Origin of the sequence: Nitrosomonas mobilis (assembly GCF_900103035.1) — a bacterium.
GTDB classification, from domain to species: Bacteria; Pseudomonadota; Gammaproteobacteria; order Burkholderiales; family Nitrosomonadaceae; genus Nitrosomonas; species Nitrosomonas mobilis.
Genome location: NZ_FMWO01000048.1, coordinates 57,672 through 173,014, shown reverse-complemented (window position 1 = coordinate 173,014; position 115,343 = coordinate 57,672). Strand labels below are relative to the sequence as shown.

Below are 115,343 nucleotides of genomic sequence, written 5' to 3'. Positions count from 1 at the left end.
ATGCAGATCAACATCAGTGTCGCCGAAGCAGATATCGGACAAATTCATATCGGCCAACACATTGCCTTCAGTGTAGATACCTTTCCGGAGCGTGAGTTTTCCGCCGTTGTCAGGCAGGTCCGCTTGAATCCCACTATTCAGGAAAATGTGGTGACTTATAACGTGGTCGCAACCTTGGTCAATGAAGATGGCAGTCTATTGCCTGGGATGACTGCTAATGTACGTTTCGTTGTCGCTGAGAAACTGGACGTGCTTCGCATTCCTAACGCGGCACTGCGCTACAAACCTGCTCAGGACAAAGCAAATGCGAGCATAACCGTTCAACCCGGTCACCGCCTGGTTTACCGGTTGAACAACAACCTTCCAACACCGGTTCAGATCCTCACGGGCATTACCGATGGCCGACTGACAGAAATTATCTCGGAAGAATTGGCAGAAAACGATCTGCTGGTTATTGAAGAAATCTCTGATAAGCAAAAGAATGGCAAGCCAGCAAGTAATCTCCGATTCCGGTTATTCTGATGAATACACCAGCAGTCCTATCCGACCAGATTGACGCTGCTAACCCGACAGCCATCATCCGGGTAGAGAATCTTTGCAAAAGCTATTATCTGGATGGCGCCAATGGAAAATCTGTCGAGCTCAGGGTGCTGATTGACATCAATTTCAGCATCACATCGGGTGAATTTGTCGCCATCATGGGGCATTCCGGTTCCGGGAAATCCACCTTGATGAATGTACTCGGCTGCCTTGATTCGCCATCGAGCGGACACTACTGGCTGGGCCAGCAGGATGTTGCCACCCTGTCCAACGATGCACTGGCAAGCGTGCGCAATCGTCAGATTGGATTCGTTTTTCAAGGATTCAATCTGCTCAGGCGCATGACTGCACTCGATAATGTGGCAGCACCGCTGCTATATGCCGGTATCAGCCGCAAAGCGGCCCGTCAGCGTGCTATGTCGCTTCTGGAGCAGACGGGGCTTGACAGTTTTGCCATGCATCATCCCAACCAGCTATCTGGTGGTCAGCAACAACGGGTTGCGATTAGCCGTGCGCTGGTTAATCAGCCACAACTCATTCTGGCGGACGAACCTACCGGCAACCTGGATACCCAAACCAGTCATGAAATCATGCTGCTATTTGATCGGCTCAACCGCGAAAGCGGTATCACCATTATGATCGTAACGCATGAAGATGATATTGCCGCCTGCGCCAGTCGCCTGATTCGTCTCAAAGATGGACGCATCATCGAAGATGCTGCAACTCGCCATCGGCAGAATCATGCGATGGCCGCCAGACAATGAATCTGCTGACCATTACCAGTGAAGCTGTTCGTGCGCTGCAAGCCAATCGCTTGCGCACTTTGCTGACCATGCTTGGCATGATCATTGGTGTTGCCGCCGTGGTACTGATGCTGTCGATTGGCCAGGGCGCACAAACCAAAATCAACGATGCGATCGCTTCGATGGGTAGTAATTTGCTGATTGTCACACCAGGAGCTACATCCGCAGGTGGACTGCGTTTTGGCAGCGGCAGCATCAAAACGCTCACTATGCAGGACGCACAGGCAATCGCAGAGCTATCGACGGTTACCGCCAGTGCGCCGGTCGTCTCCGGAACCGCTCAGCTTAATTATGGCGCCAATAACTGGAGCACCTTTCTCAGTGGTGTTACGCCAGATTATTTCTCAATCAGTAACTGGCAAATACAGGCTGGTGAAATCTTCACTGAAAGTGATTTGCGCGCCGGCGCTCGCGTGACCGTTCTGGGAGCCGTTTCGGCAAAAAACCTTTTTGGGGATGAAGACCCAGTGGGCGAAACCATTCGCATCGCAGATCGACCGTTTACGGTAGTGGGTTTGCTTGCCGCCAAAGGCCAGGCGCTTGATGGCCGTGATCAGGATGACCGGGTATTGGTCCCCCTGACGACTGCACAACGACAGATTCTCGGCAATCAGTTTCCGGGTGTGGTCAACTTTATGCTGGTGCAAGCTGCCTCGGCTGACAGCATGGAAGCCGCGCAGCAGGATATCACCGATTTGTTACGCCAACGCCACCGGCTTTTTGACGGCGTGGAGAACGATTTTACCGTCAGCAACCTGACGGCGCTTGCTTCCGTTGCCAGCAGTGCAGCAAAAATCATGTCGTGGATGTTGGGAGCGATTGCGTCTATTTCATTACTGGTCGGCGGCATCGGTATCATGAACATCATGCTGGTATCGGTGACGGAGCGCACCCGGGAAATTGGCATACGCATGGCAATCGGCGCCAACCGCCGTATGATCCTGACACAGTTTCTGCTGGAAGCCATGATGATCTGCATTCTTGGAGCATTGATCGGTATTTTACTGGGCATGGGTGGCGCCTGGCTGGTAAGCGAGATTGCCGGCATTCAGATTGTGATCACCCTGGGCATGATCATTCTCGCAGTTTCTTTTGCATCCATCATCGGCATTTTCTTTGGCATTTATCCGGCCAGAAAAGCCTCCTCACTCAAGCCGGTTGAAGCCCTGCACCATGAATGACGGTTGATTCATCGACGTAAAGCAATTACAGCAAGCAGATCTTCCGGTTGCCGAATTTCCGGCAGGCACCACCTGTCTTCACATACACAGGCGCCAGCCTTCTCACCGACTGGCAATGGTTTGTTGAGGTTATTCGGCAAGTCGGCCAGTCCCGCTGGCAGGGCAACTGTTACTGCGCGCAAGGTGTGGGGCAGCAACGCTGTCTGCCAGACTGGCAATACCGTCTGCTCCCCTCGTAGCATCACAATTTGCGGTGGGGTCAGAAACGCTTCAAGTGCGATCAGCAGGCTGCAATGAGTACCTGGTTGCTGCGAAATTTCACCTAAAATAGCTGCAGAGTGCACTCGGCAGCTTGCAGATAACGCGGTTCACTAAGCAAGTGACCAAGCCGCTACAGCAGGCAGAGGCTTGGTCACTTGCCTGGTGAGATGGCTGGGTACGCAGAGTTTTATCGAGCCATCAATCGGTTACTGCGCCGCAGCTCGCGGTCGAGACCAGTTTGGCATATTTGGCGAGTACGCCACGGGTATAGCGCGGAGCAGGCGGCTGCCAGGCAGTACGGCGTCGCGCCAGTTCGGACTCATCAATATTGAGCTGCAACAGGCGGTGATGCGCATCAATCGTGATCGAATCTCCCTCCTCCACCAGCGCAATCACCCCACCCACAAATGCCTCAGGGGCAACGTGCCCGACAACCATGCCATACGTACCGCCGGAAAAACGGCCATCGGTTATTAGCCCGACCGAATCACCCAGCCCTTCACCGATCAGCGCTGAAGTTGGTGAAAGCATTTCGCGCATGCCGGGGCCGCCTTTCGGCCCTTCGTAGCGAATGACGACAATATCACCCGGCTGGATCTGGCGCGCCAGAATCGCTTCCATGCAGGCTTCCTCAGAATCAAATACCCGTGCCGGACCGGTGATGACGGGATTCTTGACACCGGAAATCTTGGCCACCGCTCCTTCTGGTGACAGATTACCTTTGAGAATTGCCAGATGCCCCTGTGCATAAACTGGATTTCCCCACTGGCGAATCACATCCTGGTCCGGACGCGGTTGTGCGGGAATATCCCGCAATACTTCAGCAACAGTCTGCCCGCTGATAGTCAGGCAGTCGCCATGCAGCAAACCATGTTCGAGCAGCATTTTCATCACCTGTGGAATACCGCCCGCACTATGCAGATCGGTCGTCACGTAACGCCCGGAAGGCTTGAGATCGCAAATCACCGGTACGCGCGCACGAATCTGTTCAAAATCATCGATATGAAAATCGACCTCGGCAGCATGTGCAATGGCCAGCAAATGTAGGACGGCGTTGGTTGATCCGCCAACCGCCATGACGACCGATACTGCATTTTCAAGCGATTTACGCGTGATGAGATCGCGCGGCAGAATCTGTTTTTTGATGGCTTCGACCAGCACCTCGGCGGAGCGAATTGCACTCAGCCGCTTTTCTTCATCTTCCGCCGCCATGGTGGAAGAATACGGCAGGCTCATGCCCATTGACTCGATGGCGGATGACATGGTGTTGGCAGTAAACATGCCGCCACAGGAACCTGCGCCGGGGCAGGCATGGCGTTCCACCGCCAGCAGCTCGGCCTCGTCTATCTTGTGCGCAGTAAACTGCCCCACCGCCTCAAATGCACTGACAATCGTCAAATCCTGGCCATGGTAATGTCCGGGTTTGATGGTCCCGCCATAGACAAAAATAGCGGGGACATTCATTCTGGCGAGTGCAATCATCGCACCGGGCATGTTTTTGTCACAACCACCAATGGCGAGAATGCCATCCATACTTTCTGCCTGCACACAGGTTTCAATCGAATCGGCGATCACTTCACGTGAGACCAGCGAGTATTTCATGCCTTCGGTGCCCATCGAAATGCCATCGGATACAGTGATGGTACCAAACATCTGCGGCATGCCACCCGCCGTCTTGACTGCGTGTTCCGCGCACTGGGCCAGCTCGTTCAACCCTAGATTGCAGGGTGTGATGGTTGAGTAGCCATTGGCGATACCCACGATCGGTTTGTCAAAATCCCCATCACCGAAACCAACTGCGCGCAACATGGCACGATTGGGTGCACGTTTGGCGCCATGGGTTATGTTCTGGCTGCGTCGATTATCTGGCATATCTTTATCCCTGAAATGTAACGGTTACTCACCTTATGCCTGGCTGGCATTGCCGTATAATGGCCATTTTACCATAAATCGGACTATCAATCACATGCTCGTTCACCCACAATTCGATCCAGTCGCGCTGGCCATCGGGCCTCTCAAGATACACTGGTATGGACTGATGTATCTGCTAGGATTCCTGCTATTCATCATTCTGGGGCGCTACCGCATCAGACAGAAACCGGAAGCAGGTTTTACACGGGAAATGCTCGATGATGCGCTTTTCTTTGGCGTGCTGGGCGTCGTGCTCGGTGGACGACTCGGCCATGTATTGTTTTATGCACCCGGCTACTATTTCCAGCATCCATTGGAAATTATGGCTATCTGGCAGGGCGGCATGTCGTTCCATGGCGGCTTTCTCGGTGTGATTCTTGCCATGGCCTGGCTAGCACGCAAATACAATTTATCCTGGTTTGCTGTTACGGATTTTATTGCGCCATTGGTTCCACTCGGGTTAGGTGCTGGTCGTATCGGCAATTTTATCAATAGTGAGTTATGGGGACGTCCGACCGACATGCCGTGGGGAATGATTTTTCCGTATGTTGACGCTCTCCCGCGACATCCTTCCCAGCTGTATGAGTTTGCACTGGAAGGACTGATGTTTTTTGTCGTACTGTGGTTTTATTCTGCCAGACCCAGACCAGTAGGTGCCGTCTCGGGCATGTTCATGATCGGTTACGGTCTGTTTCGTTCGTTTGCCGAATTCTTCCGTGAACCGGACGAGGGATTTCTCGGCCTGATGACATTGGGACTCAGTATGGGACAATGGCTGTCATTGCCGATGGTGGTCATCGGTGTGTTGCTGTTGCTCTGGTCACATAGGAAGCCTGTTGAAAAACAGCAACAACAATAGATTGCTCATGTCTCAAAATAAGTTTCATATTGCACTTTCTCCGGACCGTACCAGCCTGAAACTGACCGGAGATTTTACGCTGGCTGCACTTGACCGCCCACTGGTAAAAGCAAACGCCGAGCTGGTTCAATATGCCAAACAAACCGATTTAAGCTGGGATCTGCGGGAAATTCGGCAGCTCGATTATGCAGGTGCAGTCATGCTGTGGCAGGCGTGGGGTGAAAAGCGCCCCGACATGCTCTATCTGCGTGACGAACAGGCCAGGATGTTCGATCGTTTACAAAATATTCCGCCGATACCGGATAAACGCCGCTCCAACCTTTTTCTGCCGGTTTCTACATTAGGCAAAAAATTTTTTACGGTGCTGGATCATGTGCGTGGGATCATCGGCCTCTCCGGTCAAGTGACGCTGGACTGTCTGTACCTGCTGACGCATCCCGCCAGAATTCCTTTCCGGGAAATTTCCGCAACTCTTTATCGCGCCGGAGCACAAGCACTTGGTATTACCGCAGTAGTCGGCTTTCTGATCGGGATCGTGCTGAGCTATCTTTCTTCCGAACAGCTGCATATGTTTGGCGCGGACATCTATATCGTCAATATCCTGGGGATGAGCATCATTCGCGAACTGGGACCAATGCTCGCGGCGATACTGGTCGCCGGCCGTTCCGGTTCCGCCATGACGGCGCAATTGGGGGTAATGCGCGTGACTGAAGAACTGGATGCGCTGACCGTGATGGGTATCCCGTACAGCCTGCGGCTGATTCTGCCCAAAATTATCGGCCTGGGGATCGCGATGCCGCTGATCGTGCTATGGACCAGCGCCATTGCGCTACTTGGTGGCATCATGGCGGCAGATTTACAGATCGGATTGAGCTACCACTACGCCATTACCAGCCTGCCAGGAGCGGTACCAGTTGCGAATTTATGGCTGGCGCTTGCCAAAGGCATAGTCTGCGGCATGACCATTGCCCTGATTGCCTGCCATTTCGGATTACGCATCAAACCAAACACTGAAAGTCTGGGTGAAGGAACCACTCTGTCAGTGGTCATATCCATCACTTCCGTCATCATCATCGATGCGATATTTGCGGTTATTTTTTCGGATGTGGGGATCCAGATCGCTGGCTAACCAGTACTTCTAAAAACCCGGATCTCCAGTGGCAATACAGAACCAATTTGCCATATCCAATGACCGTATTGACCAATAAAATTTATAGCGTAGTATATCCAACGAAGCATTTCTCTCAGCCAACTGTTATTTTATATGGGGGCTTGGCCCTTCTTCTTTTATGTTCATCAGCACGCTTGATTTATTCAAAATCGGTATTGGCCCATCCAGCTCTCACACCATGGGGCCTATGGCTGCGGCAAATGTTTTTCGTGATGAAATCAAACAATATGCCTCACAAAACCATCATGACAGCCACTACCACGTTCATTGCACATTAAAAGGCTCTCTGGCCTTTACCGGCAAAGGGCACGCGACTGATCGCGCCGTCACGCTCGGGCTGCATGGATACAACCCTGCATCGCTGGCAAAACAGGATGTTCATGCGTTGACAACTTCACTCTGGACAAAGGATGCGCTTTCACTCGATATTGATAAACGAGTTGTCTTTCGGCCAGCCGACGACATAGTTTTCGACAAACACGATCCCCTGCCCCAGCACCCTAACGGCATGATTTTTACTCTGTCCGATGCGCACGAAAAACCTATTCTCTCCAGAATTTATTTTTCCATCGGGGGCGGCTTTATCTGTACGCTTGCCGAGATTGATCATTTGGACGCGCCCCTCAAGATCGAGCCGGACCGGACCTGTCCCTGGCCATTTGACTCGGCGCGCAGTATGCTTGAGATGTCGCGGCAAAGTGGCCTGTCAATTGCCGAAATGAAACGTGCCAACGAACTAACCACCATGACTTCGACAGCACTGGACGAGGGGCTGGACAATATTTGGCAGGCAATGCGCGATTGCATTGAACGCGGGTTAGCCACTCAAGGCCGGTTACCGGGTGGACTCAGCATCCGGCGGCGTGCGCACGACCTATTTGCACAATTGCAAACTTACCCCGAAAAAGCAACACTTAACGACTGGCTGTGTGCCTATGCCATGGCGGTCAACGAAGAAAATGCCGCTGGCCATATGGTTGTGACCGCGCCTACCAATGGCGCCGCGGGTGTCATTCCTGCGGTTCTGTACTATCTGCTGCTGCACGAACAGGGAACACACCAGCAAATTCGGGACTTTTTACTCACGGCAGCCGCAATTGGTGGCTTGATCAAACATCGCAGCTCCATCTCGGGAGCGGAGGTTGGCTGCCAGGGCGAAGTTGGCTCTGCTGCAGCCATGGCAGCCGCCGGGTTATGTGCCGTACAAGGTGGCACCACCGAACAGATTGAGAATGCCGCGGAAATTGCGCTGGAGCATCATCTGGGTATGACCTGTGACCCGGTCGGAGGGCTAGTGCAAGTACCTTGTATCGAACGTAACGGATTCGGTGCTATCAAGGCGCATACTGCTGCCTCTCTAGCCCGGCGCGGATCCGGACAGCATTTCATGCCGCTCGATGGCTGTATCGCCGCCATGAAGCAGACCGGCCTGGAAATGTCGCATAAGTACAAAGAAACCTCGCTTGGGGGACTGGCCGTCAGCATCACTGAATGCTGATCCAACGGCTATTGTAATAGTCGCTCTTTCCTCTATTCTTCATACTCACATCTTATTCACATTAACATCTATTCATGTCAGCAAAAGAATCCAACGAACCACTTGAAACCATCGAGCTGAATAATCATCGGAAAATCACCATTCTCGGGACAGCACATGTCTCCCAGGCCAGTGCGGATAAAGTGAAAGAGCTGATCGCCACACAGGCATTTGACGCGGTAGCGGTCGAATTATGTCCGAGTCGTTACAAGGCTATCATCGAGCCGGATCAACTGGCCAAAATGGATCTATTTCAGGTCATTCGGCAAGGACAAGCCTACATGGTAGCAGCTAGCCTGGCGCTCGGCGCTTTTCAGCAACGCATGGCAGAAAGCATGGGTATCGAGCCTGGCGCTGAAATGCGTACTGCAATCCGGGATGCGCAGGCTGCCAGCTTGCCGGTGATACTGATTGATCGCGAAATTGGCGTCACACTGAAACGGATTTATCATAATTTTCCATGGTGGCAAAGATTTGGTCTTTTCGGAGGATTGCTGGCAAGTATTATCAGTCGTGAAACTCCCAGCACTGAGGAAATAGAACGACTCAAGGAAGGAGATGTACTGGAGAGCACTTTCTCTCAACTTGCAGAAAATCAGCAGGACCTATACCAGCCACTGATTGCCGAACGCGACCAGTACATGTCTGCACGATTGTTACAGGAGATAGCGCAAGGTCAACATCAGCACACACTGGCAATCGTCGGTGCCGGTCACATGCAGGGGATCGGCAACCTGTTGCGCTCGCCTGATCCGCGATCGCCCAATGAAGTCATTAACGAACTTGATGTTGTTCCACAGCGCAGTCGTTGGATCCAGTATGCGCCATGGGTAATCGTTGCGCTGATCCTGACGGGTTTTTTCCTTGGATTTCAGCGCGGCCCCGAAATCGGGCTGGCAATGGTAATCGACTGGGTGCTGATTAACGGGGGATTGTCTGCAATGGGCGCGCTCATCGCCTTGGCACATCCGCTGACGATTGTTACAGCCTTTCTGGCGGCCCCCCTGACTTCATTGAACCCTATGGTAGGAGCTGGCATGGTTGCCGCAGCAGCAGAGATCTATCTGCGAAAACCAAAAGTCAGTGACTTTATGCGTTTGCGACATGACACCGTCCGTTTGAGCGGCTGGTGGCAAAACCGGGTGACGCGCACTCTACTGGTTTTTCTTCTGGCATCTTTCGGCTCAGCCATCGGCACCTATGTAGCAGGATTTCGTATTTTTGACCGACTCAGTGGCAACTGAATATCTGCAGCATTTCATTCGCAGCATCGGATAGCAAAATCAGCCATTTTATGCTTCGCTATTTCGAAAATCTGATCAATCCTTTCCCACCTGAGCAGCCGACTGAACCCCCGGGTACGCTATTTCAGTTTTGCCGTCACTACACTCAGGGAATCGAGCGATTTCTGCTGCTGCTAGCTTTTTTTACCTTCTGTCTTGCGGTTGGCGAAGCAATGTTGTTTGGCGTATTAGGTACCATTGTTGACTGGTTAGCTGTCAAGGAACCCCAATTTTTCCTGCAGGAAGAAGGACTCTCCTTACTCGGGCTGTCGTTGTTCATTCTGGTATTAATGCCCATACTGGTATTTTTCCATTCGTTACTTCTGCATCAGACATTGATGGGAAATTTTCCCATGATCGTGCGCTGGCAGGCGCATCGCTATCTACTTGACCAGAGTTATCATTTCTTTCAGAACGAGTTCAGCGGTCGCGTTGCCACCAAGGTCATGCAAACCTCGCTGGCAGTCCGTGAAGCCGTCATCAAAACCCTTGATGTCATGCTGTTTGTGTCGGTTTATCTGGCCACTGCTCTGCTATTAATCGCTAATGCTGATTTACGCCTGTGCCTGCCTTTGATCATCTGGCTGATCGTCTACAGCTATATCCTTTATTATTTCATCCCCAAGCTGCGTGGTATCTCCAAGCTTCAGGCAGACACACGTTCCAGCATGACCGGACGCATCGTGGATAGTTACGCCAACATTCTGACCCTCAAGCTTTTTTCGCATACGCGACGTGAGTCTGACCACGCACGCAATACTATGCAGCAATTTCTTGATACGGTGCACCCACAGATGCGACTGGTAACCTGGCTGACCACCTGTGTCTGGCTCAATAATATGCTGTCCATATTTTCGATTGGCACACTGGGTATATATTTATGGATGGATGAAAGCATCAGTACCGGTGCCATTGCCATTGCGCTGAGTCTTGCCATCCGTCTGACCGGCATGTCGCACTGGATCATGTGGGAAATCGGGGATTTATTTGAAAATATCGGCATCGTGCAGGACGGCATGAACATGCTAGCCAAGCCACATGCGGTTGTCGATCAACCCAATGCTTCATCACTAAATGTCACCAATGGCGCAATCGACTTCAACCAGGTAGGTTTCACCTACCACCAGTCCATTACCGGTGAGGAACACCAGATTTTTAATGGCTTGTCGCTTCATATCAAGGCAGGTGAAAAGGTCGGTATTGTCGGCCCTTCAGGTGCCGGGAAATCGACCCTGATCAATCTGCTGCTGCGTTTTTACGATATTCAACAAGGCAGAATCTGCGTCGATCAACAGGACATTCGCGCGGTCACGCAAGACAGTCTGCGTGCCAATATTGCGATAGTGACGCAGGATACGTCACTGCTGCACCGCTCAATTCGTGAAAATATTCTGTTTGGCAGGCCAGACGCCAATGAAGCGGAAATGGTCGCTGCCGCACAACATGCGCATGCACATGAGTTCATTCAGTCATTGGTCGATAGTGCGGGACGCCGCGGCTACGATGCCATGGTCGGAGAACGGGGCGTCAATCTGTCTGGTGGTCAACGCCAGCGAATCGCGATCGCTCGCGTGCTGCTCAAGAATGCTCCTATTCTGATTCTGGATGAGGCCACTTCCGCGCTGGATTCCGACATAGAAGCCAGCATTCAGCAAAGCCTCCATGAGCTCATGCAGAACAAAACTGTCATTGCCATCGCACACCGTCTCTCCACCATTGCAGCCATGGACAGGCTGATCATCATGGACAATGGCAGAATTATCGAACAAGGCAGCCATGCGGAACTGCTCTCGCATGACGGACTATATGCCCGCTTGTGGAATCGCCAATCCGGTGGATTCCTGGGTCATATCAATGTCACGGAACTGAACACGAAAAATATATGACCGAAATACTTTTCCCGCTGCTGGGTGGAATTGGTCTGTTCCTGATGGGAGTAGTGTTGCTTACCGATGGGTTCAAATCCATGGCAGGAGAAACATTAAGCCGCGCCCTGACACGCTTTACCGGCACGCCTTATAAAGCGTTCGCGTCCGGTACACTGGTTACGTTGCTGGTTCAGTCTTCCACCGCAACCACTGTCACGCTGGTCGGCTTTGTCAGTGCGGGGCTGCTCACTTTTCCGCAGGCGGTCGGTGTTGTCATCGGTGCAAGCCTCGGTGCAACCGGTACTGGCTGGGTCGTTTCGGTGCTTGGTTTAAAAATCAGTCTGGGTTTTTATGCTTTGCCACTGATCGGTATTGGTGCGTTGTTGCGACTGCTGACCAAAGGCATGGGACGTTCACTGGGGTTATCTCTGGCAGGTTTCGGCCTGATTTTTGCCGGGATCGACACACTGCATAACAGTATGCAAGTTCTAGCCGAGACGTTTGATTTATCTGCATTACCTGCCAGTGGCATAACGGGTTATCTGCTAATCGTAACCATCGGCACATTGATGACTGTCATCATGCAATCCTCCGGCGCGGCGGTTGCCACCACCCTTACCGCCCTGCATGCTCATGCCATCAATTTCGACCAGGCGGCTCTTCTGGTTATTGGCGCGGCAATCGGTACCACGGTCACTACTGCGCTCGCCGCCATCGGCAGCAACGTCTCAGCCAGACGTACTGCGCTGGCGCATATTATTTTCAATCTAGCCAGCGGTATCATCGCTCTGTTGTGCCTGCCCCTGCTGCTCGCCATCATCACCTATCTGCAGCAAACAATTGCACTCGCACCGGGTGCGATCAGCCTGGCGACTTTCCATACCTTGTTCATTCTGCTCGGCGTTATTCTCGTTCTGCCTTTCAATCGTACGTTCGCGCGCTGGATTGAACGCCTCCTGCCCGAGCTGGAACCAAGTCTGACCCGCCACCTTGGCGACGCCTTACTACAGGTTCCGGCAATAGCACTGGAATCCACACGTCGCACGCTGATCGAAACCACATTGGCAATCAACAGGATAGTGCTGGATTTGCTTGGTAGTGGTGTTGCCAGCGTTAATGAACGCGAACGTAACGAGATTCGGCATGCATTGAATGTCATCCAGCATTTTTTCAGCAGGATTCCACCGATGAATGAGGACGAATCCCTGTCACCCACCCGCGTGCATCAGCTGCATGCGATCGATCATCTCGTACGCCTGTTCAAGCGTCTCAATTTATCGTCCGGTGAGCGCAGCATGCTCTTTCAGCCCCTGCTGCGTCCAGGATTAATCCAATGCCAACAAGCACTCGAGTTAGTGCGTCAAGGTTTGCTCGGTCACGCACCGGCTGGTTGGCTGGATAAAATCAACGCACAAGCACAAACACTGGCGGATCTGCGTCGCGACAATCGCCTGAACATTCTCCATGAAACGGCTATCGGGCGACGTGGTCCATCGGATGCACTTGATGCACTAGACGCCGTACGCTGGCTGGAACGGGTAACCTATCACAGCTGGCGCCTTTGCTATTATTTGGCAGAAGAGAACAGGTATCAGACAACAGCGCAAATTGCGGAAATTGCACCACAAACCTCGCTGGATGAGTAACATGAGATTATCAAGAACCAGCTTTTCAAACAATACTTGATCGGTGAGTGATTTATTCATATGGTTGGCCATTGCGTTTTGTCTGACACAATCCGCCATTTTTTCCGGGCTTAACCTGGCCATTTTCAGCCTGAGCCGCTTGCATCTGGAAATTGCTGCTGAAAATGGCGATAAGGGTGCCAGGCGCGTACTAGGGTTGCGGCAAAACGCCAATTTCACCTTGACGACCATCCTCTGGGGCAATGTTGCCATGAATGTATTATTGGCCTTGCTGGCGGACTCAGTACTGGTTGGTGTCAGCGCATTCCTGTTCTCTACTGTTGTCATTACATTTGCTGGTGAAATCTTTCCTCAGGCTTATTTTTCACGTCATGCACTAGCGATGGCAGGCAGGCTTACGCCGATATTACGTTTGTATCAGCTTTTGCTATGGCCGGTTGCATGGCCATCCAGCAAGCTACTGGATGCCTGGATTGGCCTGGAAGGCATTCCCTGGCTGCGCGAATGGGAACTGCGGCAAATATTAGAACAACATGGCCGTGACAAAGAAACCGAGATCAGTTATGTAGAAGCCACTGGCGCTATCAATTTTCTGGCGCTGGATGATCTGTCTGTTGGCCAGGAAGGAGAATGGCTTGATCCCTGCAGCGTCTTTTGCCTGCCGTTTCAAGCCGGTTGGCCAGTTTTTCCCCAGATCAACAGAAGCATTAATGATCCTTTTCTCAAGCAGATTGCCGCCTGTGGCAAAAAATGGATCGTGCTCATCGATACAGAAAACGAGCCTCGCCTGGTAGCCAACGCTCCTGCCCTGCTGCGCGAGGCACTTTTTGGAAAGAATAAGTTTGATCCGATGCATTTTTGCCATCACCCACTGATTGTGCGTGACCCACAACTACCACTCGGACAGACGCTCACACACTTGACAGTACAACCAGAACATCCGGGAGATGACGTCATCGATAAAGACCTGATATTAGTCTGGCATCCGAATGAGCGCCGCATCATTACCGGCTCGGATCTGCTGGGTCGCCTGCTACGTCGCATTGCTCGCCAGAAGACATGAAAGGAAAATCATTCGCATGACAGAAGATGCCAGCCTGCTCACCCTCTTTATCAGCAGCTTTCTTGCAGCAACCTTATTGCCGGGTGGTTCAGAGGCGGTACTGGTTGGCGTTCTGCTTGCCTACCCGGAACTACTCTGGCCAGCACTGAATATTGCGACACTGGGTAATACTCTGGGTGGGTTGAGCTCTTACCTGATTGGCCGCCTGCTACCTGATGAGGAAGCTTTATCCAGGAAAATAGGCCGCCACGTGTACGGCCTGGAATGGACTCGCCGTCATGGCGCCCCAATTTTATTGCTTTCGTGGGCACCACTGATCGGCGATATATTATGTGTAGCTGCCGGATGGCTGCGTATCTACTGGCCTCCGGCCTTATTATTTATTGCTGTTGGTAAATTTGCACGTTATTGGCTGATCGCCATGGCCATCAATTAGTCAGCAGTTTTTGCAATTCTCCATTCTGAAACATTTCAGACATAATATCCGACCCACCTACAAACTCACCCTTGACATACAGCTGTGGAATAGTAGGCCAACTGGAGAATTCCTTGATTCCCTGGCGAACTCCGGAATCAGCAAGCACATCTACTGCATAAATATCCTCTACCCCGCAGGCTTTCAGTATCTGCACCGCATTGGCAGAAAAACCGCATTGCGGCTGATCCGGGGTTCCTTTCATAAACAGTACTACAGGATGAGCGCTTATTTGTTGCTCAATCGAATCAATCACATCCATATCAATTACTCCTCAAGTTTCATTCAATATTAGTATTTCTCTGTATTTGAATACTGCACCCAGCTAAGCTATCTTACACATAATATTTTCACCTGCAATAGTTCTATACAAACAGGATGTATTCAAGATACGTCACCTGAATATCGATTGGCAGTATCCACCGCTCACCCGATCGATTTGTGCAAAATCCGATTGACGGATCAATTCTGTAAACCCGGCAGCTGTCAGTAATTGACGACAGGCTGCTGCCTGATCATACCCATGTTCGAACAACAACCATCCACCTTGATGTAGAAATTGCGGTGCCTGTGAAATAATTTTACGCAGGCAACTTAATCCATCATGCTCGGCTACCAGAGCCAGCATGGGTTCAAAGCGCAAATCACCCTGTTGAAGGTGTGGGTCAGCACTGGCAATATAAGGTGGATTAGCAACGATCCCGTCAAATCTTATTGCTCCGAGAGCCGCATACCAATTACTTGCTACAAAATCAATATTACTGACCGAAAGCCGCCCGGCATTTCTGCGAGCAAGTAAAAGCGCGTTGATTGAAATATCGAGCGCAAAAACATGAACATGAGGACGATGCCTGGCAATAGTGATGGCAATCGCTCCGCTACCCGTTCCCAGATCAAGAATATTACAGGGATGATTGACCGGAATCATCGCCAGCACTGTTTCTATCAACAGCTCGGTTTCAGGACGCGGAATCAATACATCTGACGTAACTTCAAAGATAAGATCATAAAATCCCTGTTTGCCAGTCAGATAGGCAACCGGAACACCCGCTGCCCGCTTGGTCATCAATTCATGAAAAGCCTGCGTTTGCTCCGCAGTCAGTAAATAATCGGGATGTGCGACCAAAAATGCTGCGTTGACATCAAGAACATGTTGCAACAACCAGCTGATATCCAGCCGCTCAAGCTTATCGGTCCATCGCCGCAGTTCTCCTGCGATTGTCGCCATATCAGGCTGTATAACCCTTATCGCTGGATTAGCCGGCTAATTGTCTGTAATCGCAGCTAGTTGTGCCGCTTGATGTTCGGCAACCAATGCAGCACATAGTTCCTCCAAATCGCCGTCCATAATTTGATCCATCTTGTACAGTGTCAGATTGATACGGTGATCGGTCACCCGCCCCTGTGGAAAATTATAAGTGCGAATCCGCTCGGAACGCTCTCCAGTACCAACCAGAGATTTGCGGGTAGCCGCCTGCTCGGCTTGTTGCGCCTGCATCTGCTTGTCCTGAATACGAGCAGCCAGAATACTCAGTGCCTGCGCCTTATTTTTATGTTGGGAGCGCCCTTCCTGACATTCAACCACAATACCAGTAGGCAAATGAGTAATGCGCACTGCCGAGTCAGTTTTGTTGATATGCTGACCGCCAGCACCAGATGCCCGGAATGTATCAATCCTCAACTCAGCCGGATTCAACGTAACCTGCGCTAATTCATCAGCTTCAGGAATGACAGCGACCGTACAAGTGGAAGTATGAACACGACCCTGTGTTTCGGTAACAGGAACGCGCTGAACTCGATGTGCACCCGACTCGAATTTCAGTCTGGAATAGGCACCTCTGCCAAGGATCCGCGCGATGATCTCCTTGTACCCTCCCATTTCCGAGGGATTCTGTGAAACAATCTCAACCTGCCAACCCTGGCGTTCCGCAAAACGAGTGTACATCCGGAACAAATCTCCAGCAAAAAGCGCAGATTCATCCCCGCCCGTGCCCGCACGAATTTCGAGAAAAATATTACGCTCATCATTCGGGTCCTTGGGCAACAATTGTTTCAATAATGCCGTTTCAAGATCAATAAGTTTCTGCTTACCCTCTTCTATTTCAGTCTCGGCATAATCCCGCATTTGAGGATCCAAGCTTATTTCTTTGGCAGCAGCGATATCACCTTCGGTCTGATGATAGCAACGATAAAGATCAACAACTGGTGTAATTTCCGCTCGTTCACGGGAAAGATTGCGCAAGTTGTCCAGATTGCTAGCGATCTTTTCGCTACTCAGCAGCCGATCCAGCTCTTCCAAGCGTGTACTCAACCGAGTAAGCTGCTCAATAATACCTTTATTCATTCCGAATGATGCAGTTGATATAACCGATTGACCAACTCGACGAGCTGCTCGCGCTCGCTATCCGAAGCATTATTTAGCGCAGTTGAAGGAAGGTGTAAAAACTTATTGGTCAGCCCACTACTCAGAGATTCGAGCACCTTGATGGGGTTTTCTCCCTTTGCCAGCAACTTGTGCGCCCGATCCAACTCATGGCGGCGATGCCGCTCCGCATGATCTCGTAACGCCCGAATAGTCGGTACGGTCTGGCGCGCGGATACCCAGCGCATGAAATCGCTTACATTGGATTCTATTATGTTCTCAGCCTCGGTAACGGCACTCTGGCGATTATCCAGTCCTTCTTTGACAATATCGGCAAGATCATCCACATAATACAAAAATACATCATCTAATTCTGCAACTTCCTGCTCCACATCCCGTGGCACAGCCAGATCAATGATAAAAATCGGACGATGCTTGCGTAATTTAATGGCTCGCTCCAGCATACCTTTGCCGAGTATGGGCAACGGACTGGCGGTACAGGTCACTACGATGTCATGCAATGCGAGTTGTTCCGGCAATTCACCCAGCGAGATCGGTTGCGCATTAAAGCGGTGAGATAACAGCTCGGCGCGTTCGATCGTGCGGTTAGCTACCGTCACACTAGCCGGACGCTTGGCAACGAAATGTGCTGCACATAATTCAATCATTTCACCAGCGCCGATAAACAGTACGCGTTGCTCGCTGATGTCGCCAAAAATCCTCTCTGCCAGACGCGCTGCTGCCGCTGCCATTGATACCGAACAGGCTCCTATCTCCGTAGAAGTACGAACTTCCTTAGCCACAAAGAATGTTCGCTGGAAAGTTTTATGCAGCAACAAACCCAGCGTGCCCGCTGCTTCGGCTGATTTAACCGCATTTTTCATTTGCCCCAGTATTTGCGGTTCACCCAACACCATCGAATCAAGCCCACTAGCCACGCGAAATGCATGTTTCACGGCCTGATCGCGAGTTAACTTATAAAGATAAGGCTCAAGGTCTCCTGGTTGAAGGCGATGGAAATTTGCCAGCCAGTTGACGGCCTGTTCCGGTGCATCGGTATTGCAGTAAATCTCGGTACGATTGCAAGTAGAGACAATTGCCGCTTCTTTGACCGGACGATGTCCAACCAGATCATGAAGTGCATGCTGCATAGACTCCTGCGGGAAAGCAACATGCTCACGAATGTCCAAAGGTGCCGTATGATGATTGATACCAAAAGCAAAAAGTTGCATGGAGTTTTTCCCGATAAGGCAATGCTTAAAGCCGCTAATTATAACGGAACTTTTGACAGCATGACTCAATGGAAGTTACAACACGTAAGCGGTTTCCAGTTATTTTTCAGTTATAACTGATTCTGACTTGACACCAATGACATGACGTTTCTACCATAGCGATTTCTTCAGGGAGCAATTGTGTCAATCGAGTCAATCAGAAGCTTTATTGCCGAGGACATGGGTGATGTTGATACCGTGATTCGGCAGAAGCTCCATTCGCATGTTGCACTTATACGGCAAGTTAGTGAATATATTATTAACAGCGGTGGAAAACGCTTGCGTCCAGCGCTGGTAGTTTTATCAGCAGGGGTATTCGGTTATTCAGGATCTTCCCATCATGTACTGGCGGCTGTCGTTGAATTTATCCATACCGCCACGCTGCTCCACGATGATGTAGTCGATGATTCCAGTATGCGACGCAATCACGCCACCGCCAATGCGTTATTTGGTAATGCTGCCAGCGTACTGGTTGGTGATTTTTTGTATTCACGCGCATTTCAGATGATGGTGGAAATTCAGAACATGCGGGTTATGGAGGTACTGGCAGATGCGACCAACACTATTGCTGAAGGCGAGGTATTGCAACTACTTAACTGTCGCGACCCTGATGTAGAAGAAGAAAATTATCTTCGGGTCATTCGTTTCAAAACGGCCAAGCTGTTTGAGGCAGCTGCACGCCTGGGTGCCATTCTGGGAGGTGCTTCAATAGCAGAAGAAAGCGCTCTGGCTGCATATGGCATGCACTTAGGTACAGCGTTCCAGCTGGTGGACGATCTGCTCGATTATTCAGGCGACAATCATGATACTGGCAAGAATCTTGGCGACGATCTGGCAGAGGGCAAACCCACTCTGCCACTCATTTTCGCAGTGCGCACCGGAAACGCTCATCAGACTGATACGATCCGGCGTGCAATTGAGACGGGTGGAGCGGATGGATTTGAACCGGTATTACAGATCATTCAGGAAACGGGAGCATTGGATTATGCGAGGCAATGCGCGCAGAAAGAATCCGGGATGGCTCTTGCGGCAATAGAGACAATCTCTGATTCTGCCTATAAACAATGTTTAACTCAACTAGCCGACTTCGCCGTCAACCGCAATCATTGATTTGCAGAATTGAAGTCAGCATAATGAAAATGTTTATAAAACCACCTGTCGCCTGAATGTCAGGCGCGATATTGTATACGGGAAAATATCGCGCCGGGCCAGGTAGTGCTGCATTCGGACAACGGCAACCCGACTAAGGGCGCAGCGTTGTTGACTTCCCTGCAAGCATTGGGGGTGACACCATCATTCAGCCGCCAGGTGGTGGGTCGGTATGTTTGTACAATGGTACAACCTGAACATCGTCACACTTCGTAACACCGGCAGAACGCCGCGCCAACCTGGATACCGAGTTGCTGCAGAAGCGTGCCAATGCATATGAAGAAGCGAAGAAGAAGTATCCAGAACGCCGGAGCGACGGTACTCGGAACTGGCAGCCGGTTCGCGTCGTTCATTTAAACCCGGATCAACGCGTTCCCGAAAAAATCGACCAAAAGGAGGCTAGTTTAGAACTCACAAAGACAGCATAAATCTATACGTTCAGGCGACGGCCAACTTGACAACGACCGGTCAATTCTATTGAACTACATCACCCAGCTGGTTATCCGGCTGCATGCCTTCCGCATATAACACACCGCTGCAGTTCATGAGCAGATGCAGCTTGCCTATTCGATCTTTCAAGGCATGGGAAATTTGTGCGATTGTGAGATTCGCCCGTCACAAACTCAACTGCTTGGCATGTTGACACATTAACGCGTGCACATCCGGGATTTTGTGCGTACGGTAGGCCGCGCTCACCCGGTATCCTGTCACGAGTAACCGACGGGTGACAGCAAAACCGACACCACCACTTGCACCAATTATTGCCACATTTTTTGAAATAGAATCTGAAAAGAAACCATCATATTGATTCATCAGATTTACGGATTAAAGCAGGCGGGTTTGAATCAAATTCGCATTGCCCGGAAATTTTTTATCAGATGAACAGATGGAAGTAGAGCGGTTGATTCAGGAAGACTTCAGCCCGGAATAGGCCACCAATCAGCTCAGTACAAGGTTCTTCCGCTAGATGCGATAACCCAAAATCAGAAAAATCCAAACTTTTTAGTGCCCATGCCCATGTTTTTCGAAATAGCACTGATGGTAAGCCTCCGCTGGATAAAACCGAGAAGCAGGCAGAATTTCAGTAACTATCTGATTACGCCATCGGCCGCTTTGCTGCAGCTGATCGCGGCTGATTTTTGCCTCTGTCTGCTGCTCTGGGGTATGGCAAAAAATGGCCGAACGGTACTGGGTACCGATATCAGGACCTTGGCGATTGAGTGTAGTAGGATCATGACATTCCCAGAATACCTTCAGTAAATCCCGGAACGCTAGAACAGCAGAATCGTACTCGACCAACACTACCTCGGCATGTCCGGTACCGCCGCCACAGACATCTCCATAACTTGGATTTTCAGTCTTTCCGCCCGCATAACCGCAGGTAGTTGCCGTCACTCCAGGAATCTCACGAAAAACAGCTTCTACCCCCCAGAAACAGCCAGCGCCAAAAATGATTTTGTCTGTTGTCATTATTTCTGAAATTTCATTACTATAAGAAAACACAGTTGAATTAAAAAAGCCGATACTTGGTACGGTATCGGCTTTCCATGTACCCTGAAGATCAGTTTACTTGAGTGACAGAATCCATTCAGCCAGCGCTTTAGCATCGTCATCGCTGACGTTGACATTCGGCGGCATTGGGATGTTTCCCCAAACACCACTGCTGCCATTTTTGATTTTGGCAGCCAGTTGATCAGCAGCGCCGTCTACACCGGCGTACTTCGCAGCAACATCCTTGAGAGCTGGGCCAACTACTTTCATTTCAACCTGATGACAGGCAGTACAATTATTTTTTTGAGCCAGCTCAGCGCTTGCCTGAGCAACACCTGCCGTCAATAGAACAGCAGCGAATGTACCTAACCAAACTGTTTTCATAGATATTTTCCTTTTTTTAAAGATTAAGGGATTATCATTTTACTCTGAAGCTTGCGACTTTGCAGTAGTTCCTTCCGGGTTAGCGCTTCACCAGCATAAAGCTACTTTTGCGCACGCCGTTTCTCGCGTTCCCGTTCTGCTCAGCGCACAGTGACGTTAGGCAGGATAATCCGACAAAAGTTCTCGTTACCCTTGTGATTTTCATGCACGCTATCAACGATGGTTATTTCATCCGTTTTTCTGTCCAGCTGCTGCAATAAATACAATAAATGGAGATACCAGGTGTCGATCATTTTCCCAGAACAGCGGATACTTGTGCTAAGAAGCATTCATTACCCAGCGCAAAACTTCTATTTGTCACCCGCCGTTTTATCCACGAGCCCCGGTTCCAATTTATAACGGAGCTGCTCGTGATGAGCCACAGTATGGTCATGCACTCTTCCGACTATCCGCACGTAATCTGAGCATTCTTATTAACCAATAAACGCCCATTGCTGCCAGCAGGTGTTTGAGCGTATGACCGCTTACGATTCCACTTATATGGTAAATGGGTTCATCAAATATTTCGGCAACTTTGGCAAGGCCGTACCAGCCCAATACACCATACAGGTCGTGTGCGCGACTGTAGCGGGACGGATAAAATCCCACCAGCAGGGCAATCAGCAGCAATGCACCAAATTGCACGGCGATATAGTAATTGAGGTTACCCGCACCCTGCTGTTCGCTCCAATACCAGTACACCACACTGGCCGCGCCGAATGATACGAATGCGATCAGCAGCAGATTGGGCCGTTTGAGGGGAATACGTTCGAGCGACACGGCTGCGAGCAGCGCCATCATGCCGATAGCAATCGGCAGTCTGTCCCACAATAAGCTGATGTTATCCGGTGACCAGTGATAATAGACAGAACCAGGAAAGACCAACAGTGTGCTGAGAAACACCAACTGATAGGCAGAATAAACGCTGGTTGAGTCGGTTTTTCGGTCACGCTGCTTGTCATGCCGGAGAAAAATAATGCCTGCTGCACCAATCAACAGGAAAGGAAGATTGGAAGCGACATCCCAAAAATTGGGAATTCCCAGAAAACTGCGCTGGTTAGCAAATGCGTGATAAAGCTGTGACTGCGCAACGGGTGGCATGATCATTGCCACCATCAACAAGATCAGGCCATATCCCCAGAAAAATACGTTGCCGTGACGCAAAACCGTTTTTGTCATTTACCCTATCATGTGTCCGGAAATTGCTGAAAATGATTGCTATAGATATTCCGACGCAGCAATTCCCAGCGCGTCGGCAATACCTTTTCCGTAGGCAAGGTCTGCCTGGTGGCAGTGCCGGATATGGCGAATCTGAATTTCCCGGGGTGCACTACCGATACTTCTGGCGGTATTCTCAAACAGAAGTTGGCGTTTTTCACCGCTCATCAGCCTGAACAGGTTCCCCGGCTGAGTGAAATAATCGTTGTCCTCACGGTGATCCCAGTGATCAGCCGCGCCTTGCAGTGCCAGTGGTAACTCCCGGAATTCAGGCTGCTCCTGCCATTCCTGCTGATCATTGGGCTCATAGCCAAGTGTGCCGCCGTAATTGCCATCAACACGCATCTGACCATCGCGATGATAGCTGTGCACCGGGCAGCGCGGGGCGTTGACCGGGATAAGGTGATGATTCACCCCAAGACGATAACGCTGTGCATCGCCATACGCAAACAGCCGTCCCTGCAACATTCTGTCAGGTGAAAACCCAATACCAGGCACCACGTTGGCCGGATTGAAGGCCGATTGTTCTACCTCGGCAAAAAAGTTTTCCGGATTACGGTTCAATTCCAGTACTCCCACTTCGATCAACGGGTAATCACTATGCGGCCAGATTTTGGTGAGATCGAACGGATTATAGGGTACCTTGGCGGCATCCGCCTCCGGCATGATCTGCACCGCAAATGTCCATTTTGGAAAATTACCCTTCTCCAGATTTTCGTACAGATCGCGCTGATGGCTTTCCCTGTCCTTTCCAATGAGCACCTCAGCCTCGGCGTCCGTCAGATTCCTGATTTCCTGCTGAGTTTTGAAATGGAATTTCACCCAGTACCGTTCATTGCGGGCATTAATAAAACTGAACGTATGGCTACCAAAGCCATGCATGTGCCGGTAAGATGCGGGTATGCCACGATCGCTCATGACAATGGTGATCTGATGCAAGGCTTCCGGCAGGGATGTCCAGAAATCCCAGTTGCTTTTGGCGCTGCGCAGATTGGTGCGCGGATCGCGCTTGACCGCATGATTCAGGTCCGGAAATTTCAGCGGATCGCGCAGGAAAAATACCGGCGTATTGTTACCCACCATATCCCAGTTACCTTCCTCGGTATAAAATTTCAGCGCAAAACCGCGAATATCCCGCTCCGCATCCGCCGCCCCGCGCTCACCCGCCACCGTGGTAAAGCGGGCAAACACTTCGGTTTTTTTGCCAATCTGTGAAAAGAGCCTGGCGCGGGTGTAACGGGTAATATCATGGGTCACCGTGAACACGCCATAAGCGCCGGAACCTTTGGCGTGCATGCGGCGCTCCGGAATGACTTCGCGGTCGAAATGCGCAAGCTTTTCCAGGAACCAGACATCCTGCAGTAATTGCGGTCCTCTTGGGCCGGCCGTCATGACATTCTGATTATCCGCTACCGGACAACCTGCGGTAGTCGTCAGTTTTTTATCGCTGCTCATTGCTGGAGCCCTTCGTCAGATTAATTATGTAATTAAAGTCTATCATGACTTTAATTCTGCGTTCATCTTGATCCTTTGAGCTGTCACTGCGATTTTGTTAGTGCTTCGAAGCCCGATACAACATCGAATAACTCTCCGTCGATGTCACTTTGGCGTAAGCGGTGAAATAACCGATTCAGTTCCTCCTGCAATTCGTCGATATTTTTTTCAGCACGCTGCATTGCTGCCAAACGACTCGCGTTTTCACTTGCCAACGATTCAGCGCAAGCCCTGAAAAGTGAAACAAAAAGATACTCACGAATGAGCGCCTGCAATACTTGCTTCCCATTATTTATAACTTCGGGTAAATTTTGGGTCGGCCAGCGAATGGTAGCCAGGCTATGTCGCCACGCTTCGTCCAACGGCAGCAATTGTTGACTCACGGGTGCATAAATCGCGCCAGACCGGGGGCGATTATGAAAAATATAAACTTGAGTGATCTTGCCTTTTTCACGTTGCGATTCCATTTCAATCAGAATCTGCCCTACCAGCGGCGTAATTGCGTTAATTGAATTTGGCAGAATAAAATTCTCCACTGGTGACAGGTCAGTTTCGGCAAGGCGCGACTGAATACGCTCACCGACCGCCCATACCATTCTTACGTCAGGTAAATTTCTCAGTGTATTCATGACAAACTCTACTATCACGTCATTAAATTGACCAACCAGTCCCTGGTCAGAACCAAATACAATTACGCCAGTCGCCCCTGCTTCCCTCTGCGCTACTGGATGCACGGTAAAAGACAATTTATCCTGTCGGAAATACGTGATCAAGCCCAGTTGCACGGTTCGATAGTAATCATCCAGCGCACGCACCGCATTCTCATACTGTCCAATATTTGAAGCAGCCATGGTCTTCATTGTGCGCACGACAGAACCAAGCTTTCCAGCACTGACGATCTTGTGGCGCAAGCTCGCAACGCTATCACTCATGACTTTCTAGTTGAAAGTGTGCGAGTGAATTGCTCACAATCCGGGTAATCGTTGCCCGATCTTCATCACTTAATTTTTTAGCAGTATCAAATCGCGAACGCACTTCGACTGGAATATCCGCTGCAGCTGCATAGACCGCTTGCTCGGCATCGACCATCTGATCAAGCGGCACGTTGTCAAAATGATCTGCGGTCAATGCCATCAGCACGGCAATTTGTGCGGCCACGGAAACCGGTGTGAACTCAGGTTGCTTGAGGCAGGCTCGGATTCGCAGACCATGCGTAATGATTTTGCGCGTGTCTTCATCCAGGCGAGCGCCGAAGCGGGCAAAAGTCTCAAGCTCCTCAAACTGCGCGTAAGCGAGTTTAAGATCACCCGCAACCGCACGGTACGCAGCCAGTTGAGCTTTGCCTCCAACGCGCGAAACAGATTTGCCTACGTCAACTGCAGGTAGCACACCCAATGCAAATAGCGATGGTGAAAGGTATATCTGTCCGTCCGTAATGGAAATCAGGTTAGTTGGAATATAGGCAGAAATGTCCTGTGCTTCCGTTTCGATAATTGGCAGTGCTGTTAGCGATCCGCCACCAAATTCGGGGCGCAAATGCGTTGCGCGTTCCAGCAATCGCGAGTGGATGTAAAAAATATCACCTGGAAAAGCTTCCCTGCCGGGTGGGCGGCGCAGCAGAAGAGACAGTTCGCGATAGGCACGTGCATGATGCGTAAGGTCATCGTAAACGATCAGCACATCACGACCTTGTTCCATGAAATATTCTGCGATACTTGTTGCAGCATACGGTGCAATGTAAGCAAGGCCAGGCGGATCGTTGCCTTCGGTGACGACTACAACCGTATAATCCATCGCACCTTTTTCCCGCAGCGTAGCGATTACTTTCGCCACGCCTGATGCGCGTTGGCCTATGGCGCAATAAACACACAGCACATTCTGGTCTCGTTGATTGAGTATCGTATCGAGTGCAATTGCGGTTTTACCGGTCTGCCGGTCACCGAGGATCAGCTCACGTTGGCCGCGACCTACTGGAATGAGTGCATCGATGACCTTGATCCCGGTTTGCAAGGGTGCACTAACGGGCGCACGATCCATGATGGCTGCAGAAGGTCGTTCGACCGGCAAACGTCCACTGAAATCGAGCCTGCCTTTGCCGTCCAGAGGACGACCCATTGGGTTGATAATCCGCCCGACCAATCCATCTCCCACCGGTACGTCAATCACATGCCCCCGACGTTCGACTTCATCGCCTGCTTGCAATTCCCAGTAATGTCCAAGTAGCACGACGCCAATTTCATCTTCATCAACGTTGAATGCGATGCCGTATACACCATTTGGAAACTTCAGGATCTCCTCAAAACCAACACCTGGCAAACCGGCGACCTTGGCGATACCAGTGCCGATACTGGTGATCGTGCCTATTTCCCGGTGCTTCAGGTCTGGTACAAAGGATTCACGTGCTTGACCTATTCCAGTAAAGACTCGGTCAAAAACATTTTTGAGGTTATCGGACTCCATCACTATTCGCTCTTTGCCTGGGAATCAGACTCTGTTTTAGCCTTAGGCTTGACTTCCAACTGAATCCCGTCTCTATCTTTCAAAAGTTCATCGATACTCTCTTCCAGCGAAGCGAGATAACTCGCAATACTCCATGCCACTTTTCGTCCATTTGCGACAAGCTCAATACCGCTAATCAGGTCTGGCGCGGTCTCGAACTTGACCGCCTTCTCCTCGCCCAGCACTCCATTGATTGTGGTTTCAATAGCAGCGCACTGCTCTGTTGATAAGGTGAAAGCAGTGCGTATAAGCAACGGGTCGACTGATGCTTTAAAAACCAATTTCAAATCAGCCATCTCTCCATCATCAAGCTCACGTAGACGGTCAAGGAAAACGGCTGTCACACGGTCTTCAAGGGTTGTGTCAGCGAGATCAATAAGTGTCTTACGGGCAATGGCAAACACTTCCTCTCGGGCGCGATGACTGAGTGCTTCATTCAGGTTGTGCCGCTCATTCTTTAGCGTCACCTGCAACTGCGCGCGCAAATCGCTTGACTCTTGTCGTGCTGCATCAAGTAGCTGTGCTCGTTCTGCGCTTACCGCTTCCGCGACCTGATTCATTCGCTCAATGCGTTGCTTATCAAAATCCTCATTTTTTTGCTGGAATGCATCACGCTCCTTCTGAGCCTCCATCTTTTTCGCATCAGCATCTGCGAGTTTTGCGGCGATTCGTTGCTCACGTGCATCAATTGCGGTGAGAATAGGCTTGTACAGAAAGCGCTTCAACAACCACACCAGAATAAGAAAATTAATGATTTGCGCAACAACAGTAAACCAATCAATCAGCATGACTTATTGGCCTGCGGTCTGGGCAATGAAGTGATTCCAGAATGGATTGGCAAAAATTAGAATCATTGACACCACAAAACAGTAGATGGCAGTAGATTCGATCATCGCCAAGCCCACGAATAGTGTGCGAGTGATGGTAGCCGAAGCATCCGGCTGCTGGGCTAACGAGGTCAACGCCGTTGCCACTGCCTTGCCTTCCCCAAGTGCTGGCCCAAGGGCTCCGATGGCAATGGTCAAGCCAGCAGTGATAATTGATGCTACCGCGATGATAGTCATACTGTCCATAATATCTCCTTTGGTTATCGTAATGAACGTTTTAAAGACATTTCTAAGCACTCATATTTGCGAATATATCCTTTGGAGATTGTCTGCTTGATTCGTCTCCTCACAATACTTTGTTGCTCATAGAAAATGCTTCCTTATATATCAAGTATAGGTGACGTCAGTTTTTATGCACGCCCGGTCTTGTTTACAAGCTCGAGCCTTTATTTAGGACAGCGCTAATGCTTTGTTTCTGAAGAGGGTCTGGATTGACGAGCTTGTGAGGCAGCAGCAATATAGACCGTCGCCAGAATACTGAAAATGTAGGCTTGCACCATACCAGTTAATAATCCCAGTGCATTCATGACGATTGGGAAGATGAAAGGTGTAACCGTCAATAAAATGGCAAGAATTAATGTGCCACTCATCATGTTGCCAAACAGACGGATTGCGAGCGCGAGCGTGCGTGAAATTTCACTGATGATATTGAATGGCAGCATGATAACCATTGGCTTTAGGTAAGCTTGAAAGTATTTGCTCAATCCGTTTTCCTCAATACCGAACAGCGGTACTGCGACGAACACACAGATCGCCAACGCTGCTGTGGTGGAAAGAGAGCCGGTTGGCGGTTCATAGCCAGGCACAATCGTAAACAAACTCGCCATGGCAACAAACAGAAACAAGGTGCCCAGAAAGCTGAGATGCTTTTGCGGGTCGTTAAGACCCACTTCTCTAATTTGCTGATTGATGCCAGTAACAATGATTTCCAGCAAATTCTGCCAGCGGGAGCGTTGTAACTTGGTGGAGAGTCTGCGTGTAATCAGTCTTGAGCTGATCACCAGTACGAGCATCAATCCCCAAGTGTAGACGATGGTGGCGTTAAGTTTGAAGAAGCCAAATTGCCAGAAAATGATTTGGTCGGGGCTAAGATGCATGGCCTGCTTTCTCTGACGGCGCGTTTGATTGGCCCACTATGCGTATATACCGCAATATGATACTGCGTGCGATGATAAAACCGAGCATGCCCATGAGTAAGTGCTGCCAACTATCGCCCAGGAAAAAATAAAACCCTAATAAAACAATACTAGTTCGCAGCAGTAAGCTACCCAGAAACCAGAGCGCTACTCGTTTAATTGAGCCGAGTTTACGTACTGTCCACCAAAGTCCGGTAAAAAAAAATACACCGAGCAAGCAACCTGCTGCCAAAGCCGGTGCTAAATCTAGTATGAATGTCCCCAATATAATTGCCAGTTCAGAAAAATCATTCATTCTCATCCTCATGAATTTCTTTATCTTCCTTGATAACCCAGCGCCAGGCATTAAAGCAACCCAGACCCAGGCCGACGGCCAGCAACGCCAGCGTCCAGGAATGATCACCCGGATAGTGCTTGTCCAGCCAGAATCCAAGTGCTGCCCCGAGCAAAGTCGGTATGGTTACCGACCAGCCGATTAATCCCATCATACCAAGGCCCGACCAGACAGTTCTCGTAACATGCCGCTGCGCCCTGAGTTTTCGTGCCGCCATATCCCCAATCTGCCGACTGAATTGCTGCTTGGCCGGTTTGGCTTTCTCTTCTAATGGGTCAGTCATGATGAAAGTTTACCAGACGACGAATAAACCCACTCTCCATTTTCGCCAGCACTGAACGCACTCTTTGTTCTTGTTCGTTCAGCTGTAAAAATTCCTTCTCCACTGCTTCGCGCAATTTATCCAGGCTCATGCCACCAATTGCGTTACGTACTGAAATCAGTACACTACTGCCGGTTTTAGCTAGAACACCTTCATCAACTGCGACATATACCTCGCCGTCCGATTTGGTTTCGAAAACCAGTATCCCCGCTGACAGCGATGCAATGCAGTCAAGCCGACGCGGCAGGATCCCAAACGAGCCTCCGTGCGTCATAACAACGATGCGTAAGACATCATTTTTTTCCGCGAAAACCCTGAAAGGCAAGAGAATCTTAAGCCTCATGTGTGCTATCTGCATGGTTTTCTGCCACCTGATATTTAGCTTCAGCTTTATATTTTTCTTTTGCTTCTTCAATCGTGCCGATCATGTAAAACATACTTTCCGGATAATCAGTAAACTCATCGCGCAAGATACGCTCACAGCCATCCAGTGAATCGCTGAGGCTGACCAACTTACCCTGCAGGCCGGTAAACTGCTCAGTGGTAAAGAAAGGCTGCGTAAGAAAACGTTCTAGTCGCCGGGCACGATTGACCACTTTATGATCTTCCGTCGATAGCTGCTCCATACCCAGCATTGCGATAATATCCCTGAGTTCAGCGTATTGCGCCAATGTGCGCCGGATTTCCTGAGCAAGGGCATAATGCCGTTTACCAACGACGCCGGGTGTGGCCATCTTGGAGCCGGACTGCAGCGGGTCGATGGCGGGATAAAGCCCCTCACTGGCGCGTTTACGCGACAATACGATTGATGCAGATAGATGCGAAAAGGTATGTACCGCTGCCGGGTCGGTAAAATCGTCCGCTGGCACGTATACCGCCTGAATAGAAGTAATAGCGCCACTATCAGTATTGGCGATGCGCTCCTCCAGCTGCGACAACTCAGTACCCATAGTTGGCTGATAACCCAAGCGCGCCGGCATCTGTCCCATTAAACCCGACACCTCCATACCTGCCTGAATAAAACGAAAAATATTATCGACAAGCAACAATACATCGCGGTGTTCGTCATCACGAAAATACTCAGCCATGGTCAGAGCGGTATGGCCGACCCGAAAACGAGCACCTGGCGGTTCGTTCATCTGACCGAATACCATGACCATATTCTCCAGTACGCCCGCTGTCTTCATCTCACGATAGAGCTCCTCCCCTTCGCGGCAGCGTTCTCCGATCCCGCAAAAAATACTCACACCGGCGTGCTGACTGACCATGTTATGGATCATCTCAGTGAGTAAAACTGTTTTGCCTACGCCCGCGCCGCCAAACAAGCCAGCTTTACCGCCGCGCTCCAGCGGCAAGAGCACATCGATGACTTTAATGCCCGTCTCAAACATCTCGGACTTAGTGGAACGCCGTGCTAACGCCGGTGGCGCATGATGAATGGTGCGCCACTGAATATCTACTGGCGCTTCCTGGCGATCAATAGCATTGCCGAAAACATCGAACATGCGCGAAAGAATACCCTTGCCGACTGGAGCCTGTAACGACCCACCAGTATCTTCCACCAGCATACCCCGCGCAAGGCCTTGCGTAGGTGTCAGAGCAATACCGCGTAAGCGATGTGCATCGAGTTGTGCCAGCACCTCGATTGCAATTTTCCCCTGCAACGCGTGTAGCAAAGAATGGATAGGCGGCAAGCGTTCCTCAAATACGATATCAACAACACTGCCACGCACCGAGATGACCACTCCGACGTTTGCTACACAGGTTTTATCCACAGCAGGCTGATTCAAATTCACTAAATTGTTTACTCCCTTTTCAATGTGTAAAGCGAACGCATATTGGAATGCTGTGCCACTTGCATCAGGCGCCGTTTAATCCTTGCGGGTTAATCGTAAAACTCGCAAGAGTATCGGTAGCGCCGAGCAAATACACGATAATGGCGACATTACCTGCGGCGTTGCCTCAAACCTGATCAAACGCCTCAGTCAATTGGCCTTTAATGCCATATCAACAATCTACCTTGATACCAAGAAGGATTCTGTTCGGTCATGCGATGGCAGCCAATACTATAACTATAAGTCTCACCCAAGGCGTTCATCGTTTCCTGATCTGGGAGATATATCAACGCAAGCGAAACCAATGCGGTATCTTGCACAACGAATGCACCGACCCCATGTTCCATCCGCACGACTGTTCGTTTATCGCACGCCCAACGCAACAGCACATCATTATTGTCCATACTCTGTATATAACCGCTCTCTGCTGCTAAAGCAGCATACCGGGCTCTGCATTCAACAATGGGACAAACTGCTCGTTTCTTCGCTCTCGGCTTTATCGGGCTTATATCTCAGTATTTTCAGAAATAACCGATCAATAGGCGCAATAGTTCCCTGAGCGACAGAAGCGATATGACAAATAAAACAAATACGAAAAAAACTGCAAGGTTCGATACAAATTCTGCTTCGTCGATCCCACCGCGAATGGTGTGCAACACAATCAAACAATAAACAAAAATTCCGGCAAAAACCCCGAGCATGATCTGCAGTGATGCGACTGCACATAAAATTGCGCAAGGCGCGCGTTCTGCCCCAGCTCCGAACAGACGTGGCCACTGCGTCAGTTATTGATCGCTCCCGGCAGAGCCTATCCCGACCAGCATTACTACGAAGATAATGCTGCCTACAACCATTAGTAAAGACACAAACCAGAAGGCAAAGTGCAGATCGTATCGGTCAACTTTTAAAGCTACGAACTTGGGCAAATAATGTTCTCCATCCTATCCCCAACGACAGTTGCTCAGATCACTATTTTATTCCGACCACTTCCAGTGACGGATCTCCGGCATGTCTTCACCGTGTTTTTCTATATAAACCCTGTGGTCGAGTAGCCTGTCACGTAGAAACTGTTTGAGATAGGCAGCACGCGACCCCAGGCTTGGCACGCGGTCGATGACATCACCTACCAGATGATAGCGATCAAGATCATTTAGTACGGCCATATCAAAAGGCGTGGTAGTGGTACCGTTCTCCTTGTACCCGCGCACATGTAGTTGTGCGTGATTGGTGCGACGATAAGTCAGGCGGTGAATCAGCCAGGGGTAGCCGTGGTAAGCAAAAATGATGGGCTTATCTCGAGTGAAGAGAATATCGAAGTCTTTATCAGAAATGCCATGCGGATGCTCGCTCGGTGGTTGCAGGGTCATCAAGTTAACGATATTGATGACACGAATTTTAAGTTCCGGCAAATGCTGATGCAGTATTTTTACGGCGGCCAGTGTCTCCAGAGTCGGCACATCCCCGCAACAGGCCATGACCACATCGGGGTCTCCGTCTTCGTCGTTGCTGGCCCATTCCCAAATACCCAAGCCAGTGGTGCAGTGTTTAATCGCCGCATCCATGTCCAGCCATTGCAGCTCCAGCTGCTTGCCTGCAACAATAACGTTAACGTCATTATGGCTACGCAGGCAATGGTCGGTCACGACCAGCAATGTGTTGGCATCGGGCGGAAAATAGACACGGATGACTTCCGCTTTCTTGTTGACCACAATGTCGATAAAGCCTGGATCCTGATGACTGAAACCATTGTGATCCTGGCGCCACACGTGCGAAGATAATAAATAATTCAGCGAAGCAATGGGGCGTCGCCACGGAATGTCGCGTGTAACATCCAACCATTTGGCATGCTGATTAAACATCGAATCGACGATATGGATGAAAGCTTCATAGCTTGAGAAAAATCCATGTCGCCCGGTCAATAAGTAGCCTTCCAACCAGCCTTGACACTGATGCTCACTCAACACTTCCATCACCCGACCATCGGGTGCAACATGTTCGTCGCCGGGAAAAATCTCCGCAGTTGAACAACGATTTGTCACATCGAACACCGCACCCCAGCGGTTCGATTCAGTTTCATCCGGGCTGAAGACGCGGAAGTTGCGTGCTTCGGCATTAAGTTTAAGCACGTCGCGTATAAACTGACCCTGTACGCGCGTTGCTTCCGCTTTGACGTCACCAGGCCTGGGTATCGCAATCGCATAATCACGGAAATCGGGCATTTTCAGATCGTGCAGCAGCAGACCACCATTAGCATGTGGGTTCGCACCCATACGTCGTTCCCATTTTGGTGCTAGCTCGGATAATTCGGCCATGAGTTTGCCATGATCATCAAATAATTCTTCTGGCCGGTAACTCTTCATCCATTTTTCGAGAATTTTTAGATGCCTGGGTTTTGTTGCAAGTGCCGCAACTGGCACCTGGTGCGAGCGGAAAGTATCTTCGATAGGTTGGCCATCGACAGATTCAGGACCTGTCCAACCCTTAGGTGAGCGCAGGATGATCATCGGCCAACGCGGGCGTTCGCTGAAACCATTACTGCGTGCGTCGTGCTGAATACGCTTTATCTCGTCGATAACCGTGTCAAGTGCAGCGGCCATTAATTGGTGCATCTTTTCAGGATCATTGCCTTCGACAAAATATGGTGTGTAGCCATAGCCACGAAACAGGGCATCCAGCTCTTCGTGAGGGATGCGTGCCAGCAGGGTAGGACCAGCAATTTTGTAACCGTTCAGATGCAGAATGGGCAGCACAGCGCCGTCATGCACAGGATTGAGAAATTTATTGGAGTGCCAGCTGGTCGCCATGGGTCCGGTTTCCGCTTCACCATCGCCCACGACACAAGCCACCAGCAAATCTGGGTTGTCGAATGCCGCACCATAAGCGTGGGACAAGGCATAACCGAGTTCACCGCCTTCGTTAATAGAGCCGGGCGTTTCCGGTGCGACGTGGCTAGGAATGCCACCGGGAAAAGAAAACTGAGTGAACAGTTTTTTCATCCCCGCTTCATCCTGAGAAACATTTGGATATACCTCGCTGTACGTCCCTTCGAGATAGGTATTGGCGACCAGTGCGGGGCCGCCGTGGCCGGGTCCGGTAACATAGATCATGCTGAGATCATATTGCTGGATAACCCGGTTAAGGTGAACGTAAATGAAATTCAAACCCGGTGTGGTACCCCAGTGCCCCAGCAAACGTGGCTTGACATGCTCCAGCTTCAACGGCTCCTTGAGCAGCGGGTTGTCGTACAGATATATCTGACCAACCGACAGGTAATTGGCTGCACGCCAGTAGGCGTGCATCTTGCGCAGCAAATCCGGCGACAATGGCTTGTCCGTACGCTTAGGTTTGATCTTTGGCATTCCAGCACCTCCCTTTATTTGATTCAAAACTGCAGTAATTGGCAGACTGACTTTGCGATCATGACTTCCTCGTCAGTATGAATGACGCGCCGTGACTCGGCTGACCTTGGTGGAAATTACGCTCTCATTTTCCATGTTTTGTTTTTGGTCGATGATCATCCTGTGCTAGTGCTAGTGCTAGTGCTAGTGCTAGTGCTAGTGCTAGTGCTAGTGCTAGTGCTAGTGCTAGTGCTAGTGCATAATTATCCCGCCGCTCAGGATTGCTTTCAATCATGTTACTCAGCTTCTCAGCGGTACCACGAATAGGTTGCTGCCGCTGTTCGCGGAGAGTATCCAGATTTTTATCATAATAGCAGTCCTTAAAAATGACTCGATTGTTAATATTACAGTCTGCTGTGGGTGAAACTACGCTCAATGATAGGCTTAAAATCAACTGATAGTTGCTTGATGCAGATGTGTTCAGATTGCCCGCCGGTATTTGATTGCCGTGTAACGGTTTTAAATTGACGTTTTACGTCCCGTTTCCATAGTGTGTTACCGATGTGATTCTCACTCCATTGCGTGAAAGTTGCAAGGACGGTAACTGGATATTCACAGTTGCATCCGGAAATAATCATACTTGCACAAAATTTTTTTCTGTATATAATGAGAATCATTATCATTAACAAAATGACATGAGGAAGACAAGATGATTGAACGCACTTTGAGCTACAGCGAAAATCCAGGGCGCAGCGGGTCACTTCTACTGGAGCAACCGATTTCTTCCGTCAGATCGATCAGTAGCGAAAGCCTGCTGGCAAATGGCAACGAAGTGCTCATTAGCCATCAGGGTGAACGTTATCATCTCAAGTTGACGCGCAACAACAAACTGATACTGACAAAGTAATCCGGAATTAATCCTGAGCTGACTTACAGATTTCAATTTTTAGCAGATGCATCACGTTCTCAACCATTACCGGTAGTTTTTCTCTCCTTTCCCGGTAATGCCTTTGTGGCAAGCCAGCCCCCTCCCCTGGGGCAAGCCAGCCTTTTTTTAGATTAAGGTGGCATACCCATGAAACTGCTCAACGAAAACCTGGAGCCAGTAGTTGCCAACAGGCTCTTGCAATGCATGAATGCTGTCAATGTTTACCGAACAAACGCAACGCTTAACCAGACAGAATTACACGCTGATAAAATATTTAAAGAAATTGGACTTTTTTTTCATCGCTTGGGGAGGATTGGCAAACGCTGTCTGCGTATTCTCTCCGCAATCACAGGCAGATTACTGATAACCAGACCCGAGCATACTAATTTCGTCTGGCGCAGTCAGAAAATGTCCTGGACCAAAAGCAGCCCGCGCCCCCAACAAAATCATGCTGGGTTAGCACTTTCACCTAGAACCAGACAGCGGAAGCTGGCAGGACAATCCATTCTTTTCATAGGCGGACGCGCTGCGCTATATCCACAGTATCGATCGCTGATAGAAATGGCAGGTGGCCATCTCGTCCTGTTCCGTAAAAGTGCGCCGGATACCATGAATAATAATCTGCTGACTTGGTTACACCGCGTCAATCAGGTCATTTGCCCGGCAGACTGTATTCGCCATGAAGATTTTTTCATAGCAAGAGCTTACTGCCAGCGCACCGGTAAACCCTGCATCATGTTGGAACGCTCTGACATGAAGACGTTTGCCCATGCAGTCGACATCTTGTGCACTGATGAGTCGTTTACAACCGATCATACCGATGAAGATCAGATTGCTGCCTGATATGCCGACCCGCTGACACGCGCTTCAATAGATACCCGGTACTGAAAACAAAGACGCTCGCAATCAAATAACAAATCTGGCCTTAATTTTTTCATCAATTTGCCGTTCCGTATTTCCACGTGCGTGACGCAAACCTGAATTCTAAGGGCAAGCAAATATGAAAGGAAAAATAAGGTTCGATTACGGTTGTAATGATGGATCACCGTGTCAGGAGCTTGAAATCAATATCAGCGATGGTGAGGCTAACAAGGTTTATCGGTTAGTGGTTGAGTTTGGTAGTGAAGAGGTGGATTTTGGTATGTTTGGTACTGATGATCACGGAAATGCGAAGCTCGAATTCGCCAGCCACCCCAAATTGAACCAGGAAATAATTACTGATTACTTACCAGCAGACGAGGATGTGCGAAATATTCAACGGGTACTGGTTTACTTACAGGGTCATCCCACGATGGTGACCGAGCTGCAGCTGAATCTTTATAATCGAACACAAAAAAAATCTCCATTGCCGCTGTAATGTTATCCCTGTGTTCGAAATGACTGGCTGTCAGGCGCAGTCAAATAATAACGCCGGATGGGCTTTAGCTGAATATCCAGTTCGTAGCACAGCGGTTTTCCTGTCGTAATAGGTAGTCGTATGACCTGCCATGGCGTCAGTCCCTCCAGCTGCATCACGAGTGTCTTCAGTAAATTCTTGTGCGAAACGATCAGCAGCCGTTTACCTTGGCGTATTTCCGGAAGGATAGTGTCACGCCACAAAGGCTGCACTCTATTCATGGTTTGAAGCAGACTTTCGGCCAGCGGCAGGCACGCGCGATCTATAGACGCATAACGCATTTGGTTGGCTGGCGCACGCGGATCTTCTGTGGTCAGCATAGGTGGTATGGCATCAGAACATAGTTGGCAGCTCAGAATCGGCCAGATACCAAATTTCCGGACGGCTTCCAGACGCCGCAAACCTTCCAGCGCCCCGTAATGGCGCTCATTCAGGCGCCAGTCCCGGTAAACCGGCAGTTGATCGAGTTGCATGGCGGATTGAATCAGTGCCAGGGTGTGTTGCGCACGCTTGAGCTCTGAAGTAAAACAGACATCAAAAGTAAAGCCACATTGTTTGAGGATGCTCCCTGCCTGTTTGGCTTCAACCTCTCCGCGCACGCTGAGCGCAACATCACTCCAGCCAGTGAAACGCCCCTCATGATTCCAGATACTCTGACCATGGCGCAGCAACACCAGGCGAGTTAAAGCCTGATCTGTCGACATACAGGTTTATTCCTGCCTGATGGCTTTCTTGCTGGATGAGGAGTGTGAAGCTTCCTGCCAGATACAGCCAAGAGCACTCCATAAGCCGTGGCGACTGGTCTGCTGAATCGCCGGATTATCCTGGAATGCCTCCGACAGACGTCTTTGTGCTTCGCCCAGATTGTGGTAAGGCATACTCATGAAAAGATGGTGAGTAGCGTGATAGCGTAACCCGACCGGTGCCCATAGCGCAGTTAACCAATTCCCAGGCACGTTGATAGAATCCATATACTGTTCAACAAGCGTCAGTGGACGATTATCGTTATGACGATAAGCGTGAGCGGCGAGTGTGCGCAATGAGTTAAAAATGAAAACCATGACAGCAATTGCATACCAGAGTACCAGTAACTGGTATGGGAAAAAACCCAGCAAGACACAGGTGATGACGGTAACAGCAAACAGGAAGGTTGCAAATTCCTGCAAGCGCCAATTTTGATCGTTGCGAACCGTATCTTGTTCACGCTGATAAGCGGGGTTGATTGTTAATGAAGATGCGTGCTTCCAGACAATTTTTCGGAGTGTCGGACTCATATACGATAGGGGTGTCAGCACTAAAAAGCGCGTCACCAGCAACAGCGGCAACAGCAAGGACAGTAGCACATAGCCCACCATCTTCACCGGGCGCTGTGTGGCAAAGGGCAGATATTCCCCGTCCTTGCCAGTACCATAAACCCCGGGTTTGTGGTGCTCATAGTGCACACCATCGTAAGTAAAGGACGGAATCATGAATGGGATGCCGCAGGTGAGATTCCATACTAACCGGAACAGTCTGAAAGTACCGCGCTCAAGATGGGCAAGCTCATGCACAAAAATAGCGGCGCGGTAAAAAGCGAATACTGCGATGAAATAAGCTACGATCTGCCAGATCGACCACATGGGTGCCCGCAGCACTGCGAATAGCGCCACCCAGCCTATGATGTTATGCAACAGAAAATCTGACCAATAAATGAGCGGATTGGGTTTCATCAAATCACGCATCAATGCGCGTGCTTCATATAAAGGGAAATTTGACGGTGAATCTTGGTTAGTCATGGTTTATCGATCACTCCCAGCAGGACAGGAGTTTTTCCTTGAGTAGCTGGTTGATGGCGATATCGGTCGGATTAACTCTGTCTAGTGCTGGTTGCCCCGGCCAGCCAGTATCTATAAATGTCAACCCGTTGAATTGCCGGTCTTGTGCATAACGAGGGATAACGTGAAAATGTACATCCGGGTCGACCATCATCAGCATCAGGTAATTAAGTTTATCGTACTGAAATGCCTTTTTCAGAGCTGATTCGATTTGACCCGTCACAAGTTGTAGTTCTGCAAAACTTGTAGAGCTGAGTGCCGAAAAAGCCTGAACGGGCTCATGCGCAATCAGAACCAATGCACCCAGTGTTGGCTGTGCCGGGCGCAGCAGCACACTCCAGCAACCGGACTGATGGATAATGCTATCCGGCGCACCAAATTTCTGCATGGTGGCGTTAAGAATTTTTACACCCATAATCTGCTTAACCTTATAACCGGATCGTTTTGTGATGCACACCACTTACCAAGGTATCATGCTCTTGCAGGAGATGTCCTTCCATCGAAAAATATTCCCTTGCTTTCTGCAGATCGTGCAGATAATCAATTTCGCACCAGCGACAACCTGCCACCGAATGGCTGCCGACCATTCCCGTTTCGGCTAACTGGTTAATAATGGCCAGATACCATGACCTGAGGTTGGCAGGGTCACGCAATGCTTTCTCAACTGCCGCGTGGAAGACACTTGCACCCTCCCCACTGAAACGAATCAATCCTATCGACTCCGCATCTGTCTCAACGGCAGATAGTTTTTTACTGACCTGTCTGACCTGACCATTGGCGCCAAGCTGGACTTTCATGTCATCTTCGTCAAATTTATCTTTAAAATCAATGCATAGCATAATCGGTGATACGCTGTTATTCAATACGCCGGCCAACAATACGTTGTCGATCAACGTGTCTCCATTCAGGAGCAGAAAATCGGTATTCATTTCCTGACGGGTTATCCAGCAGCTGGCAAGATTATCCGCTACCTCATAAAAAGGGTTGAATTTCACTTTCACACCCGGAATACTCCGATACCGCTCAGACAAGAGCTTCTCGATCTGATCAATCTGGAAACCACCCACCACCACAATCTCATCGATCCCGGCTGCAAGCAGGGCATCAATCTGCCACGCGACTACAGGTTTTCCCGACACCGACAGCAGACATTTTGGAGTACTCTCTGTCAAGGGCAATAGGCGCCTGCCCTGTCCCGCGCTAAGAATAATAGCTTTACGAAGCATTTGATATCTTCAGGTTATTGGTTTATTGAGTCAAGCTGTCTGCGTCGATTGCGCTCAAGCATCATGCTCCGAACATTACATTCAGATGTTTCAACTGATCAGCAATCTTTTTAATTGCTGATAAAAAATCTGTTACTTGCTGACTGGTATTGGCAATTCCGAAACTTATCCGCACCGCACAGCGTGCCAGCATAGGATCAACTTGCATCGCTTCCAGCACTTGACTTTTCCCTGGTGTAGCACTGGAACAGGCCGCTCCGCTCGCAACCGCAAACCCGGCCTTGTCCAGCTGTACAACTAAAGTATCGCCTTCAATATCAGGCAGTGCAAAATAGCACGTATTAGGCAAACGCTGTACCTCCCCACCGAAAATGATGGCCCCCATTTCGTGCAAGCCGTTTTCCATCTGATCCCGCAAGCTGCGGGTATGGGCAGCCAGTTTCGCCATTCTGGATACAGCCAGTTCACACGCAACACCGAACCCAACAATAGCAGGTACGTTTTCCGTACCAGAACGTAGTCCATTTTCATGGCCACCGCCATAAATCAGTGGCTTGATTGGCAATCTCTGGTCAATAACCAGTGCTGCCGCGCCTTTTGGTCCATAAATCTTGTGTGAAGACAAGGTCATGGCATGTACACCCAATTCTGCAAAGTTCACAGGCATCTTGGCAAAGGCCTGAATCGCATCGGTATGCATCCATATACCCAGTGCAGCAGCCGCTTCAGCAACAGCTGCAACAGGCTGAATCACACCAGTTTCGTTATTGGCCAGCATCATGGATACCATCGCAGGCCTGATTTTTGACAACGCCGTGATAGCTGCATCTGCATCCACACCTCCCGTTTCTCTGACAGCAAGTTCATCTAGCTGCCATTTTTGGCTGTTTTTCCAGGCCAAAGCCTGCGCAGGGCGGCGAACACAGGGATGCTCTATAGCACTGACGAGAAGCGTAGCGGGTTTTATGCTATCTGCTACACCGCGAATAAAGAGGTTATTCGCTTCCGAGCCTCCACTGGTAAAAATTACCTGTGAAGGCATAGCGCCTACAGCTGATGCCACTTGTTCACGCGCATGCTCAATTGCACGATGAGCTCGCAGACCATAAGAATGACTGCTGGATGCGTTACCATAATTTTCCTGAAAATAAGGCAACATGGCGGCCATGACGGTCTCATCTACAGCGGTGGTGGCGTTATGGTCAAAATAAACTTGCATCGTTGAATCAGTCATACGATGTATTATACCGTTCAGGTAGAAATGTATTATTTATTAGCAAAATTTGTTAACTGTTGTTACCAACAAAAGCTCAAGAAATAAAGTTGCTGACTCTTCACATTTATTCAACCGATTAGCAACACCTGTTTTCCGCAAGAGGTAGTATAAATTTTATTACGTCCAATGTCTTGATTTGATTTGGACAAGCTTTTTATTAAAGAGTAAAATCCGCAGGCAATGCATTGTATGAATCCCATAAAACCATTTAAGAATTGAGCAGGAGAAACCAAATGGCAGTAACAACTGAACAAAAAGCACAAGTTGTGCAAGATTATCAACGAGTCGCAGGCGACACGGGTTCGCCAGAAGTACAGATAGCACTTTTAACAAATCGTATTAACAGCTTGATTGATCACTTCAAGGCACATGTCAAGGATCATCATTCCCGCCGTGGATTACTACGCATGGTTAGCCAGCGACGCAAATTGCTGGATTACTTGAAATCAAAAAATAATAGCAGCTATCAAACATTGATTGAAAGACTCGGATTAAGAAAATAAACATCAATTTCTCCAATTCCTGGTGACAATTCACGTTAATGCATGGCGAATCAGTCATCAAAATTTCTTTTCCGACAGTAAGTAATCAAAATATTATTAACTCGCATTAATGATATTTTGCTGCGCCTTTACTCGTCGCGGTGCTTTGTTACAAATCTTGAGTATACATTTATCAAAAAGAAGGATTATTAATTGGAACCGATAAAAAAGAGCATAACTTATGGTAATCATACTCTTACACTAGAAACCGGGGAAATTGCCAAGCAAGCGCATGGCGCGGTTATGGTTTCCATGGATGATACGGTCGTGCTGGTCACTGTCGTCGGAAAGAAGCAAACCAAGCCAGACCAGGATTTTTTCCCTCTAACTGTCGATTACCAGGAAAAATTTTATTCTGCTGGCCGTATTCCGGGTAGTTTCTTCAAACGTGAAGGCCGCCCATCTGAAAAAGAAACGCTAACTTGTCGTTTGATTGACCGGCCGATACGCCCACTTTTTCCGGATGGTTTTTATAATGAAGTACAAGTTGTTGCAACCGTAATGTCGTCCGATCCCGAAATCGATGCAGATATCCCAGCTATGATTGGTACCTCTGCCGCACTCGTACTTTCCGGCATTCCCTTCAATGGACCGATTGGGGCCGCAAGAGTCGGCTACATCAACAATGAATATGTATTAAACCCAACAACCAGTCAACTTGAGGGAACAGAGCTCAATCTGGTCGTTGCCGGCACTCAGCAAGCCGTATTAATGGTCGAATCAGAGGCTAGAGAACTCTCCGAAGACATCATGCTGGGCGCGGTAATGTATGGCCACGAACAGATGCAGCAGATAATCAATGTGATTAATGAACTGGCTGATGAAGCAGGTGTAACCGCCTGGGACTGGCAGCCATCAGAAAAAGATCACGCACTGACCGAAAAAATTTCCCAGCTAGCCGAAGCAGATTTACGCAAGGCCTTTCAGGTGAAACAAAAATCCGTCAGAACCGAAACAATCAGCGAGATATGGCAACGTGTTTTTAGCGAACTCGGCGTTGGCACTGAAGGCGGACCAAACGAACAAACCGTGCGCGAGTTTGGTTTTGAACTCGAATCCAAGATCGTTCGTAACAGCATCCTGGATGGTGAATCCCGAATCGATGGCCGCGGTACCCGTACGGTTCGACCTATTACAATTCGGCATAGCGTACTACCGCGCGCCCACGGATCAACCCTGTTTACACGCGGTGAAACCCAGGCGCTGGTAGTTGCCACCTTGGGTACCACTCGTGACGAACAAAGGATTGATGCTCTGCAAGGCGATTATAGCGAACGCTTTATGCTGCACTACAACATGCCACCTTACGCTACTGGCGAAACCGGGCGAGTGGGAACGCCAAAGCGGCGTGAAATTGGTCATGGCCGCCTGGCAAAACGTGCGTTGGTCGCAGTATTGCCATCAGTGGAAGAATTTGGTTACTCCATGCGCGTAGTCTCTGAAGTAACGGAATCGAATGGTTCAAGTTCCATGGCTTCTGTCTGCGGCGGTTGCCTGGCACTTATGGACGCAGGCGTACCGCTAAAAGCTCATGTGGCTGGCATTGCCATGGGATTAATCAAGGAAGGTAATCGCTTTGCTGTTTTGACTGATATTCTGGGTGATGAGGATCATCTGGGAGATATGGATTTCAAGGTGGCCGGTACCGAGAATGGAATTACTGCCCTGCAAATGGATATCAAAATCCAGGGCATTACCCGTGAAATCATGCAGGTTGCTCTGTTGCAGGCAAAAGAAGGACGTTTGCATATTCTGGAAATTATGATGCAGTCACTTCCACAGACACGGGAGAGTATCTCCGTTCACGCGCCGCGCATCATTAAGTTCAAAATCAACCCGGAAAAAATTCGTGATGTGATTGGAAAAGGCGGTGCAGTCATTCGTGCATTGACTGAAGAAACCGGCACTACGATTGATATTTCTGACGATGGCGTCGTTACCATCGCTTGTGTCAAGAGTGAAGGTGGTGAACAGGCCAGGAAACGCATCGAAGACATTACCGCAGATGTAGAAGTTGGAAGAGTTTATGATGGTACCGTACTTAAATTACTTGATTTCGGTGCCATTGTTAGTGTTTTACCAGGAAAAGACGGACTACTGCATATCTCCCAAATTGCTAATGAGCGCGTGGAGAACGTTACTGATCACCTCAAAGAAGGTCAGACAGTGCGCGTCAAAGTGCTCGAAGCCGATGACAAGGGAAGACTGCGGCTCAGCATGAAAGCTGCCGTTGCAGAAGCAGAAACAAGCAGTAGCGAAGCAACCTGATATATATCAGTTAGTTCAACCATATAGAGACGGCTTGTTTCAAAGGAGCTCGTCTCTATTTTCAGTACTCTTCGCTGATTCAATTTCGAAGTGCAACGCCTAACGGTGGTTTGGTGTAGCACACCGTCTTCCCGAAGAATATCTCAAACGGGGTTCTGAATCCAAGCACCTTGCGTGGCCGATGGTTTAGCCTATCCACAGCCCACCGTACTTGTCCGGTGCATGTTTGCATAAATGCGCAAGTAGATCAGTCTCATGACTGATTTGCAACACACTTTCCCAAGCAAGTCGTCGAGCCGCTTGCTCCGGACTCATGTCCAGCCGAACCAATCGCTCGACTTCTGTCCAGTCCGGCAATGATAAACTGGGCGTTGGTGCATTGCTTTCGACGCTCGTCCCGTAATTCCTGAGCTTGTCTCGGATGCTAGTCACGCAAACCTTTGTTCCGCCATAATTCTCGCAAAATAATCGATTTGTTCACGCCCACTTCATCCGCTATTCGCGATTGATTCAAACCCGCCTTCTTCAAACCAGAAATCTGATATCGTTGCTCCTCGGTAAGCTGCTTGTAGTGCTTTATCTATGCTCCTTCTACCTGGTAGTTTAAGAGGCTCCGATACTACTGCAGCTTGCCTCCTGAACTTCTTTACAAAAGTTGCACTTCAAAGTTGAAGCCGCCCGGGTTGTTTGCAATAATTTATCAGCATTTTCATGGTTACTCTCGCCATGAACAGGCGATCATTACTACCTCCCTTGTTTCTTCATTTCTCGGAAGTACTGCTATTTTTCTCCGGCATTCAAGCGATTAAATAGCTGGCCGAGGTAAAATCATATGTCTCTGCCTAGTCGGCAGGAACATGCTGCTATAAGTAAGCATGTTTATTTCCATAAAATTGGTCAAAGTCACCGTCTATATAGACGGTGACTTTGACTTTAAATGTGTTGACTCATGCGCGTTTAGTTTACCCGACAAGCTTGCCACCGCACCTGTCAGCCAATGACTGATACACAATTTGTATCGTCTTGTTTACCGAGATAATTTTTATATGTCACTTTTGCATTCATCCTGCCGCATCGCCTTCGCCGCCCTGTTACATGATCTTGGCAAGTTTCACGAAAGAACCGGCCAGCCGGTTAGCGGTGATCTCGCTGCGCTGACCACGCTCTACAGATACTCGCATGCTGCACATACCGGCGGTATGTGGGATGTCGTGGAAAAGTTTGCTCCTGATCTTATGCGCGGTGATGTTTCTCCTTTCTCTGGCCGTACCAGTGGTGCCGATATTACCGACAGCATGGCCAATGCTGCGGCTGCGCACCATAAACCGGGAACACTGTTGCAGTGGATCATTGCCACTGCTGATCGGGCGGCTTCAGGCTTTGAGCGCAAAGAATTTGATGAATACAATGCCGACGCCGAAGGGGAAACACCGCAGCATAAAAACCGTTTTCAGGCGCGGATGGTGAGTCTGTTCGAACAGATCAGAATCAATCCACAGGCCCCTGCCGGCCAGTTTGCGTATGCCTATCCCCTGCGGGCGCTCGGGCCGGAGGCCATTTTTCCTGACAAACGTGCTGCTGTTGAGCCAGACGGAGATAAATCGGCACAGGCTGAATATGCCGCATTGTGGGAACAATTCATACAAGCGCTGGCATCCATTCCACAATCGCACCGCAACAACTGGCCGTTATGGTTGGATCATTTTGATTCCGCCTGGCTGGCATACATACAGGCCATGCCTTCAGCGACCAACCGAGGAGTGGTACCAGATGTTTCTCTCTACGACCACAGCAAGGCAGTTGCTGCACTGGCAACTGCCTTGTGGCGCTGGCACGAGGAAACCGGTAATACCGGTGCCGATGCACTGGCAAAATTGAGCAATCCGGAACGCCCTGACTGGGATGAACAAAAACTGCTGTTGATCCAGGGGGATTTTTTCGGCATTCAGAATTTCATCTTTGCGCAGGGCGCACAAACCCAAAAGCACGCCCACAAGCTATTGCGCGGGCGCTCTTTTCAGGTGGCACTGCTGGCTGAAATGGCGGCACTCAAATTGCTGGAGACCCTGCAACTGCCATCGACCAGCCAGATTATCAATGCTGCCGGCAAGTTTCTCATCGTCGCGCCCAATACCCAATCGGCGCGTGAGGCGGTAGAAAACTGCCGACACAGTTTTGATCAATGGTGTCTGCAACACACGTATGGCGAGATTGGTATAGGGATAGCTCAAACAGCAGCCAGTTGTAATGACCTGATCAGCAAGCGATTCAAGGCGCTCACGCAGCAGTTGTTTATCGAGCTCGATATTGCCAAACATCGGCGTTTTGATCTGTGTGGCAACACAGTTGCCGTGCGCGAGGTATCTTTTGCCGATGGCCCTTGTGGCTATCACGGACGGTACCCGGCTGATCGCGCCGCAAAGGGAGAAAAACCAGCTTGCTGCGCGTTGTCACGTGACCAGATCACCATTGGCGAAGCGCTCATCAAAAATACACGATTGCTGGTATTGCGCCAGGCCGACAGCTTCAAAAAGCCGCTCGATCTGGATTATTTCGGTTACCAATTGTTATTTGTAAAAAATTCGGATGATTCCAGTCATTACAGCCAGCTTGCCAGAAGTGGTGAGCTGGTGCGCGCCTGGGATTTTGATCTGCCAGAAGCGGATGGCTCTTGCTTCCATGGCTATGCCCGCCGTTTCGTCAACAGTTATGTGCCGGTACTCGATGACCTCGATCAGCAACTATCTGACAAGTACGGTCGCTGGGAAGATGACACTGAATTTGATCGTGAGCACCCAATCAAGACACTGCACCATATCGCCTGCGAAAATCGCCGGTTGCAGGAAAACGGTAAATGGCTGGGTGAAATTGCCCTGGTTACGCTCAAGGGCGATATTGACAACCTTGGTGCATTGTTCCAGAACGGGTTGGAGGAACCCACCTTCGCTCGCTGGGCTGCATTGTCTCGTCAGGTGAATGCGTTCTTTGCCTTGTGGCTGCCGTGGTATTGCGCCCACGGTGAAAACGGGCGCTTTCGCAACACATACACCGTATTTGCCGGTGGTGACGATTTTTTTCTGATCGGCCCCTGGGAATCCACGCTTGAATTGGCGGGCGTCATGCGCAAGGCATTTGCGCGTTATGTCGTACGTGATGACATTACCTTCTCGCTGAGCGCTGCCATGACGCAGCCGAAAGTACCGGCGCGCCAGCTTGCTGTGGCCGCTGAAGCCGGCTTGCATGCTGCCAAACAGCATGATGGAAAGAATGCTGTCAGTCTGTGGGGCGTTACTGTTAGCTGGGCAGAATGGCGAGCACTCATGGAGGAACGCCGCGATGCGCTGGCGCAGTTGATCAGTGAAGCAGGCAATTTATCCACCGGTTTTATCTACAACCTGCTGCTGTTATCTGACCAGGCGGAACGTGATCGCCCAGAAAAAGCCAATCGCCGTCCGGAAGATGCGCTCTGGCGTTCACGCTTGGCGTACCGTTGCGCCCGATTGCCGAAGCATCAACAGACAATTGGTAAAGCACTCGCCCGTGAATGTGGTGGAGCCTTGAAACAATATCGTGGCGCTTACCGCCTGCCGGTTTCCGTACTGCTGTATCGGCAGCGGCAATAACGGCAAGCTTGCCGCTCGGCAATCAAACCGGGCAGCCATTTATTATCAACAACTACTATCGACAACATCCGGAGATCACAAAATGACACCTGATCTGAAAACCAGCCCACCCCCAGCCACACTTTTTTCCGAAGATGCTGAAAACATTGCAAAGCAACTTGATGAAAGCGCTAAAAATGGGCGTGATTCAGGTAAAAACAAATCTACCCAGATCCGCCGTTTTTACGATGAACTGGTCGGCTGGCAGGAGCGCATCGGAACAGATGAACAAAAATTCAAGGATTATGAAGCGTTTATCCATATGCTTAATGCCAAGGCTGCCTATGCACAGGGCCGCAAACTAGTCACTCAGGAATTCGTTGAGTGGTTGAACAGTTGCATCAAACAGGTAACAGATACGCGCACGTTGAACCACTTCCGGCTGCACTTTGAAGCCATGCTTGGGTTTCTCAAGGCAATTCGTGGCTAGAAACGTTACCAGCTAAATTTGTTGTGTTTTTAATCATTTGTCGCCTAAAGGAATCCATCATGCAACTGACTCAAATCCAGAAAATCATCGGTACCATTGTTCTTCAATCCGGCCTGCATATCGGTGCGGGCGACAGTGAAATGCGTATTGGGGGAACCGACAGCCCGGTGATCAAAGATCCGCTTACCGGTCAACCTTATATTCCCGGTTCATCGCTGAAAGGCAAAATCCGCAGCCTGCTGGAATGGCGGCATGGCCTGGTGCTGGCAGCAGAAGGTAGTCCCTATTCGTTTAAACATCTCGCCAAAGATGAAAATAATTCCACTGGGCGCGCTGTTATCAAACTGTTTGGCAGTGCACCGGAGAAGACGGAAGATCAGCTCGTCACCAGCATTGGTCCCACCCGCCTCGCTTTCTGGGATTGCCCGTTGAATAGTGACTGGAAAAAGGAAGCTGCCGATTCCAGAAATCTGCTGACCACCGAAGTCAAATCGGAAAACAGTATCAACCGCATTGCCGGTACAGCCGAACATCCGCGTTTTATCGAGCGGGTGATCGCCGGTGCGCGCTTTGATTTCACCCTCACACTCAAGGTATTGAAAGGCGATAATCTGCTTGACACCGTGCTGCTTGGTCTGCGGTTGCTGGAGCTGGATAGCCTCGGTGGGTCCGGCTCGCGCGGATACGGCAAAATCAAGTTTGCGGAGCTGGAGCTCAATGGTACAGATTTAATGGAACAGTTCCACGCCATCACCCCATTCAATCAAACGGCTTGAAACAATGACTCCACTGCGTGTAACGCTTCGACTGCGTTCGCCACTGGGTACCCCATTGACAGGGGATACACTGTTTGGCCAGCTTTGCCATGCTGTCCATGAAATGCTCGGAGAAGAAAAACTTGAAACCCTGCTTGATGGCTATACCGCCGGTAGCCCTTGGCTGGTGGTTTCCGATGGGTTTCCAAGTGGTTACCTGCCGCGTCCCACCGTTCCGGCTACATTACAAGCAAATAGCGGAGAAGATCCGGCAAGACGCAAGGAAGCCAAGGGCAAACGCTGGATTCCACACGACCAGATTGCGCAACCACTGCGCCAGCTACTCAGTAGCGCCGTCTCTGATGAAGAGGTGTACGGTAAACAGGACAGGCCGATCCAGGCAGTTGCGTTTCACAACACGCTTAACCGACTGACCGGCACGACAGGCACAGGTGAATTTGCACCCTACACCCAATCGCAAATTTTCTACCAGCGCGATCAGCACATGGACTTGTGGTGTGTGCTTGATGAAGATCGCCTGCCACACGAAACACTGCTCCAGTTACTTGAATATATTGGTAATGTTGGCTACGGCCGCGATGCCAGCATCGGCCTGGGTAAGTTTGCCGTGGAACAGATGGTGGAAGCTGCGTTATTCAAGCAGGCACATCCTCACGCCAATGCCTGCTGGACATTGGCACCCTGTACTCCACAAGGATTGGGTTTTAATACCTCACGTAGTTACTGGCAGGTACTGACCCGCTTTGGCCGGCATGGCGGCACGCTGGCGCTGGGTGCCAATCCGTTTAAGCAGCCGTTACTGCTGGCAGCAACCGGCGCCATTTTTACGCCCACAGGCAACAGGGCGCACACTCGTTTCATTGGCAATGGCCTGGCAAAGGTATCACTAATACAAAAGACGGCAGTGCACCAGGGTTATGCACCAGTGCTGAGAATCTGTATGGAGGCTATCTAATGAAATTTCTGGACACACAAGAATTGGTCGTAAGTACCTTGTCTCCGGTACATATTGGCTGTGGGGAAGATTACGAACCCACTGAGTATGTGGTTGATACATCAAGTATATTGCATAGATTCGATGTGGGGAAACTGGCTGATTTAAGTGGCGCCGGTATTTCCAGGGATATTTTTACCGCACTGTCTGAAGATAATGGCGGAACGCAAACAGAGCAACTGCGTGCAGTGCATAAAGTATTAAACAAACACCGCGACAAAATCATTCCATTGGCTAATGTTCATGTTTCGATGTGTGCCGGTGTTTATACACACTACAAAAGCACGCAGGATAAGAGAAATGATTTCAACCGGAATGGTGTCGAGCGAACATCGTATCAACCGTTCAATCAGTTGCCTTATCTTCCTGGCAGTAGCATCAAGGGAGCTATCCGGACAGCTATTCTCAATGAGCACATTGCAGGTAACAGCCCATGTTCGACAGCGCTCATGAAACAGATTAAAAATTTCAACACCATGATCGAGGAATACGATCCTGGCAATGGCAAATTGCTGTTACGGTTAAAGCGCCAGCACACAAAATGGGATTATGATCGGGCACGCAAAGGTATCGAAAAAGCCATTACAGAAGTCTCGTCCGCTCTTGGTGCTGATTTGCTCGGTGGTAAATTTGAAACTGATCCGCTGCGCGCCCTCAAAGTGGGTGACGCTGCACCCCTCGATATTGAAATTGAGCGCGAAATTCGCTTTTGTCTTAATCGTAGCCGATCTGGCCGCCGCAGTCAGGCGCAGGTAAAGAATCTCTATACTCGCCTGGAATACATTCTCGGGCATCAGCCTGCCGCCTTCAGTTTATCTCTGACTTTGCAAAATCTTCATGAGATCACCGGAAGACGCAACTTTCACAATGAGCCCATAAGCCCTTCAGCCGATAAATTGTTGTCATGGCCAGGTATCGTCGAGGCATGTAACAACTACTATCTAAATCGGCTGGATGATGACATTGCCACGATTGGCAAGCTCTATCCGACATCAACATGGAGAAAACAGACTCAAAACATTCTTGATGCAGGATTGCGTGATCAAATTAAAACCGGCGCATGTCTTTTGCTGAGAGTTGGCAAACATAGTGGTGCAAATAGCAACACTGTCAATGGCCGCCAAATCAAAATCATGCTCAATGAGGATAAGCGCTGGATCAATGATAAAGAAGAAAAGATACGTCTTTATATGTTTGATGACGAATCCCGAACCGTCTGGTATTGCGGTGACGATCTGGATAAGCCATCCGATCTTTTGCCACACGGCTGGATCATCTTGAGTAACCCGGATCAGATTTGGCATGCTGACCTACCCGGTTTCGAGCGACGTTGCGCCAGACAACAGGCGGCTGTCGAGAATGCCCGACGTCAGGCTGAAACAGCTGCTGCCGAACAAGCCAGGATTGCGGCACAAGCCGCCCGTGAAGCTGCACTGGCGGCCATGACGGTGAATCAGCGTCGTGTTGAAGCTTTTGTATCCATGTGTGCCCGGCGCGCGGAACAGCTCCGGGGCAGCAAGGAAAATCCCAATGCGGCCATTCACAATGAAGCACGGGCATTAGCAAAAGCAGCGCAGGAAGGCGCGGACTGGACGGGCGGCGAGAAACATGCTGTTGCCAACGCTATCGAGGAATGGCTTCCTAAACTGGTCAAGGTGGAACTCAAGGAGGAACGTAAAAAGCTGAAGTTGTCAGCCTTACGCCTCTAAATTAACCTATCCAACCGGGACTATGAGTACACATTACCTGACTGAACCTGCCTATCCTGTCCTGTCGCTGGGGCGTTACCGCCTTGACTGGCGAGTGACTCGTTCGATTCGACTGCCGGATTATTCCGGTTCCATGTTACGCGGCGCGTTTGGACATGCCCTGCGTAGCATGGGCTGTATTACACGCGAGAAAGATTGTACTGCCTGCCCGTTACGGCGGGATTGCCCCTATACCCTGTTGTTCGAGCCGGCTCCACCGGAACATCACCCATTGCAGGATTTCAGCAGGATTCCGGCACCTTATATCATTGAGCCTCCCGAGTGGGGCGCGCACGTGCTGCACCTTGGTGATACGCTAACTTTCCATTTCACCCTGGTTGGTCGTGGCGTGGAGGAACTGCCCATTGCCATCCTTGCCTGGCGGCGGGCGCTGGCGCGCGGGATTGGCCCGGGCGACGGACAGGCAGAACTGACCAGTATCTGGCTGGAACAACCGGAAGCTTCGCTGGCCATTTATACACCGGAAAATAGCAGCATTCAGAAACATGACACACGATTGACTTGCCCACCTTTGCCAGGCGACAGTGTGCGCCTGCATCTTGTTACCCCCCTGCGCCTGCAAAATAACGGGGTTCCCCTTAAGCCACAAACCGTTACTGAGCGCACCTTGTTGATGGCGTTGGTACGGCGTCTGGCACTGATGAGTGAATTTCATGGCGAGCTTGCCTGGCAACCGGATTTTCACCATCTGGGCGAACTGGCCAGCAGCATCCAGGGTAATCGGCAACTTTCCTGGCGCGACTGGAAGCGTTACTCCAGCCGCCAGCAACAGGAAATGGCACTGGGCGGTGTTACCGGCCGCTGGGATTTGCACGGTAAATTATCCGCATTCTGGCCGGCATTATGGTTCGGACAGTGGTTGCATGCCGGTAAAAATGCCAGCTTCGGGCTGGGCCGCTATCAAATTTATGCCACATGATCATCTGGCTTGTTACTCGCCACCCTGGTGCAATCGAATGGACAGCGCGCCAGGGCATCCAATGGGATAAACATGTTGCCCACCTTGATCCGTGCGAAATCACTGCGGGCGATACTGTCATCGGTTCACTGCCGATCAACCTTGCCGCAGAAGTCTGTAATCGCGGTGCGCGTTACTTCAATCTCTCGCTTAATCTGCCGGCTCATCTGCGTGGTCAGCAGCTAAGCGTCAATGAATTGGGAAGCTGTCAGGCAAAGCTTGAGGAATATCACATAAGGAAAATCAAATGACTACCCATATTTGCCTTGTTTCGGCGCAAGCCGCGCCTAATCTCCTTCCAGTACTTGATCCGGAACTGAAACCCAAAGAAGTCGCACTACTGGTCAGCGAGAAAATGCGTAAAGCTGCCAATGCGTTAAGTACGGTATTGAAAGAACTTGGAATTCGCACTACGACGGTTCCTCTCGAAGATGAACATAGCAGTAGCGTAATTGAAGAAGCTCTACTTAAAATTGCAAGCGAACGAGAGGGAGAGGAAATTCTTCTTAATTTGACTGGCGGCACAAAGCTGATGGCGCTGGTTGCACAAACTGTTGCACAGGCAGCGAATTGGCGCAGTTTCTATGTTGATATGGATACTGATGCCGTTGTCTGGCTGGACAAAACTCCCGGTAAAAAACTGGCCGAACAATTACGACTTCCCCACTACCTGAAATCATACGGGTTCGAGCTTCCAGATTCTCCTGTGCGCCCACAGATCACGCGCGATCAGCATGATCTCATGCACACCCTCATCACCCAGACTGGCAGCCTGGAGAAGCCACTCACCCAGCTTAACTGGTTAACCCAACTGGCAGAAGATAAAAAACAACTGAAAATTGAAATGAGTGACCAACAGGCAGGTAACCACAGTCTGGAAGCCCTGTTGCGTCACTTTACAGAAGCCGGCCTGCTGCAGGTAAACCAAAATACGATCAGCTACACTGATGAAGCTGCACGAGATTTCGTCAAGGGTGGCTGGCTGGAGCTTCACGCCTATAAATGTGTTGAGGCTATCACGGGTGAGACGGGAATTCGCGACAAGGCTGCTAATCTCACGGTTATAGGTGGCGGTGTAAAAAATGAAATGGACATCGCCATCATGGCGCGTAACCGATTGTTTGTCATTGAATGCAAGACTGCGCACATGGATCGGCCGGAAGCGCCCAAGGCCAACGATACGCTGTTTAAGCTCTCGGAGATTTGCCGGCGAGTAGGTGGTCTGGGAACCAGAGGTATGCTGGCCAGTTATCGCCCTGTTGCTGATTCCGAACGAAAACTGGCCAGAGCACTAAACATTGAGTTGGTGTGCGGACAAGATTTGAAGAATCTGCGAGATCAGATCAGAGCGTGGATTTCAGCCAAGAGCCGGAGTTGATTCTGCTTATGTCACAACTACTGCAACCCCATGAATATCCGCGTCGCATCCTGTTATGTGTTACGGGGCTGTCACCGCAGATTGTCACTGAAACGCTGTATGCCCTGGCTATGGCACGGACTCCACCCTTCATTCCGACAGAGGTACATCTACTGACCACCACCGATGGCGCGCGATTGGCGCGGGCAGCATTGTTGCATCCCGATGGCGGCCATTTCCATGCGCTGCTGAATGACCAACCGCAGATTGGCCATCCTCGTTTTGATGAAGACTGCATCCACATCATCAGCTATCATCAGGAAAAGCTCGCCGATATTCGTACACCGGCCGAAAATGCCGCCGCTGCTGACACAATCACGGCACTTGTCGCCCAACTTACTGGAGATGCAGATACGGCGCTGCACGTTTCGATTGCCGGTGGACGTAAGACCATGGGCTTTTATCTCGGTTATGCTTTTTCATTGTTTGCCCGACCGCAGGATAATCTCTCTCATATTCTGGTTTCATCCCCTTTTGAAGGACATCCGGATTTTTTTTACCCGCCCCGTCAGCCCCGTCGGCTGGTAACACGGGATGGGCATCACATTGATACTGCTGAAGCCGTCGTTACCCTGGCTGAAATTCCTGTAGTACGGTTGCGACACGGCCTTCCTGTTGCGTTGATCACCGGTCGCGCAGGATTCAGTGAAACTGTCGCCACCTTGCAGCAAAGTTTTGCACCACCACGTCTGCTGATCGATCTGAAGCAAAGATACCTTGTCTGTGGTACGACTGCAGTTACCATGAAACCGCAATTGCTTGCATGGCTGGCGTGGTGGGCTACGCTTGCTCGACAGGGACGGCCTGAAACAGCCTGGCGTCAAGCTGATGCCGGATTATTTCTCGATATTTACCGGGTGGTAGTTGGTATTGATGTCACTGATTATGAGAAATCCGTCGAACTACTCAGCAATGGGATGGAGAAGGAGTTTTTTCAGACCAAAAATGCCAAGATGGAGCGTATATTAAAAGATGCACTCGGTCTGGCAGCAACCCCCTATCTATTGATTACTGCCGGCAAGCGTCCGCATACCCGGCGCGGTCTAACCCTGCCGCCGGAAAGTATTCAGATCAGCGGCTTTGACAACAGGCGAGATTAACCGGCAAGCTTGCCGGTGCACAACGGGAGCCAGGCAAGCCCTACAATGCTGCACATGAACCGAAGCCTGTATCTCGTCGCTTATGATGTCTGTAATCCGCGCAGATTGTATAAAGTTTGCCGCTATCTCAAATGTTATAGGGTGGGTGGCCAGAAATCGGTTTTTGAACTCTGGATAACACCAGCCGAGCTGCGCACCATTCGCGCTGATCTGGATAAACTGATGGATGCGCAAGAAGATCGCCTGCATGTTCTCAGTCTTGATCCACGCATGAAGCCGCGTTGTTACGGTAAAGCCAGCACATTCACGGCACAGTATTTCTGTATCACCTGAAAACCAGGAGAAACGATATGACCAGCCTGTTTGTTGATCGTCGCGGAGTAGTACTTGAACTTGAATCCGGTGCCATTGTTTTTCGCGAAAATGGTGAACGTATTGGCACGGTGCCTATTGCGCCACTGTCGCGCGTTTTTCTGCGTGGTGATGTCAAGTTGCCAGCCGCCCTGTTGGGGAAGCTTGGCGAACAGGGGGTGGGTGTCGTCATCCTGAGCGGGCGGATTGGCCGTCCCAGTTTGCTGCTGGCACGCCCGCACAACGACGCAGTCCGGCGTGTTGCCCAGATACGTTTGAGCTTTGATGAACCGTTCTGTTTACAGATTGGCAAAACACTCATCGAACGTAAGCTGACACGTCAGATCGAATGGTTTACTGAGCTACGCGAGAACGATATGCAGGTACGTTACGAACTGAGCCACGCCTTACGCGCACTGGAGGAGCATTGGCCTCGTATCGGCCATGCCAGCAGTGCTGCCAGCTTGCGTGGTGTAGAAGGTTCCGCTGCTGCGCGCTATTTTTCTGGTTTGCAGGCTGTTGTTCCGAATTCACTACATTTTAGTGGCCGTAACCGTCGCCCGCCGCGTGATCCTTTCAATGCCCTGCTTTCGCTCACGTATACCCTGCTGCATAGTGAAATTGCTATTGCGCTGTATGGCGCCGGGTTTGATCCTTACGTTGGTTTTTATCATCGTCTGGCCTTTGGCCGGGAATCGCTCGCTTCCGATTTGCTGGAGCCTTTACGCCCGCTGGCGGATCAGTTTGCGCTTGCGCTGATACGCAAAAAAGTATTGGAAAAAGATCATTTTTCGACGACAGAAGCAGGTTGCCTGCTTGGTAAGGCTGGCCGTACGCGCTATTACGCTGCCTATGGGGAGCACAGTGAAACCCTGCGCAAAGGCATTAACCAGGAAATTGAGTGGTTAACAGCGCAGGTGAACGAGATTATGGCCACAGCGGAAGATGATGTGCGATCAGAGGATGATTTTGAAGATTTCGGCTAGCGTAGATGATGAGTGATTTTATTATCTGTTATGACATTACGCACCCGCGACGGCTGGCGCGCTTGCATCGCTATCTGGTAAAACGTGCCGTACCGTTGCAACATTCTGTATTTTTGTTTAGCGGAGATGATCGCCAGCTTGAACACTGTATGCAGGGGGCAATTGAACTGATTGATGAAAAAGAGGATGATTTGCGTGTTTACCCGTTGCCGAATCGTGGACTGAAGGCTCGCATCGGTCAACCCGCCTTGCCGGAAGGCATCCAATGGAGTGGATTGCCCACCGCGTGGTAGCGCACAGCTTTCCTGAAACGGTCAATCGCCTGAACAGAAAGCCAGATCAGTTACAGTTCGCTCTTGTAAATATGGCAGGATCGTTCAAAATATCGAAAAATGAACTAACTCCAGGATATATAAACTTTGCCGATTGTTGTACTAATGAAGTAAATCACCAATTTACAGGATATATCTTGCAACCGCTTATCATTTTTCCTCCGCACCATTTTCAATATATTGATTGTAAAGAGATAAATGGTGGTGATCAGAAGCACCCATGCCCTGATTTCAAAGGGATTGAGACATTAAATTGAGTTTAGATTCGGTTGGATTGGTTAGAAGCACCCATGCCCTGATTTCAAAGGGATTGAGACGTATGCTCACGACGCCATTAAGTGAGCCAATATGCAGAAGCACCCATGCCCTGATTTCAAAGGGATTGAGACCGTAAAGCCGTGACGAGCGACAGAACAAGATGGAAGCACCCATGCCCTGATTTCAAAGGGATTGAGACTCCTAGTCCACTTTCGTATGCATCACATATTTCAGAAGCACCCATGCCCTGATTTCAAAGGGATTGAGACACCATGCTTAACTCCCTAAATGAGATACTCATAGAAGCACCCATGCCCTGATTTCAAAGGGATTGAGACCTTAACAAATACTCTCTATCTTCGATACGCTGAGAAGCACCCATGCCCTGATTTCAAAGGGATTGAGACCCTGTTATTGTTATAGGATTCTCCGTTGCCACGAAGCACCCATGCCCTGATCTCAAAGGGATTGAAACTATCCGCGTAGTACCGCTACGTACATACATGAAGGCGTGAATGTCATATAGTGAAAATCCAGCCCCCACGCTCGTTGTGTCGAAAATGAACAACGGAAAGAAAAGCTCCTTGATGTTCTTTACGTTGCTGAACAAGCAGCCAGGAAGTCCTTCCGCGCAACAAAAGCTCATAGGAATCTTTTGCTGTCAGTTATTGAGGATTGTGAACTACACGTTGCCGCAGGTGTAATTAGCGTGCCATCTGGGAAATCAGAACGCTAAAGTGTAACTTTTAAGGTTCTGTCGCATTAAGCAAGATCATCGACACATTCGATGTAGCGTGTTGACTATTAAAGAGATGACAACGCTACATGCTTATTGTTAAAAGGATGCCGTTTCCGGTTGATATAATTCTGGCTTGCATCCGCTGGTACGCAGCGTATCCGTCAAGTTGTCCGCACCTGGAAGAGATGATGGAGGAGCGTGGCGTATCTGTAGATCATTCTACAGCGAGCCGTTGGGCGATCCGGTTTCTACCATGGTTGGAAAGGATTTTCAGAAAGTATAAGTGCCTGGCTGGTAGAGGCTGGGTAACCGTCCAGTCCTCCCCTCTGCGGAATCATGATTTTCCGCATTGCCATCCTTTTCGTTACCCGTTTCTTTACTGAAGGATACCCAATGGCATTGCAAAAACATCAACAAAAGCATATCTGTGACTGGCAGACAAGTGGTCTGGCCTGGCACTTATTGCAGGGCAGCACGCTGCATGTGGATGAAACACCGGTGGTGCAACTCGATCCGAATGGGGGCAAAACCCGCAGCCAGACCGCAAGCGGCAAAAAGAACTGGCTGTTTACCGAATCAGAGCGCGCCGGTTAACGCGCCGCGGCCATGCACGGCCTAGACCCCGCCGCATGGCTTGCAGACACCCTCACCAAACTACCCGCCTGGCCCAAGAACGGTATCGATGAACTACTACCGGTAATATCGGCTTTCATTCAATCACTAAAACAGTGGAAAAAATAAGTGGGAATGCTGGACAGCTACGCCAACACAAGCAAAACAAGCGACAAACCACGATTTTGGCTGGATAAATCGTGGTATACCCCCGTTTCTCTTGTCCGTATTTTGCCGGCGCGCAGTGCGCCTCAACTATTTGTCGCTGATAGAATTTATCTGTTCATATGCGGAAGGATGTCGGACTGATTTTACTGCCTGATTTCAACACGGCCGTCCTGATGCGCAAGACCACTGATCACGCGCCCTGCGGAATTGCGTACTTGTACCAATTCACCTGCTGCTGCATCTGTCAAGGCGCTGCCCTCGGTACTGACGCTAAAACCGGTCCCTGTCACTATTAGCTGTACTTTCTGGCCACGTGTGATGACGTGCGGGGCGCGCAGCTGAATCTGACGGATGGGTTGACCGGCGGCGAGAGATGTAGCAGTCATTTTTCCGACCGCTTGCCGGGGATCAAGAAGTACATCCCGTGAGAAGCGGGTCAGATCAACTTCCTTCATAATCATGTCCTGTTCAAGCAGGAGCTTACCGGTGGAAATTGTGTGCGCAGCATGCACAGTTTGCGTAATGACAGCTATTTCAACCGGCACATAAAGTATCCAGCCATTTACTCCGTGGCAACGAACCCCAACCGAGAATTTTCCCCACATTCTTGCACCTGCAGGCAAGAATGTTTCAAGGTGTTCACATGGTTGGCGCGTCAGACGGGAATTGGGTACACCAGATTTAATGATGATATCACCCGGAAGATTACGGGTTTCCTGTGCAACAAAATTTTCTATTGCTTTAACAATTGTGTTGGCGGTAGTGAGCTCTGCTGATGTGCTCAAGGTAAAGAACATGCAGCAAAAGAATCCAAGCAGTTTGAGTTTCATTATGTACTTTGAGAAGAATCCATGTCTTCGAGGAAAAAAGAGAGCACTGGTTACCGCAAGAGTATGAGTAAAAAATATTTTCTTAACATGTGCTTGATATATAAACAAACATTTTTTATGAGCGCCGCAGTGTTGTGACGAAATATGAATTTTTAGAGGTACTCTTAAGCCTCTTACGACAACCTGTTTTACCAGAATCAACATTAGCGATTTTCTTGTCAAAGTGATTGATCGAATAGTAAGACATTGATAGCGCTATTCGATTAGCCCTGCTTGTATTTTTTTCATATTGTTGATCTGCGCGGTATCCTTATTAAGGCTATGTCTGCATTAAACGTTGAAACTGATTCTCTCGTCTGAGAGCGGCCTGGAGTTTAGCGACTGGCGAGTTGTGCTCACCCCAGCGTTCCAACCATCTACGACAACCGACTCAAACAGTGGGTGAGGAGATTTCATGAGGTCGCAACCAAGTACCTGAATTCTTATCTCGGCCGTTCCGCACCCTTGACCGGCCAGCTCTCACCAGCGCATCGCTCGAATCATTAATCGCTCCGGCTCTCGGAGCTTGTTCTGTCCTTACTTAACGCGAATTGAGTTTTTCTTATTTGCAGGTCATCGAGGCGAATATCCGGTATCACAGAATCGCGAAAAAATATTGGCAGGCGGGTGCGTTCACAGGAAACGTTGATACCGTATGCTGTCCCACTAGGAACTTTTCAGCAGTTTTCTTATACACAATATGATAGGGCTGTTGTTGTAAAAGGAAACTTGAAGCTACGTATTATTAAATTTTTTAAAGAGGCGCCTGGTACGGAAAGCCTGAACACAATCAGGTCTGGCACGCGCTGGTTGTTTTCCTGATTTTTTTCCAACGGGGTCTTGGCCGAAACGGGAACGGCTGCTCATTTCAGCGACGAATTCCAAGAGAGAAAGAATGTTAGTGGTAAAATTTTTGAACAAAATCAACTAATTTTCGCTCACAAGAAATTGCCTTTCAGCACAGAGATAAAGGTGGTCAATCTGAAAACAACTGTAGCGAGACTGCCAAAATAAATGGCAGAATGGCGACAAAAAACTGAAATATCATCGATCTGATTCGTCAAGCTGCGCAAGAATTCGATTTTTGAAACAAGGCAGAGCACGTGTCAGCCTTGAAATAGCGGGTTAAAATCGATTGATTACTTTCTTAGCATGACAGCGCCGAGATTCTGTTCGGTAATTCACTCAGAATTACCTTTCTGCAATTGTCCTCAATAAGTATCTCGCTAGGTTAAAATGCCCGTTTTGTAGTAAATGGTCATTTTTGTGGAGTAACCATGCAACATCTGGAAGAAGTCAGAAATATATTAGGTGATGTGCTCAGTCTGGGCGACAGGGCGCAGACACTCAAGGAAGATTCAATTTTGCTCGGCAATCTGCCTGAGTTGGACTCAATGGCAGTAGTAAATGTGATTACTGCACTGGAAGATTACTACGATTTTTCGGTGGATGATGATGAAATCAGCGCCCAGACCTTTGAAACATTGGGCAGTCTAGCGCAATTCGTCGAGCAGAAGCTCGCGGGATAATCAGTATAGTCTTATGGAGAGCCCTCCTGCTGATCCTTTTTTTCTAGATACTTTTCAAGGAAAGCGTTTTTGCTTATATCATCAACCCGCTAAACCGTTTTTCCGGGGTGACGCCGTTCTTTATATCCATTCTTTTGCTGAAGAAATGAACAAATCTCGGCGTATGGCGGCGTTGCAATCACGAGCTTTCGCTGCAGCAGGGTTAGGGGTGTTGCAGATCGATCTGTGTGGCTGTGGAGACAGTGAAGGGGATTTTGCAGATGCTGACTGGGAAATATGGAAACAGGATATTGCTTGCGCGAGACAATGGCTGATACAACAGGGCTTTATTTCGATCCATATCTGGGGGCTGCGGCTAGGCGCATTGTTGGCGCTGGATTATGCAAGGGAGGCCACACAGGATTTTATTCAATTTATTCTGTGGCAACCAGTTCTTAATGGGCAATCCTTTTTAACCCAGTTTTTACGTTTGCAACTGGGGAACGAATTGATTGCCGCGGACAGCAGTGTGACATCTAATGTTAAACAGTTACGCGAACAACTTCATGCCGGGCATTCCCTGGAAATAGCAGGCTATACACTTGCGCCAGCTTTGGCTGCTGCTATTGATAGCCTGAAAATCAATCAACTAGCAATTGTCAATCAAACAATTCATTGGTTTGAAATTGTTCCGCAAACAGGGCGCGAACAGTCTCCAGCAGGTAAGGTAGTGTTTAAAGCATGGCAACGGGCGGGAGTTAATGTCAAAGTTAACTTGCTAGCTGGCTTGCCATTCTGGGCGACACAGGAAATCAGCGAGTGCCCCGAATTGATTATCGCGACAACCGATCTTTTTTCCCCTTCAGAATCATGAGTTACCGTGAACAGGCGGTGCGTATTCGTTGTGGGTCGTGCTGGCTTTATGGTGTCCTGAGCCTGCCGGACGCACCATGCACGCGTGGCGTGCTGGTTGCAGTTGGTGGACCGCAGTATCGTGCAGGTAGCCATCGCCAGTTTGTGTTACTCGCCCGTGATTTAGCGCGGCAGAATATTGCGTGTCTACGTCTTGATTTTCGTGGCATGGGAGACAGCGAAGGCGAAATGCGCAGCTTTGAAGAAGTGGATGAAGATATTACCAGTGCGGTTGATTTTTTTCTCAAGGAGTGTCCGTTCTTACAGGATGTGGTGATCTGGGGGTTGTGTGACGCCGCTTCTGCAGCCATGTTTTATGCTCAACAGGATACTCGCATCAGCGGACTGGTATTGCTGAATCCATGGGTGCGGACCGAGCAAGGGATCGCGAAAGCATATCTGCGCCATCACTATCTGACACGACTATTTCAGGTCGAATTCTGGAAGAAACTGGTTAGCGGACAATTTGATCCAATTGCTTCGCTCCGTTCACTTTATGCAATGACCAAAAGTCTGTTCCTTGTCAGCAATACCCCATCCAAATCGGAGAATGTCGGCATTCCCTGTGGCAAATTGCCTCTACCGGAGCGTATGCTTGACAGCCTGAAGCATTTTCATGGCAAAACTTTAATTATTACCAGTGGTAAGGATATGACCGCACGCGAGTTTCTCGATCTAGCAAATAACTCAAACGATTGGCAGAATACATTCAAAGCCAAACAAGTGAAACTGTCACATCTGGCAGCGGCTAATCATACATTTTCTACTCGTGAATGGCGCGACCAGGTGGTGAAATTAACTGAAAACTGGTTGCGATCATGGTAAAACGCGTGTTGATGATTGCCTATCATTTTCCCCCGCTGGGTGGTAGCAGCGGAATCCAGCGTACACTCCGCTTCTCGCAATATCTGCCTGATCATGATTGGGAACCGATTGTGCTCAGCGCCCATCCTCGTGCCTATCAGCAAATCGACGAAAGCCAGCTGGCAGATATTTCAAGTCAAGTACGAGTACATCATTCTTTTGCGTTGGATACAGCCAGACATCTAGCTATCATGGGGCGTTACCCGCGCATGCTGGCCTTGCCGGATAGATGGGTGAGCTGGTGGCTGGGTGCTGTTCCAGCAGGGCTGCGCTTGATCAAGCGATATCAGCCAGACGTGATCTGGTCAACTTATCCTATTGCGACGGCTCACCTGATTGGATTGACCCTGAGTCGCCTCACAAACATTCCCTGGGTAGCTGATTTCAGGGATCCAATGGTGCAGTCGGATTATCCGCGTGATCCATCTACCTATCGTGCTTATCAATGGATAGAGAATAAGACGATAATGCACTGTGCTGCGGCTGTTTTTACTACACCAGGTACACTACGAGATTACCAAACAAGATTTCCTGCCATTCCTGTTTCGCGGTTTCAGTTAATCGAAAATGGCTTTGATGAAACCAGTTTTGCTGCACTACCGCTGCCGACAAAGCCTGTTACGGCTGATTCCAGGAAAATTGTGTTACTGCATAGCGGCATCATTTATCCATCCGAGCGTGACCCCACCCACTTATTCGAAGCGGTGGCAACTTTGCTCAAACAAGGGAAAATCAATGCAGACAATCTGAGTATTATCCTGCGTGCATCACATCATGAAACCTACCTGCAATCTCTGATTGACCGTTTTGGAATTAGTCAGATTGTTTCGCTTGCCCCAGCCATTCCCTACAAGCAAGCATTGTCAGAAATGCTTGCTGTAGATGGGTTGCTGTTACTGCAAGCCGCTAATTGCAATAATCAAATACCCGCTAAACTGTATGAATACCTGCGTGCTCAACGACCGATATTAGCATTGACCGACCCGGCGGGTGATACTGCACAGAAACTTCAGAATATAGGTATCAACACACTGGCACCGCTGGATTCATCAGAAGCCATTCAGCTGGCACTCAGGAATTTTCTGGTTTTGTTGCGGGAAGGTCGTGCACCAGTAGCGTCCGCAGATAAAATACTTGCAAATTCAAGGATATCTACTACTGGAGAATTGGCCGGCTTGCTGAATACTATTTCTTTGTCATGCAATTAATCTGTCAAGCAAATTATTAGGAGTCGCCATGAAAAGGTTAATCGGATACTTGCTTATACTCATTACACTAGGCGTATCGCCAGCAACTTCAACCTTGGCAATAGCTGCCCGCTCTGGGGCTCTGTATTGCGGTGAGCTTAAAGGGGGATACGGCCCGTTTGATTATATCAATCGGCATAGCTTGCAAGAGCAGCTGACTGTAGTGGAATCCTTTCACTTTACATACGACGTCGAAAATCTTATAAAGGGTCAATCAGGTAGCATTGCTGGCGATTTAAATTACACACTGCACGCTTGGCCAAACCATCATCGTGCACTGGTTTCTCTGGTGAGATTATCAATCCGGGATAAATCGACACGCTTTCATGGACTGAAATATCCGGTAGAGTGCTATTTTGACCGGGCGATACGCATGAACGCGACTGATGCTAAGGTTCGCTCAATCTACGGTGGTTATCTCTTGCAACAAGGACGGAATAAAGAAGCCATTGAACAACTCGATATCGCCGTTAATCTTGAGCCAGACAACGCAACTGCACTCTACAATCTAGGGTTATTACATTTCAAACAAAAAAATTATGAGAAAGCCAATAATTATGCACAAAGAGCATATGCGCTCGATTTTCCATTACCCGGACTTAAGAATAAATTGATAGCCGCGGGGAGATGGAAATACATGAAAAATAAATAACTTGGATAGATGTGGGGGGTGTAAATAATTTTGTGTAAATGGTCATTTAGCAGGAAACTGCTTATTTACTTTTGGAGTAAAGATGACTACACACAAATCCCTACCGACCGACTTAATTGATAGCCTGTTGGCCGATTACAAAAAGCCAGAAGATTTAATCGGTGAGAATGGTCTTCTCAAGCAACTCACCAAAGCGCTGGTTGAACGTGCCCTACAAGCAGAGATAACCGAGCATCTTGGTCACGATAAGCACGAAACTGTAACCAACCCCACTGGCAATGCCAGAAATGGTAAAAGTCATAAGACCCTGAAAGGTGAATTCGGTGAATTACCCATCGAGATCCCCCGTGACCGCGAAGGCAGTTTCGAGCCGCGAATGATTTCTAAGCATCAAACCTGCTGGGCGGGGTTTGATGACAAGATCCTCTCGCTGTATGCCCGTGGCATGACAGTGCGTGAAATCCAACAACACCTCACCGAAATGTATGGCGCGGAAGTGTCGCCTACGCTTATTTCTACGGTCACTGACGGCGTGATGGATGAAGTAAAGCAATGGCAATCTCGGCCTCTCGATTCGGTGTATCCTGTAATCTATCTCGATTGCATCCATGCCAAAGTTCGTGACGCTGGTAGCGTTCGTGCCAAAGCAATTTACCTGGCAATCAGCATTAATATGGAAGGCCATAAAGAAATCCTGGGCCTATGGATTGCTCAGACCGAGGGTGCCAAATTCTGGCTCAGCGTTGTCACTGAACTCAAGAACCGTGGCGTGCAGGATATTCTTTATCGCCTGCATTGATGGTTTAAAAGGCTTCCCTGAAGCGATTGAAACGGTCTATCCATATGCCATTGTACAACTCTGTATCGTGCACATGGTGCGTAACAGCCTCAACTACGTCGGATGGAATAAACGCAAGGAAGTAGCTGCTGATTTACGCTTGATCTACAGCGCCGCCACAATTGATGAGGCTGAGCAAGCGCTAGCAGACTTTGAAGATAAATGGAACAAGCCTTATCCACCAATTGCCCTATCTTGGCGCAATAATTGGCAGCGCATCATTTATACAACCAATACGATTGAATCAGTCAATATGAGTCTACGCAAAGTCAGCAAAATCCGGGGATCGTTTCCTAACGATGACGCCGTGATCAAATTGTTCTATTTGGCGCTCAGCAATATAGTCAAAAGATGGTCTAGGTCAATAAGAAATTGGAAACCTGCACTAAACAGGTTTACTATTCAGTTTAACGAAAGAACACCCAGGCAATATTAACCACCATTTACACAAAATCTAGGACACCCTCCAGGCCTTATGCTTTGGTCATTACATATTTTAGTATTTCTACAACTTGCTCTGGCGTCTTGGCCCATGCCATTGCCGCAGCATCAAGTTCCTTGAGGGGATGTATAATTTCCTCGTCATGAAGGGTAATGTAGGGTGTGCCCAATGCAGCACAAAAGCCAGCATCAAAAGCTGCATTCCACTGTTTATACTTGTCGCCGAAACGCACTACAGCGACATCGCAGTTTTCAATCAATGTTTTGGTTCTGATCGCATTAACTTTCGCTGATTTGTGATCGCGCCAATACTTGCTATCTTCTTTACCCAGCAAGTCACCTGCGGCATCGCTCGCTTCATGATCTGTGACAGCAGAGGTGAATACAACAGGCAGATTGTTCGCTTCACAACCCTCTTTTAACCGCTGTCTCCAGTCAGTATGTATTTCACCAGAGAGATATACATTCCAGTCCATGTTTTTCCTATGCGGATTGTTTAATTCAAATTATTTATTGTTCAGTCGACGTTCAAACCAGCCAAAGGAGATTTATTGAAGACAAGTATTGTCTGGACGGACTTCAAATGAAAAAGGCCTGCATCGCCACACGTCGTTAATTAACTTGGGACCAATGACAAACAGATTAACAGCAGGACTATCAACCAACACCACTGTCTGGTCAATTAATTTCTCTCCTAATACCTATTTCTACACCGGGAGAGATTTTACTCTCCAAACCGACCAGAAATGGACCAGAGAGGAAATTTAAGGACTCAGTATATTGCACCCAAGTCCTTGAATAATTTGGTGGGTCTGGCTGGACTCGAACCAGCGACCAAGGGATTATGAGTCCCCTGCTCTAACCAACTGAGCTACAGACCCTGTTAGACGTAAGTTGCTTCAAACTATGTTTTAGCGACACTAGAAATTGCAGCTTATTATATCACTGCAATTTCTAGCACCGCCCATTATCAACCTGCAGAGGAAATTAGTTGTTATTATTGTCAAGGAAGCTACGCAGACGATCCGATCTTGCTGGATGCCTTAATTTACGAAGTGCTTTAGCTTCGATCTGACGGATGCGTTCGCGTGTAACATCAAACTGCCTGCCAACTTCTTCCAGAGTATGGTCAGTATTCATTTCTATCCCAAAACGCATGCGTAGTACCTTGGCCTCTCTTGGTGTCAGAGAATCCAGCACATCCTTGGTAACATTTCTCAGACCTGTATAAACTGCTGCATCTCCGGGTTCCATCGTGGCGGCATCTTCAATGAAGTCACCCAGATGAGAATCTTCATCATCGCCAATAGGCGTCTCCATCGATATAGGTTCTTTCGAAATCTTGAGAATTTTACGTATCTTGTCTTCCGGCATTTCCATTTTCTCAGCCAATAGGGCCGGATCTGGCTCCTGCCCCGTTTCCTGAAGTATTTGCCGAGAAATACGATTCATCTTATTAATAGTTTCAATCATATGCACAGGAATGCGAATAGTACGTGCCTGATCAGCAATTGAACGCGTGATTGCTTGTCTTATCCACCAGGTTGCATAGGTGGAAAATTTGTAGCCTCTACGATATTCAAATTTATCGACAGCTTTCATCAATCCGATGTTGCCCTCTTGAATAAGATCCAGGAATTGTAGGCCGCGATTAGTGTATTTCTTAGCAATCGAAATAACCAACCTTAAATTGGCTTCCGTCATTTCCCGTTTAGCGCGTCGCGCTTTGGCCTCACCGGTGGTCATCCGGCGATTGATTTCTTTCAACTCCTTGATAGGAATAAATGCTTGCTTCTGAATATTCAGCATGTTCTGCTGTTGTTCTATGATGGTTGGGCGGTAGTGTTCTAAAGACTGACTATAGGGTTTATTTGAACTGATCTCTGCGTCGATCCAACCTATATTAGTTTCGTTGCCCACAAAAGTCTTGATAAAGTAAGAACGCGGCATTCCGGTGCGTGTCACACATAGATCCTGAATTTTTCGCTCACAATTGCGAATATCATTGACAATATTTCGTTGAGTGTCACACAGTTTTTCGACCATTTTCGCTGAAAAACGCATTCCCATCAATTCGCTGGAAATTCTCTCCTGGAGTAACTCATATTCTTTGTCCTTGCAATTACCTTTTTTGGCGATGATTTTTTTCATATCATCATAAGCTTTGCGTATAACAGCAAAACACTCCAGAACTTCATTTCTCAGTTTAAGCAAATTAGCATTTTCTGCCTTTATTTGTTTCTCTTCATCATCTTCATCATCATCTTCATCATCAAAACCTTGATTCAGTGATTCGGTTGATATATCTTTGGCCAGAAGATCTTCGTCTCTATCGTCAAGGAAACCATCAACCAGTTCATCCACGCGCAAGCGACCTTCTTCTACATCAGTTGCCAGCATCAATATCTTTTCAATGATAGCCGGGCAAGCCGAAATCGCCTGGATCATGTGCCGCAACCCGTCTTCGATGCGCTTAGCAATTTCGATTTCACTTTCTCGCGTCAATAATTCAACAGAGCCCATTTCCCGCATATACATACGCACCGGATCTGTTGTTCGCCCAAACTCGGAATCGACACTGGAAAGCGCGGCCTCTGCTTCTTCGACCACATCATCATCGGTAACGGTGGTGCTGGCATCTGACATAAGCAACGCTTCAGCATCAGGTGCCTCATCGTGGACGGTAATGCCCATATCATTGATCATGCTAATAATACTTTCAATCTGATCTGCGTCGAGCATATCATCCGGCAGATGATCATTGATTTCGGCATAAGTCAAATAACCCCGCTCCTTGCCTTGCACAATCAGCTTTTTCAACCGCATCCTTCGTACTTCGACATTCTCATCTTCTGATGTGAGCAGTACGTCACTTGCAAACTCAACTGGGTTCTTGTTCAAGATGGTATTCTTACTTTTTTTCTGAATTTTGATTTTTTCTGAAGAAGTGGGTTTTTTAAGTAAGTCAGCTTGACGAGTAGATTTATTCATTTGCTGCCTATCATCTATTTCTGGAGCCATGGTATTATTGTTGTCAGCTGTTATCTTCTTTTCGGAATACCGAGTTCCGCCAGATAACTCGGTTTTATTTGCTTTAGGCTCCCTTTTCAGAAGTTTGTCCCCGCCTTTAGAATCGATTTTCGGCGCCATTACAGATTCTTTGCTGGTGGTATTTTTTTTAACAGAGGCTGGTGTTTTTGGCTTTGTCATTTTTGACGGATCCTATGAAAAATATGACTCATAAAGCGAATACAAAAGCTTTTCATTATAACCAAATTTTCTTCTTTATGCCTAATTGCCAAAACTATATGGCATCATTGCGCGGCCAGTTTATCCGTTCAGGAGATAGCTAACCGTTGCAACTCCTGTTTTTCCTGAGGCGTAAGCAGATTGAGCGGTTTTGCGTGTAATTCTGTCATCCTAAGCTTACGCTGTATTTCACGTAATTTTGTCAATCCACCGACAAATTCAGCTTCGATATCCCAGTCGGCTTCCATGATGGGCGTATCCTGAACAATATTTCGCAATAATGCTCGATAAGGAGTTTGATCGAAATGCAATACGACTGCCTCTTTGGTGAACATATTTTTTATGACATCCCATTCATTTAAAAAATCCGCCAAGGCAATTAAAAGTCTCATTTCCTCACTTTTGGAATTGCCCATATCAAGCAGCTCTCGGTCTAGTCTTTTAACATACCCCGGATTATGCAGCAAAATTTGTATCAGGCGACGGCAAGGCGTAACAGATAAAGGGCGAGTCAGGTGGGAAGGTCGACCGAGAATATTTTTTTTCTGACCGAATTTCAGAAACCCAGGCGGATAATTTTGATCTATGCGAGCCAGTTCCGCTAATCGTTTTTTAATCATAAAAGCAAGAATAGGTGCATTGGCGTTAATTTGTGACAACAACGGCTCAGCATCTTTAATCAACCGGGTACAGCCCTCATCCGTTTCCAGATTTATCTTCCGAGATAATTCATTGCATAAAAAAAGTGATAGGGGCGTGGCTTGCTCAAGTAAATTCTCGAATTTTTTTTGACCATGCTGACGAATATAGCTATCTGGATCCTCTCCATCCGGGAGAAACAGAAATTTGATATTTTTTCCATCCTTGAGCTGCGGCAAACTGGTTTCCAGCGCGCGCCAGGCGGCTTTAGAGCCGGCTTTATCTCCATCAAAGCAGAAAATGACTTCATCCGTATAACGCAATAATTTCTGAATATGCAAGCTCGTCGTAGCAGTGCCAAGCGTTGCTACGGCATATGCTATTCCACATTGTGCGAGCATGATCACATCCAGATAACCTTCAACAACGAGAATGCGACCTGCCTTACGAGCGGCCAGACTGGCTGATGGCAGGTTATAAAGCTCTCGACTCTTGATAAAAAGAGGAGTTTCTGGTGAATTGAGGTATTTGGGTTCACCATTATCCAGAACGCGCCCACCGAACCCCACGACTTTTCTTTTATGGTTAAGAATGGGGAACATGATTCTGTCACGAAAACGATCGTATATTTTTTTCCCTTCCTGAGCAATGACTAATCCGGCTTCGGCTAGCGGATGTCCAAGGCTGTCTGAGTGATAATCTGTAAAAACTGCGGCTAAATTCTGCCAACCATCAGGAGCATATCCAATACCAAATTGCTTTGCAGTTTGACCGGTAATGCCGCGCTTCTGTAAATAGGCGATGGCTTTTGGGGATTGCTTAAGTTGTACACGATAGTATTTTGCAGCGACATCTATACAGGCGTACAAGTTTACAGACGACAAAACCGTATCATTTTGGGTCTCTGGGCTGCTTGCAGTTGCTTGATTACCATGAAATTGAGCAGTTTTTTGAATTTCATGGGGAGGAAGTGACAACCCCGCATCAGCCGCTATGGTCTCAACCGCCTCGATAAAACTCAAGCCGCTGTATTCTCTCAGAAAGTCAATGGCATTCCCGTGCTTGCCGCACCCAAAACAATGATAAAATTGCTTGGATTGGCTGACGGAAAATGATGGTGTTTTTTCATCATGAAACGGGCAGCAGGCAGTAAAATTCACCCCTTTCTTCTTCAGCGGAAGATGGCGCGTGATGACATCAACGATATCAACCCTGTTCAGCAACTCCTGAATAAACGATTGCGCAACCATTCATTGGATACCATAAGTACCTGGTGCATCCCAAGTATAGTAACAGGATGCGGCTGTTGTCGAATCTGCCTACAATAGCTGATGAAGCTGCTCAGTTTGCTACCAGCGACTTCACAAGAGCCGACACCTTGGCCATATCCGCCCGTCCGGCTAACTTAGGCTTGAGAAATGCCATCACTTTTCCCATTTTTCCGGGCGAAGTGTCTTCAATAGCAGCAATGGCGTCTTTAATAATCGCTTCAAGCTCGTTCTCGCTCAATGCTTGAGGCATATATTGCTGCAATACTGTGATCTCCGCTTCCTCAATCGCCACCAGCTCGTTACGGCCTGCGGTCACGTAATGTTTGATAGACTCCAAGCGCTGCTTGAGCATCTTCTCTAAGACTGCAATTACTGCCACATCATCAAGCTCAATGCGCTCGTCGACCTCGCGTTGTTTCAATGCGGCCTGTAATAAACGTAGCGTATCACGGCGCTGTTTATCGCCTGCACGCATCGCGGCTTTCATATCGTCAGCAATTTGTTGTTTTAAACTCATGACGGAAATAGAATGAGTGCATCAGTTTACGATATAGATGCAAATGCAGCATAAAATCAATATAATTTTTCTGGGAGCATCTGGCTTCGCAGTCGTTTGTAGGTTCTTTTAACTGCTGCTGCATGTTTGCGCTTACGTACTGCTGTTGGTTTCTCATAAAACTCGCGCGCGCGCAAATCAGTAAGTAATCCGGTTTTTTCAATCGTACGCTTAAAACGTCGCATGGCGACTTCAAATGGTTCGTTTTCCTTAAGTTTAACAGTTGTCATAAAGTAATGTTTCCTTCCGGTCTCCTTCCTGTAAATTGGCTAATTCCAGTTATTATCATTGCCAAGCCATCGTCTATTGGCCAAAGCTTTGAAAGCTGGCTAATATACCATCAATCTAACATTATGCGAAGCATGGCGATCAATGAAGAAGCGGAGCTACAGACCATTGTGAAATAGTGGTCTGCCTCTATTTTCCTTCGATTTGAATAATCTGCTTCTTGGTAAAAGAGAGTGTCGGCCTAAGTTATCACTCCCAATGATGATATTTTATAGATGCGTCTTTCGAATCTCATGCCGAATTATCAGCTTGTTAGTATCCTGTTTTCTTTGCAGCGGCTGCGTTTCTTTTTCAGCTCTCGCACTGGACGATGCTGACTTCGGGAAACGAACGATTTATATTGTTAACCACGGCTTGCATACCGGTATCGTGATTGATGCCGATTCGGCCACGGAAATTTTGCCACGACTACAGCTTGCAATAGAAGACATCCAATTCATAGAATTTGGCTGGGGTGATCGGAATTTTTATCAGGCAAATTCGTTTTCGGTATTTTTGGCAATCAAAGCATTATTCCTTCCAACCAAATCAGTCATGCATGTCGCCAGTATTCCTCGTCATCCAATGTCTTATTTTCGGTCTGACAGCGTTGAAAGCGTACCAATCTCTTTAAGCCATTTACGGTTAATACTGGGATTTATTAGCCGCACTTTTACCCGGGACAGGCAAGGAGATATCATCCAATTAGGCCAGGGTTTATATGCCGATAGTGCTTTTTACGCGGCTTTCGGTAACTATCATCTGCTCAAAAACTGCAACACCTGGGTAATTGAGGCATTTGCTGAAGCAGGATTTCCGAAACCAGTCTTGCCGGCTTTAACGGCCAGCAGCGTCATGCGGCAAGTCAGAATATACAAACATATTCAGCCTATTAAGGTGCCGACTGATCGTTCTGATTGAGGTTTTCCTGTGGCTCTAGCAGATCACCTGGCCAGGTCGAGAATGGGAAAGGTCTCAGTTCGCTATTGAACGTCAGAAAACAAATGATCTGATATTCATATACTGCCAACTGACGGCCTAGCCAGAGCAGATGTTTATTCGTCTGACCTGTGACAGCAACAGCACCGAACTGAAATAAAGATACCGCGACAACCAGAAACTTCACTACCCCCTGTATAAAAAAGAAGAGCAGCATAAATAGTGCACGTTTCCAAGTTTCGGTTGCCTGTAGTCTTTGCTTGATTTCCTCTTTCATCACGGTTTCCTTGTAAAAATAATTTCCTGATGAGAGTTACTAAAGCGTGTTGCCAGATTGTTTGTCCAGAATGGACAGTATCTCCCTAAGGAAATGTAGTGACCAGATAACGCCAAAACCGGTCACATCGGTGCTGACTGCGCCGAGTCCATCCTTATGATTACAAGCGGATAGGTCCAGGTGTATCCAAGGTATATCCTCAACAAAATGACGCAGAAAACAGGCTGCGAGGATATGATCATAGTCACCTTCTATCATGCACTGCTTGATGTCGGCGATTTTACTCTCAAGATCAGTTTCATAGTCTTTATCGATTGGAAAAACACAAACCCGCTCTCCGCTGGCTTGACCAACTATTACCGCATTTTGTGCTAAGTAATCACGATTGGTAAAAATGCCACTGTAACGTGAACCCAGGGCGGTGATCAGACTACCAGTCAGCGTCGCGTAGTCGATAATCAGGTCGGGTTTTTCCTTCGCAGCCAGTGCCAGCGTATCCGCTAGAATCAATCGCCCTTCTGCATCGGTATGCATAATTTCAATGGTCGTACCATTCAAGGCGGTAATTACATCATTCTGCTTGAATGCCTGCGGGCTAATATGATTCTGGGCAATGGCAAGCCAGCAATCGATATTAATCGGCAGATCAGAGCGAGTTGCCGCCAGCAATACACCCAACGCCACTGCAGAACCGTTCATATCTTCATGCATGCCATACATGTATTTAGCTGGTTTAAGATTATGTCCGCCGGTATCAAAACAAATACCCTTGCCAACCAACGCTATGGTTTTTTCAGATCGTTCTTTGTCGATTCTTCTGCGTAAATGAACAATCGCCGCATCCTGCACATGGCTGCCTTGTGCGACTGCTATAAAAGCTCCTGCTCCTAGCTGACGTAGTTGATCAAGCGTATATTCCTCATATTGCCAGCTCTCACTGGCAGCAAGTTTTTTAATTTGTTCGCGATAGGCGCCCGGTGTCAGTTCGTTGGGCGGCAATACCGTCAATCCCCTTGCCAAAAAATTTCCTTCCGCCTGTGCCCGCTGAATAAAAAATGCATCCGCATCTGCAAACCCATAGAGATGCATGTGTTCAAGGGGTTTTTTCTCTGGCTTACGCTTACGCACGGGTAAATCTGCGCCATTAATCCAACCAATTGACACCGCCAACTCTGCCAACTGTCGTTTTTGGGAGGCCAGCCCATAAACGGCGATGTGGATCTCGGACGGATTTTCATCGAGCAATAATTGCCAAGCATGACGCATGATGGTTTGCTGCTCGAAGACAGATTGATTCGGGTCAATCATTACCCAGGTACATAACGCTCCATTTGTCAAATTGGCTGATACTGCTTTCTCACTGATACTACTCAGTGGTTTGTGGCGACGCGCCAGTAAATCATGCAGGATTGGTTCACCGGGGAGTTGGTATTTCTTCTGAATCTTGTCAGATTTTGGCAGCACGACCAGTAAATGTGTCAGTTTAACGGTGTCGTCGATAGTTTCATCGTGTTGTATCAGTGTTGCAAGCATGCATTTTCCAATGGATAGTACTTATCCGAAAAGAGTTGAGTTGATTAGGGAATGAGATAAATCAAATCTTGTATTATAGTCATCTCTCCTAAGGGTCAGGATTAATCATGCTTCAATATCAGGATTTGATGCGCCACGTACTAACGAATGGTCGCAAAAAAGATGACCGAACTGGAACCGGCACTTTGTCAGTCTTTGGCTATCAGATGCGTTTTGATCTGGCAGTGGGGTTTCCGCTTGTCACCACCAAGAAATGCCATGTGCGATCGATCATTCATGAGTTGCTTTGGTTCCTGCGCGGTGAAACCAATATTCGCTATCTCAAGCAGAATGGTGTCTCCATTTGGGATGAATGGGCAGATGAAAGCGGCGAACTGGGGCCGGTTTATGGTCATCAGTGGCGTTCATGGACCACTTCCAATGGCGCATCTATAGATCAGATTTCACAAGTCATCGAACAGATAAAGAAAAACCCGAATTCTCGCCGTCTGCTGGTTTGTACGTGGAATGTCGGTGATCTGGATAAAATGCGGCTGGCTCCCTGCCATGTTTTATTCCAGTTTTATGTGGTGGATGGTAAGCTCTCCTGCCAGCTTTATCAACGCAGCGCAGATATATTTCTCGGCATACCGTTCAATATCGCCTCCTACTCACTACTCACCATGATGGTCGCGCAATGCTGTGGGTTGCGGCTTGGCGAATTCATCCATACCTTTGGCGATGCCCATTTATACCTGAACCATCTCGACCAGGCACACGAACAGCTTCGTCGTAAACCGAAGACATTACCTGTCATGGCACTTAATCCGGATATAAGTAATGTCTTTGATTTCAGATTCGATGACTTCACACTGCACCATTATGATCCCCATCCTGCCATTCCGGCACCGGTTGCCGTATGATATCCCCTCACCTGGCAATTCTGGCTGCCGTTGCAGCTAACCGGGTAATCGGCATCAACAACACCCTGCCTTGGCATTTGCCAGAAGACCTAAAACATTTCAAGTCCCTAACCCTCGGACATATTGTAGTGATGGGGCGCCGTACATTTGAATCGATTGGCCGACCATTGCCAGGTCGCACCAATGTCGTGCTTACCCGCCAGCCAGATTTAATACTACCCGGCGTTGTCATAGCCGGATCGATTCATGATGTGCTCGACCAGTTCGCAAATGACCCACGCTCCCTTTTCGTTATTGGTGGTGCACAGGTCTATCAAGAAAGTTTGCCGTTATGTCAGCGGCTCTATCTGACTGAAATCCAACAGTCGTTTACGGGTGATACTTTCTTTCCGATATTCAATTGCGATGAATGGCATGAGCTCTCCCGTGAGATTCACCACGACAGCTCAGATGCCGCGCCAGAATTCCATTTCGTAGTACTAGAGCGGAATCGCTAAATATTATCTAATGCCTGCCAGAAAACCCTCCAGCGGAACAACGGTTAGCACCCGATCGATAGTGTTGAAGATCCCGAAGGATCAATCCAGATTGACGCTATCAAGCGATTTTGATCACTTTCTAAGAATAATCACCCCGAACTTCGTATAAAATTTTGAGAACGGTATTCTCAAAAACAAACTTCATTCGAGTAAAGGTGGGTACCTTTGTGGTTGAAACCAATGCGCAATTTCCAAGCGATATTGACCTGTTGTGGGATGCCATGCGCAAAGCGATTATTTTGACCGAGCAATGGTACGAAAACCGGCAATTGAGCCACTGACAGCAATATTGCTACAACCCGCGTCAACTGAAACGACTACTGCGTGAAATGCAAAACAGAAAACGGTGCAAGACGCCGAAGAACCAGGTACCAACTATTCAAGCGCATCGAGCCTATATCGAACAGACACAACGGCATCTGGGCAAGATTCAGGCCACCTTGCCCGGACTGATCGCCACCCCCCACTGAGCGACTTCTGAAGCTGAAATCGAAGGTTATTGCCGGCATGCTGCCCGCCAAACTCGACCAGATCACGCTACTCCAAAAAAGTAAACTATCCCAGGAGCATCAAGCCGTGGAGCACGCTGAAGCTTTTACCCAAACTCGTCGCGCACACTCGACAGTAGAATCGGCCATTAACGCTCTGGAAATGCCAGTCTCGGCAAATGTCTGGATCATGGCATCGATGGCTTCAAGCGTTACGTTGCTCTAGCGATTGTCACCCGCAAGGTTCGCGGTCTTTTCGAGCCTGTCTGACTCATAGCTCGTCTTTCTCAGCGCTCTTCCTGATTGTTGATCTTTATGCTTCCCTGACTGCCGTCATATATCCAGTAATTCAACAAACTTCGCGCAGACGGAATGATTTCGGATGCAGTCATGCCGAGTGGCCCGCCCATCTGATCGAGCAGTCTGTCTGCTGCAGCACCATGCAGATAAACCGACAATAGCAATGCTTTTTCTACCGTGAGCTTCTGCGCCAGTAAAGCACCGAGAAAACCGGACAGCACATCACCTGTACCAGCGGTGCTCAGACCGGGGTTGCCGGTTGGACTGAAGTAGTGGCTGCCATCCGGATAAGCGCAGATGCTGCCAGCACCTTTCAGGACCAGCGGACAATTGAATTTTTTAGCAAGCTCACACGCGGCTCTCGGCCGGTTTTGCTGTATGTCATCCTTTGTCACATGTAGCAAGCGTGCCGCTTCTGCAGGATGGGGTGTCAGTACACCGGGAGCCTGACGGCGCTTTAAGGCTTTGTTTAATTCTTCATGGCGGGCAATCAGGTTGAGCGCATCGGCATCAAGCACCAGCGGCAGATCGCTGTGCAGTGCTTGTTGCAGGAAGTCGCAGGCTGCAATTTCGTTCCCCAGGCCTGGGCCAATTACCAGACAATCAAGCAGCTCCACCTGTCTTAACAATTCGCGGGGGCTACGCAGCATCAGTTCCGGCTGGCCATAATCGATCACTGGCACATGATCGGCATCCGCGAGCAATCCAAGATACACGCGCCCTGCCCCGAGATTGAGTGCAGCACGACCAGCAAGCACGGCCGCGCCAACTATGCCGGTTGCCCCTCCCAGAATGCCGATGCTGCCAAACGTTCCCTTGTGACTGTTGGCAAGCCGTGGAGTGGGCAGACAGGTTTTAATATGCTGGTGATCCAGTAACCAGGATTGTGCCGTTATCAATGTATCAGACTGCAATCCTAGATTACAGACCAAAATTTCTCCGCAGTAATTACGGCCGTCGTTTGTCAACAAACCCGGTTTGAGGGCGATGAAGGTAGCTGTGAAGGCTGCATGAATGCAGATATCCTGTACCTCACCTGTATCACTCGTCAGTCCGGAAGGAATGTCCAGCGCCAGAACCGGCACGTTCAAGCTATTCACGTAGCGGATGACTTCACGATACCGCTCCGGTAACAGGCGAGCGGTATCGAGACCAATGCCAAACAGGCCGTCAATGACTGCATCCCATTGCTGGGCAGCATGCTTGTCCGTCGGAAAGACTGTTTCGAAAGTGCCGCCTGCCTCATGCCATCGCTGCATGGCGCATCGTGCATCCTGTGGCAGTTTTTCGGCTTCCCCGGTGAATGCCAGCGTCACTTTCATCCCCCAGGCTTTTAAATGTCGTGCCACAACAAAAGCATCGCCGCCATTGTTACCTGGTCCGGCCAGCACCAGTACCCGATCTTTATCCTGAGCAAGCAATCGGTCCCGGGCAATGCCAGCCGCAGCCAGTCCGGCTATTTCCATCAAGGCCGGCGGATTAGGCGCATGCAAAACCCGGAATTCAATTTCGCGTATCTGCGCAGTCGTATAAACGGGGCGGGTATTCATCAGTTGAAAGGTCTACTCGTGTAAAATCGTACTTTTTTCTTCGGCAGTCAAATTCTCCATGATGCAATTTCGTGGGCGCACCGCGCTATCGGCTTTTCGTTCCCAAAAACTGCTGGAAAATATCCAGACAATCGTACCGCAAATTCGCGCCATTGCCGCGCAATACTGGTATTTCTGCCAGGTACAACAAGAATTAACCAGTAGCGAGCTTGTCCATTTAGCGCAACTGCTAGAAGCGGTTCATTCACCTGCCCCATTAGCGCAAGACGACAGTTGGTGTCTGGTCGTGCCGCGCACGGGTACAATATCACCGTGGTCATCTCGCGCAACTGATATCGCGCATCATTGTAACCTGGCGGCCATCACGCGCCTGGAACGCGGCATCGTTTTTCATCTACAGTTATCATCAACGCTATCTGCGAGTGATCGCCAGCAGGTGGAGGCCTGCCTGCATGACCGCATGACCGAATCGGTATTGCGCGCGTTTGCCGACATTCCCAAGCTGTTCCAGCACGACACTCCCGACGCACTCAATCATATCCTCATTCTGGATCAAGGCGCCTCGGCGCTGATTGACGCCAATAAAAAAATGGGGCTTGCACTGTCCGATGATGAGATCGCCTATCTGTTCGACTATTTTACCCAGATACAGCGCAACCCGACCGATGTCGAGCTGATGATGTTCGCCCAGGCCAATTCCGAACACTGCCGACACAAGATTTTCAATGCGGAATGGATTATCGATGGCAAGCCGCAGCCCCATTCCCTTTTTGCGATGATCCGGCATACCCATGCCTCCCATCCCGCTCGTACTATTCTGGCTTACGAAGATAACGCGGCGATTCTGGAAGGAGAAGAAATCAAGCGGTTTTATCCTCGCCAGGATAGTGTCTATGGTTATGCAACCGAGTTGACGCACTGGCTGATTAAAGTGGAAACACACAATCATCCGACCGCAATCTCGCCCTACCCCGGTGCGGCAACCGGTGTCGGTGGTGAAATACGCGATGAAGGCGCAACCGGTCGTGGCGCCAAGCCCAAGGCAGGGTTGAGCGGATTTTGCGTATCAAATCTGCGCATCCCGGATGCCCTGCAACCTTGGGAATTTACCCAGAGAACTAATGAACAACCTTATGGCAGACCAGCGCACATTGCGTCTGCGCTGGAAATTATGCTTACCGGACCAATCGGTGGCGCCACTTTCAATAACGAATTTGGCCGCCCCAATCTCACCGGTTTTTTTCGCACTTTTGAAATGGTGGTAGCCGACGAAGTGCGCGGTTATCACAAACCGATCATGCTTGCCGGCGGAATCGGACAGATTTCGGCGTTACATGCCCAGAAACAACGTTTCAATGAAGGCGTGTTGTTGATACAGCTCGGCGGACCGGGCATGGCAATCGGCCTTGGCGGCGGCGCCGCATCCAGCATGGATGCCGGCAGCAACGAGACCAGCCTCGATTTTGACTCGGTGCAGCGCGGTAATGCCGAAATGCAGCGCCGCGCGCAAGAAGTGATCGATCGTTGCTGGCAGCTGGAGGGTAGCGGTCAGCCCAATCCCATTCTGTCGATTCACGATGTGGGAGCGGGGGGATTATCCAATGCCCTGCCGGAACTAGTGCATGGTGCAGAATGTGGTGGGCAGTTCGATCTGCACGCCATTCCTTCCGATGAGCCGGGAATGTCCCCCTTACAAATATGGTGCAACGAAGCACAGGAACGCTATGTAATTGCTATTCATCCGGAATCCCTGCCCCTGTTTGACGCAATTTGCGCACGTGAACGCTGCCCGTATGCCGTAGTTGGCAAAGCACTGGCACAACCGCATCTGATGGTCACCGATTCACAAACTTCTGTTGTCGCGGCAGACATTCCTTTATCCACCTTGCTGGGCAAGCCGCCCAAAATGGTGCGTGATGTTCAACACATACCACCCCGGTTAATGGCCGCCCATTACATCGGCATCACTCTCGGGAATGCGGTGGAACGTGTGTTGCGGTTGCCAGCAGTTGCTGACAAAACTTTCCTGATCACGATTGGCGACCGCACGGTTGGCGGATTGACGGCACGCGACCAGATGGTTGGGCCATGGCAAATACCCGTTGCGGATGTTGCCGTGACTGCCGCAGGTTTTCAGACCTATCGTGGCGAAGCCTTTGCTACCGGTGAACGTGCGCCGCTCGCGCTGATCGACGCGGCTGCCTCAGCGCGCATGGCAATCGGAGAGGTCATAACCAACCTGGCCGCGGCTGCGATTGACGAGCTGGAGCATGTCCGTTTTTCCGCCAACTGGATGGCGGCGGCAGGCCACCCCGGTGAAGATGCAAAACTGTTTGACGCAGTTTACGCTGCGGCAATGGAATTGTGTCCGCAACTCGGAATCAGTATTCCGGTTGGTAAGGATTCCCTGTCGATGAAATCGGCATGGCGTGACCCGGATGGAGCTGATAAGGCGGTCATTGCTCCGTTGTCACTTGTGATTTCGGCTTTTGCCAATACGGGTGACATACGTAAAACCCTGACACCGCAATTGCGCACGGATAAAGGTGTGACCGAACTGATCCTGATTGATCTGGGCAACCAGAAAAACCGCTTGGGAGGTAGCGCTCTGCTACAGGTCTACAACCAAACAGGCAATGAAACACCTGATCTTGATCATCCCAGCCTGCTCAAATCATTTTTTGATGCCGTCCAGACGCTGAATGCTCGCGGACTGTTACTCGCCTATCATGACCGGTCTGATGGCGGCCTGTTCGTCACCCTGTGCGAGATGGCATTTGCCGGGCATTGCGGAATCACGGTATCCTTGGACACTCTAATAGATACCGCCAGCGAAGAAGCAGTCCTGGCAACACTATTCAGTGAGGAACTGGGAGCAGTCATCCAGATCGAAGCCGGACATCATCGTACTGTCATGACTTTGCTGGCAAGCCTCGGCCTAGGACATCTCAGCCATGTGGTGGCCAGCCCAAACACACAGAATGAAATTACCCTCCTACATGGTGACAAACAGCTCTTTCAGCAGAATTGGATCACGCTGCAGCGCGCCTGGTCGGAAACAACGTATCAGATGCAGAAACTGCGTGATCACCCTTTGTGCGCACAGCAGGCGTTTGACCGTATTCTGGATGCCAACGATCCCGGACTGCATGCCCATTTGACATTCACCCCCGAGCAAGACAACGAGTTTGCAGTGAATGTACTGACAACGCGCCCAGCGGTCGCCATCCTGCGTGAGCAGGGTGTGAACGGCTATGTGGAAATGGCGGCTGCCTTTGATCAGGCAGGATTTCGCGCGGTTGACGTGCATATGAGTGACATTCTCGCAGGACACATTTCCCTGCAGGATTTCAAAGGGATAGTGGCCTGCGGCGGTTTTTCCTACGGAGATGTGCTGGGTGCCGGCAGGGGGTGGGCGCACTCGATTCTGTTCAATGCGCGTGCGCGTGATGAGTTTGCTGGCTTTTTTTCCAGACCGGATACGTTCGCGTTAGGGATATGCAATGGCTGCCAGATGATGAGCCATTTGCGCGCCATCATTCCTGGAACGGAACACTGGCCGGTTTTCCTGCGCAACCAGTCGGAACAATTCGAGGCGCGCTCAGTCATGGTTGCCATCCAGCCGAGTCCATCCCTGTTTTTTACCGGCATGACAGGCAGCCGCCTGCCAATTAGCATCGCCCACGGTGAAGGGCGTGCAGTTTTTGAGAATTCCGCGCAGCAGCGTAAGGCGGGAAGCTACATTACCCTGAAATTTGTCGATCATCATGGAACTCAAACCGATATTTACCCACTTAATCCTAGCGGTTCACCATTGGGTATCACCGGCGTGACATCAACCGATGGACGCTTTACCATCCTGATGCCGCACCCGGAACGGGTATTTCGTACAGTCCAGCATTCATGGCACCCGGAAGACTGGCCCGAATACTCACCGTGGATGTCCATGTTCGTCAATGCACGCAAATGGATTAATTAATCGCTTTGGGTGATGGCATCCATGCTAATTCAACAGGATAACAATAATGATCGAACGCAGCATTCGCAGAAACCGGATAGCACACATGGCTATCTTCGCCACCTTCATCACCTGCACATTGATCAACCCATCATTAGGCGCACAGATCTCACCACCACACAAACCCGTATCTACCAGCAAGGCGATATCGCCACCCATGACTGAATGCGTCAAAGTGGGCACATGGACGGTGCCAGGCTCAGGAATCCGCTCCTTTCCTGAAATTATCGCTGCAGCCGCAAAGCAATCGGTTGTACTGCTTGGTGAAACGCACATCAATCGCGAACACCATCGCTGGCAACTGCAAACGCTGGTAGCATTGTATGCAGTACATCCCAACATGATCATCGGTTTCGAGATGTTTCCGCGCCGGGTACAGGCTGTGCTGGATCGTTGGGTTGCAGGCGAGCTGACGGAAACCGAATTTCTTGCGCAATCCGATTGGCACACGGTCTGGAACAGCGATGCCAGTCTCTATATGCCGCTATTCCATTTTGCACGCATGAACCGTATTCCGATGCGTGCACTCAATATTGATAACCGTCTGCGCAAACGGGCATCAGAAAAAGGATTCAATTCCATTCCCGAACATGAACGTGAAGGCGTGACCCGGCCAGCACCGCCCAGTGCCGCCTATCTTGATTTTCTCCTGCCAATTTATGCCCAGCATGAGCGCCCCGGCAAGAGCAACCAGAAAGTTACACGCTCGGATCCAGATTTCCTGCGTTTCGTGGTCAGTCAGCAATTGTGGGACCGGGCGATGGCACAGGCCATCCATGCCGCTCTGGACAACGACACATCGGGCGCCCTCCCCCTGGTCGTCGGGATTATGGGAACCGGGCATATTCTGCAAGGATTTGGTGTGCCACATCAGCTCAATGATCTGGGAGTAACCAGAATTGCTTCGCTGTTGCCATGGGACACGAATAAATCGTGCAAGCAACTGGTTCCCGATTATGCAGATGCGGTTTTCGGACTGGATCCATTCGTCGCGGAAACGGCTGTCCCGTCACGTCAACGGCTAGGTATTCGTTTCGAATTCAGTCAAGCTGCAAATGGCGCATTGGTACTGCAGATCGAACCAAACAGTATTGCCGAGGCCACTGGATTGCTGGACGGCGATATCATCACCGAAATAGCCGGAATCCTGGTCCAGAAAAGCAGCGATCTTACCGATGCCGTCAAACATCAGGCACCCGGCACCTGGCTGCCGTTGAAAGTCAAGCGAGACGGTTTAATGATTGAACTAGTAGCCAAATTCCCACCCTTGGGAAAATGAACAAACCAGCCGGATTCGTCATGTTCCACGGGAAATCTACTGCCGCCTGGCTGTATTTGATCATGCTGCTTAGTCTGCCCCTACAGGCAGCGACCGATATCCATTACGCCATCACGGTCGCAATCGACCCATCATCACGCATGCTCAGAGGCGAAAGCCAGATTACGCTACCATCCGCCGGTGAATTCGAACTGGTGCTTAGCCGTCGCTTTACCGTCAGCCATCTGCAGGCAAATGGCGTCCGGGTAATGCGACAGGCGGCCCAACCAGGCGGTGTTCAGTCGTGGCGTGTCATAACCACGGCTGTCGAAAAAAATGGACTGCCGCAGATCATACTACACTGGCAAGGAGAATTGGCGGAGCTTGATCAGAGTCTCGATCATGCACAAACCCTGGGACGACCTATTCCAGTCAGTAGTAATGCTGGCACGTTTCTTCCCAATTCTTCCGCGTGGTATCCCGCTATTTCCGGTGCACTCGCCAGCTATAAAGTCGAGCTTTCCCTGCCGTTTGGCCAACGTGGACTGGTGGCCGGAAAACTGGTGCAGGAATCTGAATCCGAAACAGATGGTTACCAGGCCAGATTCACGTTTGACTATCCATCAGATGGCATTGACCTGATGGCAGGGCCGTATCGGATCCGTCACGACAAGATACAAAGTACGGCCGTTTCCAAGGAAATTCAGCTCCGCACCTACTTTTATTCCGAAATCGATGATCTGGCATCCGGTTATCTGGATTCCGTCAAGCAATACATCTCTTTCTATGAGAAATGGATTGGTGAATATCCTTTTACCGAATTCAGCGTGGTAGCCAGTCCGACTCCTACCGGCTTCGGCATGCCAACGCTGACTTATCTGGGTGTAAGTGTCCTCAAACTGCCCTTTATTCGCGCAACATCCCTAGGGCACGAAGTGTTGCATAACTGGTGGGGAAACGGTGTCTACGCTGATTATTCCCGTGGCAACTGGTCGGAAGGCCTGACGACTTTCATGGCAGATTATACTTACAAGGTACAACAGGGCAGCGTAGCTGCGCGTGAGATGCGTCTGGACTGGTTGCGTGATTTCACTGCCCTCGCCCCCGGCCAGGATCAGCCGCTGCTCGCCTTCACTTCCCGTACCCATGGTGCCTCCAAGATTGTCGGTTACAACAAGGCAGCCATGTTTTTTCTAATGCTGCGTGACTGGTTGGGGGAGTCGGTCTTTGATGAAGCTATTCGTACGTTATGGCATGAGCGACGCTTTCGCATCACTGCGTGGCAGGATATCCAGCAGATTTTTGAACAGGTGGCCGATCGCTCACTTGACGCTTATTTCAAACAGTGGCTAACTCGAACGGGTGCGCCACAGATCAGCGTTACGCAAGCACTCAGCAACCCAACCAGCGATGGCCGATACAGATTAGCTGTTGTGCTGACACAATCTGGGGATGTCTATCAACTGCGCGTGCCTTTGCTAATGCGTAATTGCTCCGGTAATGAGGAAAAGCTATATGCCGATTTGCAATCCAGACAACAGACCTTCGAATGGATACTGTCATCACCACCCGATGAGATAGTACTCGATCCGGATTTTCAGCTGTTCCGACTGCTCGCCGCTGAAGAAGCAGTTCCTATCCTAAGAGAAGGCATGGTCAATCAGTCAGCGAGAACCCTGCTTCTATTTCAGCCAGACTCTGAAAGCCATCGCATTGCATTCACTCTGGTCAGCAACCTGCAGGGGAGAAAACCCCTGCAGGTTAACAAGAATATCGACTTTCACCAGACACCTCTGGTAGTAGTGGGTCTGACCCATCAGGTGGATGACTGGCTGGCCCAGCGCAACCTGCCAGCTATGCCGCAAACCATTCAGGATGAAAAAGCTACTGCATATGTATGGACAATACGCTCGTCCGATGGGGCGATTATAACGATCCTGTCGGCACGGGACAATGATTCGCTACTGGCATTGGGCCGCTCACTACCGCACTATGGCCGCCAGAGCTACCTGGTATATGATAGCGCGACTGTTATTGGAAAAGGTGTCTGGCCAGCACAACCACCAGCTGTCAAGGTGAAGGCGAATAGAAGTTGATTCTGGTCAGGCATTGACTTGTTGTGATTTGTACAGCGAATAATCGAGCTGATGTCGGTTCAGTAACTTGTAGAATTCAGTACGGTTACGCTTGGCGAGCTTGGCGGCCTGCGTGACATTGCCGGAAGTTATTTTCAGCAGCCTGACCAGATACTCCCGTTCAAACTGTTTACGCGCCTGCTCGAACGAAGATATCTGAGTTTCATCCTTATGTATGGCGTCACGTACCAGTTCTTCAGAAATAATGGGAATCGTGCTCATGACTACGCTCTGTTCGATCACGTTCATCAACTGCCGGATATTGCCAGGCCAGGGAGATGTCAGCAAGAAATTGGTTGCTTCAGGGGAAAGTGCATTGATACTTTTCTGATGTTTCTGTGCAAATACCCGTAAAAAATAATTGGCCAGTAACGGGATATCTTCCTGGCGCTGTGCAAGCGACGGAATGGTCAGACCGACCACGAACAACCGGTAAAACAGGTCTTCCCGGAAGTTTCCTGTTGCTATTTCTGCCCTAAGGTCTTTATGCGTAGCGGATATCACACGCACATCAATCGAAATATCCTCGTTTGAACCAACTGGCCGAATCGTTCTTTCCTGCAGGGCACGCAGCAGTTTCACCTGAAGCAGCAAGGGCATATCACCGATTTCATCCAGAAAAATACTGCCACCTTCGGCTAGCTGAAAAAGACCGGCATGGTCTCTGACCGCGCCGGTAAATGCCCCTTTGACATGCCCGAATAACTCTGATTCCAGCAGATATTCCGGAATAGCGGCACAGTTGATTGTAACAAACGGCTGATCATGGCGATTTGACCCCTGATGTATGGCGCGCGCAAACAGTTCCTTGCCAACCCCACTTTCACCATGCAACAGCACGCTGGCATCCTTCTGCGCAACCAGTTCAACTTTGACCAGCAGATCTTCCATGATCGCGCTTTGCGTGACGATGTTGCTTTTCCAGTCATTACCCCGGCTATTTGTGGCAGATGGCTGCACGCCTGACGTAACTCCCGAGGATAGCGTCATTGCACGCTCAATCTGGCTCAACAGGATTTTGGGATCATAAGGCTTGGTGAGGTAACCAAAAATTCCTCGCTGTACGGCTGCGACGGCATCGGGAATGGTACCAAAAGCAGTCAAAATAATAACCGGCAGGGTTGGAGTCGTTCGATGAATCTGTTCAAACAACGCCATGCCATCCATTTCTTTCATTTGAATATCGCTGATCACGAGATGAGGGCGAGTGATGTCCAGGTGATTCAATGCAGCTTCGGCACTGGCTGCTGTGGTTATATGATACCCGGATGATTTTAGCCGCATGGATAACAGCTCCAGCAAATCGGTATCATCATCTACCAGAAGAATTTTTTTAGCGTTACTCATTATCAGTTGCGTCGGATCCATTTCTACGGATAAGGTTTCTCTCAATATTTTTAATTGCGTCAATCCGTTGCTTTAGCAAATTAATTTCTGTGCGACTGGCATTCAATTGCATGGATAACTGTTGCACCTCCTTTCTCGCAGCAATCTTCTGCTGTAATACAGCATCCAGTATATTGGAGAAGGCCAACAGATCAGGAGGAAGTTCATGGCCATTCTTAGTCTGCTCCAACTGCACAGCCGCCGCCTCCGTATCAAAATATTTTGTGTCGGCCTGCAACAGCAGCATGAGAAACATAAGCTGTTCAAGGGGCTCAGCACTGTCACGATAGTAGCTACTAGCATAGTTATATTCCCAGGCAAGCTCAAGAGCAGTTTTATTCTGTAGCCGAGAGAAATAACTCATCAGATCCTGCAGGTGAGTTGGTGATTCTATGATCTTTGGTGCTGATGACTGTATTTTCGGTTCCATCAGACTACATCCTGAAAACGACATGATCAGCAGGAACAGGAATAGTCGCATAAAATTATATAAAATTCTGACAGTTATTGAAACAAACATATTAAATTGGCAGAGTTAACCGGAAATTTGCACCGGGGCTGTCAGCCTGAGTGAGTTCGATATTACCGCCATGCTCAAGCGCGTACTCCCTGGAAATGGCCAGTCCGAGACCGGTTCCCCTGACGTGATGATGTGGCGGGTTGTGGCCTTGGTAAAATGGCTCAAAAATTTTGATGCGATCGACTTCTTTCACGCCGGAACCCGAATCGCAGACATCTATCTGAACCTCGCGCTTCAAGCAGATAGCTGAAATTTTTATCTGACCATTATCCGGTGTAAATTTCACAGCGTTGGACAAAAGATTATCGAGAATTACATCCAGCTTTTGTTTGTCGCATTCTAGCGACAATTCTGGGCAACGCAAATAAATTTTAATTTGCTTGCGTAAAATGGGCAGGCTATGCGCCCGAATAGCAGCAACAATAAATTCCTTAAGACCAACGGATTGTTTGACAAGCTTGGCCACATTTCCTTGCAGGGCGCTAAAGCTTAGCAGATCTTCAATCTTCCGCTGCAATTGCAGACTATTTCCATGCAGAATATTCGCAATACGCGACTGCTGCTCGTTAAGGCTGCCGGGAACTCCCTCAACCAGCAGGCAAGATCCTTCCCGAATCGAGGTCAGTGGTGTTTTAAGCTCATGCGAGACGTGTCGAAAAAACTGCATCTTCTGCTCCTCCAATTTGAGCAGTCTAAGCCTTAACCAATCGAGGCGTTCACCGAGATAGGCCAGGTTTCTGGGTCCATTTACTCGAACAGGAAGTGTCAGTTTTCCCTGACCCATTAGTGCAATGGCTTGATCAATCTGACGTACCGGCCGAGCAATAATGACCGAGAAGACCAGTGCGAGAAAAATCACTAATGGCACTAGAATCATTAACTCCGATTCCACCAGCGCCCGGGTTTCTGAAGCAATATCATTAATACGTCGGGCGCTTTGTTCAATCAACTGGAAATTGTTTGTCGAAAATTTTTGCGCAAGCACCAGTAAGTCAGCAAATTGCTGAGGAAGTACCTGTAAAATCTGTGGCTGTTCATTGAGTGCTAGCACCTGGTTGAAAATTCCATTTTCCAGCAACCTTATCTTCTCCAGCAAAAGATACTGTTTTTCATGACTGGCGATATCAAGCATACGCTTAACTATCACCTCAAATTTGTTGTGTCCCAGCAGATAGCCTTCCAGTAGCGTGGTGTCATCCAATGCAAGCGCCTGCTGTACACTCCGCTCCATTACTTTGATTTCGTCGATCAGGATACGGTTGCCGTGGGTAATCTCGGTCGCCCGATAGACGGCAATGCTGCTCAGTTTCGACAGTTGATCAATACGGGTTGCACTATAGACAAGCGCAATAATCAACGGAATGGCTACAAAAGCAAACCCGATAAGCACTAATCCCAGAAAGGATTTTGGCTTGAATCTGCTTTTACGTGATTTACATGGCTTGGCGGAATCACTGATAACCGCGTCACCCTGATCATCAGGTTCTATTTTTCGAGCTGTTGCAGAATGATTTGTACCCATGGATATCATTGATTAATTTAGTAGATAACCTACGACCTGCTATGAGTTTTTATAGATACCCATATAAACATGGTCGATAATGCTAATCTTACCGCTCAGAATTTACCGCATATTAGCCATGAGCGTTTATACTTAACAACGTTATTATGACCGTATATTAATTAAACGAACGCTTTCCAGCATGCTGTTGATGATCGACAATTACGACTCGTTTACTTACAACCTGGTGCAATATTTTGGTGAACTGGGCGAAGAGGTAACAGTAGCACGCAACGACGAGATTTCCTTGGATCAGATTTCGCAACTGGCACCTGCCGGTATCGTTATCTCACCTGGCCCCTGTACACCCAATGAAGCCGGTATTTCTCTTCAACTAATCCATCGTTATGGCGGCAACATCCCCTTGCTTGGCGTTTGCCTGGGACATCAAAGTATCGGACAGGCTTTTAGCGGTCATATTGTAAAAGCCAAACAAGTCATGCATGGCAAAGTATCACCGATTTTCCATGGAGATTCCGGAGTATTTTACGGCTTGCCCAATCCATTCATGGCCACCCGGTATCATTCTCTAGTCATTGAGCGCGAAAGTCTGCCGGACTGTCTGGAAGTAACGGCCTGGACAGAAACAGGCGAGATCATGGGGGTGCGTCACCGCACGCTGGCAATCGAAGGTGTGCAGTTTCACCCTGAGTCGATCCTGAGTGAGCACGGTCATCAACTGCTCAGGAACTTCCTGCATCTGCCACACATCGATCATCCAGCCAAAGCACGGTTAAGCGCGTGACGCCACAAGCTATTCTGGCACAAATTCTCGAACATCGGGAAATTGCGCATGACGACATGACCCGACTGATGCATGGCATCATGGGGGGAGAAATCTCGCCGACCATGACTGCTGCACTGATTGCAGGTCTGCGGGTCAAGCGTGAAACAATCGGGGAAATCACTGCAGCAGCGCAAGTCATGCGCGAACTGGCCGTGCCCATTCACGTAACGGATACCACACATCTGCTTGACACCTGCGGTACCGGTGGTGATAGCACCAGCACGTTCAACATCTCGACTGCCACCGCTTTCGTGGCGGCGGCAGCGGGAGCGCGGGTTGCCAAGCATGGAGGCCGGTCGGTTTCAAGCAAGGCGGGTAGCGCAGATGTGCTGGAAACCATGGGAATCAATCTCGCACAAACTCCACAACAAATTGAATGTTCGATTAATGAAATCGGCATCGGTTTCATGTTTGCCCCCAATTTCCACCACGCAATGAAGCATGCTGCCCCCGTGCGGCGTGCGCTGGGAGTTCGCACCCTGTTCAATCTGCTGGGACCACTGACTAATCCCGCCAGGGCGAACAATCAATTACTGGGAGTTTTTCATGTCGAACTGACGACAGTATTGGCACACGTTTTAAAACGACTCGGAAGTCATCGCGCCATGGTAGTACATGGCAGTGATGGACTGGACGAGATCACCTTATCCGGCCCCACCCACATAGCCGAGCTACGTGCAGGAAAAATTCACGAATATACCCTGCAACCAGAAGATTTCGACCTGCCCTGTGCGACCATTGAGATCCTGCAAGTAACCGGCCCGGCCGATGCTGCGGCAAAACTATTGTCTGTGCTGGAAAACCAACCCGGACCTGCGCGTGATATTGTGCTTCTCAATGCTGGTGCAGCAATTTATGTTGCTGGAGTTGCTGAGTCGATCGCAGCAGGGATCGAATTGGCACGCAAGGCACTTGCCAGTGGCGCCGCCAGAGAAAAATGGCAAGCATTGATCGAGTTTTCCAATCAAATTAAATAGAACGCGCCATGTCTGCAATTCTTGACCGTATTCTAACGGTAAAAAAACAGGAAATTACCGCCGCCAGCCAGCGTAAACCGTTGCAGGCAATTCAACAGGAAATTACCCAGACCGCACCGGTCAGGGATTTTGTTCAGGCCATCCGTGACAAAATCACGCAACGAAAAATAGCAATCATTGCCGAAATCAAACGCGCAAGCCCAAGCAAGGGCCTGCTACGTGGTACTGCAACCGTACCACCGGCCCCACTTCCTGAAACAACAGATTCGCTTCGGAAGACTGCCATACCCGCTGATTTTGATCCGGACAAGATTGCTGCCAGTTACGCCAATCATGGCGCAGTCTGTTTGTCGGTATTGACCGATGAGCAATTTTTCAGGGGTAGCGCAGATTTTTTGCAGCAGGCTCGGGCAGCATGTGATCTGCCGATTCTGCGCAAGGATTTCATCCTTGATGAATATCAGGTCTATGAAGCCCGTGCAATGGGCGCAGATTGTATCCTGCTGATCGTTGCAGCCTTTCACTCTCCTGTTTTTACTGATGATCCGATCATCAACCAGGGCGATAGTACGCTCACACGTATGAAGAAACTGGAATCTATCGCCCATGATCTAGGTATGGCGGTTCTGGTGGAAGTGCATGACAAAAATGAGCTCGATCTAGCACTGCAACTCAAGACCCCCCTCATCGGAATCAATAACCGCAATCTGCGTACGTTTGAAACCAGACTCGACATCACCTGGGAATTGGCAAGACATATTCCGGCAGATCGCATCATTATCACTGAAAGTGGTATCGTATCGAAAAATGATATCGCGACCATGCAAACGCACAACATTCATACCTTCCTGATTGGTGAAACATTTATGCGCGCGCCAGATCCTGGTATTGCGCTCAGCGAGCTATGTGCGGTTGGCAATCAGTCATAATGCTTTTAGGACGCTTCTAAAATTTTCATTAAATACTGACCATAGCCATTTTTTGCCAGAGGTTGCGCCAGTTTTTGCAGTTGTGCCTCGTCTATCCAGCCCTTGCGGTAAGCAATTTCTTCCGGGCAGGCAATCTTGAGTCCTTGCCGATGTTCGATGGTTGCGACAAACTGACTCGCATCCAGCAAGGATTCATGGGTGCCGGTATCCAGCCAAGCATAGCCCCGCCCCATGATTTCTACATTGAGCATCTCTCTTTCCAGATATAACTGATTCAGATCGGTGATTTCCAGTTCATTACGCACCGAGGGTTTAAGCGTGCTGGCCAGATCAACCACCTGCTGATCATAAAAATACAAACCCGTCACCGCATAATTGGATTTTGGCTGTTTGGGTTTTTCCTCCAGATCGATCGCTTTACCAGCAGAATCAAATTCCACCACGCCATAGCGTTCGGGATCATGCACATGATAAGCAAATACGCTGGCGCCCTGTATGCGCTGCATGGCACTCTTCAGCAGGCGCTCAAAATCATGCCCATAGAATATGTTATCTCCGAGAATAAGTGCGCTTGGGTCGTTCGCGATGAAAGGCGCGCCAATGATAAACGCCTGTGCCAGACCATCCGGTGAGGGTTGCACGGCATAGGACAGATTCATCCCCCACTGCTCTCCTCCTCCCAGCAAGCCAGTAAATCGCGGCGTATCCTCGGGTGTCGAAATGATCAGAATATCGCGAATGCCCGCGAGCATGAGTGTGCTCAACGGGTAATACACCATCGGTTTATCAAACACAGGCAATAACTGTTTGGAAACCGCCTGCGTCACAGGATAAAGACGTGTGCCGGATCCCCCGGCGAGAATGATTCCTTTCCGACGGACTAAGTTGTACATTGAATTTTTCGCCGTTACTGAAATTGTGGACATGCACGCTCCATGATAACTGTGCCAATCGACTATGAGCAGCGTGAAAGTGCGATATTAAATGCATTTCCGGTCGGATGTCGAGCTGCTATAGTTATAGTAAATGGCGTTCGCTTATAAAATTTTTGCTTGTATATGACAAACAGACCATCATTTTCTCAACCCACTTCTTTTCGATCGAATCTGCTGCAATGGCTCAGGGAATCAGAAACCCCTTACTGGCAATTCCTGTCAATTGTATTCTTCAGCGCCAGTGTTACTGCGATCAGCATCACTTTGATACCACTGGTTATCGGACAGCTATCAACCCACGTGTTACCCGGTGGTAATCGTCTTTTTTTGCATGAACTGCCCCTGTTGCTGGCGATATTATTGTTAACCAGTATCACAGCCAATTACGCGGGGAATTATACGCTGCATCGCCTGCAAGGACAGTTTGCCTTGATTTTGCGCGACCGACTGCTGGCACAGCTGGTAGGCACCACACCCAACTGTACCGACATATCCAGCGAATGGATAAAATTACGTTATTTCGGTACGGTAGATAGTTTGCTCAACTATCTCATTCGCCTGATTAACAGCCTTTCCCGGGACTTGCTGACTGTGATCGGACTGGTAGCAGTTTTACTTTATATGAATCAGGAATTGGCACTACTGACATTAGTGGTGTTAGCGGTCGCTCTGCTGACCCAGTCATTATTCAGCACGGATACGGCATCTCAGACCCTGTCTGATAAAACACAAAATGAGATTACCAACCTAATTCAGAATGTGATCGCATACCAGCACCTGATTCGACTTGACCACGGGTGTTTGCAAGAAAGACTGAATATTTACAATATACTTGATCAGCAACAACGCATCTCTCTGAGACAGACTGGCCATTCTATGCTGACTGGTATGCTGGCACAGCTGTTTCTGATCGGCCTGATGACCGCGTTACTTTATTTCTGGCTGCAACAGATGACTCTCGGTAAATTTATGCCTGGCGAAATGCCTGCCTTTATTGCCGCGCTACTGATACTAACCCTACCGTTGAAACGATTGCTGGCGATCAAGCGTTTGTTAGTAGACAGTCATCAGTCTTATCAGCCTATCGCCGCGATATTAAGCATCCCACACGCACCAGCCAAGGCAACCAGCAATGATCTATCTGCCAACAGAATCAGACGGCTCCAAGGCTCAGTTTATTTCGAAAACGTCCATTTTTACTGTAATGCCAGTCAGTCACGATTAGCCTCGTGCCCAGATTTTTCCCTGATACCTGGCGAAATTCTCGCCATCACTAATTTTACCTCCGACTCGGCTCAAATCCTCGCATCTCTGGTGTGTGGTTTCGTATCGCCTATCACTGGTAAAGTCATGCTGGACAAGCAGAATGCTGTCGATATTGATCAGCTGGTACGCCAAGCCAGTATTGCGTGGTTATCGCCGGATAGAATGCTTTTAAGCGATACGGTTGCCGCCAATATCGCCTATGGAATGAAACGTTGCAGCGTGGAAACCGAAATTACCCGTGCAGCTCATGCCAGCCATGCAACCGAATTTATTCGCGAATTACCGCGCGGACATGAAACCATACTGGACACCGGGATAACGCTGACGGCCAGTGAGCGGCAACGGCTACTGATTGCCCGCGCCCTTCTGAAAAACCCAGCTATTGTCATCATTGACGAAAGCATTGTCCAATTTGATCTGAATGATCCACTATTGCAGCAGGCACTGCTGGCACTAACCAGAAAACGTACCACCCTGATTCTATCTACCCAGCCGCCCCTGCTCAATCTTGCTGAAAACAGCATCACACTGTAACCCTCAGCAGCAGCTCTTCCTCAAAAATTTTGTTTCACTCCTTGATTATCGTTGCTGGGCAAGCAACGTCGATCTCTCTTACACCACATCACACCAAAAACAACACATAAGCATAACTAGCTGTAGATAAATAATAATTATTTGTGGCACGCTAATTGCTTTTATATAGACGCTGGCTTCTGATGCATACAGATAGAAGCTCAACCGCCACATCTGGCAAAGCAGAAGAGATGAAAACGCAGCAAAGCTGACAATTAATAAATAACAGATGAGGAATATGAAATGAAAAAACTACTAGTCATAAGCGCACTGGTTGCGGTTGCAGGTTTGGCAGGCAGCAGTTATGCCACACCAGTATCCTGGGGTCTGGGATCCCCATCGGGAACATGCACTTCCGGCGTAGGTAACGAGTGCACATTCACCAGCGCCGGCAAAACACTCAAAGCACGCGCTTATGCAACCAACGATAATCCCGGTCTTGGTCTGTTTGTCAAAGCCGCCATCAACCAGTATTCCGGCGGGCTGGGTGTCAAAAGCCCGAGCGAATCATCCGGTTCTCCCCAGCATGCAGTCGATAACAGCGGTAAAGATGAACTGATCGTTTTTGAATTCAGTAATACTGATTACCTGTTTACTGGTTTCCAGATCGGCTGGAGGCAAAATGATGCCGATATCCGCGCCTGGATTGGTGGCGATGCCCTCGGCGCTGGTTATAACTTTTTTGGAACAAAATTCTCTGACCTTGGCAGCCTGGGTTTTACCGCTTTCGATTTTCTGAATGTACCTGTCAATACCACACAGAATTTTGGTGCAAATGGCATGGCGGGGCGTTATCTGATTCTCGCTGCCGCACCTGTCAATCTCGGGTATGACAATAAAAATGACTATTTCAAGATCAGTCAGATCAGCGGTGACGATCGCCCGAAACCACCAGTAGAAGTTCCTGAACCGGGCACGCTGGCGTTACTCGGAATTGCTCTGGCTGGTTTGGGTATCGGCAGGGCACGTCCATTCCGTCTGTAACCGGATCACATCCCACTCTGGAATAAAGCTAAAGAGCTTTATTCCAGAGTGGGAAAGCTGAAAGACTGCTCTTCCGCAGTCAATGCTTGTTTAATGCTCAGCGCCAGTACCAAGGCCTCGTTTACAGTATCGGCCAATACCGTAAAATGCCCCATTTTTCTACCGGGGCGAGCCTCCTGCTTGCCGTACAGATGTAACTTTGCGACCGGATGATTAAATATCAAACGCCAATCAGGCGCACAATTTTCTCTCCATAGATCCCCGAGCAGATTAACCATGACGGCGGGCCGCATCAGACTGGCGTTGCCCAGAGGCAGGCCACACAGGACTCGTACCTGTTGCTCGAACTGGGAAGTGATGCAGGTATCAAGCGAGAAATGGCCGCTATTATGGGGACGAGGAGCAATTTCATTGATCAGGAGCTGGGCATTCTCAAGCAGGAAGAATTCGATACACAATATGCCGACGTAATCCAGCCGGATAGCAATTTGCCTGGCAATTTCGCGCGCTTGCACGGCAATCGCCTCTTCGATACCTGCTGGGACAATGCTGACATCAAGAATACCGTTTGTGTGCCGGTTTTCGGCAATGGGAAAGCAAACTATCTGCTGATCTCGTCCCCTGGCAAGAATAACCGATATTTCTCGTACCAGAGACACCTTTTTTTCCAGCACACAACACCTGTTGTTCATGGAAATCAGGGCGTCGTGAAGTTTATCAGCACTCTCGACGAACACCTGTCCTTTGCCATCGTAACCGAAGCGGCTATTTTTAAGGATGCCGGGGAACAGGGTGGGATCAATTGCAGGCGTCAGTGGATGCTGTCCATCCAGAATCAGGTAAGGCGCCAGCGCGAAACCATTGTGGGTAAGAAACTGCTTTTCCTGAATCCGGTCCTGTGCAATGGCAACGCTGTCCGCATCCGGACTGACCGGACAGAATTTCGATAAGTAGCGCAGGGTATCTGCCGGCACGTTTTCAAATTCGGTGGTAACACCCGCGCAGGTCGATCCCAGCTCATCCAGCGCCATAAAATCCAGGTAATCGGCACACAGGTGCCGCTCGGCGACACGCCCAGCCGGACTATCCGGCGCCGGATCAAGCACGGTGACTGCATAGCCCATCGACTGGGCTGCCATGACGAACATCCTGCCCAGTTGGCCACCACCAAGGATGCCAAGCGTTGCACCCGGCTTGATCATGTTTCCTGTGGGAGTGTCATGGCCGCGACGCTGTCAGCCTGATCCTGGCGAAACTGATCGAGCCGTTGTGCGAGCAGGCGATCTTCAATGGATAACAACGCTATGGCAAATAGTGCGGCATTGGCTGCGCCTGCTTCACCGATAGCAAAGGTAGCAACCGGTATGCCTTTTGGCATCTGCACGATAGAAAGCAGGGAATCGATGCCCTGCAGATGACGTGAGGTAACCGGCACACCCAATACCGGCAGCGTAGTCTTGGCCGCGAGCATGCCGGGCAGATGAGCAGCTCCGCCTGCACCGGCAATGATACATTTCAGACCGCGAGCGTACGCTGTTTGCGCATAATCAAACATTTTATCGGGAGTGCGATGGGCGGAGATAATCAGGTTTTCGTACGACACATCGAAATCTCTGAGTATACTTGCAGCATGCTGCATCACGTTCCAGTCGCTGCTGCTTCCCATTACAATACCGACATCGGCCTGGAGATGATTCACTTCGTGTCCTTCAAACAAATATATCAACGAGGTTTGGTGAAAACGGCAATAATAAACTAGAATAAAAGCATAAGTTCGTAATTTCCTCATCCATTGACCAACTGACCACAGATGAATTTTCAACGAGGACGAAAAAGAGAAGAGCCTGAAATCAATCTGGTTCCCATGATTGACGTACTACTGGTTATCCTGATATTCCTGGTCATTACGACTACTTACTCAAAGCTTTCGGCACTGGAGATAACCTTGCCGCAGGCAAGCGCCTTGGAAACGGATACCAGCAAACAATCTGTAGTAATTGATGTCACTGTCAGCGCTGGTGGGGAATACACCATCAATATGGTTCCGATAAAGTTTATCAGTATCGAGGATTTGCGTGATTCACTGCATACTGCCGCCAAATCACAGCAAAATCCAATCATTGTGATCAGCGCGGATGCCAATGCCAGTCACCAGTCCGTGATAACGGTAATGGAAGCGGCACGCTTGGCAGGGTATAATCAGGTTACCTTCACCGCAGAAACTTCGAGTGGTATTCAATAAAATTAAAATTACTAATGGCATAGATCGTCAAGCTGGTTATGACTTCATTTTTCAACTTTATTTTCAAAGGAAGCAATATGAGTAATTCTCTGGAAAATTTTTCTAAACCGGCTCAATCCGGTGACACTTACGTACTGGCACCACTTCCCTATGCTGATAGCGCGCTGGAGCCCGTCATTTCCGCGCATACGCTCAGCTTTCACTATGGCAAGCACCACAAGGCCTATGTCGACAACCTGAATAAACTGGTGGCCGGCACGCCATTTGCCGGGCAATCGCTAGAGCAGATCATTGCCGAAACGTCTGGCAAAGCAGATAAAGCAGGTATTTTCAACAACGCGGCACAAATCTGGAACCATATGTTTTACTGGCACAGTTTGAGTCCAAATGGCGGGGGAGAGCCGCCATCTGTGCTGAAACAGAAAATTGAAGCGGCGTTTGGCAGCGTGGACAACTGCAAGCAGGAACTCGCCAATGCGGCTGTTACCCAGTTTGGAAGTGGTTGGGCGTGGCTGGCGCAGGATGGCGACAAACTCGTCATTACCAAAACCACCAATGCGGATTCTCCGTTAACAGGCAATCTTCGTCCATTGCTGACTGTGGATGTGTGGGAGCATGCCTATTACCTTGATTATCAGAACCGGCGCCCCGACTACGTCAAAGCCGTGCTCGACAAATTGATCAACTGGGAGTTTGCAGCAGCCAACCTCGTTGGGTAATTCGAGATTGTCAACGTCAGCACTCTCTTCAACGGTTACTATCGCCCTTTCCAAAGGGCGAATTTTTGAAGATACGCTCCCTTTTCTCGAAGCAGCCGGTATGGTTGCGCTGGATGATCCCGAAACCTCACGTAAGTTGATCATCACCACCAACCGGCCTGATGTTCGACTCATCATGGTGCGCGCTGCAGACGTACCTACTTATGTGCAATATGGTGCGGCAGATATGGGGGTGGCTGGTAAGGATGTGCTGCTGGAGCATGATACCAGCGGGCTTTACTTACCACTTGATCTACAAATTGCTGATTGCCGCATGATGGTCGCTGTCAGGAATGATTTTGATTATGCCGCCACCGTTTTTCAAGGTGCACGGTTGCGTGTGGCAACCAAATACGTTAAAACGGCACGAGATCACTTTGCGGCCAAAGGCATGCATGTTGATTTGATCAAATTGTATGGCTCAATGGAACTCGCTCCCTTGGTCGGATTGGCCGATGCCATTGTCGACCTGGTCTCGACTGGCAGCACGCTCAAAGCCAACAATTTGCGGGCAGTAGAAGAAATCATGCCAATCTCAGCGCGTCTGATCGTCAATCAGGCAGCATTGAAGTTGAAATACCAAGCCATCCAACCGTTACTTGAGACCTTCCGCTTAGCCATTCAAAAGAAAAATGGTTAATATCAGACAACTATCGACTGCTGATGCAGGCTTTGAGCAATCACTCGCAGATTTGCTTGCGGTTGAATCTGCGCAGGATGATGAGGTAACGCAAGTCGTTCACCAGATTCTGGATAACATTAAATCTCGTGGTGATTCAGCACTGATGGAATATACCCGTCAGTTTGATCGTCTGGAATTGACTCGGATTGACCAGATTGAAATATCACCCGAGCAAGTACAGACTGCTTTACAGGCAATCGACTCAGAAGCGCTTGCAGCGCTGGAGTTTGCAGCAACGCGTATTCGCCAATACCATGAAAAGCAGGTAGCAATCTCCTGGCAGCATACCGAGGCAGACGGCACCATGCTGGGACAGAAAATCACCCCGCTGGCACGTGTTGGGCTATACGTTCCCGGCGGGAAAGCGGCTTATCCTTCTTCTGTGTTGATGAATGCCATTCCGGCGAAAGTTGCGGGTGTAAAGGAACTGGTCATGGTGACCCCTACTCCCGGTGGCTATTGCAACCCACTGGTGCTCGCTGCGGCAGCTATCAGCGAGGTAGACCGGATCTTTACCATCGGCGGTGCCCAAGCAATTGGTGCGCTTGCTTATGGAACGACGACTATCCCACGAGTCGACAAAATTGTCGGGCCGGGTAATGCCTATGTGGCGGCTGCCAAACGTCAGGTATTTGGTACGGTGGGTATCGACATGATTGCAGGGCCTTCTGAAATTCTGGTGATCTGCGACGGACAAACCGATCCGGACTGGATTGCAATGGATCTGTTCTCGCAGGCCGAGCATGACGAACAAGCACAATCAATTCTGCTGTGCCCGGACGCGACCTTTCTTGAACGTGTCGCAGCAAGCATTGCCAATCTGATTGAAACCATGCCTCGTCATGAGGTCATTCGCACCTCGCTGCAAAATCGCGGCGCTCTGATCCATGTTCGGGATTTACAGGAAGCATGTACGATTGCCAATCAAATCGCACCGGAACATCTGGAATTATCAGTTGAAAATCCGGAGCAATGGATAGCCAGTATTGAACACGCCGGTGCCATTTTTCTAGGACGGCATACTTGTGAAGCATTGGGAGATTACTGTGCTGGACCAAATCATGTGTTACCCACATCCGGTACTGCCCGCTTCTCTTCTCCCTTGGGCGTCTATGATTTCCAGAAACGCACCAGCTTGATTCAGGTTTCATCAGAAGGCGCAGCGCAGCTGGGTCGCATTGCCGCAACCCTCGCACGCGGTGAAGGACTCGAAGCCCATGCCAGATCGGCAAGCTATCGCTATGAGCAGTAACAGCCCGGAGAAACCTGACATCAATCCCGAACGGCATATTGATGTGCTCATTGCAGGTGGTGGGCCAGTAGGTATGGCACTGGCGCTGGCCTTGCAGGAATATGATTATTCGGTTCTATTACTGGAAACTCGCGCGCTGCCTGAAGCAGTAGATGACCCCCGGCCGCTGGCACTTTCTTACGGTAGCCGTTTAATTTTGCAGCGTTTGGGTGTGTGGGAAAAACTGACCCAACCTACACCCATTTTGGCGGTGCATATTACCAATCGAGGACACTCAGGACAAACGCACCTGACTCCGGATGATGCCGGTGTCCCAGCACTCGGTTATGTGGTGAACTATCATGAGCTCTACACTGCACTACGTTCACTGATTCAGCAAGGTCAAACTGATTATCAGACTGGTGCGCAAGTTACCTCATTCCAAACCAATGCGCAACGCGCAAGCGTACTATATCAGCAAAATGGAACCAGCAGACTGGTGTCAACCGGTCTGCTGGTATTGGCCGATGGCGGAAAACTGGCAGAGCAAGTGCCTGAGGTGAATTACCAGATTCACGATTACAACCAGAGTGCAATTATTGCCAATCTCAAAGCCGGTTCGCCCGAGCGTGGCGCCGCCTTTGAACATTTTACGCTGGATGGCCCGCTGGCTTTGTTGCCTTCAGGCGGTGGCTATGCACTGGTGTGGACATTACCTGCTGAAAAGACTGAGACTATCCTGCAACTTGAAGATCAGGCATTTTTATCACAATTGCAGGACAGCTTCGGCAACCGTCTAGGAAATTTTGTTGCAACAGGTAAACGTACCAGTTTCCCGCTAATACTCAAGCATGCTTCGAATGTGACCTCCAGGAGGACCGTTCTGATTGGCAACGCTGCACAAACTTTGCATCCTGTCGCAGGCCAAGGTTTCAATCTCGGCTTACGTGACGCATGGGAGCTTGCCGATGAAATAAGTCAGTCATTACCTGGCGGTGCCAATGAAGTCGGTAGCCCACGCATGCTGGCGAGGTATAATAAACGCCGTCGCATCGATCGCGAAGGCGGTCGGCTATTCACCGATTCGCTGGTGAAACTGTTTACTCTTAACTTGTCTTTACTACAAACTGCAACAGGTCTGGGGTTAGCCGCTCTCGACCATTTACCGCCAGCCAGGCGTTTTGTCGCACGCAGGATGGTATTTGGAGCAAGAGGATAATTTTAATTTGCGCCGCGTTGTCTGTTTAAAGCGCTTATAAAGTCGGATGTCATCCATGTTGGTTCCCGCGGGATTAGCGGTTTTTTATGCAAATTGGTCTACACAAACTCAAGAATAAACTGATTGTTGCGCCAATGGCCGGAGTAACTGACCGTCCTTTTCGTCAGTTGTGCAAGCGAATGGGAGCGGCGATGGCTGTCTCCGAGATGGTTTCCAGCAATTCATTGCTGTGGGGATCGGAAAAAACCCGGCGACGTGCCTGCCATGAGGGTGAAGTCCGGCCAGTGTCCGTACAGATTGCAGGCTCCGATCCGCTGATGATGGCCGACGCGGCCAGACACAATGCTGAACAGGGCGCTGAGATCATTGATATTAATATGGGCTGTCCGGCCAAAAAGATTTGTAATGTCATGGCAGGATCCGCCTTAATGAAGGACGAAGGTTTAGTCGGCAAGATTCTGCAAGCAGTAGTCAATGCAGTCAATATTCCAGTGACACTCAAAATCCGAACAGGCTGGGATCCGGATCATAAAAATGCATTGACTATTGCTCGTATTGCGGAGGATACCGGTATTCAGGCACTGGCGATTCATGGACGGACCCGTGCCTGCGCCTATCGAGGGGAAGCAGAGTATGAAACGATTGCGCTGGTCAAAACCGCGATCCGCATACCTGTTATCGCCAATGGCGATATCACTTCCCCAGAAAAAGCCAGGCAGGTACTGGCCAATACGGGTGCAGATGCAATCATGATCGGGCGCGCTGCACAAGGCAGGCCATGGATTTTTCGGGAAATTGAACATTTCCTGATGACCGGTAAGCACATGCCTCCACCAACCACCGTAGAAATCCAGCGTATCTTGATCAACCATCTTCATGAGTTATATGATTTTTATGGAGAATACTCGGGAGTACGTATGGCACGTAAACACATATCCTGGTACACCCGCGGACTAGCTGGCTCTGCTGCTTTTCGTCATGCCATGAATCAACTGCAAACAAAAGACGCACAGTTAGCGGCAACCCATCTTTTCTTCAATACCCTCTCGGAACAGAGCATGGAGCTCGTCTACGCAGATGATGAGGTGGCCGTACGATGAGCGTTACCATCAATGATAATGAAATTGCTGTGTGTGTCCGCAAATCTTTGGAAATCTACTTCCAGACGTTGGATGGTGAAAAACCCTGTCCGATCTATGAGATGGTCATCAACAGCGTAGAAAAGCCACTGCTGGAGACAGCCATGCACTACGCCAACGGAAATCAAAGCAGAGCCGCTGAGTTACTTGGCATCAACCGCAACACCTTGCGTAGCCGCTTGCTCAAACACCGACTCATCAAATAATTGACTCAAAAATGACTATTAAACAGGCACTAATCAGTGTTTCTGATAAAACAGGAATCATTGCTCTCGCCACCGCACTGCAACAAATGAATTTCAGAATCCTCTCGACGGGAGGTACCGCAAAAACCCTGCAGGAAAAAGGAATTACTGTCACCGAGGTCAGCGATTACACCGGTTTTCCGGAAATGCTCGATGGCCGCGTCAAAACGCTGCACCCCAAAATCCATGCGGGTATTCTTGCCAGGCTGGAGCTGGACGAGCATCAGCATGCCATGAAAACCACGCAAATCCCCCCCATTGATCTCGTAGTCGTCAATCTTTATCCTTTTACACAAACGGTTGCTAAATCAGACTCCTCTCTGGCCGAGGCAATCGAAAATATCGATATTGGCGGACCAACCCTGATTCGCGCCGCCGCCAAAAATTATTCGCGTGTACTGGTGGTCACCGATCCGCAGGATTACGCAACATTGCTGGAGAAACTTGAGTCAACAGATAAATCCGATCTGGAACACTATCATTTTACGCTAGCCAAGAAGGCATTCACGCATACCGCCCGTTATGATGCCGCCATCAGCAACTATCTGACTGCGCTGGATGCCACGCATCGTCCACAGAGATTTCCCGATCGGCTCCATCTTGATTTTGCGCTGGTCGAACGACTGCGTTACGGGGAAAACCCCCACCAACAGGCTGCCTTTTATCGTAACTCACAAAATTTTGTGGGCAGCCTCGCAGATTATCGGCAGATACAGGGCAAAACACTTTCCTATAACAATATTGCGGATACCGATGCCGCTTGGGCATGTGTCAAAACCTTCGAGCAGTCTGCCTGTGCGATCGTCAAGCATGCCAATCCTTGTGGAGTAGCGACTGCAGATACTCCGTTACAAGCCTACCAGAAAGCCCTTGTAACCGATTCGACTTCAGCCTTCGGGGGCATTATCGCTTTCAACCGGACAGTCGATGAAGCTACCATCCATGATGTCTTCAAACAATTTGTCGAAGTCATTGTTGCGCCGTCATTTACTGAAGCGGCCCGGCAATACTTGGCGAGAAAGCCCAATATCCGCGCACTAACTATTCCGCTCAATGCCCACCAAAACCAGTTTGACCTCAAACGGGTCGATGGTGGACTGCTGGTACAGACACCGGATGATTTTGATATGACCCGCGCACAATTACGCATAGTAACCAAACTGCAACCGACCGAAGCGCAGCTCGCCGATTGCCTGTTTGCGTGGCGTGTCGTGAAATTCATCAAATCCAATGCAATCGTATTTTGTGCCAATGGCCAGACACTCGGGATCGGCGCCGGGCAAATGAGTCGGGTCGACAGCGTCAGAATTGCCAGCAGCAAAGCAAAACAGGCTGATTTCGATCTGACGGGGTCGGTAGTCGCCTCCGATGCATTCTTTCCTTTCAGGGATGGTGTCGATGTTCTGGCAGATGCCGGTGCAAGCGTCGTGATACAGCCAGGTGGCAGTATTCGTGACGAGGAAGTCATTACCTCTGCCAATGAACGTGGGCTGGTAATGATCTTCACCGATATCAGACATTTTCGTCATTAGACTGGAAATCATATAAATGAAGCTGCTTGTCGTTGGCGGAGGTGGCAGGGAACACGCGCTTGCTTGGAAGCTTGCGCAATCACCGCTTGCTGAAAAAGTTTACGTTGCTCCCGGTAATGCTGGAACTGTAATGGAAGCAAGAGTGGAAAACATATCCATCACCACCATACCGGAACTGGTCACGTTTGCTCGCCAGGAAAATATCACATTGACCGTAGTTGGCCCGGAAGCTTATCTGGCGGAAGGAATTGTTGATGCATTCAAAGCTGTTGGCCTGAAAATAATCGGCCCTGCTGCCAGTGTCGCCCGACTGGAGTCTTCCAAATCCTTTGCCAAGGCCTTCATGTTGCGCCATGGCATACCGACCGCTCTTGGCAAAACTTTTGATGATGCCGTTGCGGCGCATCATTATCTGGATCAGCACACCTTACCGGTCGTTATCAAAGCGGATGGACTAGCTGCCGGCAAAGGCGTGATCGTGGCGCAGACACCGCAGGAAGCACACGATGCAGTAGATGCCATGCTGGTAGAAAACCGGCTGGGCGAGGCCGGGGCAACTATTCTGATCGAGGATTTTCTGGAGGGTACTGAAGCCAGTTTCATGGTCCTCTCCGATGGACGCAACATTCTGCCACTGGCCACCAGTCAGGACCATAAACGCCTGCTTGATCATGATCAGGGACCCAATACCGGTGGTATGGGTGCTTTTTCCCCTGCTCCTGTGATTTCCCCAACCCTGCATGCCAAAATCATGCGCGAGGTCATTTCACCGGTTATCGAAGGCATGAAGCATGAAGCCGTTCCCTATGTCGGCTTTTTGTATGCCGGACTAATGATTTCCAACCAGGGCAATATCAAGGTGCTGGAGTTCAACTGCCGACTGGGAGATCCGGAAACACAGGCAATCCTGATGCGTCTAAAAACCGATCTGACATCCTTACTGACGCATACCGTCAGTGGTACGCTTGACAGAATCGACATCGAGTGGGACCGGCGCGTTGCCTTATGCGTGGTGATGGCTGCACACGGTTATCCGGACACACCCAGGAAAAATGACGTGATCAATGGGCTGGATATCCTGCAAACTGACCAGGCCAAATCAGCTGATTTTCGTATTTTTCATGCAGGCACCCGGTTTATTGCGCAAAATAGCCCGGAAATTGTCACCGCTGGTGGCCGTGTTCTAGGTGTTACCGCACTTGGTGAGAACATCAGGCTAGCACAGCGGCTCGCTTATGAAACGGCTGGTAAGATATATTTTGACGGAGCACAATTGCGCCATGATATTGGCGGAGGAACGTAAAAACACCTTACCCGCCACAAAGAAAGCCAAAAATTCCCCTCAGTTCATTAATTTGCAGCTAGAATGCGCAAATTACGCTGACAATGACGATTGGATATTGATTTGTCAACATTGTTTGCCAGTAGAAATCTCTTTACCAGAACGGCAGTCTCAGTCGAACAACAGCAAACATGTCAATCATCAGACCATCTACCTCGATTCGCGAGCCTGAATCTGCCTTTCCCCGTATCGTCTGTCTCGTAGTCAGTCAGTTCAGTTTACCCAGCGATTACACTGACTGGGAAATCGATTACTACCTTCGCTTTGAAGACTGGATTCCAGATAAATCCGGCCATGTCATTTTTGTAATCGCAAATAAAGATCCGTCAGCAGTCGTTCCGCTACTGCAACAGATACGCCGACATCCCGACTTCTGTACAGCATTATGCTATGTCACTGGCAGCGTCAATCCCGAAATCGAGCAATTGGCCGACGGGGGATTACCGGAAGCCGCAATACTGCGGGAAAGATTTGGTCACTTTCAGGAGCTGCTCACTTCATTCAATGAGAGTGAGACCGCCATTCTGCCAACAGGCCGCCTGATCAAATACCTCTGGTTGCGGCCACATTTCGTAGTCAAGCCCTGCCATGCATGGCAATCTTCCCGCTACTGGTTTTACCCACTGCTAAATGCTCTCAATCCGGATGATGATGCGTTTGACTGGCTACGTGCGCTTGTCAACCAACGGGTAATCGAGTCTGTTGACTTGATTGACCGGCAACGGGAATGCCCGCATTGCCGCTCATCGCACCTCAGTTTCATCGATGTCTGCCCGAATTGCGGATCACTGGATATCGCGCAGCAGGCTTCTCTGCACTGTTTTACCTGCGGGCATGTTGATGTTCAGGACAATTTTCTGCAGGGTGGCGCGCTAGTCTGCCCAAAATGCTTGACCCAGTTGCGCCATATCGGCAGCGATTTTGACCGCCCGATCGAAAATCACGGCTGTCATGCCTGTCACCATGTTTTTGTCGAGAGTGATGTGCAGGTACGCTGCATGCATTGTGGTAAATCATCGCAACCAACCGATCTCGTAGAACACAAAATCCAGAGCCTGCGATTGAGTGATCGTGGCCGCATCATTGCAGTTCGAGGTGATACGTTCGATATTGCCGCGAGCTTCGACCAACTGCAATTTATTCCAGGTGAGTTATTCAAGCATGATCTTGACTGGTTACTGATCCTCGCAAGGCGTTATTCCATGATCAACTTCAGCCTGTTTGGTATTTATTTCCCGCAACTGCCCGAGCTGGCAGAAAAAATAGGACATGTACGTCTGATGCAGCTGCTCGAAGTTTTTGCTCAACGGCTCAGAAGCATGCTGCGTACCCCCGATTTGTCGACCCGTACAGCAGAAAATATGCTGTGGCTGCTTTTGCCACAGACGGATGAAAAAGGACTACGGGGTTTTCATGCCCGGATCAAGGCAAGCCTTGGCGACATCATGAAAGACAGTGACCATCAACTGGATTACCAGTTGATTGGCATCAATTCCGCGCAGATAAATGAACAGGAAGACGCGCAGTTGCTCATGGCAAGACTGTATGCGGAAGTAAAATAACCCATGGACTGGTTGATACAGATTACTCAGCTGTTCTATCTGCACTTTTTTCATCGCTACGAGCTGGTTCCCTTTCTGCTGCTGTTCGTCCCCTTTGTACTGTTCTTCGAACTGCCGCTTTATATTTCCAGCTGGTTTGGGATTTTCCGGCACCTGACGCACGATACTTTCGATCAACCCCTCACACCACCCTTCTTTCCGGGTGTCAGCTGCATTGTGACCTGCTACAGCGAAGGAGAAGCCGTAAAAGGCACTATCCGTTCGCTGCTGGAACAATCCTACCCGGGACATATCGAAATACTAGCCATGGTTGATGGTGTACGAAAAAACCAGAAAACCTACAATGCGCTGATGACCTGCATAACTCAGGCAAAACATTATGCTAATCGGTCACTGATCATCGTTCCCAAGATTCAACGTGGCGGGCGGGTCTCTTCAATGAATGCCGGGTTGAACCGGGCAAGTGGAGCAATCATCATGGCGCTGGATGGCGATACTTCCTTCGACGTGCAAATGGTCCATCACGCCGCGCGCCATTTCCGCAACAGCAATACAGTTGCCGTAACCGGAGCATTGCGGGTGCGCAACAGCGAACAATCGCTGGTGACCCGCCTGCAGCATCTCGAATATCTGCTGACCATTCAGTCCGGCAAGCTTGGATTTACCAATCTTCAGGTCATCAATAACATCCCCGGTGCTTTTGGTATATTCAGAAAATCCTTTCTGAAAAGTATTGGTGGCTGGAATACCGGCTCAGCCGAAGACTTGGATCTAACCCTGCGCATCAAGCAATATCGACAGCGTCATCCGGACAAACTGATTATTTTCGAACCTGGCGCCGTGGCACACACTGATGTACCAGATACGTTCCATCAATTTTTTCAGCAACGCTTACGCTGGGATGGCGATCTGGGATTCATCTATTTCAACCGCCACCATAAAGGGATGATACCAACGCTGATGGGTTGGCGTAATTTCCTGTTTCTACTGTGGTACGGACTGTTTTTCCAAATCATCATGCCATTCGCGATTGTGCTTTATGTCCTTTATATGGCATTGACATTGCCGGTAGTTGCCATACTGCTCATCATGCTGTTGATCTACTTTTTTTATCTGTTATTGACAGCCGTGCAGTATGGATTGTATCTGCTACTGTTATCCGACCGGATCAGGGAAGATCTGGCGGCAGCGTGGGTACTGCCTATTTTTCCGCTGTTTCAGTTTGCCACGCGTCTGTGGAGCGCGCTGGCGCTCGCAAACCAGTTCCTGAATCGCGCTCATCTCGATTCTGCCATGGCCCCTTACTGGGTTCTGAAAAAAGGTAAACAATGATCCGTCTAATGCTGTTCATCTTTTTCTCAGGGATGATCGGAGCAGCAAGTCTGCACGCGCAGACACGGCTGCTTTCCGAATTTTCACCACTTGTCGATCGTGCGGCATCAGTTCTGAAAACACAAGCAGACCAGGAAGCGTCACAGGCCGAATTGCAAATCCGTGAAGCGCAACAAGGATGGGAGCTGTTTGGTAGTGTCGCGGCCGGTTATCAGAAAAGTCCTTTTGCACGCGAGCCGTTTGGGCGTTTCTTTGATCCAACACTGCGGCTGGGATTACGTTATCCACTGCTGGGCAGTGCCGAAAAACAGAATCGCGCCATACTCAATGCGACCGCCCAGGTCGCTATTGAAACGATCCGACTCAACTGGAGCAGACACCTCGCAGTATTTTTTATCGAGGAAAATTATGCGGCCTACTGGAGTGCCCAGCAACTGCTCAAAATTAATGACAGCTTCGTACAATTGGCCGAATCCGCCGAGCGTAAACTAGGTGCACGACGAAACAGCGGATTGCTACTGTCGTCGGATTATCATGAATTTCTATCGGCGTTTGCACTGGCAGAACGCGCCAGAGTGGAATTCCAGCATGAGCGTGGTCAAGCACTTGCCCGCCTGCGTCATCTGACGGGAGAACCTGTTCCCGTATTTGAAGCCGTCAAGCCGCAACTCGATCTGTCCAACGCTCAAGATAGCATGTATGTCGATGAACAGCCCGATCTGCTGATACTACAGGCGCGCATCGACGCGCTGCGCACGGTACAGGACAACGAAAAATGGCAAGGAATCGAATCCGACATCTCTGCAACTGTGTTTGGAGGTCCAGCCATTCCCCATCCTTCACCGGACTCCCCACAATTCGGCTATGGCGGAGCAATTGGCCTGAATTTCAAAATGCCGCTCGAAATCGCCAAGCTACGTAAGAACGAGCGGAATCTGGTCGTTCATCAGCTGAACAGTCTGCAATCAGAATACCGGCAGCGCCAGCAGGAAACCGAACTCGAGCTGCAGTCGCTGCGCGATCGTTACGCGCAGTCACTGCGCCAGCTGGATTTTTTGCGCACCCGCCTGGATGCTACACGCGAAGCAACCCGTGAACGTCATCTGCGCCTGCGCACACTGGACGGTGATGTCATTGAAAAATACCTGCAGGCAATCCAGGCATATTATCAGGCCGCCGCAGGTTATCTGGAAGCAGAAAGTGAGCAATGGAAATTGCACATTCGTCTGCGACAATTCGGTATTCCCCCGCAGTCATTCGGGTCTGGCACTACTGGTAAAATTTCGATTGAAACGCTGCTGCAACCCCTTACCCAGGCTGCCGGGTTGTTTGGTGTTACTTCCATGCGTGAGACAAAGCCTGCCAAAACTGTCAGCTACCGCCCACAACCAGACCGGTTAACTGCCGATAATGAACTGGCAAAAGGCTATGGCAGCTATGTATGGAATTATGCTCTGGACTTACCAATCGCCAGATTTCTAGATCAATGCCAGCAGCTTGGTGTGCGAAGGGTGTTGCTGTCACTGAGTGCGGAACAAATTGATGCTATTGCTGCCAGTTCACAACCAATCGATCAATTGCTCGATCAGGCACACCAGCAAGGAATCAAAGTGGAGTTGCTGCTCGGCGATCCTGGCTGGATATTGCCGTCGCAGCGCAGCAAATTGCAGACCATTCTGCAACGGTTGCGTCACATTGGTTTTGATGGCCTGCATCTCGATATTGAACCGGATCAGCTGGAAGATACGACCCTGACTGGGCAAGATCGCCTCGCAGCATGGCTTGAGACTATTCGACAAGCTAAAACCACGGCTGTCTGGCCGGTTGGCGTCAGTATTCATCCGCGTTATCTGGATGAACAACATAGTTTTGGCGACTGTATACCTTGCCAGTTTGCCCAATTTGGCATACGGGAAGTAACCGTTATGTTTTATTCACGCAACCTGACTAATATTACGGCAATTCTACGGGGAGCAATGCAAAAACATCCTACTCTGATTTTCAGCCTGGCGCAGAGCCTGGAGCGTAAGCTCGAATCGGAGAACAGTTATGCCGGACAGCCTGTCAGCATTTTTCAGCATTCGATGAAAACACTGGAATCACAACTTGGCGCCCCTAATTTCGGGGGGATCATCATTCAATCCTGGCAAGACATGCAAGGTTATTTCCATGAAAATCCGCTTTAATCAACCTGAGAAAAAAAATCCAGAAAATGAGCAGGGAATCCGCATCCGTTATGATCCCTCCAGGCGTACTGGTGCGGCATGGCGTTGGTATCTGATACTTGCCGTTGCCAGCCTCCCGCTACTATATCTGGCAGGGCTGATACTGCGGGAGGTGCTGCTGACCGAGATTGATGGCCGCATCATCCTGCCGCATACTACCGTACGAGCACAGGGTGCCGGCCATGTACAGCAATTACAGGTATCCCTCTTGGAAACGGTATCGGAGGGAACTCAACTGGCGAGGTTGACCAATACTTCTCTGGAAAACGGCGTACAACGCCTGCATGGCGAGATTACTTTTCTATCCGGGCAGAAAGAATCTTTACAACGCGATGGCAGCCAGAAGCAGGCTTCACGCCTGACTCTGTTTGCGCAGGATCAAAGCCAGTTCTATCTGAAACGTTTACGTCAATACGAGTCCCTGTTCAAGCAGGGTGCGGCAACCCAGGCCGAAGTGGCAACCGCCCGCAGTCAGTATATTGCGGCACTGGAGCGGCTCGATTCCCTTATGCTTGCCGGTCAGCAAGCCAGTACGCTGGGAGCAGAAGCACGGCAAATCGAAGCCCGTATCAACCAGCTGCAATTAGAGCACGACATACTGAACGATCAGCTGCAGATGTTATCCCCGATATCTCCTGCAATCGGCCTGGTCACAGAAATTCATGCACGACCCGGAGAATATTTGTCACAAGGACAGCCCTTGCTGGATATCTCATTTCCGGAGCAGGCGTATATCAGCGCATTCATTCCACCCAAATACATCGACAAAGCCGTGCTGGGTCAGCGAGCAACCATCATTTTCCCCAACGGCGAAAAATATGAAGCGCGAATCAACTTCGTGCCCGGCGTTACTCATAAGGTTTCAGCAGAAGATCTGACGCTTCTGGAAGTACCGCGTTCTGCTATTCTGGCACGCATGCAGTTTATCGATACAGTGGACAGTTCCCGGCTGATGAATGGCATGCCGGTCAAGATACGGTTCGATACCTGGTAATATAAAAATTAATGCAGAGCTTCATCCAGCAATTCGATCCAATGCTTTACCGGCAGATCTGTGCCCGCTTGTAAATGCATCAGGCAGCCAATATTGGCGGTTGTCAACAAATCTGGCTTCTCTTTGCTCAGTGCAGCAAGTTTATTTGCACGTAATTGTTTCGATAATTGCGGCTGCAGCAGGGAATAGGTGCCGGCAGAACCACAGCAAAGATGTGCGTCAGCAACGCTCGCCAGTTTAAAGCCAATCGATTGCAGCAGATTTTCGACCACACCGTTTAAGCGCATGCCATGTTGCAGGGTGCAAGGTGAATGAAAAGCAATGTGCGGCAAATCAGCAGTATCTGTCAATAAAGCAGCCAGGTGATCTTTTTCGGCAGCCAGCACCTCACCGATATCTTTCGTCAGCGCCGAGATGCGCGCGGCCTTCTGTGCATAACGGTCATCATGACGCAGCAGATGTCCATACTCCTTGACAGTCACGCCGCAACCACTTGCGGTCATTACAATTGCTTCCACCGGTTTTTCCTGGCGCACGACATAAGGCCACCAGGCATCGATATTTCGCCGCATTGCATCGAGCCCTTCTTCCTGTGCATTAAGATGATAGGCAAGCGCACCGCAACAGCCAGCTTGTGGGGCGCTGACGAGGCTAATACCGGCTCTGTTAAGCACCCGGTTGGCAGCCAGATTGATCGAAGGTTTAAGAACCGGCTGGGCGCAGCCATCCAGGATCAACATGGCACGCTGGCTGCGTCCATTGCTTACTGGCAGGCTGGTTTTGGATGCAGGCGGAATACTTTTTTTTAGTTTCGCTGGCATGAGCGGCTTGGCGATGCGCGCAACTGCCATGAGTGCTGCAAAAATCTGGCGATTTGGCAGAATCTTGCGCAGACCGTAGCGAAATAGCCGCATATAGAGCCTGCGTTCAACCTGCTGCTCCACCCTGAGACGGCCGATATCAAGCAACCGCCCGTACTGAACCCCAGACGGACAGGTCGTCTCGCAGGCACGGCAGGTTAAGCAACGGTCGAGATGCTGTTGGGTTTTTTGCGTGGGCGCCGCTCCTTCCAGCACTTGCTTGATCAGATAAATCCTGCCACGCGGACTGTCGAGCTCATCTCCCAGTAACTGATAGGTCGGACAGGTCGCAAGACAAAAGCCGCAATGAACGCAGCTGCGCAGAATGGCATCTGCTTCTTCCCCTGCAGGAGTATTTTTGATACTGGCTTCAAGCTGTGTCTGCATATCAGAATTCCGGGTACATACGGTACGGGTTCAGGATACCTGCCGGGTCGAATTGTTGTTTTAAGCGTTGATGAATTCTCAACAAAACCGGTGACAAAGGCTGAAATACCAATATGCCGTCTCTGTCACCGTAAAACAGCGTGGCATGTCCGCCTGCAGCAGTTGCCAGCCTGCGCACCTCATTTGCTGCGACTGCTTCTGCAGGCGCAAACCAGCGTAACGCCCCTCCCCATTCAATCAGCTGCTCACCGGGCAGCGGCAAGTGCGCGGTTGTCGGCTTGACCGACAGTCGCCACAGGATGGGTCGGCCATGAAAAAAAGTATGAGTATGATGCCTGATTGACTCCCAGAATGTTTCCCCGTTCTCTTCCACGTCACCTCCCATTTGCTTCTGCGCGGCAACAACAGCTGCTTCCATACCGGACAGACGGACATATAACCGCCCATCGCTAAAGCAGGTGGCGGAAACCGGTAAAGGCCGGGTTGCATAGCTGCGCATCCACTCCAGTGCTCGCTCCATGGTTGTCGCAAAACAAAGCGTACGCTCCATCTCAGGTCTGGGCAAAACCTTGAGTGAGGCTTCCAGAAGAATGCCAAGCGTTCCCATTGATCCCGCCATCAGGCGGGAAACATCATAACCAGCAACGTTTTTCATGACCCGGCCACCAAAGGACATCTCTCTGCCCTGCCCATCCAGGAGCCGAACACCAAGAATAAAATCACGCACCGCCCCCGCATACGCGCGTCTCGGGCCGGACAATCCGGAAGCAATACTGCCACCAAGTGTGGCTGGTTTCCCGAAATGCGGTGGCTCGAACGCAAGCATTTGCCCCTGCTGCGCCAATATGTTCTCCAGCTCCTGTAAAGATGTACCGGCACGTGCGGTGATGGCCAGTTCACTGGGTTCATAGTCGACGATACCCTGATAGCCGGTGACATCAAGCGGGATTGTTTTCTCCGCAAGAGGATTGCCGTAAAAATATTTGCTGCCACCGCCTCTGATATACAGTGGCTGGGATTTTTCCATGGCCTGTCTAAGTGCGTCAGCAAATGATTCCAGAATTGAAGACATAGTAGAGAATTAACAATCTTTTAAAACTCAGAATCTTGGCAGCTCAGGAAAACTGGTTTGCCCGTGGTGGACGTGCATAGCGCCCAATTCGGCGCAGCGATGCAGGCTTGGGATCGCTTTGCCCGGGTTCAGGAGCGCCTGCGGATCGAAAGCAGCCTTGATAGCCAGAAACAGCTCACGCTCGGCATCACTGAACTGCAGGCACATTTGATCGAGTTTCTCCATTCCCACTCCATGTTCACCCGTAATGGTGCCGCCTGCTGCAATACAGATTTCGAGAATGCGCGCACCAAATGTTTCTGCTTTGTGCAATTCGCCAGATTCATTGGCGTCATAAAGAATCAATGGGTGCAGATTGCCGTCCCCTGCATGAAACACGTTCATGCATCGCAAATTGAATTCTGCCGAAAGCCGTTCGATCTGCGACAGCACCCGTGCCAAATGTTTGCGCGGGATGGTGCCATCCATACAATAGTAGTCTGGGGAAATCCTGCCAGCTGCTGGAAATGCCGCCTTGCGCCCTGCCCAGAAGAGCTGTCGTTGTGCTTCATCCTGTGCGATTTCCACCTTGATTGCGCCACTTGCGCGCAGGATATGTTCAATTTTCTCGATTTCGGTAGTAACTTCTGCCGCCATGCCATCCGACTCGCATAGCAGGATTGCAGCAGCTTGCCTGTCATAACCGGCCTGAATAAAGTCTTCGACTGCGCCAATGGTGAGATTATCCATCAGTTCCATTCCAGCGGGAATAATGCCTGACTGGATAACATTGGCAACCGCCTCGCCAGCTTTGGCCAGATCAGAAAATGTCGCCATCACCAGCTGCGCTGATTCTGGTTTTGGCAGCAGCCTCACCGTGATTTCCGTGGTAATCCCCAGCATGCCTTCACTGCCCGTTAATAAGGCCAGCAGATCGTAGCCGGGGCTATCATATGCTTCCGCGCCGACTTCGATTACGTCCCCCTCGATGGTCAGTACGCGTAGTTTCAGAA

Annotated in this window: 113 protein-coding genes, 1 tRNA gene, 2 pseudogenes and 1 CRISPR repeat array (2 of these 117 cut by a window edge); of the genes and pseudogenes, 64 read left to right on the top strand and 52 right to left on the bottom strand. The window is 49.6% G+C overall.

Annotated features, from left to right (window positions below; genetic code table 11):
* The 3 genes in view from NSMM_RS07520 to NSMM_RS07510 are tightly spaced (each overlapping or abutting the next) and all read left to right on the top strand, a layout consistent with a single transcriptional unit that may run on beyond the window.
* Nucleotides 1–522, top strand: partial view of an efflux RND transporter periplasmic adaptor subunit gene (locus NSMM_RS07520; RefSeq protein WP_090286174.1) — the final stretch only. The gene continues 612 nt to the left of window position 1, outside the view; 522 of the gene's 1,134 nt are visible here — the last part of the coding sequence; the start codon falls outside the window, past its left edge; the stop codon is at nucleotides 520–522.
* Nucleotides 522–1,304, top strand: a complete 783-nt coding sequence (locus NSMM_RS07515) for an ABC transporter ATP-binding protein (RefSeq protein ID WP_090286172.1) — start codon at nucleotides 522–524, stop codon at nucleotides 1,302–1,304. The genes NSMM_RS07520 and NSMM_RS07515 overlap by 1 nt, the downstream gene beginning before the upstream one ends.
* A complete protein-coding gene (locus NSMM_RS07510) occupies nucleotides 1,301–2,524 on the top strand; it encodes an ABC transporter permease (RefSeq protein ID WP_090286171.1) in 1,224 nt (407 codons plus the stop codon). The genes NSMM_RS07515 and NSMM_RS07510 overlap by 4 nt, the downstream gene beginning before the upstream one ends.
* An 8-nt stretch (nucleotides 2,525–2,532) precedes the next feature.
* Here the strand turns inward: NSMM_RS07510 and NSMM_RS07505 are convergent, their stop codons facing one another.
* A complete protein-coding gene (locus tag NSMM_RS07505) occupies nucleotides 2,533–2,868 on the bottom strand; it encodes a hypothetical protein (RefSeq protein ID WP_090286169.1) in 336 nt (111 codons plus the stop codon).
* A gap of 115 nt (nucleotides 2,869–2,983) precedes the next feature.
* A complete protein-coding gene (gene ilvD / locus NSMM_RS07500) occupies nucleotides 2,984–4,657 on the bottom strand; it encodes a dihydroxy-acid dehydratase (protein ID WP_090286167.1) in 1,674 nt (557 codons plus the stop codon).
* Nucleotides 4,658–4,751: 94 nt separating this feature from the next.
* On the opposite strand from ilvD, the gene lgt reads away from it, so the two are divergent.
* The 8 genes from lgt to NSMM_RS07460 all read left to right on the top strand — a co-directional run bounded on the left by lgt (nucleotide 4,752) and on the right by NSMM_RS07460 (nucleotide 14,559).
* Complete coding sequence (gene lgt / locus NSMM_RS07495) at nucleotides 4,752–5,555, top strand: prolipoprotein diacylglyceryl transferase (protein WP_090286165.1); 804 nt, start codon at nucleotides 4,752–4,754, stop codon at nucleotides 5,553–5,555.
* A gap of 7 nt (nucleotides 5,556–5,562) precedes the next feature.
* Nucleotides 5,563–6,684: an MlaE family ABC transporter permease gene (locus tag NSMM_RS07490; protein ID WP_090286334.1), complete on the top strand. Its 1,122-nt coding sequence runs from the start codon at nucleotides 5,563–5,565 to the stop codon at nucleotides 6,682–6,684.
* A gap of 160 nt (nucleotides 6,685–6,844) precedes the next feature.
* Nucleotides 6,845–8,224 (top strand): L-serine ammonia-lyase, encoded by a 1,380-nt coding sequence (locus tag NSMM_RS07485; protein WP_090286163.1) that lies wholly within the window; start codon nucleotides 6,845–6,847, stop codon nucleotides 8,222–8,224.
* Nucleotides 8,225–8,298: 74 nt separating this feature from the next.
* The gene (locus NSMM_RS07480) at nucleotides 8,299–9,507 is read left to right on the top strand and encodes a TraB/GumN family protein (protein ID WP_090286161.1); all 1,209 of its coding nucleotides are present in this window, start codon (nucleotides 8,299–8,301) and stop codon (nucleotides 9,505–9,507) included.
* 50 nt (nucleotides 9,508–9,557) lie between these two features.
* Complete coding sequence (locus NSMM_RS07475) at nucleotides 9,558–11,432, top strand: ABC transporter ATP-binding protein (RefSeq protein ID WP_090286159.1); 1,875 nt, start codon at nucleotides 9,558–9,560, stop codon at nucleotides 11,430–11,432.
* Nucleotides 11,429–13,060, top strand: a complete 1,632-nt coding sequence (locus tag NSMM_RS07470) for a Na/Pi cotransporter family protein (RefSeq protein WP_090286157.1) — start codon at nucleotides 11,429–11,431, stop codon at nucleotides 13,058–13,060. Before NSMM_RS07475 ends, NSMM_RS07470 begins: the two co-directional genes overlap by 4 nt.
* Nucleotides 13,061–13,103: 43 nt before the next feature.
* Nucleotides 13,104–14,123: a DUF21 domain-containing protein gene (locus NSMM_RS07465; protein WP_090286155.1), complete on the top strand. Its 1,020-nt coding sequence runs from the start codon at nucleotides 13,104–13,106 to the stop codon at nucleotides 14,121–14,123.
* Between the two features lie 16 nt (nucleotides 14,124–14,139).
* Nucleotides 14,140–14,559 carry a YqaA family protein gene (locus tag NSMM_RS07460; RefSeq protein ID WP_090286152.1) on the top strand — a complete coding sequence of 140 codons (420 nt, stop codon included), beginning with the start codon at nucleotides 14,140–14,142 and terminating at the stop codon, nucleotides 14,557–14,559.
* Here the strand turns inward: NSMM_RS07460 and grxD are convergent.
* The 4 genes from grxD to hemA form a co-directional block, all read right to left on the bottom strand.
* Nucleotides 14,552–14,860: a Grx4 family monothiol glutaredoxin gene (gene grxD / locus NSMM_RS07455; protein WP_090286150.1), complete on the bottom strand. Its 309-nt coding sequence runs from the start codon at nucleotides 14,858–14,860 to the stop codon at nucleotides 14,552–14,554. The genes NSMM_RS07460 and grxD overlap by 8 nt on opposite strands.
* Nucleotides 14,861–14,992: 132 nt before the next feature.
* Complete coding sequence (gene prmC / locus NSMM_RS07450; RefSeq protein WP_090286148.1) at nucleotides 14,993–15,826, bottom strand: peptide chain release factor N(5)-glutamine methyltransferase; 834 nt, start codon at nucleotides 15,824–15,826, stop codon at nucleotides 14,993–14,995.
* Nucleotides 15,827–15,862: 36 nt separating this feature from the next.
* A complete protein-coding gene (gene prfA / locus NSMM_RS07445; RefSeq protein ID WP_090286146.1) occupies nucleotides 15,863–16,942 on the bottom strand; it encodes a peptide chain release factor 1 in 1,080 nt (359 codons plus the stop codon).
* Nucleotides 16,939–18,192 (bottom strand): glutamyl-tRNA reductase, encoded by a 1,254-nt coding sequence (hemA, locus tag NSMM_RS07440; RefSeq protein WP_090286144.1) that lies wholly within the window; start codon nucleotides 18,190–18,192, stop codon nucleotides 16,939–16,941. Before hemA ends, prfA begins: the two co-directional genes overlap by 4 nt.
* A 180-nt stretch (nucleotides 18,193–18,372) precedes the next feature.
* On the opposite strand from hemA, the gene ispB reads away from it, so the two are divergent.
* Entirely contained in the window at nucleotides 18,373–19,341 is a 969-nt protein-coding gene (gene ispB / locus NSMM_RS07435; protein ID WP_090286141.1) for an octaprenyl diphosphate synthase, read from the top strand.
* Between the two features lie 290 nt (nucleotides 19,342–19,631).
* On the top strand, nucleotides 19,632–19,808 hold the full coding sequence (locus NSMM_RS15600; RefSeq protein ID WP_176753888.1) for a hypothetical protein: 177 nt from the start codon (nucleotides 19,632–19,634) through the stop codon (nucleotides 19,806–19,808).
* 187 nt (nucleotides 19,809–19,995) lie between these two features.
* Here the strand turns inward: NSMM_RS15600 and NSMM_RS07430 are convergent, their stop codons facing one another.
* The 18 genes from NSMM_RS07430 to NSMM_RS07350 all read right to left on the bottom strand — a co-directional run bounded on the left by NSMM_RS07430 (nucleotide 19,996) and on the right by NSMM_RS07350 (nucleotide 34,378).
* Nucleotides 19,996–20,193, bottom strand: coding sequence for a hypothetical protein (locus NSMM_RS07430; RefSeq protein WP_090286139.1), 198 nt, complete (start codon nucleotides 20,191–20,193; stop codon nucleotides 19,996–19,998).
* Nucleotides 20,194–20,382: 189 nt separating this feature from the next.
* Nucleotides 20,383–20,850 (bottom strand): peptide-methionine (S)-S-oxide reductase MsrA, encoded by a 468-nt coding sequence (gene msrA, locus NSMM_RS07425; protein WP_090286137.1) that lies wholly within the window; start codon nucleotides 20,848–20,850, stop codon nucleotides 20,383–20,385.
* 96 nt (nucleotides 20,851–20,946) lie between these two features.
* The gene (locus NSMM_RS07420; protein ID WP_090286135.1) at nucleotides 20,947–21,255 is read right to left on the bottom strand and encodes a c-type cytochrome; all 309 of its coding nucleotides are present in this window, start codon (nucleotides 21,253–21,255) and stop codon (nucleotides 20,947–20,949) included.
* A 140-nt stretch (nucleotides 21,256–21,395) separates the two neighbouring features.
* On the bottom strand, nucleotides 21,396–21,584 hold the full coding sequence (locus NSMM_RS15150; protein WP_143001891.1) for a hypothetical protein: 189 nt from the start codon (nucleotides 21,582–21,584) through the stop codon (nucleotides 21,396–21,398).
* A 100-nt stretch (nucleotides 21,585–21,684) separates the two neighbouring features.
* A complete protein-coding gene (locus NSMM_RS07415) occupies nucleotides 21,685–22,473 on the bottom strand; it encodes an alkaline phytoceramidase (RefSeq protein WP_245654723.1) in 789 nt (262 codons plus the stop codon).
* 39 nt (nucleotides 22,474–22,512) lie between these two features.
* On the bottom strand, nucleotides 22,513–23,967 hold the full coding sequence (locus tag NSMM_RS07410; RefSeq protein ID WP_090286133.1) for a catalase: 1,455 nt from the start codon (nucleotides 23,965–23,967) through the stop codon (nucleotides 22,513–22,515).
* Nucleotides 23,968–24,050: 83 nt separating this feature from the next.
* Nucleotides 24,051–24,938 carry a F0F1 ATP synthase subunit gamma gene (locus tag NSMM_RS07405; protein WP_090286132.1) on the bottom strand — a complete coding sequence of 296 codons (888 nt, stop codon included), beginning with the start codon at nucleotides 24,936–24,938 and terminating at the stop codon, nucleotides 24,051–24,053.
* Nucleotides 24,931–26,466 (bottom strand): alternate F1F0 ATPase, F1 subunit alpha, encoded by a 1,536-nt coding sequence (locus tag NSMM_RS07400; RefSeq protein WP_090286130.1) that lies wholly within the window; start codon nucleotides 26,464–26,466, stop codon nucleotides 24,931–24,933. The genes NSMM_RS07405 and NSMM_RS07400 overlap by 8 nt, the downstream gene beginning before the upstream one ends.
* A gap of 2 nt (nucleotides 26,467–26,468) precedes the next feature.
* A complete protein-coding gene (locus NSMM_RS07395) occupies nucleotides 26,469–27,293 on the bottom strand; it encodes a F0F1 ATP synthase subunit B family protein (protein ID WP_090286128.1) in 825 nt (274 codons plus the stop codon).
* Between the two features lie 3 nt (nucleotides 27,294–27,296).
* On the bottom strand, nucleotides 27,297–27,578 hold the full coding sequence (locus tag NSMM_RS07390; RefSeq protein ID WP_090286126.1) for a F0F1 ATP synthase subunit C: 282 nt from the start codon (nucleotides 27,576–27,578) through the stop codon (nucleotides 27,297–27,299).
* 215 nt (nucleotides 27,579–27,793) lie between these two features.
* Complete coding sequence (locus NSMM_RS07385) at nucleotides 27,794–28,489, bottom strand: F0F1 ATP synthase subunit A (RefSeq protein ID WP_090286124.1); 696 nt, start codon at nucleotides 28,487–28,489, stop codon at nucleotides 27,794–27,796.
* Complete coding sequence (locus NSMM_RS07380) at nucleotides 28,479–28,823, bottom strand: ATP synthase subunit I (RefSeq protein WP_090286122.1); 345 nt, start codon at nucleotides 28,821–28,823, stop codon at nucleotides 28,479–28,481. Before NSMM_RS07380 ends, NSMM_RS07385 begins: the two co-directional genes overlap by 11 nt.
* Nucleotides 28,816–29,145, bottom strand: a complete 330-nt coding sequence (locus NSMM_RS07375) for an AtpZ/AtpI family protein (RefSeq protein ID WP_090286120.1) — start codon at nucleotides 29,143–29,145, stop codon at nucleotides 28,816–28,818. Before NSMM_RS07375 ends, NSMM_RS07380 begins: the two co-directional genes overlap by 8 nt.
* On the bottom strand, nucleotides 29,138–29,527 hold the full coding sequence (locus NSMM_RS07370) for a F0F1 ATP synthase subunit epsilon (protein ID WP_218121040.1): 390 nt from the start codon (nucleotides 29,525–29,527) through the stop codon (nucleotides 29,138–29,140). The genes NSMM_RS07375 and NSMM_RS07370 overlap by 8 nt, the downstream gene beginning before the upstream one ends.
* A complete protein-coding gene (gene atpD / locus NSMM_RS07365; protein WP_090286332.1) occupies nucleotides 29,517–30,959 on the bottom strand; it encodes a F0F1 ATP synthase subunit beta in 1,443 nt (480 codons plus the stop codon). Before atpD ends, NSMM_RS07370 begins: the two co-directional genes overlap by 11 nt.
* A 221-nt stretch (nucleotides 30,960–31,180) precedes the next feature.
* On the bottom strand, nucleotides 31,181–31,483 hold the full coding sequence (locus tag NSMM_RS07360; RefSeq protein WP_281200900.1) for a DUF2254 family protein: 303 nt from the start codon (nucleotides 31,481–31,483) through the stop codon (nucleotides 31,181–31,183).
* Nucleotides 31,484–31,540: 57 nt separating this feature from the next.
* Nucleotides 31,541–31,720, bottom strand: coding sequence for a DUF2254 family protein (locus NSMM_RS17045; protein WP_090286115.1), 180 nt, complete (start codon nucleotides 31,718–31,720; stop codon nucleotides 31,541–31,543).
* A 273-nt stretch (nucleotides 31,721–31,993) separates the two neighbouring features.
* Nucleotides 31,994–34,378: a phosphoketolase family protein gene (locus tag NSMM_RS07350; protein ID WP_090286113.1), complete on the bottom strand. Its 2,385-nt coding sequence runs from the start codon at nucleotides 34,376–34,378 to the stop codon at nucleotides 31,994–31,996.
* A 688-nt stretch (nucleotides 34,379–35,066) separates the two neighbouring features.
* On the opposite strand from NSMM_RS07350, the gene hemP reads away from it, so the two are divergent.
* The 3 genes from hemP (at nucleotide 35,067) to NSMM_RS07330 (ending at nucleotide 36,642) form a co-directional block, all read left to right on the top strand.
* Nucleotides 35,067–35,264 carry a hemin uptake protein HemP gene (hemP, locus tag NSMM_RS07340; protein ID WP_090286109.1) on the top strand — a complete coding sequence of 66 codons (198 nt, stop codon included), beginning with the start codon at nucleotides 35,067–35,069 and terminating at the stop codon, nucleotides 35,262–35,264.
* Between the two features lie 168 nt (nucleotides 35,265–35,432).
* Entirely contained in the window at nucleotides 35,433–36,128 is a 696-nt protein-coding gene (locus NSMM_RS07335) for a DUF2325 domain-containing protein (protein WP_090286107.1), read from the top strand.
* A 157-nt stretch (nucleotides 36,129–36,285) separates the two neighbouring features.
* Nucleotides 36,286–36,642 (top strand): hypothetical protein, encoded by a 357-nt coding sequence (locus NSMM_RS07330; protein ID WP_090286105.1) that lies wholly within the window; start codon nucleotides 36,286–36,288, stop codon nucleotides 36,640–36,642.
* Nucleotides 36,643–36,644: 2 nt separating this feature from the next.
* On the opposite strand, the gene NSMM_RS07325 is transcribed toward NSMM_RS07330, so the two are convergent.
* The 5 genes from NSMM_RS07325 to NSMM_RS07305 all read right to left on the bottom strand — a co-directional run bounded on the left by NSMM_RS07325 (nucleotide 36,645) and on the right by NSMM_RS07305 (nucleotide 40,955).
* Nucleotides 36,645–37,385 (bottom strand): 2,3-bisphosphoglycerate-dependent phosphoglycerate mutase, encoded by a 741-nt coding sequence (locus NSMM_RS07325; protein WP_090286103.1) that lies wholly within the window; start codon nucleotides 37,383–37,385, stop codon nucleotides 36,645–36,647.
* Nucleotides 37,386–37,391: 6 nt separating this feature from the next.
* On the bottom strand, nucleotides 37,392–38,456 hold the full coding sequence (locus NSMM_RS07320) for a fatty acid desaturase family protein (protein ID WP_090286101.1): 1,065 nt from the start codon (nucleotides 38,454–38,456) through the stop codon (nucleotides 37,392–37,394).
* Between the two features lie 10 nt (nucleotides 38,457–38,466).
* Nucleotides 38,467–38,910, bottom strand: a complete 444-nt coding sequence (locus NSMM_RS07315; protein ID WP_090286099.1) for an HIT family protein — start codon at nucleotides 38,908–38,910, stop codon at nucleotides 38,467–38,469.
* Between the two features lie 13 nt (nucleotides 38,911–38,923).
* Nucleotides 38,924–39,721 carry a phosphocholine cytidylyltransferase family protein gene (locus tag NSMM_RS07310; RefSeq protein WP_176753887.1) on the bottom strand — a complete coding sequence of 266 codons (798 nt, stop codon included), beginning with the start codon at nucleotides 39,719–39,721 and terminating at the stop codon, nucleotides 38,924–38,926.
* Between the two features lie 61 nt (nucleotides 39,722–39,782).
* The gene (locus NSMM_RS07305; RefSeq protein ID WP_245654722.1) at nucleotides 39,783–40,955 is read right to left on the bottom strand and encodes a cysteine desulfurase family protein; all 1,173 of its coding nucleotides are present in this window, start codon (nucleotides 40,953–40,955) and stop codon (nucleotides 39,783–39,785) included.
* A gap of 275 nt (nucleotides 40,956–41,230) precedes the next feature.
* Between NSMM_RS07305 and rpsO the strand changes: the two genes are divergently transcribed.
* Nucleotides 41,231–41,500 carry a 30S ribosomal protein S15 gene (gene rpsO / locus NSMM_RS07300; RefSeq protein WP_090286096.1) on the top strand — a complete coding sequence of 90 codons (270 nt, stop codon included), beginning with the start codon at nucleotides 41,231–41,233 and terminating at the stop codon, nucleotides 41,498–41,500.
* Between the two features lie 192 nt (nucleotides 41,501–41,692).
* A complete protein-coding gene (pnp, locus tag NSMM_RS07295) occupies nucleotides 41,693–43,807 on the top strand; it encodes a polyribonucleotide nucleotidyltransferase (RefSeq protein ID WP_090286094.1) in 2,115 nt (704 codons plus the stop codon).
* 186 nt (nucleotides 43,808–43,993) lie between these two features.
* Here the strand turns inward: pnp and NSMM_RS15140 are convergent, their stop codons facing one another.
* Both NSMM_RS15140 and NSMM_RS17040 read right to left on the bottom strand, forming a co-directional pair.
* Entirely contained in the window at nucleotides 43,994–44,239 is a 246-nt protein-coding gene (locus NSMM_RS15140) for a hypothetical protein (protein ID WP_143001889.1), read from the bottom strand.
* Nucleotides 44,232–44,321: a hypothetical protein gene (locus tag NSMM_RS17040; protein ID WP_425412358.1), complete on the bottom strand. Its 90-nt coding sequence runs from the start codon at nucleotides 44,319–44,321 to the stop codon at nucleotides 44,232–44,234. Before NSMM_RS17040 ends, NSMM_RS15140 begins: the two co-directional genes overlap by 8 nt.
* A 532-nt stretch (nucleotides 44,322–44,853) precedes the next feature.
* Between NSMM_RS17040 and cas10 the strand changes: the two genes are divergently transcribed.
* From cas10 to NSMM_RS07215, 13 genes and pseudogenes are all read left to right on the top strand, one after another.
* On the top strand, nucleotides 44,854–47,430 hold the full coding sequence (gene cas10 / locus NSMM_RS07285) for a type III-A CRISPR-associated protein Cas10/Csm1 (RefSeq protein ID WP_090286328.1): 2,577 nt from the start codon (nucleotides 44,854–44,856) through the stop codon (nucleotides 47,428–47,430).
* Nucleotides 47,431–47,512: 82 nt separating this feature from the next.
* Nucleotides 47,513–47,899 (top strand): type III-A CRISPR-associated protein Csm2, encoded by a 387-nt coding sequence (gene csm2, locus NSMM_RS07280; RefSeq protein WP_090286090.1) that lies wholly within the window; start codon nucleotides 47,513–47,515, stop codon nucleotides 47,897–47,899.
* 59 nt (nucleotides 47,900–47,958) lie between these two features.
* Nucleotides 47,959–48,675 (top strand): type III-A CRISPR-associated RAMP protein Csm3, encoded by a 717-nt coding sequence (gene csm3, locus NSMM_RS07275; RefSeq protein WP_090286088.1) that lies wholly within the window; start codon nucleotides 47,959–47,961, stop codon nucleotides 48,673–48,675.
* 4 nt (nucleotides 48,676–48,679) lie between these two features.
* Nucleotides 48,680–49,630: a type III-A CRISPR-associated RAMP protein Csm4 gene (gene csm4, locus NSMM_RS07270; RefSeq protein ID WP_090286086.1), complete on the top strand. Its 951-nt coding sequence runs from the start codon at nucleotides 48,680–48,682 to the stop codon at nucleotides 49,628–49,630.
* The gene (gene csm5 / locus NSMM_RS07265) at nucleotides 49,630–51,378 is read left to right on the top strand and encodes a type III-A CRISPR-associated RAMP protein Csm5 (protein ID WP_090286084.1); all 1,749 of its coding nucleotides are present in this window, start codon (nucleotides 49,630–49,632) and stop codon (nucleotides 51,376–51,378) included. Before csm4 ends, csm5 begins: the two co-directional genes overlap by 1 nt.
* 22 nt (nucleotides 51,379–51,400) lie before the next feature.
* Nucleotides 51,401–52,357, top strand: coding sequence for a CRISPR system precrRNA processing endoribonuclease RAMP protein Cas6 (cas6, locus tag NSMM_RS07260; RefSeq protein WP_090286082.1), 957 nt, complete (start codon nucleotides 51,401–51,403; stop codon nucleotides 52,355–52,357).
* Complete coding sequence (csx16, locus tag NSMM_RS07255) at nucleotides 52,354–52,647, top strand: CRISPR-associated protein Csx16 (protein WP_090286081.1); 294 nt, start codon at nucleotides 52,354–52,356, stop codon at nucleotides 52,645–52,647. The genes cas6 and csx16 overlap by 4 nt, the downstream gene beginning before the upstream one ends.
* Nucleotides 52,644–53,774, top strand: coding sequence for a Card1-like endonuclease domain-containing protein (locus NSMM_RS07250; protein ID WP_090286079.1), 1,131 nt, complete (start codon nucleotides 52,644–52,646; stop codon nucleotides 53,772–53,774). Before csx16 ends, NSMM_RS07250 begins: the two co-directional genes overlap by 4 nt.
* 8 nt (nucleotides 53,775–53,782) lie before the next feature.
* Nucleotides 53,783–54,913 (top strand): CRISPR-associated ring nuclease Csm6, encoded by a 1,131-nt coding sequence (csm6, locus tag NSMM_RS07245; protein WP_090286326.1) that lies wholly within the window; start codon nucleotides 53,783–53,785, stop codon nucleotides 54,911–54,913.
* 54 nt (nucleotides 54,914–54,967) lie between these two features.
* The gene (cas2, locus tag NSMM_RS07240; protein ID WP_245654721.1) at nucleotides 54,968–55,246 is read left to right on the top strand and encodes a CRISPR-associated endonuclease Cas2; all 279 of its coding nucleotides are present in this window, start codon (nucleotides 54,968–54,970) and stop codon (nucleotides 55,244–55,246) included.
* Between the two features lie 17 nt (nucleotides 55,247–55,263).
* Nucleotides 55,264–56,250, top strand: a complete 987-nt coding sequence (cas1, locus tag NSMM_RS07235) for a CRISPR-associated endonuclease Cas1 (RefSeq protein ID WP_090286076.1) — start codon at nucleotides 55,264–55,266, stop codon at nucleotides 56,248–56,250.
* A 5-nt stretch (nucleotides 56,251–56,255) separates the two neighbouring features.
* Nucleotides 56,256–56,543 carry a CRISPR-associated endonuclease Cas2 gene (cas2, locus tag NSMM_RS07230; protein ID WP_245654720.1) on the top strand — a complete coding sequence of 96 codons (288 nt, stop codon included), beginning with the start codon at nucleotides 56,256–56,258 and terminating at the stop codon, nucleotides 56,541–56,543.
* 249 nt (nucleotides 56,544–56,792) lie between these two features.
* A CRISPR array of direct repeats spans nucleotides 56,793–57,315; the repeat unit is 37 nt; unit sequence AGAAGCACCCATGCCCTGATTTCAAAGGGATTGAGAC.
* Nucleotides 57,316–58,122: 807 nt separating this feature from the next.
* A pseudogene (locus NSMM_RS07215) lies at nucleotides 58,123–58,320 on the top strand (transposase domain-containing protein); the annotation flags it as partial.
* Between the two features lie 182 nt (nucleotides 58,321–58,502).
* On the opposite strand, the gene flgA reads toward NSMM_RS07215, so the two are convergent.
* Nucleotides 58,503–59,189 (bottom strand): flagellar basal body P-ring formation chaperone FlgA, encoded by a 687-nt coding sequence (gene flgA, locus NSMM_RS07210; protein ID WP_090286072.1) that lies wholly within the window; start codon nucleotides 59,187–59,189, stop codon nucleotides 58,503–58,505.
* Between the two features lie 879 nt (nucleotides 59,190–60,068).
* On the opposite strand from flgA, the gene NSMM_RS16045 reads away from it, so the two are divergent.
* From NSMM_RS16045 to NSMM_RS07180, 7 genes and pseudogenes are all read left to right on the top strand, one after another.
* Complete coding sequence (locus NSMM_RS16045; RefSeq protein WP_218121037.1) at nucleotides 60,069–60,242, top strand: RlpA-like double-psi beta-barrel domain-containing protein; 174 nt, start codon at nucleotides 60,069–60,071, stop codon at nucleotides 60,240–60,242.
* Nucleotides 60,243–60,505: 263 nt separating this feature from the next.
* Nucleotides 60,506–60,757 carry an acyl carrier protein gene (locus NSMM_RS07205; protein ID WP_090286070.1) on the top strand — a complete coding sequence of 84 codons (252 nt, stop codon included), beginning with the start codon at nucleotides 60,506–60,508 and terminating at the stop codon, nucleotides 60,755–60,757.
* 13 nt (nucleotides 60,758–60,770) lie between these two features.
* Complete coding sequence (locus NSMM_RS07200) at nucleotides 60,771–61,610, top strand: hydrolase 2, exosortase A system-associated (protein ID WP_090286068.1); 840 nt, start codon at nucleotides 60,771–60,773, stop codon at nucleotides 61,608–61,610.
* Nucleotides 61,607–62,473 (top strand): hydrolase 1, exosortase A system-associated, encoded by an 867-nt coding sequence (locus NSMM_RS07195; protein ID WP_090286065.1) that lies wholly within the window; start codon nucleotides 61,607–61,609, stop codon nucleotides 62,471–62,473. Before NSMM_RS07200 ends, NSMM_RS07195 begins: the two co-directional genes overlap by 4 nt.
* On the top strand, nucleotides 62,467–63,720 hold the full coding sequence (locus NSMM_RS07190; RefSeq protein WP_245654719.1) for a glycosyltransferase: 1,254 nt from the start codon (nucleotides 62,467–62,469) through the stop codon (nucleotides 63,718–63,720). Before NSMM_RS07195 ends, NSMM_RS07190 begins: the two co-directional genes overlap by 7 nt.
* Before the next feature lie 28 nt (nucleotides 63,721–63,748).
* A complete protein-coding gene (locus NSMM_RS07185) occupies nucleotides 63,749–64,411 on the top strand; it encodes a tetratricopeptide repeat protein (protein WP_090286063.1) in 663 nt (220 codons plus the stop codon).
* 82 nt (nucleotides 64,412–64,493) lie between these two features.
* Nucleotides 64,494–65,685: pseudogene (locus tag NSMM_RS07180) on the top strand (IS256 family transposase).
* Between the two features lie 37 nt (nucleotides 65,686–65,722).
* Here the strand turns inward: NSMM_RS07180 and NSMM_RS07175 are convergent.
* From NSMM_RS07175 to rpsU, 6 genes are all read right to left on the bottom strand, one after another.
* Nucleotides 65,723–66,166: a YtoQ family protein gene (locus tag NSMM_RS07175; RefSeq protein WP_090286061.1), complete on the bottom strand. Its 444-nt coding sequence runs from the start codon at nucleotides 66,164–66,166 to the stop codon at nucleotides 65,723–65,725.
* Between the two features lie 328 nt (nucleotides 66,167–66,494).
* Nucleotides 66,495–66,571, bottom strand: a tRNA-Ile gene (locus NSMM_RS07170).
* A 106-nt stretch (nucleotides 66,572–66,677) separates the two neighbouring features.
* On the bottom strand, nucleotides 66,678–68,900 hold the full coding sequence (gene rpoD, locus NSMM_RS07165; RefSeq protein WP_281200899.1) for an RNA polymerase sigma factor RpoD: 2,223 nt from the start codon (nucleotides 68,898–68,900) through the stop codon (nucleotides 66,678–66,680).
* A 128-nt stretch (nucleotides 68,901–69,028) separates the two neighbouring features.
* The gene (gene dnaG / locus NSMM_RS07160; RefSeq protein WP_090286059.1) at nucleotides 69,029–70,828 is read right to left on the bottom strand and encodes a DNA primase; all 1,800 of its coding nucleotides are present in this window, start codon (nucleotides 70,826–70,828) and stop codon (nucleotides 69,029–69,031) included.
* A gap of 91 nt (nucleotides 70,829–70,919) precedes the next feature.
* The gene (locus NSMM_RS07155; protein ID WP_090286057.1) at nucleotides 70,920–71,366 is read right to left on the bottom strand and encodes a GatB/YqeY domain-containing protein; all 447 of its coding nucleotides are present in this window, start codon (nucleotides 71,364–71,366) and stop codon (nucleotides 70,920–70,922) included.
* Nucleotides 71,367–71,422: 56 nt separating this feature from the next.
* A complete protein-coding gene (gene rpsU / locus NSMM_RS07150; RefSeq protein ID WP_090286054.1) occupies nucleotides 71,423–71,635 on the bottom strand; it encodes a 30S ribosomal protein S21 in 213 nt (70 codons plus the stop codon).
* A gap of 307 nt (nucleotides 71,636–71,942) precedes the next feature.
* On the opposite strand from rpsU, the gene NSMM_RS07145 reads away from it, so the two are divergent.
* Nucleotides 71,943–72,593, top strand: a complete 651-nt coding sequence (locus NSMM_RS07145) for a DUF2459 domain-containing protein (protein ID WP_176753886.1) — start codon at nucleotides 71,943–71,945, stop codon at nucleotides 72,591–72,593.
* Here NSMM_RS07145 and NSMM_RS07140 read toward each other — a convergent pair.
* Entirely contained in the window at nucleotides 72,565–72,888 is a 324-nt protein-coding gene (locus tag NSMM_RS07140; RefSeq protein WP_090286051.1) for a DUF4389 domain-containing protein, read from the bottom strand. The two genes, NSMM_RS07145 and NSMM_RS07140, sit on opposite strands and share 29 nt — an antisense overlap.
* A gap of 39 nt (nucleotides 72,889–72,927) precedes the next feature.
* Nucleotides 72,928–74,421 (bottom strand): M17 family metallopeptidase, encoded by a 1,494-nt coding sequence (locus NSMM_RS07135; RefSeq protein WP_090286049.1) that lies wholly within the window; start codon nucleotides 74,419–74,421, stop codon nucleotides 72,928–72,930.
* Nucleotides 74,422–74,528: 107 nt separating this feature from the next.
* Here NSMM_RS07135 and NSMM_RS07130 point away from each other — a divergent pair, with 107 nt between their 5' ends.
* From NSMM_RS07130 to NSMM_RS16040, 3 genes are all read left to right on the top strand, one after another.
* Nucleotides 74,529–75,323, top strand: a complete 795-nt coding sequence (locus NSMM_RS07130; RefSeq protein WP_090286047.1) for a thymidylate synthase — start codon at nucleotides 74,529–74,531, stop codon at nucleotides 75,321–75,323.
* The gene (locus NSMM_RS07125) at nucleotides 75,320–75,820 is read left to right on the top strand and encodes a dihydrofolate reductase (RefSeq protein ID WP_090286045.1); all 501 of its coding nucleotides are present in this window, start codon (nucleotides 75,320–75,322) and stop codon (nucleotides 75,818–75,820) included. Before NSMM_RS07130 ends, NSMM_RS07125 begins: the two co-directional genes overlap by 4 nt.
* A gap of 155 nt (nucleotides 75,821–75,975) precedes the next feature.
* Entirely contained in the window at nucleotides 75,976–76,143 is a 168-nt protein-coding gene (locus tag NSMM_RS16040; protein WP_218121036.1) for a hypothetical protein, read from the top strand.
* A gap of 36 nt (nucleotides 76,144–76,179) precedes the next feature.
* Here NSMM_RS16040 and NSMM_RS17035 read toward each other — a convergent pair whose 3' ends face one another.
* On the bottom strand, nucleotides 76,180–76,398 hold the full coding sequence (locus tag NSMM_RS17035) for a hypothetical protein (RefSeq protein WP_425412357.1): 219 nt from the start codon (nucleotides 76,396–76,398) through the stop codon (nucleotides 76,180–76,182).
* Between NSMM_RS17035 and NSMM_RS07115 the strand changes: the two genes are divergently transcribed.
* Nucleotides 76,370–76,576, top strand: a complete 207-nt coding sequence (locus tag NSMM_RS07115) for a hypothetical protein (RefSeq protein ID WP_090286041.1) — start codon at nucleotides 76,370–76,372, stop codon at nucleotides 76,574–76,576. The genes NSMM_RS17035 and NSMM_RS07115 overlap by 29 nt on opposite strands.
* Nucleotides 76,577–76,637: 61 nt before the next feature.
* Here the strand turns inward: NSMM_RS07115 and NSMM_RS07110 are convergent, their stop codons facing one another.
* The gene (locus NSMM_RS07110) at nucleotides 76,638–78,200 is read right to left on the bottom strand and encodes an NAD(P)H-hydrate dehydratase (protein ID WP_090286040.1); all 1,563 of its coding nucleotides are present in this window, start codon (nucleotides 78,198–78,200) and stop codon (nucleotides 76,638–76,640) included.
* Nucleotides 78,201–78,258: 58 nt separating this feature from the next.
* Here NSMM_RS07110 and purL point away from each other — a divergent pair, with 58 nt between their 5' ends.
* Nucleotides 78,259–82,179, top strand: coding sequence for a phosphoribosylformylglycinamidine synthase (purL, locus tag NSMM_RS07105; RefSeq protein ID WP_090286038.1), 3,921 nt, complete (start codon nucleotides 78,259–78,261; stop codon nucleotides 82,177–82,179).
* A gap of 24 nt (nucleotides 82,180–82,203) precedes the next feature.
* Here purL and NSMM_RS16440 read toward each other — a convergent pair whose 3' ends face one another.
* Nucleotides 82,204–82,377, bottom strand: a complete 174-nt coding sequence (locus NSMM_RS16440) for a hypothetical protein (RefSeq protein WP_245654718.1) — start codon at nucleotides 82,375–82,377, stop codon at nucleotides 82,204–82,206.
* On the opposite strand from NSMM_RS16440, the gene NSMM_RS07100 reads away from it, so the two are divergent.
* Together NSMM_RS07100 and NSMM_RS07095 are read left to right on the top strand one after the other, a co-directional pair.
* Nucleotides 82,376–83,497, top strand: coding sequence for a ChaN family lipoprotein (locus NSMM_RS07100; protein WP_245654717.1), 1,122 nt, complete (start codon nucleotides 82,376–82,378; stop codon nucleotides 83,495–83,497). The genes NSMM_RS16440 and NSMM_RS07100 overlap by 2 nt on opposite strands.
* A complete protein-coding gene (locus tag NSMM_RS07095) occupies nucleotides 83,494–85,572 on the top strand; it encodes a M1 family metallopeptidase (protein WP_090286034.1) in 2,079 nt (692 codons plus the stop codon). Before NSMM_RS07100 ends, NSMM_RS07095 begins: the two co-directional genes overlap by 4 nt.
* 6 nt (nucleotides 85,573–85,578) lie before the next feature.
* On the opposite strand, the gene NSMM_RS07090 is transcribed toward NSMM_RS07095, so the two are convergent.
* From NSMM_RS07090 to NSMM_RS07080, 3 genes are all read right to left on the bottom strand, one after another.
* Nucleotides 85,579–86,958, bottom strand: coding sequence for a sigma 54-interacting transcriptional regulator (locus tag NSMM_RS07090; protein WP_090286032.1), 1,380 nt, complete (start codon nucleotides 86,956–86,958; stop codon nucleotides 85,579–85,581).
* The gene (locus NSMM_RS07085; RefSeq protein ID WP_143001888.1) at nucleotides 86,951–87,427 is read right to left on the bottom strand and encodes a hypothetical protein; all 477 of its coding nucleotides are present in this window, start codon (nucleotides 87,425–87,427) and stop codon (nucleotides 86,951–86,953) included. Before NSMM_RS07085 ends, NSMM_RS07090 begins: the two co-directional genes overlap by 8 nt.
* Before the next feature lie 91 nt (nucleotides 87,428–87,518).
* On the bottom strand, nucleotides 87,519–89,039 hold the full coding sequence (locus NSMM_RS07080; protein ID WP_090286028.1) for a sensor histidine kinase: 1,521 nt from the start codon (nucleotides 89,037–89,039) through the stop codon (nucleotides 87,519–87,521).
* Nucleotides 89,040–89,220: 181 nt separating this feature from the next.
* Between NSMM_RS07080 and NSMM_RS07075 the strand changes: the two genes are divergently transcribed.
* From NSMM_RS07075 to NSMM_RS07065, 3 genes are read left to right on the top strand one after another with little or no spacing between them, the layout of a single operon-like run.
* The gene (locus tag NSMM_RS07075) at nucleotides 89,221–89,823 is read left to right on the top strand and encodes an aminodeoxychorismate/anthranilate synthase component II (protein ID WP_090286026.1); all 603 of its coding nucleotides are present in this window, start codon (nucleotides 89,221–89,223) and stop codon (nucleotides 89,821–89,823) included.
* Nucleotides 89,820–90,842: an anthranilate phosphoribosyltransferase gene (gene trpD, locus NSMM_RS07070; protein WP_090286024.1), complete on the top strand. Its 1,023-nt coding sequence runs from the start codon at nucleotides 89,820–89,822 to the stop codon at nucleotides 90,840–90,842. The genes NSMM_RS07075 and trpD overlap by 4 nt, the downstream gene beginning before the upstream one ends.
* A gap of 8 nt (nucleotides 90,843–90,850) precedes the next feature.
* A complete protein-coding gene (locus NSMM_RS07065; protein ID WP_090286023.1) occupies nucleotides 90,851–91,771 on the top strand; it encodes an indole-3-glycerol phosphate synthase TrpC in 921 nt (306 codons plus the stop codon).
* 5 nt (nucleotides 91,772–91,776) lie between these two features.
* Here NSMM_RS07065 and rfbA read toward each other — a convergent pair whose 3' ends face one another.
* Complete coding sequence (gene rfbA / locus NSMM_RS07060; RefSeq protein ID WP_090286318.1) at nucleotides 91,777–92,664, bottom strand: glucose-1-phosphate thymidylyltransferase RfbA; 888 nt, start codon at nucleotides 92,662–92,664, stop codon at nucleotides 91,777–91,779.
* Nucleotides 92,665–92,829: 165 nt separating this feature from the next.
* Between rfbA and NSMM_RS07055 the strand changes: the two genes are divergently transcribed.
* Both NSMM_RS07055 and NSMM_RS07050 read left to right on the top strand, forming a co-directional pair.
* Nucleotides 92,830–94,506, top strand: coding sequence for an ATP-binding cassette domain-containing protein (locus tag NSMM_RS07055; protein ID WP_090286021.1), 1,677 nt, complete (start codon nucleotides 92,830–92,832; stop codon nucleotides 94,504–94,506).
* 282 nt (nucleotides 94,507–94,788) lie between these two features.
* Nucleotides 94,789–95,529, top strand: a complete 741-nt coding sequence (locus NSMM_RS07050; RefSeq protein WP_090286020.1) for a PEP-CTERM sorting domain-containing protein — start codon at nucleotides 94,789–94,791, stop codon at nucleotides 95,527–95,529.
* Between the two features lie 38 nt (nucleotides 95,530–95,567).
* On the opposite strand, the gene NSMM_RS07045 is transcribed toward NSMM_RS07050, so the two are convergent.
* On the bottom strand, nucleotides 95,568–96,731 hold the full coding sequence (locus NSMM_RS07045; RefSeq protein WP_090286016.1) for a 5-(carboxyamino)imidazole ribonucleotide synthase: 1,164 nt from the start codon (nucleotides 96,729–96,731) through the stop codon (nucleotides 95,568–95,570).
* Nucleotides 96,728–97,195, bottom strand: a complete 468-nt coding sequence (purE, locus tag NSMM_RS07040; RefSeq protein ID WP_090286316.1) for a 5-(carboxyamino)imidazole ribonucleotide mutase — start codon at nucleotides 97,193–97,195, stop codon at nucleotides 96,728–96,730. Before purE ends, NSMM_RS07045 begins: the two co-directional genes overlap by 4 nt.
* Nucleotides 97,196–97,339: 144 nt before the next feature.
* Between purE and NSMM_RS07035 the strand changes: the two genes are divergently transcribed.
* From NSMM_RS07035 to NSMM_RS06975, 13 genes are all read left to right on the top strand, one after another.
* Nucleotides 97,340–97,771 (top strand): ExbD/TolR family protein, encoded by a 432-nt coding sequence (locus tag NSMM_RS07035; RefSeq protein ID WP_090286014.1) that lies wholly within the window; start codon nucleotides 97,340–97,342, stop codon nucleotides 97,769–97,771.
* A gap of 77 nt (nucleotides 97,772–97,848) precedes the next feature.
* Nucleotides 97,849–98,490 (top strand): superoxide dismutase, encoded by a 642-nt coding sequence (locus NSMM_RS07030; protein ID WP_090286012.1) that lies wholly within the window; start codon nucleotides 97,849–97,851, stop codon nucleotides 98,488–98,490.
* A gap of 7 nt (nucleotides 98,491–98,497) precedes the next feature.
* A complete protein-coding gene (gene hisG / locus NSMM_RS07025) occupies nucleotides 98,498–99,169 on the top strand; it encodes an ATP phosphoribosyltransferase (protein ID WP_090286314.1) in 672 nt (223 codons plus the stop codon).
* Complete coding sequence (gene hisD / locus NSMM_RS07020; protein WP_090286010.1) at nucleotides 99,162–100,463, top strand: histidinol dehydrogenase; 1,302 nt, start codon at nucleotides 99,162–99,164, stop codon at nucleotides 100,461–100,463. The genes hisG and hisD overlap by 8 nt, the downstream gene beginning before the upstream one ends.
* The gene (locus tag NSMM_RS07015) at nucleotides 100,453–101,661 is read left to right on the top strand and encodes an FAD-dependent monooxygenase (RefSeq protein ID WP_090286009.1); all 1,209 of its coding nucleotides are present in this window, start codon (nucleotides 100,453–100,455) and stop codon (nucleotides 101,659–101,661) included. The genes hisD and NSMM_RS07015 overlap by 11 nt, the downstream gene beginning before the upstream one ends.
* 86 nt (nucleotides 101,662–101,747) lie before the next feature.
* Nucleotides 101,748–102,761 carry a tRNA dihydrouridine synthase DusB gene (gene dusB / locus NSMM_RS07010; RefSeq protein ID WP_090286007.1) on the top strand — a complete coding sequence of 338 codons (1,014 nt, stop codon included), beginning with the start codon at nucleotides 101,748–101,750 and terminating at the stop codon, nucleotides 102,759–102,761.
* Nucleotides 102,758–103,006 carry a helix-turn-helix domain-containing protein gene (locus NSMM_RS07005; protein ID WP_090286005.1) on the top strand — a complete coding sequence of 83 codons (249 nt, stop codon included), beginning with the start codon at nucleotides 102,758–102,760 and terminating at the stop codon, nucleotides 103,004–103,006. Before dusB ends, NSMM_RS07005 begins: the two co-directional genes overlap by 4 nt.
* Before the next feature lie 11 nt (nucleotides 103,007–103,017).
* Complete coding sequence (gene purH, locus NSMM_RS07000) at nucleotides 103,018–104,577, top strand: bifunctional phosphoribosylaminoimidazolecarboxamide formyltransferase/IMP cyclohydrolase (protein WP_090286003.1); 1,560 nt, start codon at nucleotides 103,018–103,020, stop codon at nucleotides 104,575–104,577.
* A 16-nt stretch (nucleotides 104,578–104,593) separates the two neighbouring features.
* Entirely contained in the window at nucleotides 104,594–105,880 is a 1,287-nt protein-coding gene (purD, locus tag NSMM_RS06995) for a phosphoribosylamine--glycine ligase (protein WP_090286001.1), read from the top strand.
* A 170-nt stretch (nucleotides 105,881–106,050) separates the two neighbouring features.
* Nucleotides 106,051–107,481, top strand: coding sequence for a TackOD1 domain-containing metal-binding protein (locus tag NSMM_RS06990; protein ID WP_143001887.1), 1,431 nt, complete (start codon nucleotides 106,051–106,053; stop codon nucleotides 107,479–107,481).
* A gap of 3 nt (nucleotides 107,482–107,484) precedes the next feature.
* Nucleotides 107,485–108,813, top strand: a complete 1,329-nt coding sequence (locus NSMM_RS06985; RefSeq protein ID WP_090286000.1) for a glycosyltransferase family 2 protein — start codon at nucleotides 107,485–107,487, stop codon at nucleotides 108,811–108,813.
* Entirely contained in the window at nucleotides 108,810–110,999 is a 2,190-nt protein-coding gene (locus NSMM_RS06980; RefSeq protein WP_090285998.1) for a TolC family protein, read from the top strand. The genes NSMM_RS06985 and NSMM_RS06980 overlap by 4 nt, the downstream gene beginning before the upstream one ends.
* Nucleotides 110,983–112,032 (top strand): HlyD family secretion protein, encoded by a 1,050-nt coding sequence (locus NSMM_RS06975; protein WP_090285996.1) that lies wholly within the window; start codon nucleotides 110,983–110,985, stop codon nucleotides 112,030–112,032. Before NSMM_RS06980 ends, NSMM_RS06975 begins: the two co-directional genes overlap by 17 nt.
* An 8-nt stretch (nucleotides 112,033–112,040) precedes the next feature.
* Here NSMM_RS06975 and glcF read toward each other — a convergent pair whose 3' ends face one another.
* The 3 genes in view from glcF to NSMM_RS06960 are tightly spaced (at most 27 nt apart) and all read right to left on the bottom strand, a layout consistent with a single transcriptional unit that may run on beyond the window.
* Nucleotides 112,041–113,279 carry a glycolate oxidase subunit GlcF gene (glcF, locus tag NSMM_RS06970; RefSeq protein WP_090285994.1) on the bottom strand — a complete coding sequence of 413 codons (1,239 nt, stop codon included), beginning with the start codon at nucleotides 113,277–113,279 and terminating at the stop codon, nucleotides 112,041–112,043.
* 1 nt (nucleotide 113,280) lies between these two features.
* On the bottom strand, nucleotides 113,281–114,351 hold the full coding sequence (gene glcE / locus NSMM_RS06965; RefSeq protein ID WP_090285992.1) for a glycolate oxidase subunit GlcE: 1,071 nt from the start codon (nucleotides 114,349–114,351) through the stop codon (nucleotides 113,281–113,283).
* A 27-nt stretch (nucleotides 114,352–114,378) separates the two neighbouring features.
* Nucleotides 114,379–115,343: the 3' portion of an FAD-linked oxidase C-terminal domain-containing protein gene (locus NSMM_RS06960; RefSeq protein ID WP_090285991.1), read on the bottom strand. 490 nt of this gene lie beyond the right edge of the window; only the last 965 of its 1,455 coding nucleotides appear in the window; its start codon lies off the right edge, out of view — the gene reads right to left on this strand; its stop codon occupies nucleotides 114,379–114,381.

Excerpts from the sequence above, each read along its gene's own strand:
- NSMM_RS07515 (WP_090286172.1), top strand. The coding sequence starts at position 522 with ATGAATACACCAGCAGTCCTATCCGACCAGATTGACGCTGCTAACCCG.
- NSMM_RS07510 (WP_090286171.1), top strand. The coding sequence starts at position 1,301 with ATGAATCTGCTGACCATTACCAGTGAAGCTGTTCGTGCGCTGCAAGCC.
- ilvD (WP_090286167.1), bottom strand. The coding sequence starts at position 4,657 with ATGCCAGATAATCGACGCAGCCAGAACATAACCCATGGCGCCAAACGT.
- lgt (WP_090286165.1), top strand. The coding sequence starts at position 4,752 with ATGCTCGTTCACCCACAATTCGATCCAGTCGCGCTGGCCATCGGGCCT.
- NSMM_RS07490 (WP_090286334.1), top strand. The coding sequence starts at position 5,563 with ATGTCTCAAAATAAGTTTCATATTGCACTTTCTCCGGACCGTACCAGC.
- NSMM_RS07485 (WP_090286163.1), top strand. The coding sequence starts at position 6,845 with ATGTTCATCAGCACGCTTGATTTATTCAAAATCGGTATTGGCCCATCC.
- NSMM_RS07480 (WP_090286161.1), top strand. The coding sequence starts at position 8,299 with ATGTCAGCAAAAGAATCCAACGAACCACTTGAAACCATCGAGCTGAAT.
- NSMM_RS07475 (WP_090286159.1), top strand. The coding sequence starts at position 9,558 with ATGCTTCGCTATTTCGAAAATCTGATCAATCCTTTCCCACCTGAGCAG.
- NSMM_RS07470 (WP_090286157.1), top strand. The coding sequence starts at position 11,429 with ATGACCGAAATACTTTTCCCGCTGCTGGGTGGAATTGGTCTGTTCCTG.
- NSMM_RS07460 (WP_090286152.1), top strand. The coding sequence starts at position 14,140 with ATGACAGAAGATGCCAGCCTGCTCACCCTCTTTATCAGCAGCTTTCTT.
- grxD (WP_090286150.1), bottom strand. The coding sequence starts at position 14,860 with ATGGATGTGATTGATTCGATTGAGCAACAAATAAGCGCTCATCCTGTA.
- prmC (WP_090286148.1), bottom strand. The coding sequence starts at position 15,826 with ATGGCGACAATCGCAGGAGAACTGCGGCGATGGACCGATAAGCTTGAG.
- prfA (WP_090286146.1), bottom strand. The coding sequence starts at position 16,942 with ATGAATAAAGGTATTATTGAGCAGCTTACTCGGTTGAGTACACGCTTG.
- hemA (WP_090286144.1), bottom strand. The coding sequence starts at position 18,192 with ATGCAACTTTTTGCTTTTGGTATCAATCATCATACGGCACCTTTGGAC.
- NSMM_RS07430 (WP_090286139.1), bottom strand. The coding sequence starts at position 20,193 with ATGAATCAATATGATGGTTTCTTTTCAGATTCTATTTCAAAAAATGTG.
- msrA (WP_090286137.1), bottom strand. The coding sequence starts at position 20,850 with ATGACAACAGACAAAATCATTTTTGGCGCTGGCTGTTTCTGGGGGGTA.
- NSMM_RS07420 (WP_090286135.1), bottom strand. The coding sequence starts at position 21,255 with ATGAAAACAGTTTGGTTAGGTACATTCGCTGCTGTTCTATTGACGGCA.
- NSMM_RS15150 (WP_143001891.1), bottom strand. The coding sequence starts at position 21,584 with ATGCTTCTTAGCACAAGTATCCGCTGTTCTGGGAAAATGATCGACACC.
- NSMM_RS07415 (WP_245654723.1), bottom strand. The coding sequence starts at position 22,473 with ATGACAAAAACGGTTTTGCGTCACGGCAACGTATTTTTCTGGGGATAT.
- NSMM_RS07410 (WP_090286133.1), bottom strand. The coding sequence starts at position 23,967 with ATGAGCAGCGATAAAAAACTGACGACTACCGCAGGTTGTCCGGTAGCG.
- NSMM_RS07405 (WP_090286132.1), bottom strand. The coding sequence starts at position 24,938 with ATGAGTGATAGCGTTGCGAGCTTGCGCCACAAGATCGTCAGTGCTGGA.
- NSMM_RS07400 (WP_090286130.1), bottom strand. The coding sequence starts at position 26,466 with ATGGAGTCCGATAACCTCAAAAATGTTTTTGACCGAGTCTTTACTGGA.
- NSMM_RS07395 (WP_090286128.1), bottom strand. The coding sequence starts at position 27,293 with ATGCTGATTGATTGGTTTACTGTTGTTGCGCAAATCATTAATTTTCTT.
- NSMM_RS07390 (WP_090286126.1), bottom strand. The coding sequence starts at position 27,578 with ATGGACAGTATGACTATCATCGCGGTAGCATCAATTATCACTGCTGGC.
- NSMM_RS07385 (WP_090286124.1), bottom strand. The coding sequence starts at position 28,489 with ATGCATCTTAGCCCCGACCAAATCATTTTCTGGCAATTTGGCTTCTTC.
- NSMM_RS07380 (WP_090286122.1), bottom strand. The coding sequence starts at position 28,823 with ATGAATGATTTTTCTGAACTGGCAATTATATTGGGGACATTCATACTA.
- NSMM_RS07375 (WP_090286120.1), bottom strand. The coding sequence starts at position 29,145 with ATGACTGACCCATTAGAAGAGAAAGCCAAACCGGCCAAGCAGCAATTC.
- NSMM_RS07370 (WP_218121040.1), bottom strand. The coding sequence starts at position 29,527 with ATGAGGCTTAAGATTCTCTTGCCTTTCAGGGTTTTCGCGGAAAAAAAT.
- NSMM_RS17045 (WP_090286115.1), bottom strand. The coding sequence starts at position 31,720 with ATGCTCGGGGTTTTTGCCGGAATTTTTGTTTATTGTTTGATTGTGTTG.
- NSMM_RS07350 (WP_090286113.1), bottom strand. The coding sequence starts at position 34,378 with ATGCCAAAGATCAAACCTAAGCGTACGGACAAGCCATTGTCGCCGGAT.
- hemP (WP_090286109.1), top strand. The coding sequence starts at position 35,067 with ATGATTGAACGCACTTTGAGCTACAGCGAAAATCCAGGGCGCAGCGGG.
- NSMM_RS07335 (WP_090286107.1), top strand. The coding sequence starts at position 35,433 with ATGAAACTGCTCAACGAAAACCTGGAGCCAGTAGTTGCCAACAGGCTC.
- NSMM_RS07330 (WP_090286105.1), top strand. The coding sequence starts at position 36,286 with ATGAAAGGAAAAATAAGGTTCGATTACGGTTGTAATGATGGATCACCG.
- NSMM_RS07325 (WP_090286103.1), bottom strand. The coding sequence starts at position 37,385 with ATGTCGACAGATCAGGCTTTAACTCGCCTGGTGTTGCTGCGCCATGGT.
- NSMM_RS07320 (WP_090286101.1), bottom strand. The coding sequence starts at position 38,456 with ATGACTAACCAAGATTCACCGTCAAATTTCCCTTTATATGAAGCACGC.
- NSMM_RS07315 (WP_090286099.1), bottom strand. The coding sequence starts at position 38,910 with ATGGGTGTAAAAATTCTTAACGCCACCATGCAGAAATTTGGTGCGCCG.
- NSMM_RS07310 (WP_176753887.1), bottom strand. The coding sequence starts at position 39,721 with ATGCTTCGTAAAGCTATTATTCTTAGCGCGGGACAGGGCAGGCGCCTA.
- NSMM_RS07305 (WP_245654722.1), bottom strand. The coding sequence starts at position 40,955 with ATGACTGATTCAACGATGCAAGTTTATTTTGACCATAACGCCACCACC.
- rpsO (WP_090286096.1), top strand. The coding sequence starts at position 41,231 with ATGGCAGTAACAACTGAACAAAAAGCACAAGTTGTGCAAGATTATCAA.
- cas10 (WP_090286328.1), top strand. The coding sequence starts at position 44,854 with ATGTCACTTTTGCATTCATCCTGCCGCATCGCCTTCGCCGCCCTGTTA.
- csm2 (WP_090286090.1), top strand. The coding sequence starts at position 47,513 with ATGACACCTGATCTGAAAACCAGCCCACCCCCAGCCACACTTTTTTCC.
- csm3 (WP_090286088.1), top strand. The coding sequence starts at position 47,959 with ATGCAACTGACTCAAATCCAGAAAATCATCGGTACCATTGTTCTTCAA.
- csm4 (WP_090286086.1), top strand. The coding sequence starts at position 48,680 with ATGACTCCACTGCGTGTAACGCTTCGACTGCGTTCGCCACTGGGTACC.
- csm5 (WP_090286084.1), top strand. The coding sequence starts at position 49,630 with ATGAAATTTCTGGACACACAAGAATTGGTCGTAAGTACCTTGTCTCCG.
- cas6 (WP_090286082.1), top strand. The coding sequence starts at position 51,401 with ATGAGTACACATTACCTGACTGAACCTGCCTATCCTGTCCTGTCGCTG.
- csx16 (WP_090286081.1), top strand. The coding sequence starts at position 52,354 with ATGATCATCTGGCTTGTTACTCGCCACCCTGGTGCAATCGAATGGACA.
- NSMM_RS07250 (WP_090286079.1), top strand. The coding sequence starts at position 52,644 with ATGACTACCCATATTTGCCTTGTTTCGGCGCAAGCCGCGCCTAATCTC.
- csm6 (WP_090286326.1), top strand. The coding sequence starts at position 53,783 with ATGTCACAACTACTGCAACCCCATGAATATCCGCGTCGCATCCTGTTA.
- cas2 (WP_245654721.1), top strand. The coding sequence starts at position 54,968 with ATGAACCGAAGCCTGTATCTCGTCGCTTATGATGTCTGTAATCCGCGC.
- cas1 (WP_090286076.1), top strand. The coding sequence starts at position 55,264 with ATGACCAGCCTGTTTGTTGATCGTCGCGGAGTAGTACTTGAACTTGAA.
- cas2 (WP_245654720.1), top strand. The coding sequence starts at position 56,256 with ATGATGAGTGATTTTATTATCTGTTATGACATTACGCACCCGCGACGG.
- flgA (WP_090286072.1), bottom strand. The coding sequence starts at position 59,189 with ATGAAACTCAAACTGCTTGGATTCTTTTGCTGCATGTTCTTTACCTTG.
- NSMM_RS07205 (WP_090286070.1), top strand. The coding sequence starts at position 60,506 with ATGCAACATCTGGAAGAAGTCAGAAATATATTAGGTGATGTGCTCAGT.
- NSMM_RS07200 (WP_090286068.1), top strand. The coding sequence starts at position 60,771 with ATGGAGAGCCCTCCTGCTGATCCTTTTTTTCTAGATACTTTTCAAGGA.
- NSMM_RS07195 (WP_090286065.1), top strand. The coding sequence starts at position 61,607 with ATGAGTTACCGTGAACAGGCGGTGCGTATTCGTTGTGGGTCGTGCTGG.
- NSMM_RS07190 (WP_245654719.1), top strand. The coding sequence starts at position 62,467 with ATGGTAAAACGCGTGTTGATGATTGCCTATCATTTTCCCCCGCTGGGT.
- NSMM_RS07185 (WP_090286063.1), top strand. The coding sequence starts at position 63,749 with ATGAAAAGGTTAATCGGATACTTGCTTATACTCATTACACTAGGCGTA.
- NSMM_RS07175 (WP_090286061.1), bottom strand. The coding sequence starts at position 66,166 with ATGGACTGGAATGTATATCTCTCTGGTGAAATACATACTGACTGGAGA.
- rpoD (WP_281200899.1), bottom strand. The coding sequence starts at position 68,900 with ATGACAAAGCCAAAAACACCAGCCTCTGTTAAAAAAAATACCACCAGC.
- dnaG (WP_090286059.1), bottom strand. The coding sequence starts at position 70,828 with ATGGTTGCGCAATCGTTTATTCAGGAGTTGCTGAACAGGGTTGATATC.
- NSMM_RS07155 (WP_090286057.1), bottom strand. The coding sequence starts at position 71,366 with ATGAGTTTAAAACAACAAATTGCTGACGATATGAAAGCCGCGATGCGT.
- rpsU (WP_090286054.1), bottom strand. The coding sequence starts at position 71,635 with ATGACAACTGTTAAACTTAAGGAAAACGAACCATTTGAAGTCGCCATG.
- NSMM_RS07140 (WP_090286051.1), bottom strand. The coding sequence starts at position 72,888 with ATGAAAGAGGAAATCAAGCAAAGACTACAGGCAACCGAAACTTGGAAA.
- NSMM_RS07135 (WP_090286049.1), bottom strand. The coding sequence starts at position 74,421 with ATGCTTGCAACACTGATACAACACGATGAAACTATCGACGACACCGTT.
- NSMM_RS07130 (WP_090286047.1), top strand. The coding sequence starts at position 74,529 with ATGCTTCAATATCAGGATTTGATGCGCCACGTACTAACGAATGGTCGC.
- NSMM_RS07125 (WP_090286045.1), top strand. The coding sequence starts at position 75,320 with ATGATATCCCCTCACCTGGCAATTCTGGCTGCCGTTGCAGCTAACCGG.
- NSMM_RS07115 (WP_090286041.1), top strand. The coding sequence starts at position 76,370 with ATGCTGCCCGCCAAACTCGACCAGATCACGCTACTCCAAAAAAGTAAA.
- NSMM_RS07110 (WP_090286040.1), bottom strand. The coding sequence starts at position 78,200 with ATGAATACCCGCCCCGTTTATACGACTGCGCAGATACGCGAAATTGAA.
- purL (WP_090286038.1), top strand. The coding sequence starts at position 78,259 with ATGATGCAATTTCGTGGGCGCACCGCGCTATCGGCTTTTCGTTCCCAA.
- NSMM_RS07100 (WP_245654717.1), top strand. The coding sequence starts at position 82,376 with ATGACTGAATGCGTCAAAGTGGGCACATGGACGGTGCCAGGCTCAGGA.
- NSMM_RS16440 (WP_245654718.1), bottom strand. The coding sequence starts at position 82,377 with ATGGGTGGCGATATCGCCTTGCTGGTAGATACGGGTTTGTGTGGTGGT.
- NSMM_RS07095 (WP_090286034.1), top strand. The coding sequence starts at position 83,494 with ATGAACAAACCAGCCGGATTCGTCATGTTCCACGGGAAATCTACTGCC.
- NSMM_RS07090 (WP_090286032.1), bottom strand. The coding sequence starts at position 86,958 with ATGAGTAACGCTAAAAAAATTCTTCTGGTAGATGATGATACCGATTTG.
- NSMM_RS07085 (WP_143001888.1), bottom strand. The coding sequence starts at position 87,427 with ATGGAACCGAAAATACAGTCATCAGCACCAAAGATCATAGAATCACCA.
- NSMM_RS07080 (WP_090286028.1), bottom strand. The coding sequence starts at position 89,039 with ATGGGTACAAATCATTCTGCAACAGCTCGAAAAATAGAACCTGATGAT.
- NSMM_RS07075 (WP_090286026.1), top strand. The coding sequence starts at position 89,221 with ATGCTGTTGATGATCGACAATTACGACTCGTTTACTTACAACCTGGTG.
- NSMM_RS07065 (WP_090286023.1), top strand. The coding sequence starts at position 90,851 with ATGTCTGCAATTCTTGACCGTATTCTAACGGTAAAAAAACAGGAAATT.
- rfbA (WP_090286318.1), bottom strand. The coding sequence starts at position 92,664 with ATGTACAACTTAGTCCGTCGGAAAGGAATCATTCTCGCCGGGGGATCC.
- NSMM_RS07055 (WP_090286021.1), top strand. The coding sequence starts at position 92,830 with ATGACAAACAGACCATCATTTTCTCAACCCACTTCTTTTCGATCGAAT.
- NSMM_RS07050 (WP_090286020.1), top strand. The coding sequence starts at position 94,789 with ATGAAAAAACTACTAGTCATAAGCGCACTGGTTGCGGTTGCAGGTTTG.
- NSMM_RS07045 (WP_090286016.1), bottom strand. The coding sequence starts at position 96,731 with ATGATCAAGCCGGGTGCAACGCTTGGCATCCTTGGTGGTGGCCAACTG.
- purE (WP_090286316.1), bottom strand. The coding sequence starts at position 97,195 with ATGGGAAGCAGCAGCGACTGGAACGTGATGCAGCATGCTGCAAGTATA.
- NSMM_RS07035 (WP_090286014.1), top strand. The coding sequence starts at position 97,340 with ATGAATTTTCAACGAGGACGAAAAAGAGAAGAGCCTGAAATCAATCTG.
- NSMM_RS07030 (WP_090286012.1), top strand. The coding sequence starts at position 97,849 with ATGAGTAATTCTCTGGAAAATTTTTCTAAACCGGCTCAATCCGGTGAC.
- hisD (WP_090286010.1), top strand. The coding sequence starts at position 99,162 with ATGGTTAATATCAGACAACTATCGACTGCTGATGCAGGCTTTGAGCAA.
- NSMM_RS07015 (WP_090286009.1), top strand. The coding sequence starts at position 100,453 with ATGAGCAGTAACAGCCCGGAGAAACCTGACATCAATCCCGAACGGCAT.
- dusB (WP_090286007.1), top strand. The coding sequence starts at position 101,748 with ATGCAAATTGGTCTACACAAACTCAAGAATAAACTGATTGTTGCGCCA.
- NSMM_RS07005 (WP_090286005.1), top strand. The coding sequence starts at position 102,758 with ATGAGCGTTACCATCAATGATAATGAAATTGCTGTGTGTGTCCGCAAA.
- purH (WP_090286003.1), top strand. The coding sequence starts at position 103,018 with ATGACTATTAAACAGGCACTAATCAGTGTTTCTGATAAAACAGGAATC.
- purD (WP_090286001.1), top strand. The coding sequence starts at position 104,594 with ATGAAGCTGCTTGTCGTTGGCGGAGGTGGCAGGGAACACGCGCTTGCT.
- NSMM_RS06990 (WP_143001887.1), top strand. The coding sequence starts at position 106,051 with ATGTCAATCATCAGACCATCTACCTCGATTCGCGAGCCTGAATCTGCC.
- NSMM_RS06985 (WP_090286000.1), top strand. The coding sequence starts at position 107,485 with ATGGACTGGTTGATACAGATTACTCAGCTGTTCTATCTGCACTTTTTT.
- NSMM_RS06980 (WP_090285998.1), top strand. The coding sequence starts at position 108,810 with ATGATCCGTCTAATGCTGTTCATCTTTTTCTCAGGGATGATCGGAGCA.
- NSMM_RS06975 (WP_090285996.1), top strand. The coding sequence starts at position 110,983 with ATGAAAATCCGCTTTAATCAACCTGAGAAAAAAAATCCAGAAAATGAG.
- glcF (WP_090285994.1), bottom strand. The coding sequence starts at position 113,279 with ATGCAGACACAGCTTGAAGCCAGTATCAAAAATACTCCTGCAGGGGAA.
- glcE (WP_090285992.1), bottom strand. The coding sequence starts at position 114,351 with ATGTCTTCAATTCTGGAATCATTTGCTGACGCACTTAGACAGGCCATG.